This window comes from Bradyrhizobium sp. CCGUVB4N, assembly GCF_024199945.1.
Classification (GTDB): domain Bacteria; phylum Pseudomonadota; class Alphaproteobacteria; order Rhizobiales; family Xanthobacteraceae; genus Bradyrhizobium.
Map to the genome: position 1 here is coordinate 3366696 of NZ_JANADP010000001.1, position 114657 is coordinate 3481352.

Below are 114657 nucleotides of genomic sequence, written 5' to 3' on the forward strand. Positions count from 1 at the left end.
TCGGGGCAGGGTCAGTCTTGATCACGACTTTGTGATCAAGTAGGCCCCGACGTAACAAATTGAAAGAGCGGCCGAATTGCAATGGTGAGGGGCGCGCGTGCGCGGACGTGAGGACGAGTGGACCGACCTGATGCGGTCGGCCATGGCAGGCGATGATGCGGCGTATCATCGCCTGTTGAAGGCGGTCACGCCGGTGCTGCGCGCTGCCGCAAGGCGCGGCCTGGCCAGGGCCGGGCAGCCTCCCGATCAGGCCGAGGATATCGTGCAGGAGATTTTGTTGGCGGTGCATCTGAAGCGGCACACCTGGGATAGCGAAGCGCCCTTCGCCCCCTGGCTGTTCGCGATCGCGCGCAACAAGCTGATCGATGCGCTCCGGCGTCGCGGCCGGCGTGTGTTCGTCAACATCGACGATTTCGCCGAAACGCTGCCCGGCGAGACGCCGCAGGAGACGGCCTCGGCAGGCGAGGTCACCGCGCAGCTCAATACGCTGCCGCAGCGCCAGCGCGACGTGTTGCAGTCGATCGCCGTCGACAGCGCCTCGATCAAGGATACGGCGACGAAATTCTCGATGAGCGAAGGTGCCGTGCGGGTCGCGCTGCACCGGGGCCTTGCGGCCCTGACGGCCAAACTACGGGACCACTAGTCATGGACACCGATCAACTCATTCGCAGCCTCGCGGCCGACAACGCCCACCGTGCCCCGCGCGTCGGCGGCTTGCTGACCATGGGCCTGTTGGTGGCAGCCCCGTTCTCGATCCTGATTTTTGCAACCTTCCTGGGCGTGCGGCCGGACGTGATGACGGCGATGCACAACCCGTTCTTCGACACGAAGTTCGCCGTTACCTTGTCGCTCGCGATCCCTGCGATCATCATCAGCCTGCATCTGTCTCGGCCCGAAGCCTTGATGCGCGGCTGGGGCTGGCTGCTGCTGCTCCCCGTTGGGCTGCTTGCGGTCGCGATCGGCAGTGAAGCGATGATGGCGCCGGCCATGCCGATGACGATGCGGCTCGTCGGCAAGAACTCGCGGTGGTGCATGGTGGCGATCCCGGCGATGTCGCTGCCGCTGCTCGCGGGCGCCCTGTTCGGTCTGCGCCATGGTGCGCCGTCGCGGCCGGCGCTTGCCGGCGCGCTCGCCGGCTTGTTGTCGGCCGGGCTCGCCGCGACGCTCTACGCCTCGCACTGCACCGACGACTCGCCGCTGTTCGTCGCGACCTGGTACACGATCGCGACCGCGGTCGTGACCGCGATCGGCGCGGCGGTTGGATCGAAAGTCCTACGTTACTAGGCCGCGGACGTCGTGTTCTGCATGCGGTGGAAGCGCAGCACCTGCTGAGCCGTCGAGCTGCGCAGGGCTTCGTAGGTATCGCGCAGGATCAGCATGTCGGTCTGCGAGCCGCCGGAGAGCTTTTCGCGCATGGCGATGATCGCGCGCACGCTCGACCATTGCATGCCGGCGACCTTGGCGAGGATCATCACGCCCTCGGTCCGGCTCTCGATCATCATGTTTTCGGCGGTCTCGACCGAAACGCCGCCCAGTGCCGCGAGCCCCGCATTGGTCTCGTCGAACTTGCCCTGCTCGGCGAAAGTCGTGACCTGGAATTCGTTGAGACGGCCGTCGTCGTGGAGTGATTTCACCAGCGCGCGCGCCATTTCGGTCTGCCGGGTCATCGCGGCGGCCCGGACCCGCTGCGCCGCTTCCTGGACCACGCTCGAGACTTCGTCGGCGAGCTCCGGATGAGCGGCTTCCAGCTTCCTGCGCACGCTCAGGGAGGCCTTGGCGATCAGCTTCAGATAATGATGGCGCGGCAGGTCGGGCCGCACGCCGATGCAAGTGGCAAGATCGTCGTCGCGTTCGGCGCGCGTCACGAGGTCGGTGAGGCTGCCCTCGGAGAGCTGCGCACCCGGATTGCTGACGGTCGACTGCACCACGTCGTTGTTGCCGCGGCTCACCAGCACGTCGGTCAGCGCCTCCGACAGCACCCGCCGCAGCGAGATCGCCTTGAGATGGGCCTGGCTCTTGCTGCGCGCGATCTCGATCAGGGTCGTCTCGTCCAGCCGCTCCGACTTCGTCAGCACGGGGCCGGCGACCTCGATCACATCGTCGAGTGCGAGCGTGCGGATGATCTGGGGCGGTGCGGCCGGGATCGGCGCGAGCCGGTCGGCGAGCAGCGCTTTTGCCGAGGTCTCGATCTGCTCGATCAGGCACTGGAACACGTCGTCGAAGACGCGGACATGGTCGTCGGAATAATCCACCGCGTTGTTGACGAAGAGGTCGGTGACGCGGCGCAGTGTCTCGACCCGGCGCGCGACGGTGCCGTGCGAGAGCGCCGACTGCAATTCCTCGAGCAAATTCTCGGATGACTTGACGGTTTTAGAGTTCATAGCCCTGTCCTGGAGCGTTCGGTCCGGCGGCGTATTCTCACGCACCGGCGGGAAATGGATCGGTCAGCTCGTAGCAATGCGGTTGCGCCCTTGCGCCTTGGCGGAATAGAGCGCGCTGTCGGCGCGCGCGAGAAATGTGTCGGCAGTATCATTGTCGCGCAGCGTCACGACGCCGGCGGAAATCGTCACGCGCATGCCGGGCGAGAATGCGCTCCAGTCGAGCTCGGCGACGATGCTGCGCAGCCGATCGAGCATGCGCGATGCGGCCTCGCTCGCGGTACCGGGCAGCAGCAGCAGAAACTCCTCGCCGCCATAGCGGCCGAAACGGTCGTCGGGCCGGATATTGGCGAAGATGGTGATGGCGAAGGTGCGCAGCACCTCGTCACCGACGGGATGGCCGTGGGCGTCGTTGATGCGCTTGAACCAGTCGAGATCGATCAGCGCGATGGCGCAAGGCGCGGTCGCCTGCCGCGACTTTTCCATCTCCGCGTCGAGAAGTCGCATGATGCAGCGGCGATTGTAGGAGCCGGTCAGCTCGTCGAGCTCGGCGAGCTCCTCGATGCGTCGATAGGCATCTTTCAGCTCGATGCTGCGCCGGTAGAGGATCTTGCGCAGCGTGGCGCCGAACAGGCCGAGGAAGGCGCACTGGCCGATCACCAGCATGAAGCAGAGCATCGAGGCGGTCCGCTGCAGCCGGGTCGCCACCGGCATGCCGATCGGCAGGTCCGAGCCGAGGAACACGGCCGCAAGCGCGGCGGAGGCGAGTGCCCAGGTCAGCATCGCCTGGGCCGAGGTCATGCGCAGCGTGCCGAATGCGAAGATCAGGAACAGCACGCTGATGAAGGCGATGCCGATCGTCGGCACCGACAGCAGGAACACGAACTGCAGCGCCATATGCGCCGAGATCTGGAACACCGTGAGATAATGGTCGGTGTGCTTGTCGCCGACGCCGGCCTCCGACATCACCACGAAGATGCCGATGATCGAGAGACCGCCGACCCAGAACAGCGACGGAACGTTGATGTGAACGGCGCCGTCATAGGCGTAGAGCAGCAGGACAGAGGCGCCGAGGGAGTAGCTGACGACCTGGCCGATATACATCTGCCGGCGCTGACGGATCCGCCGCGCCAGCACCTCGGGCGCAGCCGCCTCGGGCGTGAGGACGAGATCCGCGACCTCTGCGGCATTCCTCTCCGGAAAGGACGTCGCGGCCGTGCTCATGGTCCCGCCAATGGTGGATGTCAGCCGAAAAAATCTACGTGGCAAGCCTTTAGGTTTGGTATCCTTTTGCACCGAATCCGGGGGACATGGCGCGGGTGAGGGGCTCGTGCAGTGCGGGATTTTGCGGCCGGTTAGGCATCGCGGGCGATATCGCGGACCAAATCCGGCCCCGTGCGACATAAGGTGCACAGGGCCGTGTTATGGACCGGGCCCGGCCGGGCCGTCCGTTCAGGCTCACGGCAAATCCGCGAGAGAGTGTTTCCGTATTATGTTACCGTTCTGCAGCGAAGCGGCCAACTGCCACGGGTGGGATAAGGAAATTGCGCGTATGTGTGGTAGATCACACGCATCCCCGTATGACTGCGGTAGGTTGAAGAATTTCACCCCTCCCGTCGAACCGTCCCCCGCATCGACCCGACCAACTTTGCGAGACGGCCTTTGAGCGTGACACAGGCGGCTACGGACGAGGTCCTTATCGCCAGGATCGCTCAGGGCGACCGTCTTGCCATGCAGGTGCTGTACGGGCGGCACCATGTCAGGGTGTATCGGTTCGGGCTGAGGCTCGTGCGGGACGAGCAGACGGCGGAAGACCTCATCAGCGAGGTGTTTCTCGACGTTTGGCGTCAAGCCGGCAAGTTCGAGGGCCGATCCGCCGTTTCCACCTGGCTGCTGGCAATCACCCGATTCAAGGCCCTGTCTGCGCTTCGGCGCCGAAAGGATTTTGAACTGGACGACGAGGCCGCCAATGCGATCGAGGATTCGTCCGACAATCCAGAAACGGTGGTCCAGAAAAAGGATACCAGTGAAGCGTTGCGGGAGTGTCTGACGGGCCTCTCGCCGGACCATCGGGAAATCGTCGACCTCGTCTACTACCACGAGAAGTCCGTGGAAGAGGTGGCCGAGATCGTCGGGATCCCGGAGAACACTGTGAAGACGCGCTTGTTTTATGCGCGCAAGAAATTGGCCGAACTGCTGAAGGCAGCCGGCATTGAGCGAGGCTGGCCATGATGGCACTGAGCAAGAAGATGCTGGAGCAAGAGCCCGGTGAGATCGAGATGCTGCTGCCGTGGCACGCCGCCGGCACGCTGAACGCGCGCGATGCCCGCCGTGTGGAAGAAGCGCTCGCCAGCGATCCGGCGCTCGCGAAGCAATATGCGGCGATCCGTGGCGAATACGAAGAGACCATTCATTTGAACGAGAGCCTGGGCGCCCCGTCGGCGCGCGCGATGCAGAAGCTGTTTGCCGCGATCGACGCCGAGCCGGAGCGGGCGACCAGTTCGCTGCCGTTGTCGGCGCGCGTTGCCACCTTCTTCGCCAGCCTGTCGCCGCGCACGCTGGCCTGGTCGGCGAGCCTTGGCGCCATCGCGCTGCTGCTGCAGGCCGGCATCATCGGCGCCGTGCTGATGAAGACCCAGACCTCGACCTTCCAGACCGCATCGCTGTCGACCGGCGCGCCGATCACGCGCGAGCTCGGGGCGGCGGCTCCTGCGCGGGCGCTGGTGCGCTTCACGCCCGAGGCGCGCGTGGCCGATATCACCGCGCTGCTCGACAGCTACCAGGCCTCGATCATCGGCGATGCCAGAGGCGGCATGTTCCGCCTGCAGTTCGACAAGGCGATGAGCCAGGACGAGCTCACCGCGCTGCTCGGCAGGATGCAGCGCGAGAAGTTCGTCAACCTCGCCGTGGCGGCGCCTTAAGCGCGCCGCTGCACCAATGACGCGCAAGTCCGAGAGTCAGTTGCGAGCCGGGGCCTACGCTTCGTCGGTCGGAGCCGCGCTCCTGCTCGCCGCCTGCCTCGGCATCGAGGTGGCGCACGCCCAGGCGATCATGCGCACACCGACCATCAGCGTGCCCTCGCGAACACCGACCATCAGTCCCAGCATTGCCGCCAGGGCGGTCAGCGTCGATCGCGGTCCGCACGTGGTGACGACCGCCCGGATCTCGGCGCGGATGGCGACGACCCCGGTGCTGCCCTATGCGCGCTACTCGCCGAACCTCTATCCGGCCTGCACGGCGGCCTATCGCGATGCCGACGGCGAGTGCCTGGGGCAGCCGAGCGGAGGCGGCGACGGTTCCGGCAAATCGACCAGGAAGAGCGCCGGCAAGGGGCGCGGCAACAATACGCCGGTCGCCGTCAATCTGCGCAGCTTCGCCAACGAATTCGTGGCCGAGATCGACAGCGCGCTGTCGCTGACGGAGGCCGATGAACTCGCGCGGCGCCACGGTTTGAGGCGCGTCTCTTCGGAGAATTTTCCGCTGATCGGGTCCACGGTCGGCTTGTTCCGTATCGCCGACGGCCGGCCGTATGAGACGGTGCGGCGCGAATTTGCCGCCGACGGCAGCGTGCGATCGCTCCAGCCGAACTTCCGCTATCTGCTCCAGGACCAGAAATCGGCGGTGCCGACCGAGGGTGATCCGGCCCAATACGTACTGCCGAAGCTGCGCCTGCCGCAGGCGCACACACTGGCGCACGGCGCCAATGTCACGGTCGCCGTGATCGATTCCGGCATCGACGCCAAGCACCCCGAACTCGCCAACTCCATCGCCGACAATTTCGATGCGCTCGGCAGCAGCGAGGGCCCCCATATCCACGGCACCGGCATTGCCGGGGCTATCGTGGCGCACGCGAAGCTGATGGGCAGCGCGCCGGAAGCGCGCATCATCGCCATTCGCGCCTTCGGCGGCACCACCGGCAGCGCCGAGAGCTCGTCCTACATCATCCTGCGCTCGCTCAACTACGCAGCCGAGCACGGCGCCCAGATCGTCAATATGAGCTTTGCCGGTCCGAAGGACGCGGTGATCGAGCGTGCGATCGCGGCAACTGCCGCGCGGGGCCTGGTGCTGATCGCGGCCGCCGGCAATGCCGGCGCCAAATCGCCACCGCTTTATCCCGCCGCCAATCCCAACGTGATCGCGGTCAGTGCGACCGACCAGCAGGACAGGCTGTTCACCGCGTCCAACCGCGGCAACTACATCGCGTTGGCGGCGCCGGGCGTCGACATCTTCCTGCCGGCGCCGGATGGCAAATACCAGATGACGTCGGGCACCTCGTTCTCGGCCGCCTATGTCTCCGGCGTCGCGGCGTTGCTGCTCGAGCGGAACTATTCCCTGAAGCCGGAAGCGCTGCGCATGACGCTGTCGAAGACCGCGCGTGACCTCGGTTCACCCGGGCGTGATGATCTCTTCGGCGACGGCGAGCCCGATGCGTTCGCCGCTGTCATGGCGGTTCCGGTCGACAACACGACGCCGGTCGCGGCTGCGTCCGGTACAACTAAACGTGAAGATGCCGAGAAGCGCCGCGACGATCCCGGCATCCGCGCAATCGAGCAGCCCTCGCTGTCGAGCGCGACCGATAAATCCACGGTTTCTCAGGCGGATAGGCCGGCGGCGCGATAGCGCCTGCGACAACATTGCGCGTCGGCCAAAGGTTAAAAAATCGAGCGCCGCTTTGAACGTTCAGCCTGCTGCCACGACCAATTTATGTGGGAGCGGTCATCCCTCCCCATCAGTCATATTAGGCGCGAGCGCCCATCCACCCCAAGCGCCCATATGGCTCGACCCGTCCGGTTGTCCCCCCGGACGGGTCTTTTCTTTTTGGGCGTCCGACTTCTTGAAGCGTGATTCGAGATCACCTCGCGGTTGAGGCCGCGGCGGCGATCGTCGTGATGAATCGGCAACGACAGCTGGCAAGCCCGCTATGCTTGCGCGAAGCTTGACTCGAAAATCCCTGAAAACTCCGCACGACTACGGTCTTTCGTGACGACGGCCGTGTCGTTGCTGGACAAGTCAAAACTTTTCCACAAAATATTCATGTCGCGCCTAAATTGATTCGTGTGCGTTGCGTCGCGTCCGTATTTTCTCCTGACGGGCTGATTTATGACTCATCGCCATGGCGCGGCTGGAAGCCGCGAGCTTGCCGCGCGCTGGTGCGCTCTCGCCGAACAGCGGCTGGAACATCTCTCCGAAATGTTCGAGACCGGACGGTGGCGCCGCTATCACAGCGAGCTGGCATTCCTCGAAAACATCCAGGAAGCCAAGCGCGCGGTCCAGACCTGGCGCGCCCTCGCAAATGGAGGGGACGTCGCCGCCGCTGCCGCGAGCGTGACTTCTGCATTCGGCTGGTCGCCCGCGACCATGCCCCGCGTGTTCCCGCGCGAGCAGGCCCAGACCATGCAGCCCAAAGCCGTGCAGCCCAAGGCCCTGCAGCCCAAGGCCGTGCACATCGCGCCCGAGACCGTCGTCCCGGTTGCGCTCGAGCCCACGCTGGATGTGCTCGCCGAAATCCTCGAGGCACCGATTGCACCGGTCGCCGTACCTGCATCAGCCGAGGTGGCTGCTTTGATGGCGTCGTTCACCGCGCCCCCCAAGATGCCACCACTGAAGGCGCCCGCCGCGCGGGCGTCGGTCGCGGCACCTGCCGTCAGATCACCGGTCGCCGCGTCCATCGCAGCTGCGCCGCGCACCGCGCCTGCAGTGAAGCCGCCGCTTGCCGCATCTGCAGTACCACCGGTCGCCGCGCCTGCGGTGAGGCCACCAGTCGTCATGCCTGCTGCAATGGCGACGCTGCTGCCGCAATTCGCTCCGCCGGCCGACGAAATCGTCGCAGCCCCCGAGCGCGTTGTCGAATTCACCTTCAGCCTCGACGGCCTCGAAGCAAAGTACCCGCTGCTCAGGAACGCATTCTGAGGCCTTGGAAGCGAGGGCGGCGCCTACTGCCGCACCGCGTTGCCGCCGACCACCACCTGCGCAAAGCGTTGGGCGCCGTCCGCCGACAGGTCTGACGTCACGGCGCGCGCATGGTCCAGCCCGACCACGGCGCCGCGCGGGGTTTCCGAGATCATGTTGTTGTTGACGAGCGCGGTGCCCGCGCCCGACACCACGGACACGCCGATGCCGGCCAGCGCCTTGCGGATCACATTGCCGGAGATGACGACGTCGCGCAGATATTTGCCCCAGCCGGCGACGATGCCGTAGGACGGCGCATTCTCGATCACATTGCCGGTCACCGAGGTGTCGGCTTCGATATAGATGCCGACGCCGGCATCGTCGTCGGGCGCGGTCCCGATCGGGCGCTTCGGGATCAAATTGCGGATGATATTGCCTTGAACCACCGCGATGCGGCCGCCTTCGTTGAAATTGCAGACGGAGACGCCGACGGCAGCGCCATCGACGGTGTTGTTGGCGATCACTGCGGCCTCGAACGCGAATTCGGAATAGAGCGCGACCTCGCGCACGTCGCTGACGCTGTTGCCGGTGATCTGGATATTGGAGGCCGAGTTGCCGCGCACCGCGGAGTAATCGCAGTTTTTGATGCGGTTGCCGCGCACGATCACGTTGCCGGCGCGGAAGGCGTTGATGGCGTTGCCGTACTGGCCGGAGCCGCCGGGGCCGGCCTTGATGTCCTCGATGCGGTTGTCCGCGACCAGCGTGCCGTCATCGCCGATCGCAGTGCGCAGGATCTCGATGCCGTTGTCGTTGGTGCCGATGATGGTGTTGCGGGACACGTTGAGGCCTTTGGCGTCGAACGAGACCACCGCCGTCACGGCAATGTTGGTGAAGACGTTGCCGGAGATCTCGCCGGATACCTGCTCCAGCCAGATGCCGCTGCCGCCGGAGCCGGTGATCTCGCAATCGGTGATGCGGACGCCGCGGCCGCCGAGGACATGGACCAACCCGCGCCGCGTCGGCAGTGGAATGCTGCCGCCGTCGAAGGTGAGGCCGGTCAGCCCGACCGAGTCCGATCCGTCGCTCTGGATCGCCGAGGCCCCGCCAGTGAAGATCAGCTTCGTCGCGCCGCGCACGCCGATCAGTTGCGCGCCATTTGGCAGCCGCAGCAATCCGGTTCGGTAGATGCCGGGCGGAAGCGCAAGCGGCATCTGCGCGCGCGAGGCCTCGTCGATCGCGCGCTGGAGCGTGCGTGTCTGATCCTCGGCCGCGCCGGGCCGCACGCCATATTGGGTCGCATCGCGGCCGAGCAGGGAGGTCAGCGGCGCGGCGCGCGCGGCGTCGACAGGCATGGCGAGCGCACCGGCGATGCCGGCGGTCGAGGCTCCAATGAGATGACGGCGATTGAGGTCCATGACGCGTCCTCCGGCGGACGCGGCGGTCCGCGGGGATTAGGTAGCGCAGGGCGGAAGGGGTCGTCGGGATTGTTCGCGGTAGGGTTAAATGTTTACCGCAGCGGAGGTGCCGTAGGGTGGGCAAAGCGATTTGTCCGCCGGAGCTCGAAGAGCGAAGGCGGAAGCGTGCCCACGATTGACGGCAGATGGAACGAGATCGTGGGCACGGCGCAAGGGCGCCTTTGCCCACCCTACGAGGCCTGCGTGTTCCGCGTCTTCCGTGCCAGGTTCACCATCTCCATCAGCATCGCTTCCCCGGCGTCCACCAATTCGTCCAGCGTGATCCGTGGAAATCCCTTCCGCCGCACGGCGCCGCTGCGCGCTAGCAAGGGAATGTGGATGAACGCGGCAAGCTTTGGTCCGCCGCCGCGCACGTTCTCGATCGCGCGCCAGCTCAGATAGTTGCAGAGATAGGCGCCGGCATCGCGTGAGGGCCGTGCGTCGATGCCGGTGAGACGCGCGGCGCGCAACAGCCTTGCCGTGTGCGGGCCGAACGTCATCGCGTCAGCATGACCGGCGATGCCGCGCTTGCTGGAGCGGGTGTTGGCGGCATCGGGCCACAGCATGGTGACGGCGTTGCGCGCGCGGCTCTCGATGCGCAGGTACGGCGTGCGCGCCGCGAGGCCGAACATCAGCAGCGCATGCGGCTTCACTTTCGCCAGCACTTCCGGCAATTGCCGGTCCACTGCAGCATAGGTCACCGGAAAGATGTGGCGCGATAGCGTGACGCCATCGAGCGCGGGGCGGCGCAATTGCGCCAGCCGCGCCACCAGCGGCTGGGTCGGATTATGCGGCGCGCCGGGAAACGGGCCGAAGCCGGTGAGGAGAATGCGGAGCTGGTCGCTCATTGCAGCAACCCCAATATCTGTTCGGCGGCGAGCGCCGGCGTCAGGTGACCGTCAGCGACCTCCGCCTCGATCTTCTTCACCTTGGCCCGCACCGATGCCTCGCTGCGCAGCCGCGCCAGCATGCGCTGCTCCAGCATCGACCACATCCATTTCACCTGCTGGTCGCGCCGGCGCGCGGCGAACTCGCCGGACGCGTTCATTGCCGTGCGGTGTTCGAGGATCTTCTGCCAGAGCTCGGCAATGCCGGTGCCGGCCAGCGCCGAATAGGTGACGACCGGCGGGTGCCAATGTTCGGACCGAGGGCTGAGGATATGCAGCGCGCCGCGGTAATCGGCCGCGGTGATGTTGGCCCGCTTGAGATTGTCGCCGTCGGCCTTGTTGATCGCGATCATGTCGGCGAGCTCGACCAGTCCCTTCTTGATGCCCTGCAACTCGTCACCGCCGCCTGGCAGCATCAGCGCGAGGAAGAAATCGGTCATGTCGCAGACGGCGGTCTCGGACTGACCGATGCCGACGGTCTCGACCAGCACGACGTCGAAGCCGGCGGCCTCGCACAGCAGCATCGCCTCGCGCGTCTTGGCCGCAACGCCGCCGAGCGTGCCTGACGACGGCGAGGGGCGGATGAAGGCATGGTCGGACGACGACAGTTGCGACATCCGCGTCTTGTCGCCGAGGATCGAGCCGCCGCTACGCGCCGAGGACGGATCGACCGCGAGCACCGCGACCTTGTTGCCTTGCTCGATCAGGTAGGTCCCGAGCGCATCGATGGTGGTGGATTTGCCGACGCCGGGCGAGCCGGTAATGCCGACGCGAACCGCCTTGCCGGTATCGGGCAGCAGCATCTGCACCAGCTCACGCGCCTGCGCCTGATGATCGCCACGCCGGCTCTCCACCAGCGTAATGGCTCGCGCCAGCGCCGCGCGATGGCCGGCGCGCAAGTCGCGGGCGAGGGCGGTGATATCAAGCGAAGTCTTCTTCTCAACCATGCCCTGCTTTACAACGGCGCGCGCAGGCAGGCGAGTGCCCGCGGGACAAGGCATGCGTGGTTACATCAGGCCTTGGCAAAACCCGCCGCCTTCATCGCCTGGCCCATCTGGCTATCCGCCTGGTCCATGAAGGTCTCGAACTGGCCGGCGTCGCGCCAGACGGTGCCGAACCCGCGTCCGGTCATGAAGTCCTTGAATGCGGGGGAGTCGTACACCTTCTTCAAGGCCGCGGTCAGCTTGGCGGCGATGGCCGGAGGCAAGCCCTTGGGGCCGCCGATGCCACGCCACGAGCTGGTGGAATAGTCGACACCGATCGTCTCCTTCAGCGTCGGGACGTCCGGGAAGATCGGATTGCGCGCATGCGCCATGATCGCGAGGCTCCGGGCCTGGCCGGCCTCGATGGTGGCGCGTGCTTCCGGCACCGAGCAGGTGGTGAGATCGAGGCTGCCCGCGACGAGATCCTGCATGGCCGGTGCTGCACCATTCGACGCCGACCACGCGACCTGGTTGGCCGGCAATCCCATCGCCTGCATCCAGCCGACGAGGGCGAGATGCCAGATACCGCCTTGTCCGGTGCCTGAAGCCTTGAACCGTCCGGGAGGTGCCAGCTTGATGGCGTCCATCAGCTCCTTCGCCGTCTTGTAGGGCGAGGACGTCGAGACCTGGATGCCCGGCGGGTCCTCGTTCACCAGCGCCAGCGGCGTAAAATTCCGCGGCGTCAGCTGCGTCAGGGCTTGCCAATGCAGCATTGCGATTTCCACGGTCAGCGTGCCGATCGTGTAGCCGTCCGGCGCTGCGGTTGCGATCTCGGCATGGCCAATTGCGCCGGATCCGCCGGTGCGGTTGACGACGTTGAACGGCTGGCCGAGCTCCTTCTCCAGCAGCGTCGCGACGATGCGCGCAGTCGCATCCGTGCCGCCCCCCGCACCCCACGGCACGATCAAGGTCACCGGCCGCGCCGGATAGGCTTGCGCGCGGGCAGGTGAGAGGAGGGTGGACGTGGCGGCGGCCACAGAAGAGGCCGCGAAAATGCGGCGCGTAATTCCTGGCATCAATAATCCCGGCGGCGCCCTCGGGAATCGGGCTGGTCAATGCAATATGCTACGCGGCTTTGCAGGGATGTCGCAAGCGGCCGCCCAACGGCGCCGTGAGCAATGGTTCCGCTGGAACTCATTGCGGCTGGTCGTCATCGCCTTTTGGCCGCGTGCCGCCGAAGATGCGCGCGCCCTCCGGCGTGAGATAGGGCTTCAACGTTTCCCACGAAACGAATGCGACATATTGGCCCTCGGCATAGGGGCCGACCGCATAGGGCGGGTAGTGGAAGGTGAGGCCGGAGCTCTTGCCTGGTTCGGTCGACGGCGCGAGCGTCGCCGCGCCGATCTTGAGCAGGCTGGGCTCCACGCCCTTGAACCATTCCTCAGTCGCGGTCTCGCTGGTGTCGCGCTTCTTCTTCTCGATTCTGAGCGAGGCGATCACCGCCTTCACCATCGCCTTCATGGTGGGGCCGTTGTCGGCGGTCTCGGCGAAGAACGGGCGGATCGAGATGCGTTTGTTCTCGGACTTGTCCCACAGCACCGTGTTCACGTCCGAATTAGGATGGGCGCCATGGGTGTCCATATAGTCGTCACGCAGGAGGCTGACATAGCGGTCGGCAACGACGGAGCGGATCGAATATTTGCGCTCAAAGTCCCAGCCGCCGTCCTTGAAGAATTGCGGGTCCTGCTTGCGTGAGGCAGCCGCGTCAGCCGCGTTCTTGTCGAGCCATTTCCTGCCCTCGGCAAGGCAGTCGGCCGCGAGTGGCGCGTCGGCCTTGATCTTGTCGTCGAGGAAGACACGCGCCTCGATGTTCCTGTTCTTGACGACGGCGTCGGGCTTGGGGTCGGCGGCGAGAGCGGGGGAGGCCAAGGTGATCGCAGCGATGGCAAAAAGGCTCGCGAGCCATTCTGCCCGCACGTTTGCACGATATGTCACTTCAATATCCATCAATTTTACATCCGACCGCCGTCGACACGTTCGGACGTCGGCATGAGCATAATGATCGCAAGATGAACCGGCGCAGAACGCGCGGCGCGAACACCGGGACGTGAAGATTGGTCGCAGCAGCCTGTCCGCCGGTTTGATGCGGGCGCCCAGGCGCGGAGGAGCTACTCCGCCGCCTCGCTATGCCCGAGCCGGGCGTTCAGCTTGCGGATCAGCTCCTCGGCCGCGTCCGCGATTACCGTGCCGGGCGGGAAGATGGCTTCGGCGCCGGCCGCATAGAGCGCGTCATAATCCTGCGGCGGCACCACGCCGCCGACGATGATCATGATGTCCTCGCGGCCCTGCTTCTTCAGCGCGGCCTTGAGTTCAGGCACGGCCGTGAGATGGGCGGCGGCGAGCGAGGAGACGCCGAGAATGTGAACGTCGTTCTCGACGGCCTGCCGCGCGGCTTCGTCGGCGGTGGCGAACAGCGGCCCGATGTCGACGTCGAAACCGATATCGGCGAAGGCAGACGCGATCACCTTCTGGCCGCGGTCATGGCCGTCCTGGCCGATCTTGGCGACCAGGATGCGCGGGCGGCGGCCTTCCGCCTCCTCGAAGGCGTCGATCAGCGCCTGAACCTTCTCGACCTGGTTGCCCATGCTGGATGCTTCCCGCTTGTAGACGCCGGTGATGGATTTGATCTCGGCGCGGTGCCGGCCGAACACCTTTTCCATCGCGTCCGAAATCTCGCCGACGGTCGCCTTGGCCCGCGCCGCGTCGATGGCGAGCGCGAGCAGATTGCCGTTGCCTTCGCCGGCCGAGCGCGTCAATGCGGCGAGCGCGGCCTCGACGTCCTTCTGGTTGCGCTCGGATTTCAGCCGCGTCAGCTTGTCGATTTGCAAGCGTCGGACACTGGTATTGTCGACCTTGAGAATGTCGATGGCGGCTTCGTCCGATGGCTTGTACTTGTTGACGCCGATCACGGCCTGCTTGCCGGCATCGATGCGCGCCTGGGTCTTGGCCGAGGCCTCTTCGATACGCAATTTCGGCACGCCGGCTTCGATCGCCTTGGCCATGCCACCGAGTTCCTCGACCTCCTGGATATGGCCCCAGGCCTTCGCGGCGAGATCGCGCGTGAGGCGCTCGACGTAATACGAGCCGCCCCAGGGATCGATGATGCGGGTGGTGCCGCTCTCCTGCTGCAGGAACAACTGGGTGTTGCGGGCGATGCGCGCCGAGAAATCGGTCGGCAGAGCCAGCGCTTCGTCGAGCGCGTTGGTGTGCAGCGACTGGGTGTGGCCTTGCGTGGCCGCCATCGCCTCCACCGTCGTGCGCATCACGTTGTTGAAGACATCCTGCGCGGTCAGCGACCAGCCCGAGGTCTGCGAATGCGTGCGCAGCGACAACGAGCGCGGGTCCTTCGGATTGAACGGCTTCAAGAGCTTCGCCCAGAGCAGGCGTGCGGCGCGCAGCTTGGCGACCTCCATGAAGAAGTTCATGCCGATCGCCCAGAAGAACGACAGCCGTGGCGCAAAGCGGTCGACATCGAGACCCGCGGCAAGTCCGGCACGCAGATATTCGACGCCGTCGGCGAGCGTGTAAGCGAGCTCGAGATCCTGCGTCGCACCGGCTTCCTGCATGTGATAGCCGGAAATCGAGATCGAATTGTACTTCGGCATCTTCTGCGACGTATAGGCGAAGATGTCCGAGATGATCCGCATCGAGGGCGCGGGCGGATAGATGTAGGTGTTGCGCACCATGAACTCCTTCAGAATGTCATTCTGAATGGTGCCCGACAGCTTCTCCGGGGCGACGCCCTGTTCACCGGCGGCAGCGACATAAAGCGCGAGGATCGGCAGCACCGCGCCGTTCATGGTCATGGACACGCTCATCTGATCGAGCGGAATGCCCGCAAACAGCGTGCGCATGTCGTAGATGGAGTCGATCGCCACGCCGGCCATGCCGACGTCGCCGCCGACGCGCGGATGATCAGAGTCATAGCCACGATGGGTGGCGAGATCGAAGGCGACCGAGAGGCCCTTCTGTCCGGCCGCAAGATTGCGGCGGTAGAACGCGTTGGAATCCTCTGCCGTGGAGAAGCCGGCATATTGCCTGACGGTCCAGGGCTGATTGACATACATGGTCGGGTAGGGGCCGCGCAGGAACGGTGCGATGCCCGGATAGGTCTCGAGGAAATCGAGGCCGGCCAAATCCGCCTCGCCATAAGCGGGTTTTACGAGAATTCCCTCGGGCGTGAGCCACGGCTCGGCGCTGCCTGACGGCGCGGCGCTTGCGGTCCGCTCGAAGGCGACATCAGCGAAATTGGGAATGCGGGTCATTCCTTGGATTCCTCAAACCTGCGGTGATGCTCGATCAGCCGCTGCAAATTCTTCTTGTAAGCGGGATCATCCGACGACCGGTTCTCAGTCATCATACCAGTCCCGCTCCACAGAAGCCGGGCGAGCAGCTTCCCGACGTTCGCCTTCCACTCTATCAAGCCGAGCAGTATTTCTCCCAGCGCCTGAAGCATGGCATAGCCTACCACGGATTGATCTCAATCATGATCCGGATGCTGATGGCTGACGATGGTCGCCATCTTCTCCGGCCCGTAATTCTGCTGTGTGGTCTGGCTCGGCAGATTGGAGATGCCAACCACCCAGCCCAGGCGAGACTCGCTTCCATATTGTCGCGTCGGCACCAGCCGATCGGGCCGGTCGAACGCGCCGGTCATGATTTCGATCCGCTCGCCATCGATGCGGCCAAAGCTCAGTGGCGTGCCGCAGGCGGCGCAGTAGCCACGGTCGGCGATCGTCGAGGAGCGGAAGAACGACGGCTTGCCCTTGGTCCAGGCGAAATCGGTGCGGTTGATGTCGGCGAAGGAGGCGAATGGCGCGCCGCTCGCCTTCTGGCACATCCGGCAGTGGCAGATCGAAACCCGGTTCGGTGTGGCCGAAATCGCAAAGCGCACCGCGCCGCATTGGCAGCCGCCGGTGAGAACGGGTTTGCTCGTATCGGTCATGCCTGTTCCATCCGCAAATAAGCGTCCTGCAACGTGGCGAGCGCGTCGCCGCCGGCAAACACAAACCCGGTGACACCGGCCGCGCGAAGGGCCGCCTCGGCCTCGGTCGGACGGCCTGCGAGATAGATATGTCGGCTGCCTGCCGTTTGCAGGGCCTTTGCCGCCGCTACGGCGTGTTCCGCGTAGACCTTGTCGCTGGAACAAAGGCAGGCGAGCGCAGCGCCGGAGGTCTTGAAGGCGGCGGCGAGCTTGGCCGGATCGGCAAAACCCTCGCTATCGACCGCCTGGATGCCGCCGGCCTCGAAGAAGCTTTTTGCAAAGGTCGCGCGCGCGGTGAAATCCGCCGCAGTGCCGAGATTGGCCAGGAATACGCTCGGCCGCGTACCGCGCGCTTTCAACGCTGCATCGGATTTGTCGCGCAGCGCTTCGAATGGCGCGGCGAGGCGCATCGGGGCCAGTGCATCGAATTTGCATTTCGGCTCGCCGGAGGGCGGCAGCGCGATCGGCTTCACGTCGAGCACGGTGGCGTCGGCCTCGTGCAGATTGGGAAACTCGCTGGCGCCGGTCAGCACGTCGCGGCGCTTTGCGATGTTGGCCTCGCGCGCCTTGCGCGTGGCCGCGACCTTGCTCTGGAACAGGCCCTGTTGAAGCGCAGCGAAGGCGCCGCCGGCTTTCTCGGCCTCCTGGAACAGCGCCCATGCCGTCGCGCACAGTTCCGACGTCAGCGTCTCGATGCCGCCGGATCCCGCCGCGGGATCGCTGACTTTTGCGAGATTGCTTTCTTCCAGAAGCAGGAGTTGCGTGTTGCGCGCCACGCGCCGCGCGAACGGGTCGGGCAGCCCGCGTGCCAGCGTATGCGGCAGCACGGTGATTGCGTTGGCGCCGGCAAGTCCGGCTGCGAAGGTCGCGATGGTCGCACGCAGCATGTTCACATAGGGATCGCGCTGCGTCAGCATGCGCCAGGCGGTTTCCGCGGCGATGAAAGCGGGCCGAGGCGCGAGGCCGCACGCCTGCTCGACGCGGGCCCAGAGCTGCCGCAAGGCGCGGAACTTGGCCATGGTCAGGAACTGGTCGGCATCGGCGCTGAGCCGGAATGAAACGGCTTGTCGAGCGACATCGAGATCGATGCCGCCGCGCTCGAGCATGCGCAGATAGGTCGCACCGAGCGACAGCACGAATGCCAACTCCTGGGCCTCGGAACCGCCGGCGTCGTGGACGGGACGGCCGTCGGCGAGCACGAACGGACCTTTGAAGCCGCGCCCGATCAGGCCCGACACGATGCGCGCAAAGGGTGCTTCGTACTCCGACCATGGCGCGAGCGCGGCGCCGCGCACGGCGAAGGTGCTCAGGGCCTGATAGTTGAAGCGCACGTCGATCCCGGCGGGATCGAGCTTTTTGGCCTCGACCATATCGGCGAACAGCGTGCCGGCATCCTGCCGGCCGGCCACCGGGTTGAGCGAGATCGCGACGCCGGCATCGAGGAACACACCGTCGAACAGCCGCGCCAGCGTTGCCGGATCGGCGTCGATGACACCGAAATCGCGTGCACCCGGTCCTCCGGCGAACTCGATCTCGAGTCCGGTCGCCCCGTTCTCCAGATCCTGCAAGCCTTGCGCATTCGCCGCCGCCGCATCGGGATGATCGACCCGCTGCATGATCAGCCATGGTGCAGCCGCCGCGCGCCCCGTCAGCAGCGCGGCGCCCTTGGTGCGCGGATAGAGCGGCTGGATCTTCAGGCCGTCATAGGTCTTGCCGACCAGCTTCTCGAACGGCGCGCCCTTCAGCACACCGTCGACCAGCTTGCGCCAGTCCGCGTCCGTCGCCTTGGGAAAATCGGCCGCCAGCGGCAGATTGTCAGTCACGGAGGTCATACGGCCAAGGGCTCCCAAACGTCTCGTTATTCGCAGGCGAAATTGCCACGGCCGGCCCTCCCTGCAAACGGTTGTTTTTGGTTAACCGGTATCCGAAAGCCGCTCAATGCCTTGCGTCGAGACGCTGGCGAGGCCGTCACGCACACGAATGCCCGAGATCACGCGGTCGGGCGCGATTTCGGCCAGCGGCACCAGCACGAAGGCGCGCTCGAACAGCCGCGGATGCGGCAGGGTCAGGTCGGGCTTTTGAAACGACACATCGTCATAGGCAATCATGTCGAGATCGAGCGTGCGCGGACCCCAGCGCCGATCCTTGTCGCGCGTGCGGCCGAATTTCTGCTCGACTTTCTGCATGACGAACAATAGCGCGTGCGGATCGAGGTCGGTCTCGATCTCGACGCAGGCATTGATGAAGGGATCCTGGTCCTCGTCGCCCCAGGGCGGCGTGGCGTAGTCCGACGAACGCGCGATCAATGCGGCTTGCGCCATGCCGCAGATATGGGCGATCGCCTTGCGGAATGTCGCTCGGACATCGCCGACATTGCCGCCGAGTGCGATCAGCACGCTCGCCATGTCAGGGGTGCCGCGAGCGGGTCAGCATGATGCCGACATCGTCGAAGATCGCGGCGATCGGCGCATGCGGCTTGTGCACGGTGATCTTCACGGCGCGGATGCGCGGGAAGTGCGACAGGATGGCGTCGGCGACCGCACCGGCCGCGCGCTCCAGCAGTTTGTAATTGGTGTTCTTGAACGCCGCCGTCGTGGTCGCCACCACGTCGGCATAGGAGACGGTATCGGACAGGCGATCGCTGCGCGAAGGCTCCGACAGGTCGGTGTAGAGCTCGAGGTCGATGACGAAACGCTGGCCGACTTCGGTTTCGTGATCCATCACGCCATGGCGCGCATGGATCGACAGGCCGGTCACGAAGATCGTATCGGTCATTGCTTGCTCTCGATTGCGTTGGCGACCCGCAGGGCCTGCAGGGTCTCGGCGACGTCATGAGTCCGGATGATCTTCGCGCCCTTCTGGGCTGCGATCAGATGCGCGGCGATCGATCCGGCGAGCCGCTCCTTCGGCTCTGACGGCGACACCGAGGCGATGAAACGCTTGCGCGAGGCGCCGACCAGGATCGGCAGGCCGAACATGTCGAGCTCGTGCAGCCGCGCCAGCGCGATCATGCTCTGCTCGGCGGTCTTGCCGAAGCCGATGCCGGGATCCAGCACGATTCTGTCGCGTGCGATGCCGGCTTTCGCGGCGATATCCAGCGAGCGCAGGAAGAACGCCTTCATGTCCGCGACGATGTCGATGGCAGAATCGACGCTGTCGCGGTTGTGCATGACGATGACGGGGACGCCGCGGGTAGCGACCACCGGCGCCATATCGGCGTCGCGCTGCAACCCCCAGACGTCGTTGGCGATGGCCGCGCCCTGGTCGAGCGCGAAGGCCACCACCTCCGCCTTCATGCTGTCGATCGAGACGGGAACGCCGAGCGCGACGATGTCAGACAGCACCGGCTTCAGCCGGGACAACTCGTCCGCCGCGGTCACCGGCTGGGCGCCCTTGTAGGGCCGGGTGGATTCGGCGCCGATATCGATGATGTCGACGCCGGCCTCGATCATCGCCCGCGCCCGTGCCAGCGCCTGGTCCGGCGCGATGAAGTCGCCGCCGTCGGAAAAGGAATCCGGCGTCACGTTGAGCACGCCCATCACTGCCGGCAGAGGCCGGTCGAGCAGCGTCCGCAGCGCATCTGGCCCGGCCGAGCCGGCCGGCGGGACGGATGGGGAGGGCGAGGCGTTCATGCGCGTCGCTTTGCGCGGTCGGGGAGGGGGAGTCAAGGCCGGGAGAGGGAGCCCCTGCATGCCGGGAGCCGCCGATGTTTTGGCGCTCTCCCGCATCATCCCCGCTGTCGTCCCGGCGAAAGCCGGGACCCATCATCCCAGGGAGAAGTTTGGCGACGACTCGTAATCCGGTACTTCGGCCTTCTACGATCGATCAATTCCGCGGTATGGGTCCCGGCCTTCGCCGGGACGACGGAAAAATTCAATACGTGATCTTCGGCGACAGTTTCCTGGCCTTGGCGATGATGTCGCCGACCGACTTCTCGGAGGGAAGGATGCGGACGAGCTTCCTGCGATCGTTGGCCTCGCGCATGCTCTGCGTCAATCTTGCCGGATTCCGATAAGCGAGCTCGCGCACCGTGGTGACGCCGGCGGCGCGGACTAGGCCGACCTTGGCCCGGCCCATGCCGGGAATGCGCATGTAGTCGGAGACGTTGGCCCACTCCAGCAGCGACTGCTCGCTGATGCCGGTCTTGGCCGAGAGTGCCTTGCGGCCCCTGGCCGTGCTCGCGGCTTCCAGCAACGCGTCGGTCGTGCGGATCCCCTGCGCCTTCAACTTGTTGGCGGCAAAGGCCGGCAGGCCCTCAATCTCTGAGATCGGATATGTCATGATACTCAATATGAAATGCGTCGCTCAGGCGAATTGGCTAAGGCCCGGCGTGCCCGCGATGATCTTGCCCATCTGATCCGCTCCGATTTTGTCTCGACCAAAACGAAAAAGTTCACGCGCAATGGTTTGGATGTCGGACATGCCAAGCCCAAGGCCCATCAGGCGCGTGCCGACGGCCATCAGGCCGCCGCCCATCAGCCGCGACAGTCCGCCACCGCTCTTGGACGCCTCGATCGCGCCTTCCGCACCGGGGATTTGGTCGATCAGAGCCTGCACGCTGTCGGGAGGACCTTCGCTGCGGAGGAAACCCAGGATAATGCCGACGGTCTTTTCAGCGACAGCACTATCTATGCTGGCGTTTGCCGCCAGCTGTCCGATCAGCTCGTCCATATGGGCCTGCCCCTCAGCCGGTTCACATGCCGGAGAATATTTTCGAAAAACGATCTTGAGCCGGTGCGATGTGAAATACAAGCGATGAACGCACGCAACGTTCCGAAGACGCAAAAAGTGTTGCAGCGATGCAAGAGCGGAGAAGGAATCCTTGAAAAATTGCCGCGGTGCGAATGTATCACTCCGACTTTTGGCGCATGCCGCGCGCGGTGTCTCCGACAATGTCGCATGTGAGCGCCGTCTTGAACGGTTTCAATCGGCTCGCGACATGCGTTAAACTACGGAACTGGCGGGCCCGAGTTTCAATACGCGAAACTAACGATAGAGAGAATGATGACGGCGCAGGACAACAAGCTCGGCGATACCGACGACAAAATCTTCGTCGGCAAGGGAGACGAGCAGGCCTGGCTGACGCTGGCGCTCGCCAATCGCCATGGCCTCGTCACCGGCGCGACCGGAACGGGCAAGACGGTCACGCTGCAGGTCATGGCGGAAGGATTTGCGCGGGCCGGTGTTCCGGTGTTCGCCGCCGACATCAAGGGCGACCTCTCCGGCATCTCCGAGGTCGGGGAGGCAAAGGACTTCATCGTCAAGCGTGCCAGCGAGATGGGGCTGACGTTCCAGCCCGACCAGTTCTCGACGGTGTTTTGGGACGTGTTCGGCGAGCAGGGCCATCCAGTGCGGGCGACCATCACCGAGATGGGGCCGCTGCTGCTGGCGCGCATGCTCGATCTCAACGACGTGCAGGAGGGCGTGCTCAACGTCGCCTTCCGCGTCGCCGACGACAACGGTCTCGCGCTGATCGACATGAAGGATCTGCGGGCGCTGCTGGATGCCATCGTGCCCGACAGCGGCAAGAAGGGGCCGGATGCGGACGAGGATCCGCTCGCGCCGATCCGCAAGGCCGCCCAGGGTTTTGGCAACGTCACCAAGGCCACCGTCGGCACCATCCAGCGCCAGCTGCTGGTGCTGGAGAACCAGGGCGCGACAAAATTCTTCGGCGAGCCGGCGCTGACCTTGAAGGACTTCATGAAGACCGACCGCGACGGCCGCGGCATGGTCAACATCCTGGTCGCCGACAAGCTGATGCAGAGCCCGCGGCTTTACGCGACATTCCTGCTGTGGATGCTGTCAGAGCTGTTCGAGGAATTGCCCGAGGCCGGTGACCTTCCGAAGCCCAAGCTGGTGTTCTTCTTCGACGAGGCGCATCTGTTGTTCAACGACGCGCCGAAGGCGTTGATGGACAAGATCGAGCAGGTGGTCCGCCTGATCCGCTCCAAGGGCGTCGGCGTCTATTTCGTCACGCAAAACCCGATCGACGTGCCCGACCGCGTGCTCGGGCAGATGGGCAACCGCGTGCAGCATGCGTTGCGCGCCTTCACTCCGCGCGACCAGAAGGCGGTCGCAGCAGCCGCCCAGACCTTCCGGCCCAACCCGAAGCTCGACACCGCCAAGGTGATCATGGAGCTCGGCAAGGGCGAGGCGCTGGTGTCGTTCCTCGAAGGCAACGGCACGCCGGCGATGGTCGAGCGGGTGCTGATCCGCCCGCCGTCGGCCCGCATCGGGCCGATCACGGCGGAGGAGCGCAAGGCGATCATGGATGCGAGCCCGGTGAAGGGCAAATACGACACCGCGATCGATTCCGAATCCGCCTATGAGATCCTCCAGAAGCGCATCGCCGGCACCGCGGCGCCGGCCGATGGCCAGGCGGGTGGAGGCGGTGGCGGCATCCTCGGCCAGATCGGCTCGATCGTCGGTACCATCTTCGGCACCAACACCGGACGTAACCGGCTGACGACGGGACAGCGCATCGCGCGCGACGTCACGCGCACGGTCACCGACAAGGTGGTCGGCGGCGTCGTGGCCGATCTCGGCAAATCGGTCGGCGGCCAGTTGGGCGGCTCGGTCGGCCGCGCACTCGTCCGCGGCGCGCTCGGCGGGCTGCTGCGCAGGTAGGCAGAATGCCCGGTTGCGGGCCAGCGGTCCGCAACGCCGTTGCGGTTGCGCGAGAAGCGGCGTCTTTGCAAGGCACAAATTCGGGTGATGGGGACTCTCCAAGCGTCCGTCGGTCTGCTACGTGCTATTTGTTTCCGACTGGACATAATGTGACTCTCTCGAATCCATCAGACAAATCCGGCGCGCTCCGATCTCTTTCACTGCGCGCACCGCTCGACCTGCTCTTCCTGGTCTGCTGCTTGATTCTGACCGCGGACGTCCTCGGGCCGGAGATCTTCGGCCGCGGCAAGACCAAGGACTACGCGCTGTGGTACTGGGCCGGGCAGCAGGTGCTGCATGGCGGCCCGCTCTATCCGAGCGACATCCATGACCAGTTCGAGTTCATCTATCCGCCGCTGCTGGCGATCCTGCTGGCGATCCCGAGCTGGTTCGGCAAGATCCCGCTCTATGTCGTGCTGTCGATCCTCAATGTGGTGGCGTGGTTTTCAACGGGCGTTCTCTCCAATGCCATGACCGGCTCGGACCGCAAGCCGGGCCCGTGGCTCGAAGCGCTGCCGGCATTCGCCACCGTGACCTTCGTGTTCGACATGTTCGATCTCGGTCAGCCGAACCTCGTTCTGCTGGCGATGATGCTGTACGGCTTCTGGAGCCTCCAGCATCGACGATCCTGGTTGGCAGGCTTCATGTTCGCACTCGCCACCGCCATCAAAGTGTTTCCGATCGCGGTGCTGCCTTATCTGGTTTGGCGGAGGCAGTGGGCGGCCGTCGTCAGCATGATCGCCTTCATCGGCGTGCTGCTCTACGTCGTGCCGGCGCCGATCCGTGGCTTCGAGCGTAACGCGGCCGAGCTCAGCACCTGGTACCAGGGCATGGTCGGCTCCAGTTCGGAGAAGGGTTTTGGCCAGCGCGACGAGCAGAACTGGTCGTGGGTCAACCAGTCCATCATCGCGGTGACGCATCGGCTGGTCCGCCCGATCAACTACAATCTGGAGGACCCCAGCAAGCCGGTGCGCACGATGAATGTCATCGACGTCGACTACAAGACGGCGAACTGGATCGTGCTCGCAGTGTCGGTGTTGCTCGGGCTCGGCTTTGTCGCGGTCATGCCGCGGCAATCGCAGCGAACGGCGCGTTCGGATGCCGAGGAGCTCGGCATTCTGTTCTGCCTGATGACGGTCGCCTCGCCGTTGGCGCGACAATATTACTTCATGTGGCTGTTCCTGCCGTTCACGGTGCTGATGCATCGGGCCGCTTTCGACGTGCGGCCGAATGTGCGGCTGGGAACCTGGCTCGCGCTTCTGGCTACCGGCATCCTCATGCTGCTGTCGCTGCCGCTGTTCCCCAACACCATCCAGGCCTGGGGCAACAACCTCGTCGCCACGGCGGTCCTCGCCGTGACGCTCGCCTGGCACATCCGGCATCCGCCGGTTGCGGCTAGCTCCGAGGCCGCGGCAGGGTTAAAACCACAACCATCCTGAGGTTAGAAAAGTGGGACATCCGGCCATGGCCAATGCGCAGCTTCAATCCGTGCTCGACCACATCGACAAGGACTTCGGTAACAGCCTCGAGCGGCTGTTCTCGCTGTTGCGGATCAAGTCGATTTCCGCGGATCCGGCCTATGCTGGGGATTGCAAGGCGGCAGCCGAGCATCTGGCCAAGGACATCGCGAGCCTCGGCGTCGCGGCCGAGGTGAGGCCGACTGCCGGCCATCCCGCCGTCGTCGGCAAGGCCAAAGCGGGCGGACGGCCGCATGTGATCTTCTATGGCCATTACGACGTGCAGCCGGTCGATCCGCTCGAGCTCTGGCACCGTCCGCCGTTCGAGCCCGCCGTCGTCGATCATGCCGACGGCCGCAAGATCATCGTCGCGCGCGGCGCCGAGGACGACAAGGGTCAGGTGATGACCTTCGTCGAAGCCTGCCGCGCCTGGAAGAAGGTCACGGGCTCGCTGCCGATCGACATCACCTTCCTGATCGAAGGCGAGGAGGAGGTCGGCTCCAAGAACTTCGTGCCGTTCGTCGAAGCCAACAAGGACGAGTTCAAAGCCGATTACGTGCTGGTCTGCGACACCGGCATGTGGGATCCGGAGACGCCGGCGATCACGACGGCGCTGCGTGGCCTGCTCTATGAAGAGGTGAAGATCACCGCCGCCAGCCGCGATCTGCATTCCGGCGTGTACGGCGGCACGGCGATGAACCCGATCCGGGTGCTGACCAAAATCCTCGGCGGACTGTTCGACGACGACAACCACATCACCATTCCGGGCTTCTATGACGGCGTGAAGGACACGCCGCCTGAGATCCTGGAGCAGTGGAAGAAACTCAATTTCACGCCGGACTCGTTTCTCAAGCCGGTCGGTCTGTCGATCCCGGCCGGCGAGAAGGGCCGGTTGATGGTGGAACAGGCCTCCACGCGTCCGACCTGTGACGTCAACGGCATCTGGGGCGGCTATATCGGCGAGGGCTCCAAGACGGTGATCCCGTCGCATGCCTCGGCAAAAGTCTCGTTCCGGCTGGTCCAGGGCCAGGACCCCCAGAAGATCCGCAAGGCCTTCCGCGACTACGTGTCCGCTCGGATTCCCGGCGACTGCAAGGTCGAGTTCGGCGATCATTCCGCCGCACCCGCCGTGGCGCTCGATTGGAACATGAAGCCGCTTGCAGCGGCCAGGAAGGCGCTCACCGAGGAATGGGGCAAGGAGACCGTGCTGATGGGCTCCGGCGCCTCGATCCCGATCGTCGCCGATTTCAAGCGCGCGCTCGGGCTGGATTCGCTGCTCGTCGGCTTTGGCCTGGACGACGACAATATCCATTCGCCGAACGAGAAGTACGATCTGCGCAGCTTCCAGAAGGGCATCCGCTCCTGGGCGCGGATCCTCGCCGCACTGGCCGATGTGAAGTAGGCACAGTGCCGTAGGGTGGGCAAAGGCGCGAAGCGCCGTGCCCACCACCTCTCAGTGATGACCAAAGAAGAAGACGTGGGCACGCTTCGCTTTGCCCACCCTACGGCTCCGTTTCCGTAACGAGACCTTGCAAAAAAACGCCGCCCGGAATTGGGCGGCGTTTCATTCCAAAACGTGTAGAGGGTGTTGGCGATTACCCTACACGAAGTCCGCAGAATCTCAAGACCGGTAGCCCGGCAGCTCGCGGTCGAGCTTGCGCAGCAGCGGCGGCCACACCAGGTTCGTCGCGCGCAGCTCGGCGCGGTCGCGGTTGGCGAGCAGCTCGGTGTTCTTCTCGATCGCGATCTCCTCGACCGGATAGACCGGCGTGCCGAGCGCGCGCGTGCGCACCTGCATCGAGCAGGCGCGCTCGAGGTGGTACATGCGCTCGAAGGCGGAGGCGACCGAACGGCCGACGGTCAGGGTGCCGTGGTTGCGCAGGAGCATGTGGTTGTGGTCGCCGAGGTCCTTCTGCAGCCGCGGCCGCTCGTCGTGATCGAGCGCGATGCCTTCATAGTCGTGATAGGCGAGGTCATGGGTGACGAGCTGCGCGGTCTGGTTCAGCGGCAGCAGGCCTTCGGCGCTGCTCGACACCGCGGTGCCGTCCAGCGTGTGGAGATGCAGCACGCAGATCGCGTCCTCGCGCACCTCGTGGATCGCCGAATGGATGGTGAAGCCGGCCGGGTTGATGCTGTATTCGCTCTCGCTGAGCTGGTTGCCGTGCAGATCGACCTTGACCAGGCTCGAGGCCGTGATCTCGTCGAACATCAGCCCGTAGGGATTGATCAGGAAGTGGTGGTCGGGGCCGGGCACGCGCGCGGAGATGTGGGTGTCGACCAGATCGTCCCAGCCGTACAGCGAGACGAGACGATAGCAGGCGGCGAGATTGACCCGTTGCTGCCACTCGGCCTCCGTCATGTTCGACGGTACTTCCTTCAGGCGCGCTTCCGCTGGTGACATGGCAAATCTCTCCGAACCTCGTTGTTGCGGGGAGAGAGCCTAGTCGCGGGTGAGGCCCGCAGCAAGGCGGTCAAATCGCGGCAGCCAAGCGTAGCCCGCATGCTTGTCCGCCGTAGCTCGAAGAGCGAAGGCGGAGAGCAAGGCTGGAGAAGAATATTACGGCGCCGGGATCGACAGCAGGCTGGAAATGCTGCGGCCGCGGATGTCGTAGACGCGGGCGAACACCACGTCGTCGCGCTTGATCTCGACCAGCACCGGGGCGGTCAGGCCCTTGCAGTAGAATTCGCCGAGCGTCATGGCGAAATCGGCCGCGTTGGAATCCCAGCCGATGGTGAAGTCGGGGCCGAGCGCGACCTGCGCCGGGCGCTGCGGACCGCACACCGCGACCTTCCATTTGCGATTGCGCGGCGGCACTTCCTGGCGCTCGATCAGCTGCTCGCGCAGCTCGTCGGAGGCCTGCTTCAGCGCGAGGCCCCAATAGTCCAGCATGAAGCGGTCGTCGGCGGCGCGCACCGTGCCGGCGATGTGGTTGAAGTGGGTGTATTGATAGGGATGCAGCCGGATCATCTCGGCGAGCGGCAGCGCGAGGCCGAAGCAGAACACGGCGAGCACGGCCGGCTGCCAGGCGCGGTGGTTGGCGCGCAGGCGCTCCATGGTCCAGGCGAAGGCGACGCCTCCGAGCACCGCCATCGGCGGGATCACGAACACGAAATGGCGGATGCCGTTGTAGAGCGCCGGACGCTTCACCATCGCGATTGCGAGCGGCAGGGTGGCCGCCAGGGTCAGCATCAGCATGATGGTCTTGCGGCGCGCCGGAACCTCGCGACGCGTCAGCATCGCGAAGGTGCTGAACACGGCGCCGGCCATAAACACCAGCATCACTTCGGGCAGCTGCAGCGCGAACAGTGTCGGCAGATACGACCAGGGCATGTCGGGAACCGACACGATCGCGCCGTCGAACATCTCCTTCCAGGGCTTCTCGAAGAAATGCGAGAAATAGGTCAGCGCCTCGAAGGGATTGGCGGGCTCCATGATCGACCACGGCCAGATCAGGCCCATCACGAGATAGCCGAATGCCAGCCCAGGCAGCAGCACGTAGACGACATGGGCGAAACGCCTGATCGCCTCGCGCGCGCCCTCGGTGCGCAGCTCTTCCAGCAACAGCGGCATGAAGCCGGCCATCGCGTAGACCAGCGCGAGGCCGCCGAGGATGCGGCAGCCGATCGACAGGCCGGCACCCAGGCCGACGATCAGGATCGTGCGCGGCGAGGGTTTTGGATATTCCTCCGCAAGCCGGACCAGGCCGAGCATCAGGATGATCATGGCCACCGCGAAGGGCGCGTCCTTCGGGTTCATGAACATGTGGCCGTAGAAGATCGGGCAGAGCGCCAGCAGCAAGAGTGCGGCAAGGCCCGCCAGCGGTCCGGCGACGCGGCGGCCGAGCCGCCAGGTGACCGCAAGACCGATCACGCCGACGATCGCGCCGACCAGGCGTCGCGTCTCGAACAGCTCGAGCGGGAGAATCTTGTGCAGCAGGGCCGCGACCATGTCGAAGCCGCCGCCATACATATAGAGATTGGCGAAGGAGAGTGCGGACGTGTCCCGGAAGCCGGAACCGTACATGCGCAGCAGCAGGTCGGCATACTCGGCATGGGTGTAATCGTCCCAGCCGAGCCCGTAGTCGCGGAAGGTCAGGCCTGCGATGACGGCGACGGCAGCCAGCACCAGCATGGCGAGATCGTCGCAAGTCCGTTCAACCGAGCGCCCGAGGGGCGTGTCGATCGCCGAAGTCGTGATGGATGTCATGGCTATTGGTGACCCGGAATCCCCTCTTGGCCCTGCTGGTGCGCGCGGGCCTGCTCCCCGGAATCCCTATAGCGCAGTTCCATTACCAAGTAATTGGGCATTATGGCTAAATTCCTGATGCGACGCAGCAATTTCCAGAAACTCGGAGCACATCACAGCTAGCGGACCGTTGCTGAAGGGAATGTGAATAAGTCCCTGATATCCTTCCCTTTAGGAACGGTGCGGGCAATTGGTCGTTGGCGAGGAACGCAGTATGACGGTATCGTGGCGTAACGGGTGTCGTGCGTGGGTGCACGGCCGGGGGTGTGTTCGATGAGCTTGGCTTTGTTGATTGCAGGGATTTTCGCCGTGGTGGCGGGCCTCCTTGCGATCGCTTTTGGCTATTCGATCAGGGATTTCAGCCTCGGCAGCACGCTCATAACGAGCGGCGTGATCGGCGTCTGCTCCGGAATGTTACTGGTCGGCCTCTACATCGTGCTGCTGGAGCTGCAAGGCATTGCCCGCCGGCTGGCCGGAACAGCTGCGGCGTCGGAGGTTCGCGTGAGGCCGGTGCTGCCGCCGGGCCTCGCTGCGCCCACTGCACCGGGTGCGTCTGCGCTGGAACTGCCGCCGGCGCGCGTCGAGCCGCAGCCATCGCCCGCTGCGCCGCCTTGGCAGGCCGAAGCGCCAGTGCGCGAGCGACCGCGGGTCGAGGCACCGGCCGAGCCGGAAGCGCCGCCACCGCCCCCGCCCGCCGCTCCGGAGGCACCACGTCGCCGCAACCTGATGTTCGCCTCGAGCTCGCGCAAGGAGCGTGAGCGTGCCGAGGCCAAGGCCGCGGACGGTCTGCCGCTGCAACCACATGCCGAGCCCGCGGAGCCGGCCGCATCAGAAGCTCCGCCCGCGAGCTTCGACGATGCCTGGCCGAAGGCCGACCGTGCACGGCCGCCGGAGCCACCCGCGGCGCGTCGCCCGTCGCCGCCGCGGCCGGCGTCGACCTTCGAGCCGGCTGCACCTCAGCCTGCTGCGCCTCAGCCCGCCGCACCTCCGCCCGCCCCCGAGCCGCCGCCGGTCGAACAGTCGCCGGTGACGGTGCTCAAATCCGGCATCGTCGACGGCATGGCCTATTCGCTTTATTCCGACGGCTCGATCGAGGCGCAAATGCCGGAGGGCATGATGCGCTTTGCCTCGATCGACGAACTGCGCGCCCATCTCGACCAGCGCGGCGGCTGAAGCCCCGCTGGATCCAAGTAGAGTCTCGCAGTTTTTGTCGCGAGATCAGTAATCGGTTCATATTTTCCAGTCGTCCTATTTCGGCCAAACGTATTGTTGACAGAGAATACTTCACCGCCGCCAATGCAGTCGCGACGGAGTCATTGGAGAGAGGTCGAGCCCATGTCCGATGCCGGGGCCAAAAATTTCATCGAGCTGACGGCGAACATCGTCTCGGCCTATGTCAGCAACAACCCGACGCCGGCCGCCGAGATTCCGAACCTGATCAGCCAGGTGCACGGTGCGTTGACGCGGGTGTCGTCGGGTCGCGTCGAAGCGCCGCTCGAACCGGCAAAGCCCGCAGTCTCGCTGAAGAAGTCGATCGCGCCCGACTATCTGGTGTGCCTGGAAGACGGCAAGCGCTTCAAGTCGCTGAAGCGCCATCTGCGCACGCAGTACAGCATGACGCCCGAGCAATATCGCGAGAAATGGGGCCTGCCGGCCGACTATCCCATGGTCGCGCCGAACTACGCGGTGGCGCGTTCGCAGCTGGCGAAGAAGATGGGCCTGGGACAGCAGCAGCGGAAGAAGGGGAAGTAGCGTAGCGCTTAGTGTCGTAGGGTGGGCAAAGGCGCAAAGCGCCGTGCCCACGAATTCTCATCAATCGCACTCAGAACGTGGGCACGCTTCGCTTTGCCCACCGTACGGCAGCTCATCATGCGGAGCTACGACGCTTCCGCGAGCGCCTCTTTCGCGTCGGTCTTGATCCGCTCGACCATCGAACGCAGGCCGTTGGAGCGCTGCGGCGTCAGATGGTCGCGGAAGCCGAACTCGTTGAACACGGAAATCGCATCGGTATCGAGGATCTCCTGCGGCGTGCGGCCGGAATAGAGCGAGAGCACGATCGCGACCAGCCCGCGCACAATATGCGCGTCGCTGTCGCCGCGATACTTCAGGATCGGCGCGCCATTGCCGCGATCGACCAGCTTCTGGAGCCAGACCTGGCTGACGCAGCCATTCACCTTGTTCTCGGCCGAGTGCTCCGCCTCGGGCATCGGTTCCAGGGTGCGGCCGAGCTCGATGACGTACCGGTAACGGTCGTCCCAGTCGTCCAGAAGCTCGAAATTGTCCCTGATCTCGTCAATCGTCGTCATTGATGGCCCGTGGTTCCCGCGTTCTCCCAATATAGGCACGCGGGACGTCGAAATCGATAGGATTTGGGGCCTAATTCGCGGCTTCCGGACCGCGCCATTCCAGCGCGAGATCGTCCTGGGTCAGCGTGTCGCGCGGCGCCTCGGTCGCGGCTGCGTCGCCTTCACCGGCGACCGTGATCGAGCCGGTGTGGTCGGGCGCCTTCTTGTCGGTCTTTTCGTTCTTCTCGATCTGCTCTTTTTTGTCGTTGATGATCTGGTAGATCTTCTTCGCGCCGTCCTGGGCCCGCTGGCCGATGATGGTGGCGGCCTGTCCGCCGACCTCGCAGGCTGCCGGCTGACGTTTGCAGAACTGGCTCATGTCGGAGACGGCCGCGGTCGCAGCCTGCACCGCGTCGGCAGCGCCGATCTGCGGCAGCTTGTCCGATTCGTGCGTCTTGTCCCGCGGCAGGAGCACCAGCACCAGCCCGAGCCAGAATGTGATGCGGAGCAGAAAGCGCATCTAATCGACCTGTATGTTAGATCCCGCCGCGGCGATCCCCGCGAGGTGTCGGACCTAGCAACTCTCGATAAATCGCAAGTGATTGCCTTCCGCTTAATTCGCGGAAAATTTACGCAAAAATCTTCGCGATTGGCGGTCTCGTAAATTTTCGATTGATGGCTGGGCCATTGGTGTTCCGGCTCCCGCGCGTCCACCAATTCGAAACCATGAAAGGGACGGCGAAACCCTGTGTTCACCATCCGCGATGATGACATCGCCAAATCGCCTAAAAATCTCCGCGATGACGCCGTGTCGGGCCGCAGGCCGGATCGCCTTAGCACTCGTTTAAGGTCGCTCTGACACGTTGGCTCAACGACAAGGAGGCGTTCCGGCACGTCTTCAACGACGATTGAGCCGAAGCGCGAGACCCGTGACAGTTTTGAGTATCATCCGCGATTGTCTCGATGCGCTGCTGCATCCCTCCGCGCGTTACGATGCGCTGACGCGAGCGCGCCATCGGGCTTTCATGGCGCCGCGGCTTCTCGGAAGCCTGGCCGCCTTTGCCGCATTTCCTGTCTATCTGGTCCTGCGTGGCGCGCCGAGCGCGATCGAGGTCGCGGCCTTTGCCTGGCTGATCGCGCCGATCATGCTGTCCTGGTTCCTGTCACGCACCGGCCGCTATGAAGGCGCCCATGTGCTGTCGTCGCTGGCGCTCGCCGGCCTGATCATGGCGATCGCCGCCACCACCGGCGGTATCGAATCATTCGCGGCTATCTGGCTGGTCGTGGTTCCCCTCGAAGCCGCGCTGTCGGCCTCGCGCCGCGTCGCAGCCTTTGCCTCGTTGCTCGCGTTGTCCTGCGCGGGTCTGTTGATCCTGGTCACCCAGCTCGGCTGGCTGCCGGCCGGCGACCTCAGCGCCCCCGAGCGCGCCGCGATGATGGCGTTCGGCGTCGCTTCCGCAACACTCTATGCCGCGGGCCTTGCCTTCGGCGCCGAGTCGCTCGCGCGTACCAGCGTCACGTTGCTGTCGCGCGAGGAGGAGCGCTATCGCCTACTGGCGCGCAACATGAGCGACGTGATCTCGCGGCATCAGCGCAACGGCGCGGTGCAATTCATCTCGCCGGCCGCCGAAGCCATGCTCGGCATGCCGGTCGCGCAGCTGCTCGGCCATGGCCTGTTCGATCGCGTCCATGTCGCCGACCGCCCGGCCTATCTCACCGCACTGTCCGATGCCGCGCGCGGCGACGTGCGCAGCGTCGAGTTCCGGCTGCGCCGGGAGCCCGATGGTTCCGAGCGCGGTCAGGTCGATTTCATTTGGGTCGAGATGCGCTGCCGGCCGCTCGATCAGCATCCGGGCGGCGATCTCACGCGCGAGGCCGAAGTCGTCGGCGTCATGCGCGACGTGACCGATCGCAAGCTGTCCGAGCAGGCGCTCGATCAGGCGCGCAGCGCGGCGGAAGCCGCCGACGCCGCCAAGACGCGCTTCCTCGCCACCATGAGCCACGAGCTGCGCACGCCGCTCAACGCCATCATCGGCTTCTCCGAGATGATCGCGCAGGAGCAGACCCTGATGCTGGGCGCGCCCCAGCGCAAGGAATATGCCGAGCTGATCAACGCCTCCGGCCAGCACCTGCTGTCGGTCGTCAACGGCATTCTCGACATGTCGAAGATGGAGTCGGGCAATTTCGAGATTGCGTCGGAGCCGTTCGCACCGCGCGCCTCGCTGATGCATTGCTGCAACCTGCTTGCGCTCAAGGCGCGCGAGAACGGCATCGATCTCATCACCGACGCGCCGCAGGATCTGCCCGTCATGACCGGCGATCCCAGAGCCTTCAAGCAGATCGTGCTCAACCTCGTCGCCAACGCCGTCAAGTTCACCGAGCGCGGCGGCCAGGTCACCGTGGCGGCCGCTGCATCCGCCTCGCAGCTCACGCTGCGCATCAGCGATACCGGCGTCGGGATTGCGCCTGAAGATCTCAAGCGCATCGGCGCGCCGTTCTTCCAATGCGGCAAGACCTATGAGCGCCGTCACGAGGGCACCGGCCTCGGCCTTTCCATCGTGAAGAGCCTCGTGGCGTTGCATCTCGGCGAATTGACGGTACAAAGCAAGCTCGGCGAGGGCACCGCGGTCACCGTCAAGCTGCCGCTGGTCTACACGCCGCCGCAAGCCAAGCCGGCGGAGAGCAAGATCGCGACGCTGACGCCGGCGCTGCGCCAAGAGACTCAAGACCGACAGATTCAAGACCGACCTCAGGACCAACCTGCTTTGGTGAAGAAAAGTGCCTAGAAAGCCTGCAAAGGACGAAGCCGCTCCGCGCCGCCGTGGTGCCAAGGCCGCGGTCGTGGATGTCGAGACCGAGCGCAACCTCGTGCTACGCGTGCTCTTGCACAGCCCGAAGGACACGCTGGCCGGCCTCGTCGCCGTCGCCGCGATCAGCGCTATCGTTGCCAATGCGCTGTTCCTCCAGACCGGCCGGCATCCGGCGCCGATGTTCGGCACCGTGATCAATCTTCCCGCGCCGTCGTCGGTGCCGCTCTCCAATCCCATGCCGCGTCCGCGTCCGGTCGGGGCCGATACGTCGCCGCTCGAGCCGAAAGCAACCGAGTTTCGCGTCGAGCCGAAGCCAGCCGAGAAGGCACCGGAGAAGCCTGCCGAGACGACGGCCTCGACGTCGCCGCGCGCGGGCGATCCCATGACCAATCTGGTCATCAAGGCCACGACACCCACGCCGGCACCGTCCGCGGTGGCCGTCGCACGTCCGCCGGCGCCGATCCCGACGCAGCAGAGCCCGGCGGCGCGTCGCCTCGCCGGCGTGCAGCGCGCGCTGTCCGAATACGGCTATGGGAATTTGAAGATCACGGGCACGATGAGCGGCGAGACCCAGTCGGCGATCCAGACCTTCGAGCGCCAGCACAAGATGCCCGTCACCGGCCAGGTGTCGGACCGCCTGCTGCGCGAGCTCGCCGCCGCGATCGGCCACCCCGTCGAATAATCGTTGTCGCGTCTTGAAGCCTGAAGGCTGGTGCTGTCTGCAGCGCTGGCCTATCGTGCACGCATGCGTTTGAAATCAAACATCTGGGTCTCAGCCTACTTGCGCCGGTGCCAGACCGAGGGCGTGTTCGGCGCCGTGCGCCGTCGCGGTGCCGAGGAGGCGGGGGCGGTGTTCGTGAAGGTGTCGCTGCTCGACGGCAACGCGATGCTCTACACGCCGGCGCCGCAGACCGTCTATGACGAGGGACGGCCGGTCGATCGGCTCTTCGTACCGATTGCGCCGCAGCCGGTGCCTGAGCCTGCCGTGGAAGAGCGCCTGACCAAGGAGCTTCGCTTCGACCCGGATGCTTGGATCGTGGAGACGGAGGACCGCGCGGGGCGGCATTTCCTCGAGTTGGCGAAGACCTAACTGCCGATCCACCGTCATTGCGAGGAGCTCGTGACAAAATTGCGCAGCAATTTTGCACCGGAGGCGAGCGTTACCGCTCCGACGATCCGCCTGAGCCCGTCCGCACCGCCGGGCTCGACCCGGGCTGCACGCCCGGCCGCGACTGGCCGGCCGCGCCGCGGGCGCGCTGCCGCTCGCTGTCATGCAGCGACGGCTGGTACTTTGCGCGTGTGACGGCGAGCGTCGAGCCGCGCCAGGCGGCGAGCATCACCAGCGCGGAGCGGTCGCTGAGGCGGTCGTAGAGCCGCGACAGCCGGTAGACTGAATCCACCGAATTGCCGATCGCCGGCTTGAAGAACAAGAGGATGCGCTGGAAGTTCGGGCTCGGCATGTCGAGCGCGCGGGCGGCCACTGCAAGTGCCTCGCCGCCGGCATCGTCGACGATCTGGGCTGCGACCCGCGAGGGCAGGATCAGGGTATCGCCGAGCTCGTAGGTGAAACTCTCGATATCGCCCGCGATCGCCGCCATCTCCAGGATCTGGATCGCACGCCTGGTGTGCACGCTCGGAATCCGCGGCGCGGCCTTCAGCGGCGTCTGCGCCAGATTGTGCAGGATCAGCGCGCGCTGGCTCGCATCGGCGCCGAAGAACATGTCGTGGATCTCGGCCGCTTCCTTCGGCTGCATCGCCATGTTGGCGGCCATGCGCGCTTCCGCGTCGGTCGGTGTGCGGGCAGGCGAGGGGGCGATGGCGGCACGCGGGATCTCGCGTGCGAGCGGCACCCTGCGGCCTTCCTGCGCTGCGACCAGCCCGAGCTTCTGCAGCACCGGGACCGGCGTCTGCGGATAGATCGCAAGCTTCGCCTTGACGGAGGCACGCGTCGCATCGTCGACCTGGTCGATCAGCCGCGTGGCGAGCTCGATGAATTGCCGCTGCTCGTCCTCGCTGTGGGTGGGCGCCTGGACATAGAGGTCGGTCAGCACCCGCAGCAGCGTCGGGCGAACGTCGACGCCCTCGCGGCGGGAGAGTGTCATCAGCCCGTCGAATCCGGGAAACAGCGACTTGGTCATGGAGGCGTACGCAACTTGGAAAAGACTGTTGCCTCAGCCTATCAGGGGTTCCTTTAAAGGCTCCTTAAGGAAAACGAAGTGTGAAGCAAACCCGCTCATTTCAACCGTTTCGTGTCGCCGCGGGACGCACGGGCCGGCCCGTGCGGTTACGGTCCGAAACCTTTGTTTACATCCCGTTAACCATAAACTGATCCTAATGACCCCCATGTTGCAGGGGCGCATTTTGTCGCGCGGCAATTGAGAGAGCTGACATGGGGACCATCATCGAATTTCCGGCCGGTCGCCGGGTGGGCTCGTCGGGGGATGTCACACCGCGCGCGGACATGGGGACGATTTTGATCCTTCCCGTCATCCGCATCGAGCGCGACGCGGACGAAACCAGCGGCGATCGCGGACCGGAAGCGGGCACAGCGCCGGGGCGCCGTCGTCGTCGCCGCTAGGTTCCGGCTTTTGCAATGCCGGAAATCATCCGCCAGATCCGCACGATCGTATCGGCCATCCTGTTCGCAGCGGTGGGCGCGACGCTTGCCGGCTGTAGCGGCGGCGATTTCGGACGGACCCGTGCCGACATGCGCAGCGATGACATGCATCGCTGGCTCGGCCTCGAGGCCACGGGCAGCCTCGGCCTCAAGGCTTCGCAATTCCAATTGACCGACGAGGAGCGCCAGCTTCGCGACCTCGCCTATCCCATGATCCAGCCTCCGCTGTCGCGCCCGGCCTGGAAGAGCGTGTTCGGCGACTACAAGGCCCTGCCGTCGCCGTGGCGCCAGAAGATCGTGTTCGACCGCACCATGTACGGGCGCACGCTGATCGACGAACCGCATCGCTCGCATTCTTCACGCTATGCGCAGCTGATCGAGGACGTGCGCAACGACATCACGCGTTTTGAACCATTCTTTGCCTCAGCCATCCGCGTCATCGATCTCGACAAGAAGCGCGAGGCCAGCATGGCGCGCGTCTCGGCGCTGTCGCCGCAGGAAAAGGACGATGCCGTCGCACGCATGCAGGAGAACTCGCTGATCATCCAGTGGGTGCAGCTGTCGCTGGAGCAGCGCGTCTCGTCCTATCGCTTTGCGCTGGAGCGTCTGGTGATCCAGGCGCCCGACGCCATGGCCGCGGATGCCGATCGGCTGATCGGCGAACTCGCAGCGCAAACCGCCAATCCCCCGGTTCAGTCGCAGCCGGCCTATGGCCGCGCGGTGGTGTCGAAGGGCTGACGGCGCATCGCCACGCTCATATCCTGTGGGTCACCAGCTTGAGGGCGCCGGCAATGCCGGTCGCGACCAGCAGGATCGCGGCCATTCCGATCATGCCGGCGTTGAAGGAGCCTGTCGTATCCTTCAGCAAGCCGACCATGTAGGGACCGACGAAGCCGCCGAACGCACCGACGGAGTTGATGAACGCGATGCCGCCGGCCGCGGCCGCACCCGTCAGGAAGCCCTGCGGGATGGTGTAGAACACCGTCCGCGCCGAGATCGTGCCGACCAGCGCCAGCGTCAGGCAGGCGAGCGCCGGAATAAGCGAGGTGAAGACGACGGACAGCGCAAGGCCGAGGGCACCGAGGATCAGCGCGGCCATGAGGTTGTAGATCTTCTGCCCTTTCCGATCGACCAGACGCGCCCAGAGCAGCATTCCGATCGTCGCGAACAGGTAGGGAATCGCCGAGAGCCAGCCGACTTCCATGTTGCTGAGGCCATGGCCTTTCAGGATCAGCGGCAGCCAGATGCCGATGCCGTAGGAGCCGATCGTGAAGGCGAAGGTGATCGCGGTGAGCATCAGCACCCGCGTGTCTTTCATCGCGGCCCACAGATCCTTCTTGGGCTTGTCGTGCTTGTCGCCGGCAAGCGCGGACAGGAGTGCGTGTCGCTCGGCTGACGTTAGCCACCTGGCCTGCTCGGGCGTATCGGCAAGCAGAACCAGGCAGAGAACACCGAGCGCGCAGGCCGGAAGTCCCTCGACCAGAAACATCCACTGCCAGCCGGCAAAGCCCCAGAATCCGTCCATCCCGAGCAGGGCCGCCGAGATCGGACTGCCGAGCAGCGAGGAGAGCGGCGTAGCCGCCATGAACAGGGCCAGCACGCTGGTGCGGTTCTTTTCAGGAAACCAGATCGAGATGTACCAGATCACACCTGGAAAGAAGCCGGCCTCGAACACGCCGAGGAGGAAGCGGATCACATAGAAGCTGTAGGGGCCCGTCGCAAACGCGGTCGCAGCAGCAGCGAGGCCCCAGGTGATCATGATGCGTGCCAGCCAGCGCCGCGCGCCGAACCGGTACATCATCATGTTGCTGGGGACTTCCAGCAGGCAGTAGCTGAAGAACAGGATGCCGGCGCCCCAGCCGAATTGCGTGGCGCTCAGCCCGATATCCTTGTTCATTTGCAGCGCAGCAAAGCCGACGCTGGTGCGGTCGAGATAGTTGAAAAGATAGGCGAGGCCGAGCAGCGGGACCAGCCGCCAGGTGTTTTTGGAAATGGCGCTTGCGAGCAGTGCTGCATCCGGACTGCCGTCCGTGAACGATCCATTGGCCGTGATCTCGGTCATGCGCCAAACCTCCCATGCATCCAGGCCGGTTACCCCTGGGGAGCCCGGCTGTGTTAGGTTCAGGCATGCCAGACCGAGCGGACGATGGTCCAATCGCTAATGTTTTGGAATCGATAACCGGGAGGAAGAGGTGGACCTTCGCGACCTCACTTATTTCGAGGTGATCGCTGATCTCGGCCATATGGGCCGGGCCGCCGACAAGCTCGGACGCACCCAGCCCGCTCTGACCAAATGCATCCAGCGTCTTGAGGATGCAGTCGGGGCCGATCTGTTCGAGCGGACCGGACGCGGCATCACCCTCACGCGCGTCGGCGAGGTGCTGCTGGCACGCGCGCGCCGCATGCGCGAGGCCATGGAGGAGTCGCTGCGTGAGGTGACTGATTTTGCCGCCGGCACCGCCGGACGCGTCGGGATCGGCTGCGGCGCGACGATGGGCGAGTACCTGCTGCCGCAGATCTGCCGCGCGATCATTGCGGATGCGCCTGGGCTTGCGATCGAAGTGCAGATCGGCATGAGCGGCGTGGTCAGGGCGGCGCTTCGCGAACGAGTCCTCGACGTTGCCATCGGTCCGATCCTTCCCTCCGACGAGCAGGAATTCGCGCACGAAGCCTTCGGCATGGACGACGTTGTCGTCGTCGCGGCAAAGGACCATCCGCTATGTGGCCAACGGCTCGCGATCGAGGATCTCGTCGCCGCGAAATGGGTGCTGCCGGCCCGCACCGTGGCGATGCGGCAATGGCTCGACAACGTCTTCGAGGCGCATGGCCTGCCGCCGCCCAATGTCCAGATCGAGACCAACTCGATCACGACTTTGCCGAAGCTGATCGCCGATACGGCGCTGCTCAGCTTCACGTCGACGCGAAACCTGCATCCGCTTCGGCTGGGCACCCAGCTCGACCGGTTGATGATCGACACCACGACGATGCGTCGGCCGCTCGGCTTCGTCACCCGCCGCGACGGTTATCTCTCTCCGGCCGCGCAGCGCGTCGTCGGCCTGCTCAAATCCAAGGGGCGTGACTTCCTCGAACAGGTCACGTTGCCTGGCATGACGGATGGCGCGGCAGCCAAGCCGACCATCGTGGTCAACCGGACGGAGCGAGTCCATAAACGCGCGCGGCAGTCGCGCTGAACAGGTTCATGCGATCACTCTGGCTGGCGTGACGCGTCAGGCGTTTGAACGCATTCCACACGGTGCCATATCCATAGGAGCCCTTGTCGACCGGAAAATTGCTTTCGAACATGCATCGCTGCGCGCCGAATGCCTCGATGCAAGTCTCGATGTAAGGACGCCAGGCTGTGGCGAGCGTTTCCGAGGACGGCGGGACGTCGCGGGTCTCGAAACCGAATCCATTGATGCGCATGCCGAGACCGCCGAGCTTGACGCAGACATTGTCGCAAGCTGCGAGCTCGCGGATGGCACGCGACCATGCGGCGAAAATGTCCTCGCGCTGGTCCCTGTAGGCGCCGATCCCCACGATGCCGCCGAGATGATCGAGCACGATCGTCGTCCGCGGAAAGGCACGCGCAAGTGCGGTCAGCTCGTCGATTTGCGGATGGAACAGCCATGCGTCGAACACGAGCCCGAGGGATGCCAGTCGCGCAAAGCCGGCGCGGAATGTGCTGTCGCCGAGCAGGCCCGGCGGGCCGGCGCTCAACGGGTTCATCAGGCTTCGGTCGGCATCCCACACCGTGATGTGTCGGATGCCGCGGAATCGTCCGGGCGCCGCGGCGATGTGAGCCTCCAGCACACAAGCGACCTGATCGCCGAGACATAGATCCGCATGGCCGACGATCCCGGCACAAAGTTGCCGCGGGCCGTATTGGCCGCTTGCGCTCATGGCTGCGACACCGTTGACGAATTCGGTCTCGCCGACGACGCGCATCGCGGCGGGGGCATCGGCGCGGTACATCGCCTGGCACTGCATGAAAACGCTGGCCATGATGGTGTGGCCGCTTGCCGCGATATCCGCGCGATATTCGTCGAACAGATATCTCCAGTTCGGCCGGTCCCAGAGATGATGATGGGCGTCGATGATCGGCAGCTCGGGTTCGAGCGCCTCCTCGACGCCGCGCGCCAGCCAATCCGGCCGCACGGCGAGATAGTTGCCGCCTGCTGCCTGGGATGACGTCACTTGGGATGACGTCACTTGGCGAAATCCCGCGGAGCGGGGCCGGTGTAGCGATAGGGGATGCCCGGCGGCATCGGGCCCTTGATGCGGCCGCCCTGCTGCGATTGCTCCCACGCATGGGCAAGGATACCGACCGAGCGCGAGAGAATGAACAGGCCGCGCCCCAGCGCAGGTGCAAAGCCCAGCTCCGAATAGATCACGGCGGTGGCGCCGTCGATGTTCATTGGAATCGTCCGGCCCTTGCGCTGCTGCATCACCGCTTCGACGCCGCGGCCGATCTCGGCGAAGCGGCCGGACACCACCCCGTTCGTGCGCGCGCTGTCGACCAGTGCGAGCAGTCGCGGCGAGCGGGGATCGAGCGGATGAAAGCGATGCCCGAACCCCGGTACGATCTTTCCGTTCGCCGCGATGAAGGCGTCGAGGCCCTGTTCGACAGCGGTCGTCAGTTCGGCGCCCGCGTCCTGGCGCTTCGCGATGTCGGCGTACAGCTCCATGCATTGTTCGCCGGCGCCACCATGAATGTCGTCGAGCACGTTGATGGCCGAGGCCATCGCGCCGTTGAGGGGAAGGCCGCATGTCACGGCCATCCGCCCGATCGCAATCGACGGCGCCTGCGGACCGTGGTCCACCGCGGCGACCAGTGCTGCTTCCAGCAGTGAGCCTTGCTCGGGCGTGGGCAGATCGCCCTTCAGCATCAGCCACATCATCTGCGGAAACGACACCCGGCCGATCAGTTGCTCGATCGGAAAGCCGCGGAAGCGGATCACGCCGGGCTTCATGTCGATGATGTCGGTCGACCACCATTGGGTGGCCTTTTGCAGCAGGTCTGCGGAGCCTTGATCGGTCATGGAATCTGTCCTCTTACGTGCTTGAAGTTTCGGCGCGCGCCTTCAGGTCCGGCATCTTGACGGTCTCTTTCACCGTCGGCCGGTTGTCGAAGGCGACGACGCCGCGTTGGCCGAGTGCTGCGATCTCGCCGTCCGCGAAGCCGAGTTGCCTGAGCCATCTCTCAGTGTCCTGGCCGAGGCTCGGTGGTGGCGACGGCTCCGGATAGTCGGTCTCGAGCCGGAAGCCAGGTCGGGTGACCCGCATCGTCTGTCCGCCGGTCACCGTCGCATTCAGATGCTCCACGAATTTGCGACCGACGATCTGCTCTTCCTTCAGCACCTCCGGCACGCTCAGGACACAGCCCGCCGGAACGCCCTTGGCGTTGAACAGCGCCTCCCATTCGGCGGCGGATTTGGCGGCGAGGGCGGCTTCGAGCTCGCGCTTCAGGGCAACGCGATAGTCCTTGCGCGACTGCCGTTCGCTGAACCGCGGATCGGACTTCAACTCGGGCTTTCCGACGATGTCGCAAAGCGCCTCGTACTGCTTCTGCTCGTTGGCCGCGATGTTGAGCGGCCCGGAGCCGGTCGCAAACGTGCCGGACGGAGCCGCCGTGAAATTCTCGTTGCCGATCGGCTGCGGATCGACATTGCCGTTGAGGTGATTGGAGACCACCCAGCCCATGGCGGCCAGGGTCGATTCGAGCAGCGAGACGTCGATCTTCCGCCCGCGCCCGCTCTGGCGCTGCTCGACCAGCGCCGCCGTGATTGCAAAGGATGCGGTGAGGCCCGCAATGGTGTCGGCGATCGGAAAGCCGGTGCGCAGGGGCGCCGTCTCGGCGTCGCCCGTGACGCTCATGACGCCGGACAATCCCTGAACGATCTGATCGTAAGCGGGCCGGCCCACCCAGGGGCCGTCCTGTCCAAAGCCCGAGATGGCACAATAGACGATGCGCGGATTGCGCCTTGCGAGCACCTCGTAGCCGAGCCCCAGCCGCTCCATCACCTTCGGGCGGAAATTCTCCAGCACGACGTCCGCCGTCTCGACGAGGCGCAGGAAAATCTCCTTGCCTTCGTCGGCCTTGAAATCGATCGCGACGGATTGCTTGTCCGCGTTCACCGCGACGAAGGACAGCCCCATCAGGTTCTTCGCCATGGCCGGATCAGCGCCGAGCCGGCGCGCCAGATCGCCGCCCTTCGGATTCTCGATCTTGATGACCTCGGCGCCGAGACGCGCAAGCTGATAGCCGCAGAACGGACCGGCCAGCACGTTGGAGAGATCGAGGATGCGAATGCCGGCGAGGGGCAATGTCATGTGGTGTCCTCCGGATGACGAAAATGTGCGAGAGATCAGACGAGTCCGAGCCAGTGCCACCAGGTCGCGGCGCACAGCGCATAGAGCAGGCAGGCGACGATGCAGATGATCACGCCGACTTTCGGGAAGTCTTCGACGCGAAGCCGGCCGGTGCCATAGACGAGGATGTTCGGCAGGGTGTTGTAGAACATCAGCAGCGGGTAGCCGCCGATGATCATGCCGGCCGGCAGCGCCAGCGCGACCGGGTTGACGCCCGCAGTCGTCGCCATTGCCAGGATGATCGGCAGCAGGGCGGTCGCCATGGCGGTCGTGCCGACGAACATCACATGCATGAACTGCACGATGAACATCACGACCACGATGACGACCAGCGCCGAGGCACCGGCGAGGCCAAGCGCGTGGAAGATCGAATTCGCCAGCCAGTTGGCGGCGCCGGTCTTCAGCAGAATGTCGCCGAGCGAGACGCCGCCGCCCGCAATCAGCAGCACCTGCCAGGAGACGCCTTTGTTGGCATCGTTCCAGTCCATCACGCCGAAGCGCGGCAGAAACAGGAGGCAGGCCCCCATCAGGCAGACGACGGTCGTGTCCAGTCCGGTCAGACCCTGCGTCGCCCAGAGGCAGGTCACAAGGACGAACACGGTCAGCGCGCGCCATTCGGCGGATGTCATCCGGCCCATCGCGGCGAGATTCTGCGTTATCCGTGCGTCGGCCTGCTCGTGACCGGCTTTGAATTCCGGCGGAAACACCCGCTGGATCACCCACCAGGTGAACAGGGTCATCGCCAGCGCCGGCGGGAATCCATAGAGCAGCCATTCGGCATAGGTGATGGTGTGGCCGCTCGTCTTGGCGACGAACTCGACCGTGACGGGATTCGGCACCGTGGCCGTCAGCACACCGGCGCCGATCGTCGCGTTCGTCATCGTCAAGGTGAGGAGCAGGTTGATCGCAAACGGCGAGCGCGCGCCGGCTCCGAAGATCGTCAGGATACTGAGGCATTCCGGCAGCAGGATTGCCGTGCGCGCCGTCGACGACGGCACGAGGAAGGCGAGGGCGATATTGACCAGCGTCACGCCGAGCGTGATCCGTGTCGGCTCGCTGCCGAAGCGCGCCAGGATGATGTAGGTGATCCGCTCGGCAAGGCGCGTCTTCACCATTGCGGTCGCGAGGATGAAGGCGCCGACGATCAGATACACCGGCGAGGCGGAGAAGCCGTCGAGCGCAGTCCGCAGCGGGGCCGTTCCGGTCAGCACCGCAAGCGGAACGACCATCAGGCTCGCGATCGCGAGCGGTATCGCTTCGGTCAGATAGAGCACGAAAATGCCCCCGAACAGCGCCAGCGCCTTGTGGCCCTGCAAGGACAGCGTCTCCGGGGTGGGGCTGAGCCAGATGGCGGCCGCGACGACGACGGCGAGGGGAACGCCGATCGCCCTCAGCATCGCCTCCAGCGATCGGGGCGCGTGCGCGCCGGCCTCCGCGTGAGCGTGAGATGACACGAGTTTTCTCCCTGTCGAAGCATGCGGCGATGGATCGGTGCCATCACGGTTTTGGAGCCGTGCTTCGGGGATGCGAGTAGCTTGGCCGCCGGATCTGCGTCCAATTGCAAGTTTTCAGGAGACCATAACCCGCAGGAATGTGCGGCGTTCGCGACGACGAGCGATCTTGCAACCTTGGCGAGGATTACGTCCAGGTGCCACCGGGACGGGGCTCCGGGAACCTGTGTTGCGCTGCGCCCCAAGCGATTCAGCTTTTGGTCGAACCGCTCCGAATGGTGCTTGTTCTCCCAAGCCATCGCGATAGGATTGTACCGTTATACCAAGTCAATTTGCACGAAGGTCTTTTGAGATGAGCATCAATTCCGCGATGCCGCTTGACGCCCGTCGAAATTTCACGCCCCTGCGAAAGTTGCTCGCCCTTGCCATCCTGCTCGGATCGAGCGGATCCGCCGCCGCACTGACCAAGGAGGCGGCGATCGAGAACTGCCGGATGACCGTCGGCAAGCCGATCGTGCAGGCCTGCATGCAGGCCCAGGGAGGCCGCAGGGCTGGTGCCGATATCGAGGGCTGTCGCGCCAAGGCCAAACCGCAGGTCCACGCCTGCGTGCTCGCCGCGCTCAATGCCGCGAACGGACGCGCCAATGTCGCCGTCGAGGCGCCGAAGGAGGAGGCGCCCAAGCTGGCGCCGGGGACCGCGCTGCCGAAGGATTTCATCGCGCCGCCGCGCACCATCTCCGACATCACCGCGATCCTCGACAGCGAAAAGCCGAACGAAAAGCTGATCGCTGAGCTGAAGCAGGACGCGGATTCGGCTCCCACCGGCAAGGAGTCCCGCGAGGATCTCGCCCAGTTCTATTTCGATCGCGCCAATGCGCGCTCCCAGCTCGGGCGGCTTGCCGAGTCCATCGCTGACGCCAACAAGGCCGTCGAGGTGGGACGCGGCGCGATCAGCGCGGCCATGATGGGCCGGCTGACCCAGCTAGCCGCCATCCAATATTCTGCCAATGGCGATCCAAAGCGCGCACTCGAGATCATGCAAAGGCAGTTGCGCGAGGTCGCCACCATGCCGGGCGCGAAGGGGTATCTGTTCAACGCCAATCGCTCGATCGCCGGCATTCTCATTCAAATGGGTGATGTGCCGCAAGCCGAGGGCTATCTGCGCCGCAGCTTGGCCGGCATCCAGGAGGCTCGCACGAGCGGCCTTCCCGGGTGGCGCACCTCCTATGCGAGGATGGGGCAGAATTGGGAGGCGGAAATCGAGGGCACCCGCGCCATGATCTTCGAGGCGCGCGGGCAGTTCAAGGAAGCCGAAGCCTCCTATCGCCTGGCCGAGCAGCGTAAGCGCGCCGGCATGAAGGCCGTGATGGAGTCGGAAAATCCGCCCGCCGAAACCGTTGTCTTGCAGTCGATCGACTACATGGTCTTGAGCGAGGCCCGCATGAAGGCCCGGCAGGGCAGGCTCGCCGAAGCGGAGGTCGATGCGCGCCGGGCGCTGCTGTCGCGTCTGAAGGACACCGGCAAATACAATCCGGTCATGCCGCGCTACGTGATGGGATTGGCCGGAATCCTGGTCGACGAGGGCCGTTACGACGAAGCCGAGCAGCTCGGCCGCGTCGCGCTCGAGATCAACAAGACGGTCGGCGTGCCGGATGACTCGCAATCGACCGTGCAGCTGCTCTCGCAGCTCGCCGGCATCCTGAACATCCAGCGCAAGAATGCCGAAGCCAGCGACATGTTTGCGCGGATCGACAAGGCGGTTGCCAATTGGGATCCGCAACGCCGCCAGGTCATCGAGCTCAATCCGGCGCGCATTCTCGCGCTCTACAATTCCGGCCAGCTCGACGCCGGCATCGCCGCCGCCGAGCAACTGGTCAAGAAGCAGATCGGACGGGTCGGCGAGAACCATTTCGATGCGGCGTCGGCGCGCGGCACGCTTGCAATCGGCTTGATGCGCGCGCGGCGCGATGCGGACGCGATCCGGGAGTTCAAGGCTGCCATCCCGATCATGATGGCGAACGCAAACGAGAACGCCGACGACGAGAACACGACCGTCGTGGCCGCGCGCAGCCAGCGGCTCCAGAACATCGTCGAGAGCTACCTCCTGCTGCTGGCGCGGGCCGAAGGCACCGGCAGCGGCATCGGTGAGGAGACGTTCGGCCTGGCCGACGCGATCCGCGGCCGCTCCGTGCAGCAGGCGCTGGCCGCCTCCAGCGCGCGTGCGGCGGCGAAGGATCCCGCGCTGGCCGAGCTCGTGCGCAAGGAGCAGGACCTCACCAAGCAGGTCAACGCCCAGCTCGGCACGCTCACCAACGTTCTCGCCATTCCCTCGGCGGAGCGCGACGAGAAGGGCGCGCAGCAGATCCAGGCCTCAATCGTCGCCTTGCGTGGCGAGCGCGACAAGGCGCGCCAGGAGATCAAGCAGAAGTTTCCGGTCTACGCCGATCTGGTCTCGCCGAAGCCGCCGGCCGTCGCCGAAATCCGTGCGACGCTGGCCGACAACGAGGCCATGCTGTCGTTCTATTTCGGGCAGTATGGCAGCTTCGTCTGGGCCGTGCCGAAATCGGGGCCGGTGGCGTTCGCGGCCGTCAAGGCCAGCATCGGCGACGTCGAGACCAAGATCCGCAAGCTGCGCGAGGCGCTCGAGCCGCAGGCTGCGATGATCTCGGACATTCCGCCGTTTGATCTCAAGCTCGGCTACGAGCTCTACGAGCTGTTGCTGAAGCCGGTCGAGAGTGGATGGAAGCCGGCCAGGAACTTGATCGTGGTCACGAATGGCGCGCTCGGCCTGCTGCCGCTGTCGCTGTTGCCGACGGCGCCGGCCGAGGTGGCCGCGGACGAGGATCCGCTCTTCGTCGGCTATCGGAACGTGCCATGGCTTGCGCGCACCCATGCCGTCTCGACGGTCCCCTCGGCCGCCGCCTTGCGCACGCTGCGGCAGTTGCCGCCCGGCAAGCCCGGCCGCGGCGATCTCGTGGCGTTTGGCGATCCCTATTTCAACACGGATCAGCAGGCCGAGGCGGAAGGCGCCGGCGAAAAGGTGCAGGTCGCCGATGTCGGCGGCAACGTCACGCGCGGCATGCCGCTGAAGCGCCGCAACAGCCCGAAGCTCGACGGCGTCGACAGCGCCGAACTCGGTCTCTTGCCCCGCCTTCCAGACACGGCCGACGAACTCAAATCGATCGCGCTGGCGCTGCAGGCTGATCCTTCCAAGGTGCTGTTCCTCGGCAAGAACGCGACCGAGAACGCGGTCAAGACGATGAACCTCTCCGGATTCAAGATCCTCGCATTTGCCACCCACGGCCTTGTGCCGGGCGAGCTCAACGGATTGACCCAGCCGGCGCTCGCACTGTCATCGCCAACGGTGACGGGTGAAGGCGGCGACGGCCTCCTGACCATGGAGGAGATTCTCGGCCTCAAGCTCGACGCCGACTGGGTCATCCTGTCGGCTTGCAACACCGGTGCCGGCGCAGGCGCAGGCGCGGAGGCCGCATCCGGACTTGGTCGCGCCTTCTTTTACGCGGGGACGCGCGCGCTGCTGGTGACGAACTGGTCGGTGCATTCGCAATCCGCGCGGCAGCTGGTGACCGATCTGTTCAAGCGGCAGGCGGACGATCCAAAACTGTCGCGGAGCGAAGCGCTGCGGCAGGCGATGATGGCCCTGGTCGACGGCCCCGGTTACCTGAACGGCGAGGGCAAGACCGAGTTTGCCTATGCGCATCCGCTGTTCTGGGCGCCGTATACCATCATCGGCGATGGCGGCGTGCGATGATTGAGAAGATGGGAAGGACGATGACGCGGAATATCCTGTTCGGGCTCGTTGCGGCAAATCTTCTGGCGGCAGGTCTCCTGTTTTCGGGAACGTCGCGGGCAACGCAATTGATCACCGAAGACGAGGCCAAGCTGCCGCCCCCGAAGGGGGCGGTCACGACCGACCGGCGCGGTATCCTGCGCGGTCCGAAGGTGGAGTTCGTGTCGCCCGGTGATTCCGTCGCATCTCCCTTGAAACTCCAATTGAAGTTCGAGTCGTTCGGGGGCGCCAAGATCGATCCGGACTCCGTCAAGGTGATCTTCCTGCGCTCGCCGAACGTCGATCTGACGGCCCGGGTCAAGCCGTTCGTGCAGGCCGACGGGATCAACATGCAGGATGCGGAATTGCCGCCGGGCGATTACACCGTGCGGGTCGACATCAAGGACAGTGACGGACGGCCGGGTACGGCCATTTTTACCCTCAAGGTCGCCCCCAAGTGATGTGTCCCTACTGCCAGGCGAAGAATGCGGAGAGCGCCCTGGTTTGTGCGTCCTGTGCGCGAGACATCGCCGTCCCTGCGACGCTGATTGCGGAGCGCGACGATCTCCTGCGCAAGCGGGACCAGCTGCGCGATGAGCTGACGCGGGCCAGAGACGAGGTCGAGGCCATCATGCGGCGCAGGAAGTCGCGCTGACATGGAGTGTCCGTTCTGCGCCGAGACGATCAAGGACGAGGCCATAGCGTGCAAGCACTGCTCGCGCGATTTGCGCGTCGTGCGACCGACGCTTCTGGAGATCGAGGATATCGTTGCCGAGCTCGACCGGCTCAGGCGCGACCTCGACCGGGTCAATGTCCGGCTCGAGCGCTACAAGAATCCGCTGCGCTATTTCGGGACGCATGCCCTTCTCTACGTCGTCGTTCCGGCCATCCTGCTGACGATCACGCATTTTCTGATCACGATCACCTTCAACCTCTCTCCGATTCCGCTCCGGATCGCGTCGATCATGGTCCCACTGCTGTTCGGGTTCGCAGCCTATCCCCTGCACAGGGTCTCGGCGCTGGGAGCGTTCGTGCTGGCGTTGCTGCTGGCCAGCGTCAGTATCCAGGCGATGCTCACGGTGACGGGACTGCACGACGGCGTTCCGATCCTGCCGACGGTGTGGGTCGAATGGCGGGAGGTGTTCGAATACGGCGCGAGCATCCTGCTCGCCTTCATTTCCGGAAATATCCTGGGAGTCGTGATCTTCCAGGTCCTGCCGCGCGTGCTCAGCCAGGGAGGCAAGCCGAACGCATTTGCCTTCAGGATGGCGCGATTGCTCGGACAGCATGTCGGTGAGGAACAGCTCCGCCGCCGTGCCCGCCTGATTCAGGACCTGATGCAGACCGTGGGGCCGCTGGCGGGTGTCGCGGTAACGGCCGTTGGTTCGATTTATGCGGGCCTGAAGGGCTTGCTCGGATAATCGTGGCCTCATTCGCGCAGGCCCGATCGGCGTTCGCGGCCGGCAGGCTTGCGCACGCCGGGGCGGCGCTCGCTCCGCCCGCGTTGGGATCGCTGCTTGCGGAGCTTCCCGACCAAATCCTTCAACGCGTCCGCCAGCGGCACTGACGCGCGATAGGCGAGCCCGACCTCGCGTTTGACCTTCACCTCGATCTCCCGGATCGCGACATCCGGATGGCTCTTGGCCACGCCCTCGGGGACGATGGCGATGCCGATACCGGCCGCGACCAGCGCCATCGCCCAATCCTCCGATTGCGCGATCGCCGCGGAGGGACGCCGTTGCGCGGTGCGACCGAAGAACGCGCTCTGCTCGCAATGGCAGCGATCGATCATGGGGAATTCGGCGAGGTCAGCGGCGCGGAGCTTGTCCTTCAGCGTCAGCGGATGCGACGGCGGCAGCGCTGCGACATAGCGCTCGCTCCAGAGCGGGACGAAATGCTCGTCATCCCCAAGCATGCTCTTCGAGATGATCCTGGCATCCGCGCGTTCGTCATGGCCGACGAGCCGGAGCGCGATGTCGCTGTGTGACGTCAGCGGCTTCAGCAGCGCGATGGTCCGCGGCACGTCGAGCGTCCGCATCAGGCCGAGCGTGACCGTGGTCTTGGTGCTCGGTTTGCGGAACAGCTTTCGCGCCGCATCGGCCTCGTCGATGATGCGGCGGGCGACGGTGTGAAACTGCTCGGCCGATGCGGTCGGCGCGACGCCCTTCTTGTGCCGGATGAACAGCGTGGTGCCGAGCTCGGCCTCCAGATTGGTGATCGCGGTCGAGATCGACGGCTGCGAAACGAAGCAGCTGCGCGCCGCAGCCGTCAGGTTGCGCTCGCGGTAGACGGCGGCGAAGTAGCGAAGCTCGCGGATATCCATAGGGTACGCCTAGAGATAGTATCAATATTCGATATTTTACCTATGGATTGGAAAATGACAAGAACGGCCCGTTCACAACAGGCGAGCGTCATCCATGAAGATCCATCATCTCAACACCGGCACGATGTGCCCGATGGGCCGGCGGCTGGTGAACGGCACCGGCGGCCTGTTCCAGCGCGCCCGCATGGTCTGCCATTGCCTGCTGATCGAGACCAGTGACGGCCTTGCTCTGGTCGACACCGGCATCGGCCTCGGCGATATCGCCACGCCCGACCGGCTCGGGAAACGTTGGCTGCGGCAGACCGCGCCAAAGCTCGATCCGGCGGAGACGGCCGTGCAGCAGGTGAAGGCGCTCGGCTACTCCCCCAATGACGTACGCCACGTGCTGCTGACGCATCTCGACCGCGATCACGCCGGCGGCGTGCCCGACTTTCCCCAGGCCGCGATCCACGTCCATCGCACCGAATACGACATGGCGGTGTTGCAAAAGCCCGCGCCGCCCGAGGGGCGCTATGTCGGGGGACAGTGGAGCCATGGGCCGAGCTGGAGTTTCTACGGTGAGGCCGGCGAGGACTGGTTCGGCTTCAAGGGCGTCCGTGCGCTCGGCGACCGGGAAGGGGACATCCTGATGATCCCGCTCGCCGGCCACACGCTCGGCCATTGCGGCATCGCGGTCCGCTCAGGCGACAAATGGCTGCTGCATGCCGGCGACAGCTATTTCCATCACGCCCAGCTCGACGCCTCACCGCGCGCGCCGCTGGTGCTCCGCTATTTCCAGCGCCGCGTCGACATGGACCACACCGCCCGTGTCGCCAACCAGGCGCGGCTGCGTGAGCTGAAGCTGAGCCACGGCGACCACGTGACGATTTTCAACAGTCATGATCCCGTCGACTACGAGAACTGCCGGTGTGGTGGGCACGTGTAAGGTTTAGCCCTCAACGAAATTGATCGGCTTGAGAAAATCCTGCTTGCCGATATCGACGCCGTTGTGGCGCAGGATGGCGTAGGCCATGGCGATGTGGAAGTAGGTGTTAGGGATCGTCATCTGCAAGAAATAATCCCGGCCGCCGAGGAATTTGCCGGGAGCCCAGGAGAGGCTGACCTTCTGCTCGCCCGCGTTGGCATATTGCGCCTCGGGGACACTTTTCACGAACGCGATGGTCTTCTTGATCCGGGCGCGCAGCTCGTCGATGGTGCGTTCGTTGTCCTCGTGCCTTGGCGGTGTCTGGCCCGAAAGCCAGGCGGCCGCGGCCTTGACGTAGTTGCAGGCGCTTTGCACCTGATAGGTGAAGTCCTGCATGTCGGGCGCGAGGCGGCTGCTCATCAGCACCGCCACATCGAATTTCTTCGCGGCTGCATGCTGCTCGGCCTTGTCGAGGCAGCTCAGGAGATTGGCAAGGTTTTGCGTGCACTGTGAAACGACGTCGTAATACATGGGCATCTTCCCTGACATTGCGCGGTCACGCCGTAGGGGCCGATGCCCGTGGCACCGACCCCGCTGGCTTTTGTAATCGCTACGCCGGCATGGTGCACGCCGCGGTGCGGGACGTTTCCGCCGCAGCGATACGCATCGTCGCGAGTTCGGCGAGGATGAAGGCCAAAACAGCAAGGCCCGCGCCGACAAAGCCGAGATAGTGCGCACCGACGAGCGGGATGGCCGCCGCACCGATCAAGCCTGCCGCAGACATGCCGAAGAACGAACCGGCAGTGTTGAGCCCAAGGAGAACGGGCGCGATCGACGGTGCCAGCGCAACGAGGCGATATTGCTGCGGCACCAAGAGGCCCCAACCCGCAGCGCCCCAGATCGCGACGACGGGGATTGCGGTCCACAGTCTGGCGCTGGTCCATGGCATGGTCGCGCTGACGATGGCGAGCACGACCAGCGTCGACAGGATGACCATGCGCGAGCCAATGCGGTCGATCAACCGGCCGAAGGCGAGGTTGGCGACCGTGCCGCCCGCGCCCCAGAGCACGAGCAGGGTGCCCAGCACGAGCGCGTCGTTGCCGATGGCGCGGTCGAAGGCGACGGCAAAGTAGGTGTAGACCGTAAAGATGCCGCTGAGATTAACCAGCGTCGTCGCAAGCGTCAGCAGAATGCGGGAGTCGGCCAACGGCGCGAGGCGCTTGGAGAGCGAGACGGCTGGTGGCAGCGGCACGTCGGTCAGGAACGCCCAGACACCGAGGCCGGCGGCCGTCCCGAGGGCGGCGACGAACAGCATCGTGTAGCGCCAGTCGCCGAGGCCGCCGATCACCGCGCCCGTGGGCGAACCCAGTGCAGTTGAAAGCGTCAGTCCGGCGACAACGATGGAGAGTGCATAGCCGCGCCGCTCGGGCGGCACCAGCATCGCGGCGGAGCCGGTCGCGGTGGGTGAGAACATCGCGGCGCCGACGCCGGCCAGTGCGCGGGTCAGCAGCGCAATGGTGAAGGTCGGCGAGATCGCGGTCGCGAGGTTCGCAAGCACGAACACGGCGGCGCCTGCGATCAGCATGGTCTTGCGAGAGACGCCAGCTGCGAGCGCGGCGATGGTCGGCGACAGCAGTGCGAACGTCACCGAGTAGATCGTGGTCATTTGCCCGGCAGCTCCAATGCTGACATCGAAATGCCTGGCGATTTCGGGAAGCACGCCGGCCACGACGAAACTGTCGGTGCCGAGCGCGAACATGCCGATCGAGAGGACGAGAAGGCGGCGGTCCATGATTGTTGTCCTTGATGGGAGGATGGTTCAGGCAGCGGTCTGCTGTGGCGCGAACCGCGCCTTGATCTCGCAGGCGACCTGCGCAACATTTTCGTCGAGCACGAAGTGTCCGCTATCGAGCCAGACCAGCTTTGCGTCCGGCAGATCGTTCAGATAAGCGCGCGCGCCCGGCGGGATGAAGAACGGGTCGTGCTTGCCCCAGACGATCAAGGTCTTCGGCAGGTAGCGGCGGAAAGCGGCCTGCCAGTCGGGATAGAGCGCGATGTTGCTCTTGTAGTTCTCGAGCAGATCGACCTGGTAATCCTGCGTGCCCGGACGATCGAGCAGCGCCTGGTCGAGGATCCAGTTGTCGGGGTTAACGGCTTCGGGATTCTTCGCGCCGACGAGCCAATGAAACTTGGTGCCCTCGATACTGACGAAGTCCCGCGCGGGCTTCTCAGTCTCGGCGTTCCGGTTCTCCCACAGCGGCAGCAGCACTTTCTTGGGCGCTTCGCCGACGCCTTCCATGTAGGCGTTGGCGTTCTGGATGATGAAGCCCTTCACCTGCTCGGGCCGCTGCGTGAACAGGCGGAAGCCGATGGGGCCACCATAGTCCTGCATGTAGAGGATATAGGAGGTGAGCCCGAGCGCATCGACGAGGCCGGCGACATGTGCGGCGAGGTTGTCGAAGGTGTAGGTGAACTCGTTCCGGGATGGCGCGTCGGAATGGCCAAAGCCGATGTAGTCGGGCGCGATGAGATGGAAGCGGTCGGCGAGCGCCGGCATCAGGTCGCGAAACATCTGGCTGGAGGTCGGCAGGCCGTGCAGCAGCAGGATGGTCGGGGAGGCTGGGTCTCCGGCTTCGCGGTAAAACACCTTGCGGCCGTTCACTGTGACGGTGCGGTGGAGCGTCGGGTGGGGCATGTGGCTTCCCTTTCTGGCTGTTCCGACCGCCCTGCGGCGTGCGGTGACCTCCTTTTTGGGCTTCCCGGGATTGCCGGGCAGCCGCTAAGATCGGGAGGAACCCTCTCGTTTTATGGAAGGCCCTATGGACCGCCTGGACGCTATGTCGGTGCTGCTTGCAGCCGTAGAGAGCGGAAGCCTGTCCAAGGCCAGCCGCGAGTTGCGGCTGCCGCTGGCCACCGTCAGCCGCAAGGTCGCTGAGCTCGAAGCGCATCTGAAGGCCACGTTGCTGATCCGCTCGGCCAAGGGGCTGGAGCTGACGCCGGCCGGACGCTCCTACGTCACCTCGGCGAAATCGATCCTGGAGCAGCTGTCCGAGGCCGAGCGCGCCGCGTCCGGCGAATACAGCGAGCCTAAGGGCGACCTGGTCGTCACCGCGCCGATCATGTTTGGCCGGATGCATGTGCTGCCGGTGGTGACGCGCTTTCTGGAAGCCTTTTCCGAAGTATCGGTCGGTCTTGTCCTCACCGACCGCGTCGCGCATTTCCTTGAAGATCAGGTCGATGTCGCCTTGCGTCTGGGTATGCTGCCGGACAGCAATCTGATCGCAGCGCGCGTCGGCGAAGTCCGGCATGTGATATGTGCGAGCCCGGACTATCTCGCCGCCAATGGAATTCCTGCGACGCTTGATGACCTCGACAAGCATCGCCTCGTCTCGTTCCAGAGCGTATCGGCGCTGAGCACGTGGACCTTCGAACACGATGGTGCCGAAAGAACCATCTCGTTCCGCTCGCGCCTCAGCGTCAACACGATCGACGCGGCGATCGATGCCGCGCTCGCAGGCGCCGGCCTCGTGCGCGCGGTGTCGTATCAGATCGCCGATCACGTGCGCGCGGGGCGTCTCGCCGTCGTGCTCGAGTCATTCGAGCCGCAGCTTCGCCCGGTGCATCTCGTCTACGACACCCAAAGCCGCCTGCCGTTGAAGCTGCGCGCCTTCGTCGATTTCGTTGTTCCGCGCTTGCGCGAGCGGCTCGTGCAGGCGAGGCTTTAATCAGCCGGGGTGAAGCGGAGCGTGCCGGCCTGGCGCGTCGGCTTGCCGGTGTCGTTGGTGTGGTTGACACCATCCATGACGGGCACGTCGGGGAAATCGAACGGGCTGACCCCGTCGAGGCACGCGACGTTGACGGCGTAGAGCGTCGTGTCGGATCGGCGCTGGTGATGGGTGTAGATTCCGCACGTCGAGCAGAAGAAGTGCTGTGCCGTTCCGGTATGGAAGCGGTAGCTCGTCAGCGCATCTTCGCCCTGCAGGAACTTGATCCCGCCCATCTTCGCCATGACCATGACGGCGCCGCGCATCCGGCAGTAGGAACAGGTGCAGCGGCGGATCGAATTGAAGCCGTCGCTGAGCGTCACCTCGAAACGCACGGCACCACAATGGCACTGGCCAGTTCGAACGTTCGTATCGTCCACCAAATTGCCTCGCGCTTCCGTTCAGTTCGCGTCTCGCTTTGGTGAACGCGCGGAAGCGCGAAGTCAACCGTCACGATGCAGCCGCGAGAAGCGGAAATTGCAATGGCTCGCACCGCCCGCCAGCGTCTGCGTCCGTTCCAGATGGATGCCGCGCGTTGCATAGGCGTCGAAATCGAGCCCGCAGATGTTGGGCAGGATCTCCTTGTCGCCATGGCGGCCCGCGAATTTGCAGAAACCGCAGGCCCGGTAGTTGATGCCGAATTCAAAACCGTCGTTCGGCCCCGGCTCGACGAAATCGTAGACGAAGTCCTCCGGAAATTCGGCCTGGTGGCTTGCCGTGACGCTCTTCGCCGCCTGCTCGCGCAGAAAGGCCTGGTTTTCCGGCGACATGAATTGATCTCCCGCGGCGAGACGTTCCGTCTCAGGCATGGTGAGCAATTGCGCCTTGTGGGTTTCCCGCTCGATGTCGCGGATCACCGGCAGCGGCACGCCATGTCGCTGCAGCACGCGGCTGGTTGCCATGAATCCGGTGAGGCGGATGAAGACTTCACTCATGCGGCTCGCGGTGCCGCCGACATAGGGCATCTGGGTGAGCACGACGGCGAGTTCGTCCATCACCTCCTGCTTGATTGTGTCGATATCGGTGAGCTGCGCGCGCTCGCGCAGCATCGTATCGGCAAGATCGAGACGTTGGCGCATCGCGGCCTCCATGGCGTCGCGATGCTGCGCGTAGAAGGGATGGATCATCTTATTCATCGGACCCTCGCATCGTGGATTTGGAAAGGGCTGTCATTCCGCGGCGATCGCCTCGATCTCCAGCAGCCATTTGCTGTCGACCGTCTCGGCGACGATGACCGTCAGCGCAGGCTGATGGTCCCCGAGCATCGCGCGGCGAATGATACGGTTGGTCACGAGTTGAGCCCGGTCGGTCAGGAAGGTGTTGACCTTGACCAGATGCTCGACGCCAAGACCGGCGGCGGCGAGCACCTCCTTGACGTTGCGCCAGGCCTGCTCGCACTGCGCCTCAAAACCTTCGGGCACGGTACCGTCGAGTCTCTCGGGCACCTGGCCGCTGATGAACAGCAGCCGGCGATGCTGCTTCAGTTCAAGTCCCATGCAGTAGCCGCCGGCGGGCGGGTGGACCGTTGCGGGATTGTGGCTGACGATGTGGGCTGGGGCCATGGGGTTTCTCCGGATTGCGGGCGGACCGTATCCGGCGAGATCACTGCGGCGCAAAGCATCATTCCTGCGGTTCAGCGCAAGAAAATCTATTGCAAGACCGGCTGCCAAAAGTGTCAAACTCCGCCGCGATGACCTACGCCCTTCCGCCACTCAATGCGCTCCGCGCCTTCGAAGCCGCCGCGCGCCATCTCAGCTTCAAGCTGGCCGCGCACGAGCTGCACGTCACGCCCGCAGCCGTTGGGCAGCAGGTGAAAGCGTTGGAGGCGCGCCTCGGCGTGCAGCTGTTCGAACGGCTGCACAAGCAGCTCATCCTGACTGCGGCAGGCCAGGCCTATCTGCCCGGGGTGTCCGAGGGGTTTCGCCACATTGCGGAGGCGACCTCGCAATTGAAACCGTCAGGTGCGGTGCTGCTGCAATTGGGCGCGCATGCCAGCTTCGATTTGCGCCGCCTCGATCTGGCGGCGTTTCGCGAGACACATGCCGAGATCGGCTTGCGCGTGCTGCAGCCCGCCGGCCTGCACGAGCTGATCGAAGGCAAGGTCGACCTCTTGATCGCACGTAGCCTCGGCCATCATCCCGGCTATCGCTGCGATCGCGTCAATGAGGGATCAGGTCTCGGCGATTGGCTGATCGCGCCCGAGGGCACGGCGGATTGCCCCGAGATCGTCAGTTTTCGCGCATGGCTGCGCGCTGTGGCGGATGAGAAGGCGGGCGCAAACCGCCGTCCGCGGCTGGTCGGCGGCATCGGGTAAGGAGCCTCGGTCACAAACGCTTGACCGGGCTCAAGGCATGCTTTCTGTGTGGGAGTATGCTACTCAGGCCGCGCTACGTTCCAAAAGGGGTCGTCATCATCGATGCGGTTCGTCCGTACCATCCTGGCATTCGCCATCGCCATATCCCTGGCGATGCTGCCGGTTGGCGTGTCCGCGGCGAGTCCCGCGATGCCCTCGCATGACATGCAGATGTCGATGCACATGGATGGCGACGCCGATATGTCGATGGACGATTGCTGTCCCGACATGAAGGGGACGGGCTCCCACTCCGTTGGCTACAAATGCGGGATGGGTTTCTGCTGCGTCGGCGGGATCATCGCGCTCGCCGACATCCGTCCGGTCGCTTTCGAATTTCTCGCCGTTGCCGCCGGCAAGATGACCCTTCCCGAGGATCAGGTCGTCTCTCATCGCGGCGGTAGTCCTCCCTTCCGGCCTCCTCGAATCTGATCTCCCAAAGCCAAAAGACGCGCGCGGCACGGCTGCGCGCGACGATGACTGACGTGCGCGCACCATGCGCCACGGCGGAAGATCAATTCATGAGGACTGGACAATGCCTTCCAAATTCAAGACCGCGGCTCTTGCCGCCACCCTTTCGCTTGCCACGTCGGCTGCCATCGCGGGTGCCGGCGACTACGCCTTCGAGCCGGTCAAGCCGGAGATGAAGAAGGGCGAGAACGTCATGCTCGCCGTTCGCCTGACCAACAAGCAGACCGGCAAGCCGGTGTCGGACGCGGTGATCTTCAAGACCCGCGTCGACATGGCGCCGGACGGCATGGCCGAGATGGAGTCGGCCGTTGCGCCGCTGCCATCCAGGGAGCCTGGCGTGTACGCCTTCAAGACCGACCTGCCGATGGCAGGCCGTTACCAGATGACGCTGTCGGTGAAGGTCCAGGGCGAACCGGAGACGGTCACCGGCAAGGTGATTGTCACCGCGACCAAGTGAGCATTCGGGCGCCGCGAAGGCGGCGCCCGAAGTCCCTTTTCCCTTCATCTGGACGCGCGCCTCGGGTGCGCGGGTAAACGACATGAAAACGCTGCGTCTTCTGACGATGCTTGTGCTTGGCGGCGCGCTGTCTCTCGACGCCGGGATCGCACCCGCCTGGGCCGCCGACCCAACGCCACTCTACTATCGTGATCCCGGTGGCGCGCCGCTGTGGTCCGGGGGGCCCAGGAAGGACGATCGCGGGCGCGACTATGTGCCCGTCTATGATGATGCGGCAGTCCCGGCCGGACCGAAGCCTCAGCAGCCGGCGGCCTCGCGAAAAATCCTTTACTACCGCAATCCCATGGGTCTGCCCGACACATCGCCCATGCCGAAGAAGGATTCGATGGGGATGGACTACATCCCCGTCTACGAAGGCGAGGATACCGACGACGGCACGGTCAGGCTTTCGCCGGGCAAGATCCAGCGCACGGGCGTGAAGTCCGAGGCTGTCGAGCGACGTGCAATCCGCGTCGCGGTGAAGGCGCCCGGTACGATCCAGCTGGATGAGCGCCGCGTCTCGGTCATTGCGATGCGCGCCGAAAGCTTTGTCCAGAAGGTCGCCGACGTGACCACGGGCACCCGCGTGAAAGCCGGCCAGCCGCTGATGGACATCTACAGCTCGGCAGTCGCGTCCGCTGCGGCGGAATATCTGGCGACGATCACCTCCAAAGTGGTTGGCGGCGTCGAGATGTACGGCCGCGGTTCGCGCCAGCGCCTGGTCAATCTCGATGTGCCGGAGCCCGTCATCGCGGAGATGGAGAAGACGCGCGTCGCGCCCGTGACCATAAACTGGTCGGCGCCGCGCGACGGGATCGTCCTGGAGCGCAACGCGATCGAAGGCATGCGAGCCAATCCCGGCGATGTGCTGTTCCGGATCGCGGATACTTCGGTCGTATGGGCGCTGGTCGACGTCGCCGAACGCGATCTCGGCAATATCGCGGTTGGGCAGTCGGTGGTCGTTCGTGCGCGCAGCTTTCCCGGCCGAAGCTTCACCGGGAAGATCGCCGTGATCTATCCGCAGGTGAATCGCGACACCCGCACCGTCCGTGTCCGGATCGAGCTCGCCAATCCCGATGCGATGCTGCTGCCGGATATGTATGTCGATGCCGACATCGACACGGCCAATGCCACGCCCGTTCTGGCGGTGCCCGACAGTTCAGTGCTCGACACCGGCAGCCGGCAGGCCGTTCTCGTCGACAGAGGGGAAGGGCGCTTCGAACCGCGGGAGGTCAAGCTTGGCCGTCGCGGCGGCGGCTACATCGAGGTGCGAGAAGGACTTGGCGCCGGCGAGGCGGTGGTCATTTCCGCCAACTTTCTGATCGACGCCGAAAGCAATTTGAAGGCCGCGCTGAAGGGCTTTGCTGAAGCGGCGCCGAGGGCCACCGAGGCCGGCGCGACGGGAGATCGCCAATGATCGCCCGCATCATCGCCTGGTCGGCGCGCAATCTGCTGCTGGTGCTGTTCGGCACCGGCTTTGCCGCCGCCGCCGGCCTCTATGCGCTGGTTCACCTTCCGCTCGATGCGATTCCGGACCTCTCGGACACGCAGGTCATCGTCTACACCGAGTATCCCGGCCAGGCGCCGCAGGTGATCGAGGATCAGGTCACCTACCCGCTGACGACGGCGATGCTGACGGTGCCGAAATCGAAGGTGGTGCGCGGCTTCTCCTTCTTCGGCGTGTCGTTCGTCTACGTGATCTTCGAGGACGGCACCGACATCTACTGGGCCCGCTCGCGTGTCCTCGAATTCCTGAACGGCGCGTCGTCCAGGCTTCCGGCCGGCGTCACCCCGACCATAGGGCCCGACGCGACCGGCGTCGGCTGGGTCTACCAATACGCGGTGATGTCCAGGGAATTGAACCTCGCCGACACCCGCACCATTCAGGACTGGAATCTCAAATTCGCGCTGGCCAAGGCCGAAGGCGTCGCCGAGGTCGCGAGCATCGGCGGCTTCGTCAAGCAGTATAACGTGATCCTCGACCCGCAGCGGATGCGGGACCGCGGCATCAGCATGCAGAAGATCCGGGATGCGATTCGTGCCAGCAATGCCGATGTCGGCGGCCGCACCGTCGAGCTCTCCGAATTCGAATACGTCATCCGCGGCAGGGGCTACATCAAGAGCATCAACGATCTCGGCAACATCGTGCTGAAGACGAGCAACGGCACACCCGTGCTGTTGCGGGATGTCGCGAACGTCGAACTCGGTCCCGACGAGCGGCGGGGCATCGCCGAACTGAACGGCGAGGGCGAGGTCGCCAGCGGCATCGTGCTCCAGCGGTTCGGCGTCAACGCCCTCGACGTGATCGAGAACGTCAAGAAGCGCTTCAGGGAGATCGCGACCAGCCTGCCGAAATCGGTCGAGATCGTCCCGGTTTACGACCGGTCCAACCTGATCTACGCGGCCATCGATACGCTCAAGCATACATTGCTCGAAGAAAGCATCGTCGTCGCATTCGTGTGCATCGTGTTCCTGCTGCATGTCCGCAGCGCGCTCGTTGCGATCCTGATGTTGCCGGTGGGCGTGCTGATGGCATTCGGCGCCATGAAGCTACTGGGGTTGGGATCGAACATCATGAGCCTCGGTGGCATCGCGATTGCGATCGGCGCCATGGTGGACGCCGCCATCGTCATGATCGAGAACGCGCACAAGCACCTGGAGCGTGCCAGGCCGGATCAATCGCGCGTCCAGATCCTGATCGATGCCGCATCCGAGGTCGGGCCTGCGCTGTTCTTCAGCCTGCTGATCATCACGGTGTCGTTCATGCCGATCTTCACGCTGGAATCGCAGGAAGGGAGGCTCTTCAGCCCGCTGGCGTTCACCAAAACCTTCTCGATGGCTGCGGCGGCCCTCCTGTCGGTGACGCTCGTACCGGCGTTGATGGTGATCTTCGTCCGCGGCCGGATCGTTCCGGAGAGCAAGAACGTCATCAACCGCTTCCTGATCTGGGTCTACCGTCCCGTGATCAGGGGCGTGCTGGGCGCCAAGACGCTGGTGATCCTGGCGTCTGTCGCCGTTCTTGCCGTTACGATATGGCCCGCGCGCCAGCTCGGCACCGAATTCATGCCGAGCCTGAACGAGGGAACACTGCTCTACATGCCGACAACACTGCCCGGCATTTCGGTCACCAAGGCGACCGAACTGATGCAGACGCAGGACCGCATCATCAAGTCGTTCCCGGAGGTCGCCTCGGTCTATGGCAAGGCGGGACGAGCCGCCACCGCGACGGACCCGGCGCCGACCGAGATGTTCGAAACGATTGTCAATCTGAAGCCGAAGGAGCAGTGGCGCGCCGGCGTCACCATCGACGGCCTCATCGCCGAGATGGACAAGGCGCTGCAGTTTCCAGGCGTCTCGAACGCCTGGACCATGCCGATCAAGGCGCGCATCGACATGCTCTCCACCGGTATCCGCACCCCGGTCGGGGTCAAGGTCATCGGCACGGACCTCGTCGAGATCGACCGGCTGGCAAAACAGGTGGAACGGGTCATCAAGGCGGTCCCCGGCACGTCGTCGGCCTACGCCGAGCGCGGGATCGGCGGCTATTATCTCGAGATCGTGCCTGATCGTGAGGCGCTTGCCCGCTACGGCATCCTGATCCAGGACGTTCAGGACACCATCGCGGCCGCGCTCGGCGGCCAGACCGTCACGACGACCGTGGAGGGGCGGCAGCGCTTTACGGTGAACATGCGCTACCCGCGTGACCTCAGGGACAATCCCAAGGCGATCGCCAGCGACATCCTGGTGCCGATGCCGTCGGGCGGCGCCGTGCCGCTCGGCGAAGTCGCGAAGGTCGAGCCTGCGCGCGGGCCGACGTCGATCCGAACCGAGAATGGCCAGCTTGCAACCTATGTCTACGTCGATATCAGGGATCGCGACATCGGAAGTTATGTTGCCGACGCGCAACGCGCTGTGACGGAAAGCATCCAGTTTCCGCCCGGCACCTACGTGGTCTGGAGCGGCCAGTACGAATATCTCCAGCGCGCCGCCGCCCGGCTGAAGATCGTGGTGCCGGTGACGCTGACGATCATCTTCCTGCTGCTGTATCTGAACTTCCGTGCCTTGACCGAGACCCTGATCGTGATGCTGTCGCTGCCATTCGCTCTGGTCGGCGGCATCTGGATGATGTGGTGGCTCGGCTTCAATCTATCTGTCGCCGTAGCCGTCGGCTTCATCGCACTCGCCGGCGTTGCCGCCGAGACCGGTGTGGTGATGCTGATCTACCTCGATCATGCACTGGACGAGATGAGAGCAAGACGCCTCGCCGAAGGGAAACGCCTCACGCGCCACGATCTCCACGAGGCCATCATGGTGGGCGCGGTCGAGCGCGTGCGTCCCAAGATGATGACCGTGGTCGCCATCATGGCCGGATTGCTGCCGATCATGTGGAGTACCGGGGCCGGATCGGAGATCATGCAGCGGATTGCGGTGCCGATGATCGGCGGCATGATGTCATCGACGTTGCTGACGCTCATCGTGATTCCCGCGATTTTCGGCTTGGTGAAGGGGCGGGGGCTTCCGCCCGTTGAACGATATGCTCTTGACGATGAATCTCCCCTGCGGACCCCGCAAGCCGCTGAATAAGGATCCTCTCATCATGGCAAGCTCCGTGCGGGCATGAAAAAGCCCGCGACAGGTGGCGAGTATCGAATGTGGAGTGGCTTGATAGTCACTCAGGGAGGGGCTTGCCCGACAGGTTCTGATTTCACATTGACCGTGACTTCCATCCCGGCTTCGTCATCGGGATCGCCCCAATAGCTGCCCGAAAGCGGTATGGCTTGCGCCGGGTTTCGGGCGACACCAACCCTGATCAGCTCTCTGTTTCCCACGATGCCGTTGGTTGGATCGAATTCGACCCAGCCAGAACCCGGGACGTAGATCGAACACCAGGCATGGGTCGAGCCACCACCAAGCCTGACCGGTCCGTCGCGATCAGGGACGTAGATATACCCGGTCATGAAGCGCGCGGCGAAGCCGAGCGAGCGTGCCGCTTCCATCATCAGCAGTGCGAAGTCGCGGCACGTCCCCTGTTGAAGACCCAGAGTTTCGGCGGGCGTCTGCGTCCCCCGCGCTGTTCGACGACGATATGAGAAGCCCTCGGAAATGGCTTCGTTCAGTGTCATCAGCAGTCGGCCGGTGGGTTGGCTTTGGCCGGGCACGATGAACTTTGACAGCCAATTGTCGACCGTTCGGTCGTCTTGAAAATGGCGACGGATGTACGGCTCCAGATCCGGCAGTTCGCTGCGGTCGTAGGTGAAGGGGTGCTCCCTGGCATACTCTTCGATCCGGAAGTCGGGCGTGTTCTCCGGCGTATGGTCGAGATGAATTGTCGTTTCGAACTCCAGCGCCTCTGCCGAGATGTCGAAGTCGACCAGGGTGAGGCAGTTGCCGAACACGTCGTGGATCCAGCGAACTTCGGCGGGTTCAGGGGTCACTTCGAGGTGACAGGCGAGCAAGCGCTGATCAAAGCTGTCGCGCGGCCGGAACAGCATCTGGTGTTGACCGAGTCTCACGGGCCGGCGGTAGCGATAGGCCGTGGTATGATGGACGGTATAGAGGGGCATGACTCTGCGCTCTGGGCCATGGATATTGCCACGACTGGCTGGCGCTTCCAGACCTAAGTCGATTGTGCGTCTCGCACAACTGCCTCTCATTTCAGCAGTTTTGCTTGCGCCTTGTTGGAACAAGTGGAAGGTGAGCGCGCTTTCTGTCACGGTCAACGATGACACGGTGGAGACGGCTTTGAGAATCCGGGCAGGCTACGATATCGCGTTCAAATGCCTTCAGGACGTTCCCATGGTGCTCATGCTGACCGTCCATCCGTCCCGGCACAAGGATCTCGTGGCGGGTCATGCCATCCGCGTATCACCGAATGTTCGGACCAGGGATTACACCGACGTTTTCGGCAATGTTTGCACGCGTCTCGTTGCACCCGCAGGTCTGATCGAGCTGCGCACCGAATTCGTGATCGAGGACAGCGGTGTGCCGGATGCAGTCATGCCGCAAGCCGCTCGGGTGCCGTTGAGCGAAGTTCCGGACGATGCCTTGACGTATTTGTTGGGCAGCCGCTATTGCGACACGCAAAAGCTGGCAGAGCTGGCGTGGTCGAAGTTCGGCCAGATCGACGGCGGCTGGCAGCTTGTGCAGTCCATTTGCGATTACGTTCACGATCGCATTCGGTTCGGGTATCAATTTGCCAGGGGTGATCGCACGGCCTCGGAAGGTCACCACGAACGCGTTGGCGTCTGCCGGGATTTCGCGCATCTGGCGATTGCGCTGTGTCGATGCATGAACATTCCCGCGCGATATTGCACGGGCTATCTGGGTGATATCGGCGTTCCCATCGATCCGGCGCCTATGGATTTCAGCGCCTGGTTCGAGGCCTATATCGGCGGGCAATGGTACGCCTTCGACGCAAGGCACAACCATCCCCGTATCGGCCGAATTGTCATCGCTCGCGGTCGCGACGCAGCCGACGTCGCGATCTCGACGACGTTCGGGCCGACGGAGCTTGCGCGTTTCAAGGTGCTGACGGAAGAAGTGTGTGCTGGTGAAGTTTTACCGCTCCAGCCGTATATCGATGCGAAACAGAACCGCACATCGCGTTCCGTACCGGCCGCGGTTTAGGTCGCTGTCGCTTCCATCGGGGGCGCGGATGCGGCGGGACAGAATTCACGTCGCAACGCCGGTTGTCCACACCCACGACCCGCAGTGTCGAATTTCGGATCCGACCCACTAGCCATCGACAATTTGCCAACGTGCATCCGCTTCGCTTTGGTGGCGGCATGGGCACCAAATCACGCGAGGTCATCTGGAGCGGCCGCATCATGGGTGCGGAAATTTCCGCCAAGCATGCCCGCGAGGAAGCGCGCAAGGCGGTGCGCGAGGCCGACCGTGCCGAGGCCGAAGCCTGGTCGGTGCGCATGGAAGGTTACGGCGGTCCTGCGCAGCCGTCGCCAACCATCGCGCAGTGTCTCAACGGCGGCATGGGCTGGCTCGAGGTCGAGTGCGTCAGGTGCAAGTCGCGCGCGAGCCTGCCGCTCGATGCGATCCGCCGTCCCCGCGATACGCCGATCTGGAAGCTGGAGGCGTCGCTGAAGTGCCGGTCATGCCGCAAGGGACGCTCCGCGCCGCCGGTCCACATGATCAAGCTGACGGAAACGCGGAGCATCACGCCGTATAAATGGGTGCATCCGACGGAGGAGCGTTAGGGCGCGTCAAACCCAGCCAAGGCCTGCGCGGTCATTTCGACTTCTGACTGGCAAGAGCGACGGACGCGCTCGCGTCCACCGCGTTCATGGCTCGAGCGAGCTGACGTAAGCGGCGAGGGCGATCATGTCGTCCTGCGACAGCTTTTCGACAGTCTGCTTCATCGGGGCGCTCGCGGCTCCTGAGCGGCTGCCGTGCTGGAATTCGTAGAGCTGGCGTATGATGTACGTTGGCGATCTCCCTGCGATCGCTGGAACGTTGTCGACGCCCTTCAAGTCCGGTCCGTGACAGAGGCTACAGGCGGCAGTCAATCCCGATCCGCCAGTCTTCGCGAGTGCTTCTCCCTTCGCCAGGCTCCCGACTGGGGCATAAGCCGTGAATGTTGCTCGAGAGTCGCGAAGCTCGAACTGATTGACATTGTCGGGCATCTCGACAATGCGCTGGCCGAGCGGCTCGGACCCTCCATCCGGGCTCTTGACGTAAAACATGCGCGACGGTCCCGTTTTCGGAATCGTGTCCGTCTCGACGACCTTGATGAGTGGCTTGCGCTTGAGCGCCGTGAAATATTCCGCGGCGGCACGAATGTCGGCGTCCGTCATGCTCTTGACCGATGCCAACATCACTTGTGTGCCCAGCCTCTGCGGGCCGGACATCATTCTCGCACCGCTTTTGAAGTCGGCAATCTGCTGAACGAAATAAGCAACAGGAAGACCGGCCAGGCTTGCATTCTCGGGGCCGCCGGTGCCCTCGACGCGGTGGCACGCTCCGCATGCGCGAACTTCGGGTTTGCGGCCGTTCGCGACAATGTCCGGCATTGCCGGATGGTCGTCCGGATGCCAGTCGAGCGCGGCGAAAAGATCGCGCGCCTGTTTCCAACTGAACGTGGCGTTACTGCCTGGAAGCGCATTGGGCGTGTCGGTAGGCGGGGGCACCTGGACGGTCGGGTCCCACAAGAAGGCCCACGCGGGAAGCCCATCAGACGCAGGAGCCGTGGATGAGCCGACGCCACCTTGTGCGAAACCGTGATCACCGGCGGCAATCGCGATGGCCAGGAGCAGTGCGCACAACGAAATTCGTTTCGAGAAGATCAAAATCGCCTCCTAAAAAAACAACGTGGCCGGCTGATAGGTCGGAAAATTTGAGTAAGGCGCGACAGGCGGCATTTCGCGGCGTCGCCGCTAGGATGCCCGTTCCAGCCGCGCATCCGCGCGCCGTAATATGCACGATGGAGGTTCTCATCTGCCCGCGTTCTGATGCCGGTCGGGCGGTGCCTGCCGAAGCTTGCCGGGTCTTCCGCGGACGAGACGCAACAGCTTCTTCACGCCCTGGCCGACCATCGCGAAGAACATCATGAGCCACGTCGCGAGCGCAGCACACCACAGCAAGACGTCTATCGTCTCCGACATGCAATTCCTCCAAAATGACTACTTCAAATGCGCGTAGGGTTGCCGATCAAAAATCCGGATCAGAATCATTCTCATGAAAACTGTCCAGGCACCGGCAACCTATCTGCCCCGGGCCCGATGCGTCCGGAAAACTTTGCGCCTATTCCGGGAAGCCGAAAAGAATAGCCACGACAGGCCGATCCGCAATCACAGGGCGGCAAGCTGCCGGGCTGCGTCCTCGCCTGGCCGCTTCGTCCACTCGTCCATCACGACGAGATTGACGATATCGTGCAGATACATTCCGACGGCGAGGCCCCGGTCGTAACTTGCCCAATGGCGCGGAAGGATCTCGATGCTCCGGCCGCCACGTCCAACGATCCTGACGAGACCGGCCGCTTCCGCGGAGTCCATCAGATTGCGGACATGGGTTCGGGACACGCCGAACCGATCGGCGACGTCGATATAGGGGACCGCAGCGGTCAGATCGCCCGCATCCATAGCGGCCTTCAGCAGCGCATTCTGGATCAGGGGTCCCGCCGCATGAGCAAAGAACAGCATCGTATCGGGGAGGGTCATCATCAGGCGCGCGCTGGGAGCGGTGAACGGCAGGCAGGCGCGGCAATGCAGCGTATGAAAGCTGCGGTTTCGCGACAGCACCGGGCCGTAATCATGATCGGGGTACGCCTCCGCGAGCGGCACGTAATGGGCGGCGAGCCACGCGGTGTGATGCGCGCGAAGCTTGTCCGTGGTCGCCAGCAGCCATACGCGCCGGTCATCCGGGGCCCGGCTCTGCTCGATAAAGCCGACCTCGCGGAGCCGCGCCAGGAGATGGTCCACTTGCCGCGGACTGGCAAAGCCGAACATGGCCAATTGCTGCTTCAGGGCGGCGACCGTGAACCAGGTCTCGCGCCGCGACAGATCCTGCGCGGCTTCGAGCACGGCGGCACTGTGAAAGACGAGAAATCGACCAGCCTCAAGCAGCAGGCGAACCAGAAACGGATCGCCGCCGTAGACTTCAGTGAAGCTGTTGATATAGGCCCGCCTGGCTTCGGGCAGCCGAGGATGGCTCAGGATGTCCTCGAAGCCTAGCCGCAACGGGCGGCCCGCAAGGCGCTCAAGCTCGTCTCTTTCCAAGGCTGCCCCCAGTCTTGATGTCCGGGAACTTTATGAGGGCGCGGCGATCTGCGCAATGTTTTCCAAGGGGAGCCGAGGCGTCGCGCTCTACCGGCACTTCGTTTGGCAATGACTGCACGGTCGGTTGGTGTAAGGCCAAGCATGAAAACACCCGCAGCGGATTCTTCCGCGCGGGTGCTTGCGAACTTTCGATGATGCCATTCTGCCAGTGTTTTGCCCGACGTGTCAAAGTCATGGGTGCATCCGACGGAGGAGCGTTAGCCATGATGGCAGCGCCGCGTTGAGCTTGACGCCAGCTCCGATTGGCGCTTTTCGCAATTCCGCTGGCGCTTTCCACCGCTGCTAAGGCCAGTAGAGAAATCTACAGATGCCTGCGAGACCACCGAGCCAACGGCTTGATCACTCCTGCGTCCTCGCAAATCTGGGAACACAATATGCAAACCTCTGCGCTTTCGCGTCGATCCGCTATCTTCGTGCTGATGGCGGCCCTGAACATTGGCCTCATTCCGATGGCCCATGGTGAGCCGGCCGGCCCCGATGCGATTGTCGGAATATGGGAAGCGGACGACGGCACCGTGAAGCTCGACATGTTCAAGGCTGGAACGGAGCTTCAGGCGCGCATGCTCTACGGCAACGAGATCATGGAAGCCGACAACGTCACCTTCAAGAAAGACGCCAAGAACCCCGATCCAGGTCTGCGCGCACGGTCGCTGAAGAACATCATCTTCATCACGGGATTGCACTGGGAGGATGGCGAGTGGAGTGGTGGCTCCATCTATGACGCTTCATCCGGCCGCACTTACAACTGCAAGGCCACCGTCAAGGACGGCAAGATGCATCTGAGAGGATATCTTGGGCTTCCGGCAATGGGGCAGACCCGCTCTTTTCACCGCGCTCGCGGGTAAGTCTCTTGGGGGTCTCAAATCATTCCTTCAAAAGCGCGACCTTGGCGTCGCGCTTTTCCTCTTGGAAAAGCAGAGTAAATCCAGATGCTCAAAGCTATCGCCGGCGATGGCGTAATGTGCAAGTCTATTGGCGTGCTCGGTTAGTCACTTCGGTTCGTGGAGGCAGCAGAATAAAGATCAGAACGAAGAGAGGTCAGTATGTCCACGACATCGAAACGAACGGCGCTGGTTACCGGAGCCTCGTCCGGCATGGGGAAGGAAATCGCCAAGCGCCTGATCAAGGATGGCTTTCGGGTTTACGTCGCCGCGCGCAGCGTCGAAAAAATGGACGATCTCGCAAGGCTCGGCGCGCGGACGTTGCGCATGGACATCTCAAGGGACGCCGACATCACAGCGGCCGTTCAAACCATCCTCGACGAAGTCGATGGCGTGGATGTGCTGGTGAACAACGCGGGGTTCGGGCTGTACGGTCCCGTTGAGGACGTCAGTATCGACGAGGCGCGCTACCAGTTCGAAGTGAACCTGTTCGGCGCCGCTCGGCTGACGCAGCTTCTGCTGCCGAACATGAGAGAGAGGCGCTCCGGAACCATTGTCAACGTCACCTCGATGGGCGGCAAGATCTATACTTTGCTCGGCGCCTGGTATCACGCGACCAAGCATGCGCTCGAAGGCTGGTCCGATTGCCTGCGGCTCGAACTCGCCCCGTTCGGCATCAAGGTCGTCGTCATCGAGCCCGGCCTGATCGAGACGGGCTTCGGCGATGTGGTTGCCAAGGGCCTGCTCGATCGCTCGGGTACGGGACCTTATGCCAAGCTCACGCAAGCGGTCGCGAAATCGACGCGAGACGCCTACGGCCGAGGACGCGGCACGAAACCAGATGTCATCGCCGGCGTCGTGTCGAGGGCGGTGAGAGCGGCTAAGCCGCGGACGCGTTACGTTTCGGGCAAATATGCTTTGCCGATGATCAAGATTCGCGCGTGGCTTGGCGACCGAGTGTTCGACCGCGTCATCATGAGCCAGATGCGCTAGGGCGGGACAATGAGTGGAGCAGCCGCAGACCGATGCAAGGTCCCTCGCGCCTTCTGGCAGACGATCGCGCATATCGGCGTCCCGCCGGCTGCGCTGTTGCGCCAAGCCAAGCTTCCGGCAACCTTGCATCTGAACGAGCAGGGGTTGGTTACGACGGATCAGTATTTTGCACTCTGGAGGGCCCTTGAGGAGTTGAAGCCGGAGCCCGGGCTCGGTCTCAAGCTGGTCCAGAGCGCCGACACGTCTGTTCATCCGCCGTCGAGTCTGGCCGCGTTCTACGCCAGGGACTACCGCGACGGCTTGCACCGCATCGCGCGCTTCAAGCGGCTTTGCTCGCCCGAGCAGCCGCAGGTGAAGGAGGGCAAGGACGAGTGCACGGTCACGATTGAATGGCCCTATGCGACAAGTCCGGAACCTTCGATCTCCACGGACGTGACGTTCGCGTCCCTCGTTGAACTCGGGCGCCGGGGGACGGGCCAGCATGTGACACCCAAGCGCGTCGAGTTGGTGCGCGCTCGACCCAACAGCGACGTTTATCAGACCTATTTTGATTGCCCGATCCGCTATGGGGCGGCACGAAACGTTCTCGTCGTGAAGTCCGCCGACCTGGATCGCCCGTTTCCCGGGCACAACCAGGAACTGCTCGATATCCTGACGCCGGCGTTGGCGTCGGCTTTGGGCGAACTGCAAGCACGCAGCTCCATCAAGGAGCAGGTGAAGGTTGTTCTGAAGCGGAGTCTGGCGAGCGGGCGCCCTGAATTGTCGGACGTGGCGCGCGACCTCGGGACCAGTGACCGGACGCTCCAGCGCCGCATTACCGAGGAGGGCTCGAGCTTCCGTGAGCTGCTGGTCGAGGCGCGTCAGGAGCTCGGGCGGCAACTCCTGTCGGATCGGACAACCGACATCGACGAGGTCGCGTGCCTGCTCGGCTATCAGGATGCGAGCTCCTTTTATCGCGCCTTTCGCGACTGGGAGGGCGTGACGCCCAGCCGCTGGCGAGAGCTGCACGGCGACAAGCTGCACTAAGCCTTGGACTCGCGACGTTCTTTGCAGCTTCTTTGGCGCATGTCGCAAGTTCATTGGCGCGTTCTGTCGCTGCCAACCGGACGGTTCGGCCATACGACTTCCCGGAAGTTAGAGATCAACGGACGAGGAGATCGATATGTCTGGTAAAGTCTGGTTCATCACGGGGGCATCGCGAGGTTTTGGGCGCATCTGGGCCGAAGCCGCGCTCAAGCGCGGCGACAAGGTCGCGGCAACGGCCCGAATCTTTGCAGATGTCGCGGATCTTTCGGAAGGTTACGCCGACGCGGTGTTGCCGATGGCGCTTGACGTGACCAACGCGCAGGCGGTGCTGAACGCCGTGACCAGGGCTTATGCGCATTTCGGAAGGCTTGACATCGTCCTCAACAATGCGGGCTACGCGCTGGTTGGAGCGATCGAGGAGGCGCACGAGGCCGATGTCCGCGCCGAGTTCGATACGAACGTCTTCGGCGCCCTCCGGGTCATTCAGGCCGCGCTCCCCCTGCTGCGGCGACAGGGCAGTGGGCACATCATCGGTGTGTCGAGTGTCGCGGGCGTCGTCGCCGGTCCCATCACCGGCTTCTACAACGCCTCCAAGTTCGCCATCGAGGCGCTCCATGAGAGCCTGGCGCAGGAGGTCAAGGGCTTTGGGATCAAGGTCACACTGCTTGAGCCTGGCGCCTATGCCACCGGGTTCGCCAGCACGGCATCGCTCAGGATCTCACCCGTCATCAACGCCTATAGCGATATCCGTGCCGAGGTATTCGCGGCGGGCGCCAAGTTCGCATTTGGCGATCCGGAAGCGACGGTGGATGCAGTCTTGAAGGTCGTGGACGCCGAGGCTCCTCCGCTGCGCCTCTTTATCGGCACGGAAGGCCTGCCGCGCGCCCGCGCGGCCTATGCCGATCGCCTCGCCGTCTGGGAGGCCTGGGAGACGGTGTCCAACGCTGCTCAAGGCGAGGCCAGGCAGCACAACATCGCATCGTAGCAGCGCGAACCAGCTTCTGTGAAATCGCGTCTGTTCGCTTGCCGGGAACGGAAAAGAGGATCGTGATGAATGCCACCGCAGTCGCAGACTTTTTTCAGTTCTTCCGCTCGTACATTTCCAATCCCAGGCAAGTTTCCGCAATCGCGCCGTCGGGTCAGTCGTTGGCCCGCCTGATGACGCAGGAGATCGTACCGGGCAGCGGACCGGTGATCGAGCTGGGCCCGGGGACCGGCATCTTCACAAAGGCACTTGTTGAACGCGGCGTGCCGGAGCACGACTTGCTGCTTGTGGAATACGGTTCTGATTTCATTCCGCTGTTGCAGCAGCGCTTCCCCGGGGCACGTGTGCTGTGGATGGATGCACGCCAACTCTCGCAGCATGAGCGCTTTATGGCGCCGGCGTCTGCTGTCGTCAGCGGCCTTCCACTCTTGTCGATGACACCGCGAAAGGTGATTGCCATCCTCTCCGGAGCATTCCGTCATCTGCGGGAGGAAGGCACGCTTTACCAATTCACCTATGGACCGCGTTGTCCGGTGCCACGGCCGATCCTGGATCGGCTTGGTCTGAAGGCGAGCCTTGTCGGACGAACGGCATTGAACATCCCGCCTGCATCCGTTTATCGCGTCCGGCGGCGCCATCGATCACTGGCGATGTTCTGAATAACGAAAAGCTGGAATGCCCCTCAGACGTAAGTTCAACCCACGTCGCAGCCAGCGCTACTGCTTTCTCAAAATCCATAATCGCGATCCTCTCATCACGGTATCTTCTGCTCAAGTATGAAAAAACCCGCGACGGATTTCTCCGCGCGGGTGCTTACGAATTTTCGATGATGCCAATCTGTCAGTGTTTTGCCCGACGTGTCAAAGCGAAATTTTCCGCGGCGCGGGGGGGGCGGCCATTCGCTGACGCGCGTGAGAGCGTGATTCAGAAGAATGCGAGGGGTCTTCCGAAGCGATCATGCTCGAATAACAAGAGACCAACGATTTCAACGACCCCGCTACTGTGCATGGGGTTGTTTTCAGCTCTTGGCTGGGAGGGCGCCTCAACGCCCGCGCGTCAGCGCCGGCCGCGTGGCGCCTCGGCCTTGGCGGGCGCATCGGTCTGCGGTCCGCAGGTCGCGGCTTGCAGCGTGGCCTGCGCCTGCGGCATCAGGCCGGGCTCGGCGGCGAGCGCCTTCATCACGATCAGGCCGGTGGTGCTCGGGGAATCGATGATCAGGCGGTCGGCCGCGGTGACCTCTTCGTCTTCGGGCAGGGCGTCGTGCTGTGCCTGCGTCATCAGGTCGAGCTCGATCACCTTCTTGCCGGCCGAGCGGTCGTTGATGGCGTAATAGGCGATTTCGTTGCGGGTGTAGAACGACACCGAGGTGTAGGCCTGGCTCACCGGCACGGTGAGCTTGATCGGCCCGCCCGAGAGGTCATAGCGGCAGATCGCGAGAGCGAAGGCCGGGTCCATGAACGGCATCGGCGAGGTGTTGGGATCGGCGAGGGGAAGCTGCGTGACGCTGTTGAGCTTGGTCATCGGCGTCAGCCGCGAATAGGCGTCTTGCGTTGCGATGCGCGGCAGGGCCAGCACGCTGACGAGATGGACCACGAGGCCCAGCACCACGCCTGCGAGAATCGTGAACGCGAGGCGGATCATGAGCAGCCCACCGTTGCGATCGTCGGCATCGGTGCGTCGCGCTGGGTGCGGGTCGCAACGCCGACCGGCGTGTCGTAGAGGCGGAACATCAGCGCATAGCGCTCGATGCCGCCGGTGGGCAGCCAGTTGCCGGCGCGCGAGCGCGCGGCGATGTGGATCTGGAACGAGCCGTCGGACTGGCGCACGATCTCCTGGCTGGTGAAGCCGTAACGCTGCAGCGAGTTGGCGACGAGGTGGCCCTTGCGGTCATACAGCGTCAGCGTCCAGAACCGCGCCGGCGGCGTCACGCCGGAGACGACGACGTCGCAGCGGCCGTCGAGCGCCTTCTTCTTGTCGTCGGCGGTCGCGGTGAAGGCGACGCCGTCGCCGGTGCCGATCGGCAGCTCGCCGTTGCGCACGATGGTGGCGCGCGAATAGGGATCGACGTCGGCGGTGCCGGTGCGGGGGCGGGCGGTCCAGGGGCCGATGGTCAGCGCGCCGATCTCGGTGCCGCGCGTCGTCGTCATCCAGGTGGCACCCAGGCCGACCACGGTCGCGAGCAGGAGGGCCGTCAATGTGATCAAAATCAGCCGCACGGGATCAGATCAGTTCTTGCGCGGGGTGGATGCGTTCGCGTTCTCCTCCGCCGCATAATTCTGCGGGAAGGCGAGCGCGCTCGTCGACGCAGCCGGCTTGGCCGGCTGGCTGTCGTTGGCCGTCGATTTGGTCGCGGTCTTGGCGGCGTCGTCGAGCATCTTCTCGACGCGCACCAGGATGTCGGCGCCGCGCTTGGTCAGCACCGGCGGCGGACCGGGCTTGGTCTCCAGCACTTTCGGCGCCGCATTGGCCTGCGCGTTCGCAACCGGCTGCGGCGGCAGCTTCTGGCCCATGCCGATGCCGGGAATTTCGCGGACCTCGACGCCCTGATGGGCTGCGACCATGATGTCGTGCCAGGTCTGCGCCGGCAGCGAGCCGCCGGTCATCCGGTTGGTCGGCGAATAGTCGTCATTGCCGTACCAGACCGCGCAGGTGAAATTGCCGGTGTAGCCGACGAACCAGGCGTCGCGATACGCATTCGTCGTGCCGGTCTTGCCGGCGGTCGGAATGCCGTCGAGCGCTGCGCGGCGCGCGGTGCCTTCGCTGACGACGTGGCTCATCATGCCGGCCATGTCGGCGGCGATGTTCGGCGGAATCGCCTGCTTCGGCTTCGGGCCGTCGCGGTCCCAGCGCCAGACCAGATCGCCGGCGCCGGTGCGCACTTCGAGCACGGAGTGCGGCGTCACCGACTTGCCCCGGTTGGGGAAGGTCGCATACGCAACCGCGTGCTCGAGCACGGTGACTTCGTCCGAGCCGATCGGCAGCGACGGCGTATCGGGCAGCGGCGCCTTGAGGCCGAAGCGACGCGCGACCTCGACGATCTTGGCGCGGCCGATCTTGGCCGGGTTCGGCGCCTTCGGCTGCTCCTTCTGGCCGATCGCGATCGACAGCTTGACCGGCACGACGTTGATCGAACGCGTAATCGCCTGCGTCAGCGTCACCGCGCCGGAATAGGAATGGCCATAGTTCTGCGGACACCAATTGCCGATGCAGACCGGGCCGTCGACCACGATCGAGTTCGGCGTAAAGCCGTTCAGGAGCGCCGTGGTGTAGACGTAGGGCTTGAACGACGAGCCGGGCTGGCGATAGGCGTCGGTGGCGCGGTTGAACTGGCTCGCGCCGTAATCGCGGCCGCCGACCATGGCGCGGATGCCGCCGTCGAGATCGGACACGACGGTCGCGGCCTGCGTCGCGTGATAGTCGCGGCCGAACTGGCGCAGCTGGTTCTCGATCGCGTCTTCCGCCGCCTTCTGCACGTTGGTGTCGATGGCGAGGCGCACCACGAAGACGCGCTCGGTGTAGGACTTCGGGAAGGTGTCGACGAGCTTGCGCATCTCGTCGAAGGCGTAATCAAGATAGTAGTTGGGCGAGGCCTCGTCGCGGCGGTCGACCGCGAAGGCCGGGTTGCGGCGGGCACCGAACACCTGGCCCTCGGTCATGAAGCCGGCATCGACGAGATTGTCGAGCACGACGTTGGCGCGGGCACGCGCGGCGGGCAGGTTGATGTGCGGCGCGTATTTCGTCGGCGCCTTGAACAGGCCGGCGAGCATCGCGGCCTCCGCAAGCGTCACGTCACGCGCGGACTTGTTGAAGTAGAAATGCGCGGCACCGTCGACGCCGAAGGTGCCGCCGCCCATATAGGCGCGATCGAGATAGAGCTTGAGGATCTCGTTCTTGGTCAGGCGCCATTCCAGCCAGACCGCGAGGAACGCCTCGTTGATCTTGCGCTCGATGGTGCGCTCATTGCTCAGGAACAGGTTTTTCGCGAGCTGCTGCGTGATCGAGGAGCCGCCCTGGCGGACGCCGCCGGCTTGCGCGTTGGTGACGAGCGCGCGTGCGGTGCCGGCGATGTCGATGCCGAAATGCTCGTAGAAGCGGCGGTCTTCGGTCGCGAGCGTCGCCTTGATCAGCACATCCGGAAAATCCTCAAGCGGGATCGAGTCGTTGTGCTTGATGCCGCGGCTGCCGATCGGGTTGCCGTAGCGGTCGAGGAACGTCACCGCGAGGTCGGACTTCTTCAGCCAGTCCTCATCCGCCGTCTCGCGGAAAGCGGGGATGGCGAGGATCAGCATCAGCACCATGCCGCCGAGGCCGAGCGTTGCGGCTTCCGACAGCGGCTCGATGAACACCCAGCGCTTCCACCGCCCGACATAGAAGCGGTCCATGAAGGTCGAGTAGCGCTCGTAGAGCTCGCGGATGCCCTTGGCTGAGGAGAACAGCGAGGAGTCGATGCGCGCATCGAGGTCCAGGAAGAAGTTCCTGATACGACTCTTCCAGCTGGATGGTGTGTTCTGGACCACCTAGAACCCTTGAGGCTCGCTTCGAAAGCGTTCAAGCACCCGGCCGGGGCGGCATCGAGACGTCTTGCGGGATTGTTGCGGCAAACCCAAGGCGCCCGTTTCGCGTCCGTGGGGACTTGCTGTTCTTCTAGCCGAGCGGGGCCTATAAACCAATGGTCAGGCTCGCAATTTTGAACAACAGGCCTAATTGAACCCCGGTTCATTACGGGCCTTGCGGGGGCATTGCTTGCAGCTTTCCGGCCGGGCGCCCTAGATGGCGCCGGCCGCATCTCTTGGGACTCGTATCAGGCGCATGACCGCAGCTCGCAAACGACCTTCAGACCAGGATGGATTCTTCTGGAAAACCAAGAAGATGGAGGACATGTCGCCGGCCGAATGGGAGAGCCTGTGCGACGGCTGCGGCCGCTGCTGCCTGAGCAAGCTCGAAGATGAGGATACCGGCGAAATCTATTTCACCGATGTCAGCTGCAAGATGCTCGATTCCTGCACCAGCGGCTGCAAGGACTACGCGAATCGCTTCGACTTCGTCCCGGACTGCGTTGTCATGACCCCCGAGAAGGTCCGCACCCTGCCGTGGTTGCCGCCGAGCTGCGGCTATAGGCTGGTCGCGCAAGGGCGCGATCTCTATTGGTGGCATCCGCTGATCTCGGGCGATCCCAACACGGTGCACGAGGCCGGCGTCTCCGTGCGCGGCCGGGTCTCGGGCACGGAAGAGGGGGTCCCTGACGACCAGCTCGAGAACTATCTCGTGCAGTGGCCGGGGCAGATCCCGAAACGGGCACGCCTGAAGCGACGCCCCAAGGACTGATCGACCCGCAGCTTCAGATCAATTGTTCGGGATGACCGCGGTGCGGGATGCACCCATGCGCCGCGGTGCCTGCCTGAGAAGAACTTTGCTGTCTACATTGGCTTCATAGAACGAATCCTTCGCGGCTTTGCACCGCAACACGCTCGATCCGACAGCCCGAGATGAACCAGTTCGCACGGCAGAGCAGCCAGTCTGCCGACATCCAGACATTGCCCGACGATATCGCCGAGGAACTGACCCGCCTTCCGGGCGAGGTCATCAGCGTCAGTGACGCGCCTTCCCTCGCACCCCCGGTCCCGCTGTCGCAGGACGAGGTCAGGACCATCGTCCTCAGCCTGATGCTGACGATGTTTTTGGCCGCGCTCGACCAGACCATCGTCGCCACTGCGCTGCCGACCATCGGGCGCCAGTTCCGCGATGTCTCGAACCTGTCCTGGGTCATCACCGCCTATCTGCTCGCCTCGACCGCGGTTGCACCGGTGTTCGGGACGCTGAGCGACATCTACGGCCGCAAGGCCATGATCATCGTGTCGTTGAGCCTCTTCATTGCGGGCTCGGTGCTATGCGCGATCGCGCCGAGCATGCCGATGCTGATCCTGGCGCGCGGCCTGCAGGGGCTCGGCGGCGGCGGCATCATGCCTGTCGTGCAGACCGTGATCTCCGACGTGGTGTCGCCGCGCGAGCGCGGCCAGTACCAGGCTTATTTCTCCAGCGTCTGGATGGTCGGCGGCATTTTGGGCCCCGTCATCGGCGGCGTGTTCGCCGAGCATCTGCACTGGTCGATGATCTTCTGGATCAATCTGCCGCTCGCAGCCGCAGCGCTCGCGTTGCTGCTGCCGAAGATGAAGAAGATCCCGGTGTTCCACCGCAAGCGCAAGGTCGACTGGCTCGGCGGCGTGCTGCTGATGGCCTCCGCCGTCGTCTTCATGCTGGTGCTGACCTGGGGCGGCACGCGCTATCCCTGGCTTTCGCCGACCGTGTTGTCGATGGTGGGCGGCGCCGTTGCGCTCGCGGTCACCTTCGTCTGGCACGCGCGCCGCTCGGACGAGCCGTTCCTGCCGTTGAAGTTGCTGACGGGATCGGTCGCACCGTTCGCACTGACCGCCGGCGGTTGCGGCCTCGGGGCCATCACCGGCCTCACCGTCCAGCTGCCGCTCTACTACGAGTCGGTCTATCATCTCAGCGCCAGCGAGGCTGGCCTTGCGCTGATCCCGCTCGCTGCGGTTTCTACCTGTGGCGCGGCGATCGCCGGCCGCACCATGGCGCGCGCCAAGCACTACAAGCGCGTCGCCATCATCGGCACCTCCTGGGCTGCGATCTGCGCGCTCGGCCTCACGGTCACCACGCTGCCGCTGTGGGGACTGCTGACGCTGATGGCCGCGTTTGCACTCGGTCTCGGCACGACCTTCCCGGTCTGTGTGGTCTCGCTGCAAAATTCGGTGGCCCGTCCGCAGGTCGGCACCATCACCGGCGCGATGAACTTCTTCCGCTCGCTGATGTCCTCGTTCACGGTCGCCGCGTTTGCCGCGATCCTCTTGATCGCGCTCGGCGCCGACATTCCGCTTGCCGGCGAGCATCACGCCGCAGGCAGCATCCCCGCGATCCCCAGCGAAGACATGCGGCACGCGTTCCGCTACGTCTTTGCGGCCGCGACCGCGTTGATGACCACCGCCGCGCTCTGCCTGATCATGATGGAGGAGCGGCCGCTGGCCGGGCCCTCGACGGCGCAATCCGTCGAGATGGCGGAGTAGGGCGCTCTATCCGCCGCGGTCGGTATCGTCGTCAGGTGCCCGTCGTGCTCGCGCAGCAAGATGGCTCTTGAGCTGCGCCAGCGCCTCGGCCGACCAATCATTGACATCGGTGACCGCGACCCAGGCATCGACGTAATGCTCGGGCGCGTAGACATGGCCAAAGCCCATCGGCGCATTGGTTGCGACCGCCATGTCGAGCGCGAGCTGCAGCATCGTGACGATGGGATACCATCTCAGCTCCGGTGACACGTCGGGCCCGCGTGGCGCACTCATCCAGGCCGGGGCCTGATAGGCGTCGCGATAGGCGAAGAACGTGATCGCGTCGCTGGCATATTGCAGATAGACGACCCGCATCGGTCCCCACGGCGTGTCCGGCGGCACCGTCGGCCCGTTCTGGTTCATGAAGCGCACGAAGCGGCTGTCGCGGAATTCCGGCAGCCACGCCGGCGAGCCCGGATTGCGGTTGTCGGTGATCGAGCGCCAGATGCGGCTTTCGAACGGCGCACCGCTCCACAGCGCGCCGGCAATGGGATCGCCGATGGTCTCGAACAGCTCGGCGGATTTCTCCGAGTTGAGGGCGCCAAGGCTCAGCCCATGCAAATACAGCTTCGGCCGCCTGTCCTTCGGCAACGTCGTCCAGTAGCCGTAGATCTCCGCAAACAGGGCGCGCGCGGCTTCCGCGCCGTATTCGGGCTGAAACAGCAGCGACAGCGGGCTGTTGAGATAGGAATACTGCATCGCGACGCTGGCGACGTCGCCGTGATGGAGATATTCCACCGTATCCATCGCGGCCGGATCGATCCAGCCCGTGCCGGTCGGTGTGATGACGACCAGGAGTTTGCGCTCGAAACCGTGCTGGCGTTTAAGCTCGTCGAGTGCAAGCCTGGCGCGCGCCTGCGCCGTTTCGCGGGCTGCGAGGCCCACATAGACGCGCACGGGCTCCTGCGCGGCGCGTCCGGTGATGGCGCTGACCTCGGCTGCGGTCGGGCCTGAGGCAATGAAGCGGCGCCCCATGCGCCCGAGCTCCTTCCACTTCACCAGCGATGCCGGGCTTCCGGTCCGATCGGATGCCGTCGGTTGCGGGCGTTCGGGCTCGAACAGGATATCGAGCTCGCGGAACGAGGAATCGAGCACGTTGAACGCCGTGCGGATCAGGACATTGCTGGCGATCGACCAGAACAGCAGGCCTGCGACGAGCACGCCAATGACGTTCGCGACTTTCCGCGGAATGACGCGCCGCGTGCCCGCAGCAAGGAGGCGGGCGACCAGTGCAAACAGCCGCCCCAGCACCAGCAGCACCACGAACGTGATCAGGGCGACGATGCAGACCTTGAGCGGATGCGCGGTCTCGACCGGCTCCATCTTCATGACAGTGCGGATCGCGTTCTGCCATGCGGTTGTGCGCCAGAGTGCGGCGATCACGATGAGCAGGCAGCCGGCCGCGACAAGTGCATTCGCAGCAGATCTTGCGCGCGGCGACGGCTCGGGCAGCTCGAGATAGTGCCACAGACGGCGCCACAGCACGCCGGCGAGATAGCCGATCGCAAAACAGCCTCCGGCCAGCGCCCCCTGCGTGAGATAGCTGCGCGGGATCAGCGTCGGGGTCAGCGCGGCCGCGAAGAACACCGCGCCCAGCATGAGGCCGATGCCGGACAGCGAAAGCAATTGCCGCTGAATGAACCGCGCGAGACCAGTCAAGTTATCTCCCGAACGATGCTATCCCTTGTTGTCCGCAAAACCGCTGTTCCGCGGCAGCAAAATCGTGAACTCCGTGAATTGACCCGGCTCCGTCGCGACGTCGATCGTGCCGCCGTGCTGCTTCACCACGATGTCGTGGCTCATCGACAGTCCGAGGCCGGTGCCTTCGCCCGCCGGCTTTGTGGTGAAGAACGGATTGAACATTTTTGCCTTCACGTCATCGGGAATGCCGATACCGTTGTCGCGGATGCGGATCTCGACGGCGTCGCCGCGGTCGCGGGTCGTGGCGGTCACGACCGGCTCGAACGTGCCTGCTCCGCTCCCTGCCTGGCGCTTTGCCACCGCATAGAATCCGTTCGAGATCAGGTTCAGCAGCACCCGCGAGATCTCCTGCGGAAACAGATTTGCGGAGCCCGCCGCCGGATCGAGCTCACGTCTCAGCGTCACATCGAACTGCGGCTTCTCGGCGCGCGCGCCGTGATAGGCGAGGTTGAGGCTCTCCTCGACCAGCGCGTTGATATCACTCAAGCCGTACTCGCCGCCGCCTTCGCGCGAATGCAGCAGCATGTTCTTGACGATGGAATCGGCGCGCTTGCCGTGCTGCACGACCTTCTGCAGATTGTCCTTCAGCATCGACGTCAGCTCGTCGACCTCGTTGCGGACATCGTCGCCGAGCGAAGCGGGTGTCAGCACCTCGTTCAGCTCCTCGGTCAGTTCGGCCGAGAGCGCGGCGAAATTGTTGACGAAGTTGAGCGGGTTCTTGATCTCGTGCGCGATGCCGGCGGTGAGCTGTCCGAGCGAGGCGAGCTTCTCGGTCTGGATCAACCGATCCTGCGCCGCGCGCAAATCGTCGAGCGATTTCGCAAGGTCGCGCGTGCGGTCCTGCACCTCGTCGAAGAGGCGCACATTCTCGATCGCGATGACGGCTTGGTCGGCGAAGCTTGTAACGAGTTCGATCTGCTTTTCGCTGAACGGCCGGATTGCGCGACGTGCGAGAACAATTGCGCCTACCGTGCTGCCTTCGCGCAGCAAGGGCACACCGAGGAAGCTACGCGGATTGCCGCTCAGTTCCTGGCCTTCAAAGAAGTAGTCGGGATCTTCCAGCACGTCGGTGACATGGACCACTTTGTCGCCGAGCAAAGTCCGGCCCGTGATGGTGCGCCTATCTGGCCGGACCGGGAGATCCCTTACATATTCGACGAACTTGGCTGGGAAGCCGTAGGAGCCTGCCCGGAAATAGGTACTGCCGGACTTGCGGGTAATCGCCGCCACATCGGCTTCGCATAGGCGCGCCGCCGATTCGACCAGCGTATCGAGCACGGCCTGCAAGTCGAATGCCGAGCGGCTGATGACCTTGAGCACGTCGGCCGTCGCCGTCTGCTGTTGCAGCGACTCGGTCAAATTCTCGGTGCGCTGACGCAATTCGCTGAGCAGCCGTGCGTTCTCGATGGCGATCACGGCCTGCGCCGCGAACTGGCTTAGCAAGGCGATCTGCTTCCGCGAGAAGGGCCGGTTCTCCTGCCTGAAGATCATGACGTTGCCGACCACGCGCTCGTCCTGAAGCAACGGCACCGCGAGCAGGCAGCGCGCGCCGCCGAGATCGACCAACGCCCGGCGGTTCGGTTCTCCGCTGCGATAGGCGTCCGACTCCACAAGGTCGACCATTTCGACGAACGGTTCGCCCCTCAATAGGCGCGCGGGCGCGGTGGCCGGACCATAGTTGAGGGGCGCCTTGCGCCGGAATTCATCATAGGCGGGGGGCAAGCCGTAAGTGGCGGCTGTGTGGAACTGCGTGCCATCGTAGGTATTGAGCACACCGAAATTGGCACCGCAGAGCTGCATTGCCTTGCCGAGCATCGCCTCGAATACCGGCGCGAGATTGCCATTCGATCGGCTGATGACGCTGAGCACCTCCGATGTCGCGGTCTGCTGCTCCAGGGATTCGGTGAGCTCGCGCGTGCGGTCCTGCACCTCGTTGAACAACCGTGTGTTCTCGATCGCGATCACGGCCTGGTCGGCAAAGGTCTTGAGCAGGCTGATTGCCTTGTCGGGGAAATGACCGGCCTCGCGCCGCGTCACGCCGATGGTGCCGATCGCAACGCCGTCGCGCAGCATCGGAATCACGAGGATGCTGCGATAGCCGCGCGTCCGCGCCAGCTCCCGCATCGCTTCCGTCAGGTCTTCCTCGTTCTGCATGTCGCTGCGGAACGCGTACGCGCCGCTGGTCGCCACGCGGCTGTGAATGCCCGACGACAACAGCGGCGCCGGGAACGTGCTGAGCAGCTCCGCATTGCCGGCTTCATTGTCTGTCGTGAACGCCGCCAGATGCAGCATGCCATCGATCACGCGGGTGACGGTGGAGGAATGTCCGCCGACCAGCGCCTTGGCGCTATCTGAGATCGCTTGGAACACCGGCGTGACATCGGCGGGCGAGGCCGCAATCACCTTGAGGATGTCGGCGGTCGCCGTCTGCCGTTCCAGCGCTTCCCTGGTGGCGTTGAACAGGCTGACATTCTTGACCGCGATCACGGCCTGGTCGGCGAAGGTCTGCAGCAGACGGACATGATGCTCGGCGAACGTGCCGGTCGTACGCCGCGTGGCGATGATGACGCCCTTGGCTTCGCCCTCGCTCATCAGCGGCGTGAACAGCATGCTGCGGAAGCCGCGCGCGCGGGCGATGTCACGCGCCGCGGGCTCGAGCTCGGTGTCGGGCAACTGCGCCGATTGGCCATTGGCGACGAGCTGGTAGGCCGGGAACTGGGCGAACGGCACCGGGAACGAGGCCTGCAGCACGCGGTCGCCGGCGGGATCGCCCGGTGTAAAGGCTGCAAGATGCGCCGCGCCGTCGACATAGCGCAGCACGGCGGTGGAAAAGCCGCCGATCAGCCGGTTGGCATTGGCGGCGATGGCATCGAACACCGGCTGCACGTCGGAGGGCGAAGCTGCCATCACCCTCAAAATGTCGGCTGTGGCAGTCTGGCGTTCCAGCGTCTCGCGCGTCTCGTTGAACAGTCGCGCGTTCTCGATCGCGATCACCGCCTGGTCGGCAAAGGTCTGGAGCAACTCCACGAGGTCGGGTGCGAATGCGCCCGTCTCCGTGCGCGTGACGCTGATCATGCCGACCGCCGCACCGCGATTCATCAGCGGCATGAACAGCACGCTGCGAAAGCCGCGCAGCCGCGCCAGATCGCGGTTCAACTGCGGCACGTGACTGGCCTCGCAGTCGGGAAACTGGATCGTCTCGCCGCCGCGAACCAGCGCAAAGGTCGGGAAATCCTCGATCCGCCGCGGAAACGACGCCTTCAGCCCTTCGTCCCCTTCCGGGCTCGTCGGCGTAAACGCCACGAGGTGCAGCTCATCGCCGATGAACTGGAGCACGGTGGCGGAGAAGCCGCCGAGCAGGCGTTTTGAGCTCGACGCGATCGCCGCAAAGACCGGCCGGGCATCGGAGGGCGAGGCCGCGATGGTGCGCAGGATCTCGGCGCTGGCGTTTTGCCGATCGCGCAGCCGCGCGTTCTCGGCCGCGGCCGACTGCAATTGCCGCTTGAGCTCGTCGATCCCGGCAGCATCGTTGGAAAGGGTGGTCATTCGCATTCCGGCTCAATGCCGCGACAGGCGCGGCACCGTGCCGGATTATCACATCTCCTGCGGCCGGAGCCAGCGCCCGCGGCGTTGCGGCTGCCTCACGTGCCGGGCCGCGAGACCTCGGTTTCCTTGCTGGTGATGAACTCCAGCAGCACGGGGATGCCTTCCCTGGTCTTCTGGATGCCGCGCTTGATCGCGGGGATGATGTCCTCCGGCTTGGTCACCCGTTCGCCATAGCCGCCGAAGGCGCGGGCCATCGCGGCATAGTCGCCGGAAATGTCGGTCGAGCGATATTTCTCGGTCGAGATCGGCATCACCTTCAACTCGATCGCCATCGAGAAATTGTTGAGCAGGATCGACATGATCGGAATGCGCTCGCGCACCGCGGTCTCGAAATCCATGCCCGTGAAACCGATAGCCGCATCGCCCCAGACATTGATGCAGAGCTTGTCGGGCTTGGCGAGCTTGGCCCCCATCGCGAGCCCAAGGCCGTAACCGAGCTGCGTCGTCTTGCCCCAGCCGAGATAGGAGAGGGGTGTCACCGCTTTCCAGAACGGCGAGAGCTGGTCGCGCGGGCTGCCGGCGTCATGGGTGATGATGGTGTTGTCGATATCGACGGTGTGTTGAAGGTCCCACAGCACGCGATAGGGGTTGAGTGGCGCATCATTGCTGGTGAGCTTCGGCATCCACTTCGCCAGCCACTCCTTGTGCGAAGCCGCGATCTCGGCCGCGACCGCCGAGGCATCGCGATCGGCGGTGACCGTTTTGCTGATCTCCTCTAGCAGTGCGTCGAGCACGAGGCCGGCGTCGCCGACCAGGCCGATCTTCGCCTCGACATCCTTGTTGAGATGATTGGGATCGAGCGTCGAATGGATGATGGTCTTGCCCTTCGGCATTGCGATGCCGAAACTGGTCTCGGTGAAAGAGCAGCCGATGCCGAAGATGACGTCGGCTTCGCCGAGGAATTTCGGCACGGCGCGCGGCACGGCAAGCCCGCCGGAGCCAAGCGAGAGCGGATGCGTCTCCGGGAATGAGGATTTCCCGCCGAGGCTGGTGGTGACGGGAATGGCCAGCCGTTCCGCAAGCCGCTTCAACTGCGGCCACGCCTGGGCGTAATGCACGCCCTGGCCGGCATAGATCACGGGACGTTTTGCGCTGACAAGCAGGCTTGCTGCTTCCTTCACATGCACGGGGTCGGCGCCGTACCGGGTGCGCAGCACCGGCGTATAGTTCAGAGGTTCCGGCACCTCCTCGTTCCACATGTCGGCGGGAATCTCGACGATCACGGGGCCGCCGCGGCCGTTCTTCAATTTGGTGAAGGCGCGGCGGAAAATGTTGGCGACCTCCGCGGCGAGGATGATCGGCTCGGACGATTTCGAAAACGGCTTCATCGCCTCGCTGGAATTGAAGTTCGGCTCGATATGCGCAAGCCTGCGCTGATAGCCCATCGGCAGCACCAGCACCGGCACGGATTCGCCAAAGCACTGCGCGACGCCGCCCATCGCGTTCTCTGCGCCCGGTCCATGCTGCATGCAGAACGCGCCGACCGTGCGTCCCGATGTGACGCGCGAGATCGCATCCGCCATGTGCACGCCGACGCGTTCCTGACGCACCATCACAGGGCGGATCTCGGCCTTCGCCGCGTGCTCGATCAGATGGTTGACGGGATAACCGCAGAGGATCTCGATCCCCTCGCGCCGCATGATTTCCGCAATGGCGGTGCCGAGCTTCATGGCGTCTCTCTCCTCAGGCAGAGGCCGGTTGGTCCGGCCGATTAAGGAGAGAGGATCAGGAAATGGCGGGAGGGTAAAGCGTGAGCAAGTGACAGTCAGCTATGCAGCGAACTCTCGTAGCCCGGATGGAGCGCAGCGCAATCCGGGACATCGCAAACGCGGCCCGACCCCGGATTTCGCTGCGCTCCATCCGGGCTACTGGCTTGCCAACCTTCCTATTTGCAGTTTTTGCAGATGGTCAGCTTTCGCTTCAATGCATCGTCGTCTTGATCGATCAATGATTGCGCGTCGAGATTGCCTGTATCCCGATTGGAGCCCTTTGCCGCGCGTGACCTCGCAGGCGGCGCCAGCTGGCTCGGTGCGTCATTGTCGTCGGTGCTGGCGCTGAAGCCGTCGTAGTCGGCGGCTGGGTTCGGCATCGAGGCCGGCCCGCCGATCACGGGTGGCGAGGGCTCTCTGCCGGCCGGCGGAGTTCTATGGTTCGTGACCAAGGCCGGTTCGCCCTTGGGCCTGGTGTTTTTGGCGCTCGCATGCGGTGGCGATGTATTGGGCGGAGTGAGCGAAACCGGCGGCGAGGACGACGTCTGTCCTTGCGCGCTGTCGTGGAACCAGACGCCGGCCAGGATGAGGCCGAGAGCCAAGAGCGTCGTGCGTCTCATCGGCATCCTTCAAATAGCTCGGGTTCAATGATCGACAGGATGGCTTTTCGCGCCATGCCATCAAGAATATCAGCACTCACATGATCGTCAAAATTGACGGAAATGGGGTGCCAGTCCTGGCTTTTCCCTTTTCTCGAAAGGGGCGAAAGCTGTCGCGAGAGTGCGAAGGCGGGTGTCTAAATGGGAATGTAAGGTTGTAGGATGGGGTAGAGCACTTGCGAAACCCATCATGTTTCAGCGTGCAAGAAGCTTTGATGGGTTTCGCTTCGCTCTACCCATCCTACGGCATCGCGAATCCTTCTCGCTTCGTCATTGCGAATGCAGCGAAGCAATCCGGAATCTCTCCGCGGAAAGACTCTGGATTGCTTCGCTGCGCTCGCAACGACGAGGAGACAGCCTTACTTCGTGGCCGCGCTGATCGAGTTGAACTTGTTGCTGAGGAGGGCGCTGCCCGTGTTGGTCACGACGGTGACGATGGCGAGCGCAATGCCGGCGGCGATCAGGCCGTATTCGATTGCGGTGGCGGCATTCTCATCGGCAAGAAAAGACCTGAGCAAAATCATCGCCAACTCCTCATCATCCGGTCCAATGTAGGCGCGCGGCGTTATCAAACTGGTAAAATGATCGACGGGCATTTGCGCGCGTCAAATAGGCAAGGCTCGGCCGAACCTTGCCAGCTGTGTCTTAACGTAACAGCCGTTAAACGAAGGTTTCATTATCCAATTCAAATGAATGGAAGCCGGGCCGCGTCAACCCGTGGTGGTGCAGCCCGACGAATCCTTGCGGGGGCGTCCCAGCACGGCCGCGAGACGGCCGACCAGATAGCCCACCACATGTGGCTGCAGGCGCGCCGCACCGTCGGCGACGCGCTCGTCCTCGGTCGTGTCATTCACGATGCCGATGTAGTTCTTTCTGGCGTCCTGCTGCGGCACGAAGCTGCGAACCCTGGCTCGTTCGATCGCCGGACCATGGTGCGCGCAAGGGGAATCGGAGGTTAATTTTGGCTTCCGTAGGAATACTCAGTGCGACACGATGACATGATCAGGCGAAAGGGACCGCGCCGCTTAAGGGATTGTTGAGGCTGTTCGTCAACCGATCGGCAAGCATGCCGATCGCGGCTCAGCCGCGCCGGTCGTCCGCGTTCAGCGCGCGCAGCATCCCGACGCGTGCGAACATCAGCCAGCCGCCGCCGGTCTCCGCCGCGTTGATCAGCATCTCGATCGCGGTCTGCCAGCGCGGCTCCTGCTGCTCGGCTTCGGGAAGCTGCATGATGAAATCGGCGGCCTCCTGCAGCGTGCGCAGCCGGCCTCCGCCGCGCACGTCAATCGGATCGTCGAACGGCGTCGACCAGGGCACGTCAGGCTGCCCGATCGGTGAGGGGAGGCGTCACGGCGCGATCGGTGATGCGAGGTCGTCAGCCGGCCTTCTTCGTCCGTGTGGTCGCGCGCACCGGCTTGTCGGCCTTTTTCGGCGCGGCTTCCTTGGCGGCTGCATCCTTGCCGCCCTTGCCCGAGATCGGCAGCAGCATCTCGCGCTGGCCCTCGACGCGCTTCTTCGGCTTCTTGGCCTTGGCGGTTTCCTTGACCGTCTCCTTGGCGACCTTCGCTGCGGGCGTCGCGTCCTTTTCGCTGGCGAGGCTCTTCTTCAGCGCGTCCATCAGATTGATGACGTTGCCGCCGTTCTTCGGTGTCGCCTTCGCTGCGATCGGCGCGCCCGAGCGCTTCTTGTTGATGAGGTCGATCAGCGCGGTCTCGTAATGGTCCTCGAACAGTTCCGGCTCGAATGCGCCGGACTTCTTCTCGACGATGTGCTTGGCGAGGTCGAGCATGTCCTTCGTCAGCTTGACGTCCTGGATGTCGTCGAAATATTCGCTCTCGCTGCGCACCTCATAGGGGTAGCGCAGCAGCGTGCCCATCAACCCGCTCTCGAGCGGCTCGAGCGCGATGATGTGTTCGCGATTGGTCAGCACCACGCGGCCGATCGCGACCTTGTCCATGCTGCGGATGGTCTCGCGGATCACCGCAAAGGCGTCGTGGCCGACCTTGCCGTCCGGCACGAGATAATAGGGGCGGATCAGATAGCGGCTGTCGATGTCGGTCCTCGGGACGAACTCGTCGATCTCGATCGTATGGGTCGAGTCCAGCGCGATGTCGTCGAGCTCGTCCTTGGTGACCTCGATGTAGGTGTCGGTGTCGACCTTGTAGCCCTTGACGATGTCCTCGGAGGTCACCTCGTCACCGGTCTCGGCGTCGACCTTCAGATATTTGATCCGGTGGCCGGTCTTGCGGTTGATCTGGTTGAACGAGACCTTCTCGGTATCCGAGGTGGCCGGATACAGCGCGACCGGGCAGGTCACGAGCGAGAGACGCAGAAAACCCTTCCAATTGGCGCGGGGGGCCATGGGCTACTCCAAACGCAACGGGGACAGACTTATGAGGATACCATCGGGGAACACCGAATCATACACGGCTCAGGTCGGATTCTTGCAACTGCGTTAACCAGTCGCTGACCACCGCGGTTCGGCCCGGTCCCTTGGCAAAAAGCCGGAACATCAAATCGGATCGGGCGTTGGCTTCGGACACAGGGCCGTGCTGACGTCGCGGTCATCGGAGGCGACATCCAGAGATCGAGGTCACCATGGCAACCACGCGCGAGCACCGTCAGATCGTCGAAACTGCGACCGAGGCACGCCAGGGCGAACCTGGCCCGTCGGTGGCCGCGCTGCTCGCCATCTCGACCGGGCTTGCAATCCTGATTCTCGCGGTCGTCTGGTTCGTGTTCTTCCGGACCTGACGGAGGGCTTACAGGAAGGGCGGACCTTCCGACTCAGCCGCTAACGCGGCACATTGCGCCCGCCATGCCACAGGTCTCGTCCGGTGGCCTGGCGGGCGCAGTCGCGTCGGGCGCGGACACATCGTATATGACCAAAAAGTAACGCCGGCGGTTCCCCGCGTTCATACTCAGTTCACGCCGGAATTGCTCATCTCTGGCGATCGATCGTGCAGCCTATTCCCGGAGAGAAGCGTGCGCCTGCTTGTTGTTGAGGACGACCCCGATCTCAATCGCCAGCTCACCAAGGCGCTGACGGACGCCGGCTATGTCGTCGACCGCGCCTTTGACGGAGAGGAGGGGCATTATCTCGGCGATAACGAGCCGTATGACGCCGTTGTGCTCGATATCGGCCTGCCCAAGAAGGACGGCATCTCGGTGCTGGAAGCCTGGCGCCGCAACGGCCGCACCATGCCGGTCCTCATCCTCACCGCGCGCGACCGCTGGAGCGACAAGGTCCAGGGCTTTGATGCCGGCGCCGACGATTACGTCGCCAAGCCGTTCCACCTGGAGGAGGTGCTGGCGCGGATCCGTGCGCTGCTGCGCCGCTCCACCGGCCATGCCCAGAGCGAGCTCAGCTGCGGCCCGGTCACGCTCGACACCCGCACCGGCCGGGTCAGCGTCTCCGGCAATCCGGTCAAGATGACCTCGCACGAATATCGGCTTCTGGCCTACCTGATGCACCATTCGGGGCGCGTCGTGTCGCGCACGGAGCTGGTCGAGCATCTCTACGACCAGGATTTCGACCGCGACTCCAACACGATCGAAGTCTTCGTCGGCCGCATCCGCAAGAAGCTCGACGTCGACATCATCCAGACCGTCCGTGGCCTTGGTTATCTCCTGACCCCGCCGGCCGCAGGGGCTTGACGGGCGCCCCGGCACGGGCCTTGGTCCGGTCATGACCGCCGAAGCCATGCCACCGCCTCGCGCCTCCGGGATCATTCCGATGCCCGCCAGCTCGCTTGCCAACCGACTGTTCCTGTCGGCGACCGCCTGGCTCGTGGTGATCCTGGCCATCACCGGCGTCGTGCTGTCGTCGGTCTACAAGAACGCCACCGAGCGTGCCTTCGACCGCCGGCTGAACCTCTATCTCCGTACCCTGATCGCCGAGGTCGCCACCCCCGACGAGCCGCCGGACCGGCAGTTCCAGTCGCTCGGCGAGCCCCTGTTCGAGCTGCCGCTGTCCGGCTGGTACTGGCAGATCACGCGGACCGACACCGAGAAGCCGGAGGTACGGTCCTCGCGCTCGCTCTGGGACAAGAAGCTGCCGAAGCTGGAGGATCAAGGCACCGAGCTCACCGCGGCCGGCATTCGCCTCGCTTATGTCGACGGGCCCGAAGGCCAGAATCTGCGCATGGTCGAGCGTCCCGTCGATCTCGGCGCCGACGGCAAATATCTCGTCAGCGTCGCCGGCGACGACACCGAGATTTTCGACGAGACGCGCAGCTTCGACTATTATCTCGGCGGCACCTTCACCGCGCTCGGCATCGTGCTGCTGCTGACGACGGTGTTCCAGGTCCGCTTCGGCCTCGCGCCGCTCAAGCGCATTTCGGAATCCATCGCCGACATCCGCTCCGGGCGGGCGGAGCGGCTGGAGGGCGAATTCCCGGTCGAGATCGCGCCGCTCGCACGCGAGACCAACGCACTGATCGACGCCAACAGAGAGATCGTCGAGCGTGCCCGCACCCATGTCGGCAACCTCGCCCACGCGATCAAGACGCCGCTGTCGGTGATCGTCAACGAGGCCGGAACGCACGCCGCCGATCCGTTCGCGGCCAAGGTGATGGAGCAGGCGGACGTGATGCGCAGCCAGCTCGCCCATCATCTGGAGCGCGCCCGCATCGCGGCCCGCGTCTCGATCGTCGGCACGGTGACGGAGGTTGCCCCCGCCATCGAAGCGTTGCGGCGGACCATGGAGAAGATCCACCGCGGCCGCGGCATCGTGGTCGAGGCCAAGGCCGATCCGTCGGCGAAATTCCGCGGCGAGCGGCAGGATCTGGAGGAAATGGTCGGCAATCTCGTCGACAATGCCTGCAAATGGGCAGCCTCGCGCGTCTTCATCGAGGTGGTGGTGGAGGCGCCGACCGAGGCCGGGGCAGGCCCCCGGCTGCGGCTCATCGTCGATGACGACGGGCGCGGCCTCTCGGAGGCCGAACGCGCCCAGGTGTCCCGGCGCGGCCAGCGGCTCGACGAGTCCAAGCCGGGCTCCGGGCTCGGGCTGTCGATCGTGACCGACCTTGCCGCGCTCTACGGTGGCAGCCTCTCGCTCGGCAGCGCGCCGATCGGGGGCCTGCGGGCCGAGCTGGTGCTGCCGGGAATATAATCCTCTGATCTCAAACGATTATTTGGGCTTTCGGGCGAAACCGGGCGTATTCGGAGCGACTTCCTCAACGGCTTCTTAAGGCGCTCCCACCTATGATCGTGCAGGACCCATCCTACGTCCGCCATTTTACCGTGCATTACCCGGGCGCATGAGCCAGACATCGATCGAGCGGCTGAGGGAATATCTCGCGCAGCTCCCGCCGCAGGCGCAGGCGCTGCTGATGCGGGAGTTCGAGCGCGCGCTCGAGCGCGGCCAGGACACCGCTGTGGCGACCCTCGTGCTCGAGCAGCTGCGCAAGATCGTGCGCAAGACCGAGGCCGACGAGGCTCCGCCGCCGCGCACCGACGATCTGTCGCGACTGCTGTTCCAGGTGCTGGAACCGTTCCTGGTGGAGAACGGCGCCCCGACCCGGGTCGGCCAGATCCGCCGCTCCTCGCTGCCTCCGATCTGGCAATGGCTCGGCCGCGACGGTGCCCCGGACAAGATCAACGAATTCGAGGCGGCGCTGGCGCGCATGCCGGCGACGGACAGTTCCGGGCAGGTCGAGGCGCTCGCGCTGAAGCTCCAGGCGGTGGCGGCAGATGCCATCTTCGAGCTGACGGGGCCGGGTGGCGGTGACAAGTCGCGCGCGCTCGCCCGCGTCGGTCCGCCCAATGTGATCGAGGACCTCTATTCGATCGGCGCGGTGCTCGCCGTTCGCGAGGCGCTCGGCACGCTCAATGAAAAGCTGCCGCGCTTCCTGCGCGCATTCGGCGATCCCCAGATCACCTCGGTGACCGCCGCGCTCAACATTCCCGTGCTCCAGACCCCGCAGATGCTGCCATTCGCGCTGTCGGTAGTGGTCCAGCGCATGACCGCGCCGTGGCAGATCATTCGTCTCGCCATCAAGATCGCCGCGTCCGACGACGAGATCCGCGTCGCCGCGACGCCGTACGGCGTGGCGGTCACGATGGCCCTGCACGATCTGGCCCGCGTTGCCGCCAATTTGCGCATGGACATCAAGCGCGGTCATTTCGAGACCGTCGCCGACAATCTGAAGGCGCTGCATGACGGCGTCCGCGGCCTGCGCACCGAGCTCGACCTGCGCAACGATTCAGCCTGGGGCAAGCAGCTGACCTCGATCCGGGCCGACATCTCCAATGCGTTGCAATCGGAGATCGACAGCGTTCCCGGCCGCGTCCGCCGCATCCTGCGCCAGCGCGCGGAGAAGGACATTCCGCCGGGCGCGCGGATCGACAGCACCGAGGTCGAGGAAACCGTCGCGCTGATCGATTTCGTGGCAACCTGCCGCAACTACGCCAGCGAGCTCGCGATCAACGAGGTGACGCTGCGCACCTATTCCGACCTGCAGCAATACGTGGAACGGTCGACCGAGCAGCTGGTGCAATCGCTGCGCGCCGCCGATCACAAGGTCCGCACCTACCGGCAGCAGCAGGTGCAGGCGGCGATCCGCTTCTGCCAGGTGCTGTTCGGCGACGATTACGCCTCGTTGATGAGCCGCGCCGCGGAGAATGCGGCAACCGGCGAGCGCAAATCGACCCGCGCAAGCTGATTCAAGCGCATCTTTTCGTGATCACAATTTGTGGTTGACGCTGCCGGTGGCGAGCCCTACGGTCGCCGCGCAAGCTTCTGGAATTTCTATCTGTGGGCGCATGAAACCCATTATCAGCTCCATCGAAATCGAAAACCGCGTCATTGTTGCCAAATATCAACGGCTGATGGTCGGCGCGAAGGTGGTGCTGGTCGAGAAGGCAAGCGGTCGGCAGCTGACCGAGACCGTCACCAGGGTTGCATCGCCCGTTCCCGTCGGGGCGTTGCGGATCAGATTGCCTGAAGCAATCGTGCCGGGAACATACTTCCTGAAGGCCTTCAACGGGCACGGCGAGGACGCCGCTCAAAGCGCGGACTTCGAGATCGGCTAAGCCGTTGGATTGTCACCATTTCGGGACTGTGTGCGCTCGCGCCAAATTGACAATTGTCAATTGCCGCATCGTCCGGCCGTGGTGTAAAGCCAGCTACAGGCGCGGCTCGCGCGCTGCCGGAAGCTTGCCTGATGACGCTATGGTTCGTGTTCGCGCTGATGACGGTCGCGGCGATATTCGCCGTGCTCTGGCCGCTCGGCCGTGGCGCGCGTCCTGACAATCAAGGCAGCGAGGTCGCGGTCTACAAGGATCAGCTGGCCGAGATCGAGCGCGATCTCGCCGCAGGCCTGATCGCGCGACCTGAAGCCGAGGCGGCGCGCGTCGAGATCAGCCGCAGGCTGCTCGCCGCCGCCGGCACCGAGTCTGCGCTCGTGCCGACGTCCAGTCTGAAATGGCGCCGCGCGGCCGCCGTGCTGGCGCTGGTCGGCCTGCCTTTGGTGGCGGCCGCGATCTACATTCCGCTCGGCTCGCCCGCGCTTCGCGACTTCCCGCTGGCGCAGCGCGAGAGTGGCGCCGGGTCCGGCATGGCGCAGTCGCTGGAAAACCTCGTCGTGCAGGTCCAGCAACACCTGGAAAAGAATCCGACCGATGGCCGCGGCTGGAACGTGCTCGCGCCGGTGCTGGAACGGCTTGGCCGCTTCGACGAGGCCGTGCGCGCCTATCGCAGCTCGATCGCCTATAACGGCGAGAGCGCGGAGCGCCGCTCCGATCTCGGCGAGGCGGTCACGGCCGCCGCCAGCGGCGTGGTGACGGCGGAAGCCAAGACCGAGTTTGAGCGCGCGCATGCGCTCAACGCCGACGATCCCAAGGCGAACTACTTCCTCGGGCTCGCCGCCGAACAGGACGGCCGCAAGGATGACGCCGCCAATATCTGGCGCGCGCTGCTGGCGAAAGCACCCGCGGATGCGCCGTGGCGGCCATTGGTGCAGACCTCGCTCGCGCGGGTCGGCGGTGGCGGCGTGACGATGCCGGCGCTGTCCGACGAGACCATCGCTGCGTCCAAGGAGATGAACGACGGCGATCGCAACGCGATGATCCGCGGCATGGTCGAACGTCTCGCCACGCGCCTCAAGCAGAACGGCGACGATGTCGAAGGGTGGTTGCGTCTGGTGCGCGCCTATCTGGTGATGGGCGATCGCGACAAGGCGCTAGGAGCCTCGACCGACGCCCGTCAGGCGGTCGCCAGGGATTCCGAGCGGTTGCGCCAGCTCAACGAAGGCCTCAAGACTCTCGGGCTCGACGGATGACAGTCGCGGCACGAGACGAGCGGAGAACGGATACGCCATGACGCGCAAGCAGCGACGTATGACCATCATCGGCGGCTCGCTCGCCGTGCTCGCGCTCGCGGCCGCGCTGGTGCTCAATGCCCTGCGCGACTCCATCGTGTTCTTCTCGACCCCGACCATGGTGGCCGAGAAGCACGTCCAGCCCGGCAAGCGCTTCCGGCTCGGCGGCCTGGTGCAGCCGGGTTCGCTCCAGCGCGGCGACAATCTCGCGGTGACGTTTGAGGTGGCCGACGGCGGCGCCAAGCTGCCCGTCGCCTACAAGGGCATTTTGCCCGATCTGTTCCGCGAAGGGCAGGGCGTCGTTGCCGAAGGCGCGCTCGATGCCAACGGCGTGTTCAAGGCCGACACGGTGCTCGCCAAGCACGACGAGACCTACATGCCCAAGGACGTTGCCGATGCCCTGAAGAAGCAGGGGCACTGGAAGGACGATTACGGCGCCCAGGCGTCCGGTGCCACAAGGCCTTCGGCGACCACGGCGCAGGGCAATTCGCAGGGAGCGGTGCGGTGATCGCGGAAGCCGGACATTACGCGCTGGTGCTGGCGCTCGCGCTGGCGCTGATCCAGTCCTTCGTGCCGATGATCGGCGCACGCTTGCGCGATCCGGCGCTGATGAACGTGGCGCGCTCCACCGCGCTGGCGCAGCTCCTGTTCGTCGGCGCGTCGTTCATCGCGCTCGTGACGTTGCACGTGAACTCGGACTTCTCCGTCGCCAACGTCTACGAGAATTCCCACTCGATGAAGCCGTTGATCTACAAGATCACTGGCGTGTGGGGAAACCATGAAGGCTCGATGCTGTTGTGGGTATCGATCCTGGCGCTGTTCGGCGGGCTCGTCGCCGCCTTCGGCAACAATCTGCCGCTGTCGCTGCGCGCGCATGTGCTCGCCGTTCAGGCCTGGATCGCGAGCGCCTTCTATCTCTTCATCCTGATCACCTCGAACCCGTTCCTGCGCATCGTCAATCCGCCGATCGAGGGGCGCGATCTCAATCCGGTGCTTCAGGACATCGGTCTCGCCGTGCATCCGCCGATGCTCTATCTCGGCTATGTCGGCTTCTCGATCTCGTTCTCGTTCGCGATCGCGGCGCTGATCGAGGGGCGGATCGATGCGGCCTGGGCGCGCTGGGTGCGGCCGTGGACGCTGGTCGCCTGGATCTTCCTGACGCTCGGGATCGCGATGGGCTCCTACTGGGCCTATTACGAGCTCGGCTGGGGCGGCTGGTGGTTCTGGGACCCGGTCGAGAACGCCTCGCTGATGCCCTGGCTCGCCGGCACGGCGCTGCTGCACTCGGCGCTGGTGATGGAGAAGCGCAACGCGCTGAAGGTCTGGACCATCCTGTTGTCGATCCTGACCTTCTCGCTGTCGCTGCTCGGCACCTTCCTGGTGCGCTCGGGCGTCATCACCTCCGTGCACGCGTTCGCCAATGATCCGACCCGCGGCGTCTTCATCCTGCTGATCCTCTGCCTGTTCATCGGCGGCAGCCTGTCGTTGTTCGCAGGACGCGCGACCTCGTTGAAGCAGGGTGGCCTGTTCGCGCCGATCTCGCGCGAGGGCGCGCTGGTGCTGAACAATCTGCTGCTGACGGTGGCCTGCGCGGTCGTGCTGTTCGGAACGCTTTATCCGTTGGCGATGGAGGTGCTCGCCGACTTCAAGATGTCGGTCGGCGCACCGTTCTACAATCTCACCTTCGTGCCGCTGTTCGTGCTGCTGCTGCTCGCCGTGCCGTTCGGTCCCATGCTGGCGTGGAAACGCGGCGATCTGCTCGGCGTCACCCAGCGGCTGCTCGCGGCCGGCGTGGCGGGTCTCGTGGTGATCGCCATCGTCTGGGCCTGGACCCGTGGCGGCAGCGCGCTGGCGCCGTTGGCCATCGGGCTTGGGGTCTTCGTCATCGCCGGCGCTGTGACCGACATGACTCAGCGAACCGGCCTGTTTCGCCTGCCGTTCGCGACGACGTTCCATCGCGCCCGCGGCCTGCCGCGCTCGGCCTGGGGCACCGCGTTCGCGCATGCCGGCCTCGGCGTCGCGCTGATCGGGATCGTCTGCGAGACCACCTGGAACAGCGAATATATCGCGACCATGAAGCCGAACGACGTCGCGCAGGTCGCCGGATACGAGCTGAAGCTCGACGGCCTGACCGAGCGGCAGGGGCCGAACTACCGCGAGATGATCGCCCAGTTCAACGTCAGTCGCGATGGCGACGCGCTGAGTGTCATGACGCCGTCGAAGCGCAGTTTCACCACGCGCGGCTCCTCCACCACGGAAGCTGCGCTTTTGACGCGCGGCGCGAGCCAGCTCTACATCTCGCTCGGCGATGTCACGGCCGAGGGCGCGATCGCCGTGCGCATCTATCACAAGCCGTTGGTGCTCATGATCTGGTGGGGACCGGTGCTGATGGCGTTCGGCGGCGTGCTGTCGCTGTCCGACCGGCGGTTGCGGGTCGGCGCGCCGAAGCCGGCGCGGGCCAAGCAGCGCCTGCAACCGGCGGAGTGACGCGATGCGCCGGATGATGGCCGCGTTCGTCGCGCTTGTGCTGCTGGCCGCTCCGGCGGCCTACGCCGTGCAGCCTGACGAGATCATGTCTGATCCGGTCAAGGAGGCCCGCGCGCGCGACCTGTCGCGCGAGCTGCGCTGCATGGTCTGCCAGAACCAGTCGATCGACGATTCCGATGCGCCGCTCGCGCGCGACCTGCGTCTTCTCGTGCGCGAGCGGATCGCGGCCGGCGACAGCAATGGCGAGGTGCTCGACTTCCTGGTCGCCCGTTACGGCGAGTTCGTGTTGCTCAAGCCGCGCTTCGAACGGCAGACCATGCTGTTGTGGCTGCTCGCGCCGCTGCTGCTGGCCGGTGGCGGCTTTGCGCTGTGGCGGCAAAATCGCCGCCGTGCGCAAGCAGGTGCAGATGTCCCGACGCCGCCGCTGACGCCGGACGAAGAGGCGCGGCTCGCGGCGTTGATGTCCGAGGACGCGGCATCGCGCTAGCCGGATTCACGTCGGCGCGAGCGCCTGGTGCCGTCACCGGAACTTGATTAAGTTCCTGTCAAACCACGATTTTTTACCTGCGCTAAACTGCCGCAGGACGGCGCGGTCTTTATTACAAAAGTTTAACCCCGCAGCCAGCGCGCGGTAAGGCGCAAGTCCCCATCTTCAGGTCCGTAAGGTGCCGCTACCAGGCACCAAATGGATTTCAAGGCCCTGGAGAGCTGCATGAACGACCGTATCGACCTCACGAACCTTCCGTCCTACCGGCAGCCTCGCCGTTCGGTGTTTTCCGCCCGCAGGATCGCGCTGATGGCCTCGGTCGTCGCCGGCCTCGGCATCGCGGTCCACGGCTTCAGCCCGTCGACCTCGCCCGCCGATTTGTTCTCCACACCGGCGAACGCGCAGGTCAACAACGAGGTCAAGAAGGTCGAGCGTCCGATCGGTTTCGCCGACATCGTCGAGCGCGTGAAGCCCTCGGTGATCTCGGTCAAGGTCAACATCAAGGAGAAGACCGCGAGCAACGATGATGGCGACGATGCGCAGTCGCCGTTCCAGCCGGGCTCGCCGATGGAGCGCTTCTTCCGCCGCTTCGGCGGCCCGGACGGCATTCCCGGTCTGAAGGGTGGCGGTCGTGGCCGCGTCGTGCAGGGCCAGGGCTCCGGCTTCTTCATCTCGGCTGACGGCTTTGCGGTGACCAACAACCACGTGGTCGACGGCGCCGACAAGGTCGAGGTCACCACCGACGACGGCAAGACCTACAGCGCCAAGGTGATCGGCACCGACCAGCGCACCGATCTTGCCCTGATCAAGGTCGAGGGCGGCTCGAACTTCCCGTTCGCCAAGCTCGCCGACAGCAAGCCGCGGATCGGCGATTGGGTGCTGGCGGTCGGCAACCCCTTCGGCCTCGGCGGCACCGTGACCGCGGGCATCGTCTCGGCCAGCGGCCGCGATATCGGCAACGGCCCCTATGACGATTTCATCCAGATCGACGCGCCCGTGAACAGGGGCAATTCGGGCGGCCCGGCCTTCGACACCAACGGCGAGGTGATGGGCGTCAACACGGCGATCTACTCGCCCTCCGGCGGCAGCGTCGGTATCGCGTTCTCGATCCCCGCCAACACCGTCAAGAGCGTGGTTGCCCAGCTCAAGGACAAGGGCTCGGTCAGCCGCGGTTGGATCGGCGTGCAGATCCAGCCTGTCACCTCTGATATCGCCGACAGCCTCGGCATGAAGAAGGCCGAAGGCGCGCTGGTGGCGGAGCCGCAGAAGGATGGTCCGGCGGCCAAGGCCGGTATCGAGTCCGGCGACGTGATCACGTCGGTCAACGGCGAATCCGTCAAGGACGCCCGCGAACTCGCCCGCACCATCGGCGGCATGGCGCCCGGTGCGTCCGTGAAGCTCAACGTGCTGCACAAGGGCCAGGACAAGGTCGTGAACCTCACCCTCGGCCAGCTGCCGAACACGGTCGAGGCCAAGGCCGACATCGACAACGACAGCGGTAAGGGCGCCAGCAAGGGCACCGACGTGCCGAAGCTCGGCATGACGGTTGCTCCCGCCAATTCCGTGGCCGGCGCCGGCAAGGACGGCGTCGTGGTCACCGAAGTCGATCCGAAGAGCGCAGCCGCCGAGCGCGGCTTCAAGGAAGGCGACGTGATTCTCGAAGTCGGCGGCAAGAGCGTGAGCACCGCCGGCGATGTCCGCGACGCCATCAACACCGCGCGGACTGACAACAAGAACAGCGTCCTGATGCGCGTGAAGAGCGGCGGCCAGTCGCGTTTCGTCGCCGTGCCCATCGCCAAAGGTTAACAAGGGCTGACACGGGCCGAGCTTCAGGAGGCTTACGAGATGAAGGGTGTCGCCGGCATTAGTCGCCCCCGCCGCCGGCACTCTTCCGGGGAGCAGCGCAAGCTTGCTCCCCACGCCTACCTTCCGGTGGAAATACGCCCCCCTCCGTCGGAAGGCCTAGGGCGGTGAGGTCCCCCCAGCTTCACCGCCCGCCTTTTTGCCTACCCAAGTCCCGTTCGCTTGGCTTGCATGCGATTGCCGCTCGCGCCATGTTCAGAGAAGGTTGACCTCCTTGACCGCCGCCGAACGCACAATGCGCCTCCTGATCATCGAAGACGACCGCGAATCCGCCGACTATCTCGTGAAGGCGTTTCGCGAGGTCGGACACATTGCCGACCACGCCGGTGACGGCGAGGAGGGCCTCGCCATGGCCGAGAACGGCGACTACGACGTGCTCGTGGTCGACCGCATGCTGCCCAAGCGCGACGGGCTGTCGCTGATCGGCTCGCTGCGTGACAAGGGCGAAACGACGCCGGTGCTGATTCTCTCCGCGCTCGGGCAGGTCGACGATCGCATCAAGGGCCTGCGCGCCGGCGGCGACGACTATCTGCCAAAGCCCTATTCCTTCGCCGAGCTGCTCGCCCGCGTCGAGGTGCTGTCGCGCCGCCGCGGCGGACCTGCCGAGGATACGCTCTACCGTGTCGGCGACCTCGAACTCGACCGGCTCTCTCACCGCGTCGCCCGCGGCAAGGACGAGCTGACGCTGCAGCCGCGCGAATTCCGCCTGCTCGAATATCTGATGAAGCATGCCGGCCAGGTGGTGACGCGCACCATGCTGCTGGAGAACGTCTGGGACTATCATTTCGATCCGCAAACCAACGTGATCGACGTGCACATTTCGCGGCTGCGCTCCAAGATCGACAAGGGCTTCGAGCGGCCGCTGCTGCACACGATCCGCGGCGCCGGGTACATGATCCGTGACGGCATTCGGTAAACTCGTCCGCACCACGGCATTCCGGCTGACGCTGGTCTACCTGTTCCTGTTTGCGATTTTCGCGGCCTCGCTGCTGGGCTATTTCGCCTGGAATACGCGGCGGCTGATCACCGAAGAGATCACGCAGACGGTGAATGCCGAGACCTCGGAGATCAACGAGATCTACGGACGCCGCGGCCTGTTCGGCCTCGTGCGCACGATCGAGTATCGGGCGCTGCGGCCGGGCGCCAACCTCTACCTCGTGACCACGCCGACCGGGCAGGCGGTTGCCGGCAATGTCGGCTCGCTGGCGCCGGGCGTGATGGCAACGCGCGGCTGGTCGGAAACCGCTTATCGCCGGATCGAGGACGCGGATGACCGCGATCATCGCGCGCTCGTTCGCGTCACCGAATTGGAAAACGGCTTCCGGCTTCTAATCGGCCGCGACCTCGCCGAGCGACGGCGCCTGTTCGGCATCGTGGCGAAGGCGGCGCAATGGTCGGTGCTGATCGTCGTGGTGCTCGGCCTCGGCGGCGGCGTTTTCGTCGCGCGCAGGGTGCTGACGCGCATCGACGCGATGTCCGGGACGGCGCATCGCATCATGATCGGCGATCTCAGCGAGCGCCTGCCGGTTGGCCGCAGCGGCGACGAGCTCGACCGCCTCGCCGAAAACCTCAACGCCATGCTGGAGCGGATCGAGGCGCTGATGGCGGGGCTGAAGGAAGTCTCCGACAACATCGCCCACGACCTCAAGACGCCGCTGACGCGCCTGCGCAATCGCGCCGAGGAGGCGCTGGCGAAATCGGGCTGCGAGGCCGATTATCGCGCGGCGCTGGAGCGGACCATCGAGGAATCCGACGGGCTGATCCGCACCTTCAACGCGCTGCTGATGATCGCGCGCGCGGAGTCCGGCCAGGCGCGCGGCAACATGGATGATTTCGATGCGGCCGATGTCGCCAACGGCATTCACGAGCTCTACGAGCCGCTGGCCGAAGACGACGGCATGACCTTGAAGGTGAAGACGCAGGCCGCGCCGATTCACGGCAATCGCGAATTGATCAGCCAGGCGGTCGCCAATCTCGTCGAGAACGCGATCAAATACGGCAAGCCGGCCGCGCAGTCGGCGGGAACCGTGGTCAGCATGGACGCCCGTCAGATCACGATCGAGGCCAAGCGCGAGGGCGATCAGGTGCTGCTCAGCGTCACCGACCGCGGCCCCGGAATCCCCGAGGCCGATCGCAAGCACGTCGTCGAGCGATTCGTCCGGCTGGAGGCGAGCCGCACCATGCCGGGCTCCGGCCTCGGCCTCAGCCTCGCGTCCGCCGTCGCCACCTTGCATGGCGGCGAATTGCGGCTCGGCGACGCCCATCCGGGCCTCGTCGCCACGCTGCTGCTGCCGGCGCGCGCGGGGGCCGGCGACAGGGTTGCTCCTCCAATACCGGATGTGCCACAGAAGGTGGCATGAACCACTCCGCGCCGGGAAACGCGGACAAGCATGGTGAGAGCCTGGCCGCACGCTTCGCGGAGGCTCCCCATATTGCCGCTTCCACAACCGACGAACGACGTTTTGAAAGCTGGCTGGCCGAGCTTGAGCCGGCACAGTCGGCGCGTCTGGAAGCCTTGCTGGTCCATCCCTTCGCCCGGACTATTCTCGCCGGGATCGCGGAATTCTCGCCTTATTTGTTCGATCTGGTGCGCGTCGATCCGCTGCGCCTGATCCGGCTGCTCGAATGCGAGCCGGACGCGCATCTTGCTGCGCTGATCGCGGAGGCAAGGGGCGCGGTGCTCGCTGCCCCCGACGAGGCCGAGGTGATGCGGCTGCTTCGTCTCATGAAGGCGGAGGCCGCGCTCCTGATCGCGCTGTGTGACATCGGCGCAGTCTGGCCGGTGATGCGGGTGACGGCCGCGCTGACCGAGCTTGCGGTGTCCTCGGTGCAGGCGGCGCTGCAGTACCTGCTGCGACAGGAAGCCGCACGCGGCAAGCTCGTGCCGCCGGATCCCGAGGCGCCGGAAGTCGGCTGCGGCCTGATCGTGCTCGCCATGGGCAAGATGGGCGCGGGCGAGCTGAACTATTCCAGCGACATCGATCTCATCGTGTTCTTCGATCCCGATGCCACGACGCTGGCGCCCGACATCGAGCCGCAGCCGTTCTTCGTCCGGGTGACGCAAGGCATGGCGCGCATCCTGCAGCAGCGCACCTATGACGGCTATGTGTTCCGCGTCGATCTGCGGCTGCGGCCCGATCCGTCGTCGACGCAGGTGGCGATCTCGCGAGATGCCGCGCTGAACTATTACGAGCGGGAAGGCCGCACCTGGGAGCGCGCCGCGATGATCAAGGCGCGCGCCTGTGCCGGCGATCCCAGGGCAGGCGAGGCGCTGCTGGCCGAGATCGCGCCCTTCGTCTGGCGCAAGCATCTCGACTTCGCAGCACTTGCCGACGTGCACGACATGAAGCGGCAGATGCAGACCTACCGCGGCCAGAGTGAGGTCGCGGTCGAAGGCCACAACGTCAAGGTCGGCCGCGGCGGCATCCGCGAGATCGAATTCTTCGCCCAGACCCAGCAGCTGATCGCCGGCGGCCGCCATCCGGAATTGCGGGTGCGGCCGACGCTCGCCGCGCTCGACATCCTCGCGTCCAGCAACTGGATCACCTCTACCGCGCGAGACGAGCTGACCACGGCCTACGAATTCCTGCGCCGGGTCGAGCATCGTCTCCAGATGATCGCCGACGAACAGACCCACACCCTGCCGGAGGACAAGGAGGCGGTCGAACGCTTCGCCTGGTTCTTCGGCTATGACAGCCGCGAGACTTTTGCGCGCGACCTGCTTCGTCAGCTCGAGATCGTGCAGGGCCACTACGAAAAGCTGTTCGAGGGCGATGATCCGACCGGTTCGGCAAGCCTGCCCGCGATCGACTATCGCGCCGGTCCGGACGATCCGCGCTTGTTGCAGCACCTGACGACGCTCGGCTTCAAGAAGCCCGCCGCCCTCGCGCAGACCATCCGCGACTGGCTCACCGGCGACTATCGCGTGTTCCGCAACGGGCAGACGCGAAATGCCTTCGTCGAGTTCGTGCCGGCCCTGATCGACGGCCTCGCGCGTGCCGAAGAGCCCGACCGCGCGGTGGTGGCGTTCGATGATTTCCTTCGCGCGCTCCAGCGCGGCGGCCGGCTCATTACGCTGCTCGGCCAGAACCGCGATCTCGTCGCGCTGGTCGCGCTCGTGCTCGGCGCGGCGCCTAGGCTCGGTGAGATGCTGGCGCGGCAGCCGCAGTTGATGGACGGCCTGATCGATCCGCGCTTCTTCGGCGCGATGCCGGACAAGCAGGAATTGTCGGCGCGACTTGCGGCCACGGTGCAGGATGCGGGCTCCTACGAGGAGTTTCTGGACCGCCTGCGTCTGTTCGGGCAGGAGAGCCTGTTCCTGATCGGCACGCGCATCCTCTCCGGCACCGTCTCGGCGCAGCAGGCGAGCACGGCCTTCGCCGACGTCGCTGAGGGCATCGTCGACACCGTGCATCGCCTCGTCGCCGACCGCTTCGCCGACCAGCACGGGCGCATCAAGGGGCAGGAGACCGCCATCATCGCGATGGGCCGGCTCGGCAGCCGTGAGATGACGGCATCCTCGGATCTCGATCTGATCCTGCTCTATGATTTCGACAGCGATAATCCGGATTCCGACGGTGAGAGGTCACTGCAGGGCGCGCATTACTTCGCCCGCTTCACCCAGCGCCTGATCAGCGCCTTCACCACCCGCACCAATTACGGCGTGCTCTACGAGATCGACATGCGGCTGCGTCCTTCGGGACGCGCCGGTCCGGTCGCGTCGAGCCTCGTCTCCTTCGCCGACTATCAGGCCAACGAGGCCTGGACCTGGGAGCACATGGCGTTGACGCGTGCGCGCGTGGTGTCCGCGTCGCCGGAATTCACCGCGCGGATCGAAAGCATCATCCGCGAGGTCCTGACCCGCCGCCGCGACCCCTCGATCATTGCCAACGACGTCGCCGATATGCGCCGCGCGATCGCGCAGGAGAAGGGCGAGACCGACCATTGGGACCTGAAATACGCTTCCGGCGGCATGGTCGACATCGACTTCATCGCGCAATATCTCCAGCTCGTGCATGCCCATGACAAGCCCGACATTCTCGATGTCGGCACGGTGCAGGTGCTGGAGAATGCCGCGAGACTCGGTGTGCTGCCGCACTCGGAGGTGGAGATCCTGCGCGCCGCGGCGCGGCTCTATCACGATCTGACGCAGATCCTGCGGCTTTGCGTCAGCGACCGCTTCAAGCCGGAAACCGCGGGCTCCGACCTTCAACGCGTGATGGCGCGTGCCGGCGATGCGCCGGATTTCTCCTCGCTCGAGGCACGCGTGAAGGAGACGCAGGGCGAGGTGCGGCGCGTGTTCAGTGCGCTTCTGGAAGGGAAGTCGTCTGCTTGAGCGAGGTGAGGGCTTCGAGCACGTTCGGCTCGAGGCCTGCGCCGCCGGCATCGAGATGCGCGAAGATCGCGCGCTTCATCCGCGGATCCCAGAACTTCCTGATGTGGTCGGCGATCCCCGGCACGGCCTTGTCGTGGCCCTGGCTGCGGAAGAACGTGCCGATCTGGTTGGCCATGTAGACGAGGCGGTCAGGCGACGACATGAATGATCTCCGGAGCACGATGAGCCGTGATGCGGCCCTGGTGCGTGAACACTTCAAACCCGTCGCTGCGGGCAATTGCGATCAGCGTGATGCCGGCGGCTTCCGCGGTGCGGACCGCGAGCGCGGTGGGGGCGGAGACCGCGACCATCACCGGCGCGCCGACCGCCGCGGTCTTCTGCACCATCTCCACGGAGACGCGGCTCGTCAGCAGCACCATGCCGCCGCTCGCGTCCGTCCGGCTGCGCGCCAGCGAGCCTGCGAGCTTGTCGAGCGCGTTGTGGCGGCCGACGTCCTCGCGCAGGGCCATGAGGCCATTCGCGGGCGACCAGAACGCCGCCGCGTGGACCGCGCGGGTCTGGATGTTGATCGCTTGCAGGGGCGCAATGGTCTGCATCGCCGCCATGATCTGCTCGGGCGAAAAGGTCTGCCCCGGCGGCACGATCGCTGCGGGCCGTACGGCTTCGGCGATCGAGTCGATGCCGCAGATGCCGCAGCCGGTGGGGCCGGCAATGTGGCGGCGACGTTCGCTGATGCGCGCGGCGTCTTCAGACTCCAGCCACATGCGCAGCTCGATGCCGTCGTCGAGGCGGACCACATCGAGCGACTTGATGTCGTCGACCGATTTGATGATGCCTTCGTCCAGGCTGAAGCCGACGGCAAAATCCTCGAGGTTCTGCGGCGTCCCCATCATGACGGCATAGGTGCCGCCATTATAGGTCAGCGCCAGCGGCGTCTCCTCGGGGATCAGCCGCGCCCCGTCGGACGCGACACCGTCGCGCCAGATTTCGCGGTCGATGGCCTGGACAGGCACGTGCATCCGGTTACTCCGCGGCCTCGGCCGGCGCGATGCGACGGGAGTGCCGCGCCTGCTCGTCGTAGCTCTTCTGCCAATCGGACGGGCCGTTCGATGGCGAGATCTGCACGGCGGTGACCTTGTACTCGGGACAGTTCGTCGCCCAGTCCGAATAGTCGGTCGTGATCACGTTGGCCTGCGTGTCCGGATGATGGAACGTCGTGTAGACGACGCCCGGCGACACGCGGTCGGTGATTTCCGCACGCAGCGTGGTCTCGCCGGCACGGCTCTGCAGCCGCACCCAATCGCCGTCGTGCACGCCGCGCGTTTCGGCGTCATGCGGATGGATCTCGAGCCGGTCTTCGGCATGCCAGACGACGTTCTCGGTGCGCCGTGTCTGCGCGCCGACATTGTACTGGCTGAGGATGCGGCCCGTGGTGAGGAGCAGCGGGAAGCGGGGACCCGTGCGCTCGTCGGTTGCGACATATTCGGTGACGACGAACTTGCCTTTGCCGCGGACGAAGCCGCCGATATGCATCACCGGCGTGCCTTCCGGCGCCTTCTCGTTGCAGGGCCACTGCACCGAGCCGAGCTCGTCCAGCTTGGCGTAGGAGACGCCGGCGAAGGTCGGCGTCAGTGCGGCGATCTCGTCCATGATCTCCGAGGGATGGCTGTAGTTCATCTCCAGGCCCATCGCCTTGGCGAGCGCGATGGTGACCTCCCAGTCGGCCATGCCGTTCTTCGGCGACATCACCTTGCGCACGCGCTGGATGCGGCGTTCGGCATTGGTGAAAGTGCCGTCCTTCTCGAGGAAGCTCGAGCCGGGCAGGAACACGTGAGCGTAGTTCGCGGTCTCGTTGAGGAAGAGGTCGTGGACGATGACGCATTCCATCGCCGACAACGCCGCCACCACGTGCTTGGTGTTGGGATCGGATTGAAGGATGTCCTCGCCCTGCACGTAGAGTCCCATGAACGTGCCTTCGATCGCGGCATCGAACATGTTGGGAATGCGCAGGCCCGGCTCCGGATTGAGCTTGACGTTCCAGAGCGCCTCGAACTGGTCGCGCACGGCGTCGCCCGAGATGTGACGGTAGCCGGGCAGCTCGTGCGGGAACGAGCCCATGTCGCAGGAGCCTTGAACGTTATTTTGGCCGCGCAGCGGGTTCACGCCAACGCCGGGACGGCCGATATTGCCGGTCGCCATCGCAAGGTTCGCGATCGCGATCACCGTGGTCGAACCCTGGCTGTGCTCGGTGACGCCGAGCCCGTAATAGATCGCGCCATTGCCGCCGGTGGCGTAGACGCGGGCCGCTTCACGCAGCGTCTTCGGATCGACGCCGGTGAGGATGGCGGTCGCTTCCGGGCTATGCTTGGGCTGGGCCACGAAGGCGGCCCATTCCTCGAACTCGCTCCAGTCGCAGCGCTCGCGCACGAAGGCTTCGTTTACGAGACCTTCGGTGACGATGACATGCGCCAGCGCCGTCACGACGGCGACGTTGGTGCCGGGCATCAGCGGCAGATGCAGCGCCTTCACGTGCGGCGATTCCACCATCTCGGTGCGGCGCGGATCGATCACGATCAGCTTGGCGCCCTGGCGCAGCCGCTTCTTCAGGCGGGAAGCGAAGACGGGGTGAGCCGAGGCCGGGTTGGCGCCGATGATCATCGCGACGTCGGTATCCTCGACCGAATCGAAATCCTGCGTGCCGGCGGAGGTGCCGAACGTGACCGAAAGGCCGTAGCCGGTCGGGGAGTGGCAGACGCGCGCGCAGGTGTCGACATTGTTGTTGCCGAAGCCGGCGCGGATCAGCTTCTGCACCAGATAGGTTTCTTCGTTGGTGCAGCGGGACGAGGTGATGCCGCCGATGGCGTCACGGCCGTATTTCTTTTGGATGCCGCGCATCTTGGCGGCGGCGAACGAGAAGGCTTCATCCCAGGACACTTCGCGCCAGGGATCCTCGATCCGCTCGCGGATCATCGGGTTGAGGATACGTTCCTTGTGATTGGTATAGCCCCAGGCGAAGCGGCCCTTGACGCAGGAATGGCCGCGATTGGCCTTGCCGTCCTTGTAGGGCACCATGCGGACGACTTCCTCGCCGCGCATCTCGGCCTTGAAGGTGCAGCCGACGCCGCAATAGGCGCAGGTGGTGACGACGGAGTGCTCGGGCTGGCCGATCTCGATCACCGACTTTTCCGTGAGCGTCGCGGTCGGGCAGGCCTGCACGCAGGCGCCGCAGGAGACGCATTCGGAGCCGAGAAAACTCTCGCTCATGCCGGGCGAGACGCGGCTGTCGAAGCCGCGGCCAGAGATCGTCAGCGCGAAGGTGCCTTGCACTTCCTCGCAGGCGCGGACGCAGCGCGAGCAGACGATGCACTTGGAGGGATCGTAGGTGAAGTAGGGATTGGATTCGTCCTTCGGCATCCAGGCGGCATTGATCTCGCCGTGGGACTTCGCGAAGACGTGGTTCTCGCCCTCATAGCCGTAGCGTACGTCGCGCAAGCCCACGGCACCTGCCATGTCCTGCAATTCGCAGTCGCCATTGGCGCCGCAGGTGAGGCAGTCGAGCGGATGGTCGGAGATGTAGAGCTCCATCACGCCTTTGCGCAGCTTCTTCAGCCGCTCGCTCTGGGTGTGGACGACGAGGCCGTTCATGACCGGCGTCGTGCAGGAGGCCGGCGTACCGGCGCGGCCCTCGATCTCGACGACGCAGAGACGGCAGGAGCCGAAGGCGTCGACCATGTCGGTCGCGCAGAGTTTGGGGATCTGGTGGCCGGCGTCCATCGCGGCCCGCATGATCGAGGTGCCCTCGGGCACCGTGACCTCTTTGCCGTCGATGGTCAGCGTCACCATCGTTTCCGACTTGGAGCGCGGCGTGCCGTAGTCGATTTCTTCGATCAGAGACATTGTCGTTCTCCTATTCCGCGGCCTGAAGCGTGGTCGGGGCCGGGACAAAATCTTCACGGAAATGCTTCAAAGCGCTGAGCACGGGGTAGGGCGTGAAGCCGCCGAGTGCGCAGAGCGAGCCGAATTTCATGGTGTTGCAGAGGTCTTCGACGAGCGCGAGGTTTTCGCTGACCCGCTCGCCGTTGATGATCTTTTCGATGGTCTCGACGCCACGGGTCGAGCCGATCCGGCAGGGCGTGCATTTGCCGCAGGATTCGACGGCGCAGAATTCCATGGCGAAACGCGCCTGCTTGCGCATGTCGACGCTGTCGTCGAACACGACGATGCCGCCATGGCCGATCAGGCCGTCGCGCGCGGCGAAGGCTTCGTAGTCGAACGGGGTGTCGAACAGGGCGCGCGGGAAATAGGCGCCGAGCGGGCCGCCGACCTGCACGGCGCGGACCGGGCGTCCGGTGAACGTGCCACCGCCGATGTCGTCGACGAGCTCGCCGAGCGTCACGCCGAACGCCGTCTCGAACAGCCCGCCCTGGCGGATGTTGCCGGCGAGCTGGATCGGCATCGTGCCGCGCGAGCGGCCCATGCCGAAATCGGCGTACGCCTTGGCGCCCTCGGCGAGGATGAAGGGGATCGCCGCGAACGACAGCACGTTGTTGATGACGGTCGGCTTGCCGAACAATCCATGATGGGCCGGCAACGGCGGCTTGGCGCGCACCAGGCCACGGCGGCCTTCGAGGCTCTCGAGCAGCGACGTCTCCTCGCCGCAGACGTAAGCGCCGGCGCCGACGCGCACCTCCATGTCGAAGCTATGCGTCGAGCCGCCGATCCTGTCGCCGAGATAGCCGCCGCGCCGCGCGGCCGATATCGCGGCATTCATCGCCGCGACCGCGTGCGGATATTCACTGCGGATGTAGATGTAGCCCTTGGTGGCGCCGACGGTGATGCCTGATGTCGTCATGCCCTCGATGACGAGGAAGGGGTCGCCTTCCATGATCATCCGGTCGGCAAAGGTGCCGCTGTCGCCTTCGTCGGCGTTGCAGACGATGAACTTGCGGTCGGCCTTGGCCTGCTGCACCGTCTTCCACTTGATGCCGGTCGGGAAGCCCGCGCCGCCGCGGCCGCGCAGGCCGGAGGCAGTGACTTCAGCCAGGATCGCGTCCGGGCCGAGCGAGAGCGCGCGCTCAAAACCCTTGTAGCCGCCATGAGCGCGATAATCCTCGAGCGAGCGTGGATCGATCACGCCGCAGCGGGCGAAGGTGAGGCGGGTCTGGCGCTTGAGCCACGGAATTTCGTCCGCGACGCCGAGCCGCAGCGCGTGCGGCCCATTGCTCGCCATGGACTCGAACACGGAGGCGACATCCTCCGAGCTCACCGGACCGTAGGCGACGCGGCCCTTGAGGGTCGCCACCTCGACCATCGGCTCCAGCCAATGCAGGCCGCGCGAGCCGGTCCTGACGATCTCGATCGGCAGGCCGCGCTTTTCCGCGATCTGCTCGAATGCTGCGACAACCTCGTCGGCGCCGACGGCGACAGCGGTCGCATCGCGCGGAACGAAAATCTTCATCTTCATCGTTGTGCCTCCGCGACCAGCGCGTCGATGCGCTTCTCGTCGAGCCGGCCGACGAGGCGGCCGTCGAGCATCGCCGACGGTGCGGTCGAGCACAGCCCGAGGCAGTAGATCGGCTCCAGCGTGACGCGATCATCCGCAGTGGTGTTGCCGAGCGAGACGCCGAGCTTCGCTTCGGCGCGCGCAGCCAGCGCGTCGCCGCCCGCGGCCTGGCAGGCTTCGGCGCGGCACAGCTTCAGCACGTGGCGGCCGGCCGGCTTGTGGCGGAAGTCATGGTAGAAGGTGAAGACGCCATGGACTTCGGCGCGCGACAGATTCAGCGCCTGCGCCACCATCGGAATCGCGGCCTCCGGCACATAGCCGAACGCTTCCTGGAGTGCGTGCAGAATGACGAGCGTCGCGCCTTCCTGCCCGGCATGTTCGGCGATGATCTCGGCGCCGCGCGTTTCTTCCCAAGGCTCGTAAACCGCTGTCATTCTCGTTCTCGATCTGAGCGTCCCTTCCGCGCAAACTATTTGGAATCGTTCGAAGATCAATAAAGCTGTCTCATGCTGCGATTGCGAATTCAGATCGATTTGAAAACGCAATCGGTCGATACGAAGTGCTAATGAAACCTGTATTGACTGCCGGTTTTTGCGTGTTGGTGCAGGCCCGGCGTGATAGCTTGTATGCCACCACAGAATCCGAGGGGACGGCCGGTTGATCGACAAGCTTGAACTGCTGCTGGCGCTGGCCAAGGAGCGGCATTTTGGACGGGCAGCGGAGGCCTGCGGTGTCACCCAGCCGACCATGTCGACCGGGCTGAAGCAGCTCGAGGAGATCCTCGGCGTGATGCTGGTCCAGCGCGGGTCCCGGTTTCAGGGATTTACCCCCGAGGGCGAGCGGGCGCTGGACTGGGCGCGGCGGATCGTGGGCGATGCCCGCGCGATGCGCGACGAGATCAACGGACTGAAGCATCAGCTCTCCGGCGAGATCCGCATTGCGGCGATCCCGACGGCACTCGGAATGGTCGCGTCGCTGACGACGCCGTACCGTGCGCGGCATCCCGAGGTGCGTTTCAGCATCCGCTCGACGACCTCGTCGGAGGTGCTGGGGTTGCTCGAAAATCTCGAGGTCGATGCCGGGCTGACCTATATCGAGAACGAGCCGATCGGGAAGGTGCGCACCATTCCGCTCTATAACGAGAGCTATCGCCTGCTCACCGCGCCCGATGGGATGTTCGGGGATCGCGAGACGGTGACGTGGAAGGAGGTCGGGCAGGTGCCGCTGTGCCTGCTGACACCCGACATGCAGAACCGCCGCATCATCGACCGTGCGCTGCGTTCGGTCGCGGCGGAGGCGACGCCGACACTAACCTCGAACTCGCTGTTGGTGCTGTTCACCCACGTCAAGACCGGGCGCTGGGCGAGCGTGATGCCGGCCAAGCTCGCCGAGACGCTTGGCCTGTCGTCGGACAAGGTCCGCTCGATTCCGATCACCGACCCCGAGGTCAATTACAGCATTGGCCTGGTGATCCCGCAGCGCGATCCGATGACGCCGCTGATCGCGGCACTGGTCAATGTCGCGCGCGAAGTGGCGCCGAGCCTGCAGTCGTAGCGCATAGTGAGATTAAGTGTGTCCGCAGTGTAGGTGCCACCTCTCCCCAGCGGGGAGAGGTCGGATTGCGCTTGGCGATGCGCAGCATCGACCAGCGCAATTCGGGTGAGGGCCGCAGCGACCGGTGGGAGCGTAACCCCTCACCCGGATCGCATCTTTCGATGCGACCCGCCTCTCCCTACGGGAGAGGTGCCCCCTCGGCTCGCATCGATTCAACCAAAGCTCATCCCAGCTCTAGGCGGCGGCGGAAATTCCGGCTGCCGCCTTGATGGCGTCGCGCGGCAGCGTCACGCGGACGACGGTGCCGACTTCGAGCCTGGAGCGCAGCTTCATCGAGCCGCCGTGGAGCTGGGCCAGCGAGCGGGCGATCGCGAGCCCGAGGCCGGAGCCGTGATAGGTCTTGGTGAGCTGGCTCTCGACCTGCTCGAACGGACGTCCGAGCCGCGCCAGCGAGTGCGGCGCGATGCCGATGCCGGTGTCGGCGATCATCAGCACGATCCTGTCCTCGAGCTGCCGGCTGCGCACCACGATGCGTCCGCCGTCGGGCGTGAACTTCACGGCGTTGGACAGCAGGTTGACGATGATCTGCTTGGTGGCGCGGCGGTCGGCGACGACCGAAATGGACTTCTCGATCTCGGCGTCGAGCTCCAGGTTCTTGTCCTGCGCCCGGCCGGCGACGACGCGCAGGGATTCCGCGAGCGTCTGCGCGAGATCGAGCTCTTCCATGTCGAGCTTCATGCGGCCGGCCTCGATCTTGGACATGTCGAGGATGTCGTTGATGACCTCGAGCAGATAATGGCCGCTGGTGAGGATGTCGTGGCAGTATTCCTGGTACTTCTCCGAGCCCAGCTCGCCGAACATGCCCGAGCCCATGATCTCGGAGAAGCCGATGATGGCGTTGAGCGGCGTGCGCAGCTCGTGGCTCATATTGGCGAGGAATTTCGACTTGGTCTGGTTGGCTTCCTCGGCGCGGGTCTTCTCGCGCTGATATTTCTCGGCGAGATCGGCGAGCTCGATGGTCTGGCGTTCCAGCGCCGCCTGCGAGCGCTTGAGGTCGATGACGGTGGCGCGCAGGCGCAGATCGTTGTCGACGAGCTTCTGCTCGTGCTCCTTGATGCGGGTGATGTCGGTGCCGACCGAGACGTAGCCGCCGTCCTTGGTGCGGCGTTCGCTGATGTGCAGCCAGCTGCCGTCGTCGAGCTGGGCCTCGAAGGTGCGGGCGCCGGGGCCTTGGGCGGCGGTCTCGTTGTGGCGGGTGCGGACCTCCGGCATGCGGCCGACTTCCAGCACGGTCTCGTAGGAGGTGCCGGGGATCACGGCGGTGTCGGGCAGCTTGTGCAGGCGCTGGAAGTGCGAGTTGCAGAGCACCAGGCGGTCGCTGGCGTCCCACAGCACGAAGGCTTCCGGAATGGTCTCGATGGCGTCGCGCAGGCGAAGGTCGGCTTCCACGGTGCGCTCGGCGAGGCTCTTCTGCTCGGTGATGTCGACGGCGATGCCGATCAGGTGCATGCCGGAATCGCTGGCGCCGCGGGTCCGCTCGCAGCGGACGCGGAGCCAGATCCAGTGGCCGTCGACATGCTGCATGCGGAAGGTCTGGTCGATGTGGTCGATCTTCTCGGAGATCAGCTGGTCGGCGATCGCGAACAGGTCGATGTCGTCCGACTTCACCAGCGCGTTGACCTCGCCGAAGGTGAGGAGCTCGTTGCGGCCGTCGAGGCCCAGCATCGAGAACATCGATTGCGACCAGAAGATCCGGCCGCGCGACAGGTCCCAGTCCCACAGGCCGCAGCGGCCGCGGTTGAGCGCGGTGTCGATCCGGCCACGCACGGCATCGTTGATGAGGTCGCCCTCGCGGGCGCGGGTCGACTGCCAGTGGAAGGCGAAGCCGAGGATCAGGACGACGAAGCCGGTGGTCGCCGACAGCGTCACCGAAAGGGCCGCGTCCGAGCCCCAGATCGGCTCGTTGCGCTCCTGGATCACGGTGACGAGTCCCGGCAGCGACTTGATCGGCCGGGAGGTCGCCATCGCGGCGTTGCCGTTCGGCAGCGTCATGCTGGAGATGTCATTGTC

Annotated in this window: 105 protein-coding genes (1 of these 105 cut by a window edge); 51 read left to right on the top strand and 54 right to left on the bottom strand. The window is 64.8% G+C overall.

All coding sequences use genetic code 11. From position 1 onward, the window contains the following. The first annotated feature begins 97 nt into the window (after window positions 1-97). Both NLM31_RS15175 and NLM31_RS15180 read left to right on the top strand, forming a co-directional pair. Window positions 98-643 carry a sigma-70 family RNA polymerase sigma factor gene (locus NLM31_RS15175; protein WP_254130135.1) on the top strand — a complete coding sequence of 182 codons (546 nt, stop codon included), beginning with the start codon at window positions 98-100 and terminating at the stop codon, window positions 641-643. Window positions 644-645: 2 nt separating this feature from the next. Further along, window positions 646-1284, top strand: a complete 639-nt coding sequence (locus NLM31_RS15180; protein ID WP_254130136.1) for an NrsF family protein — start codon at window positions 646-648, stop codon at window positions 1282-1284. On the opposite strand, the gene NLM31_RS15185 is transcribed toward NLM31_RS15180, so the two are convergent. Further along, window positions 1281-2381: a DUF2336 domain-containing protein gene (locus tag NLM31_RS15185; RefSeq protein ID WP_254192743.1), complete on the bottom strand. Its 1101-nt coding sequence runs from the start codon at window positions 2379-2381 to the stop codon at window positions 1281-1283. The two genes, NLM31_RS15180 and NLM31_RS15185, sit on opposite strands and share 4 nt — an antisense overlap. 63 nt (window positions 2382-2444) lie before the next feature. Then, the gene (locus NLM31_RS15190; protein ID WP_254130138.1) at window positions 2445-3602 is read right to left on the bottom strand and encodes a GGDEF domain-containing protein; all 1158 of its coding nucleotides are present in this window, start codon (window positions 3600-3602) and stop codon (window positions 2445-2447) included. A 438-nt stretch (window positions 3603-4040) separates the two neighbouring features. Here NLM31_RS15190 and NLM31_RS15195 point away from each other — a divergent pair, with 438 nt between their 5' ends. The 4 genes from NLM31_RS15195 to NLM31_RS15210 all read left to right on the top strand — a co-directional run bounded on the left by NLM31_RS15195 (window position 4041) and on the right by NLM31_RS15210 (window position 8288). Beyond that, window positions 4041-4610, top strand: a complete 570-nt coding sequence (locus tag NLM31_RS15195) for a sigma-70 family RNA polymerase sigma factor (protein WP_200517090.1) — start codon at window positions 4041-4043, stop codon at window positions 4608-4610. Beyond that, the gene (locus NLM31_RS15200; protein WP_254130139.1) at window positions 4607-5299 is read left to right on the top strand and encodes a hypothetical protein; all 693 of its coding nucleotides are present in this window, start codon (window positions 4607-4609) and stop codon (window positions 5297-5299) included. The genes NLM31_RS15195 and NLM31_RS15200 overlap by 4 nt, the downstream gene beginning before the upstream one ends. Before the next feature lie 16 nt (window positions 5300-5315). After that, window positions 5316-6998 (top strand): S8 family serine peptidase, encoded by a 1683-nt coding sequence (locus NLM31_RS15205; RefSeq protein WP_254192744.1) that lies wholly within the window; start codon window positions 5316-5318, stop codon window positions 6996-6998. 480 nt (window positions 6999-7478) lie between these two features. Further along, complete coding sequence (locus NLM31_RS15210; protein WP_254192745.1) at window positions 7479-8288, top strand: TIGR03809 family protein; 810 nt, start codon at window positions 7479-7481, stop codon at window positions 8286-8288. Window positions 8289-8311: 23 nt separating this feature from the next. Here NLM31_RS15210 and NLM31_RS15215 read toward each other — a convergent pair whose 3' ends face one another. The 14 genes from NLM31_RS15215 to NLM31_RS15280 all read right to left on the bottom strand — a co-directional run bounded on the left by NLM31_RS15215 (window position 8312) and on the right by NLM31_RS15280 (window position 21246). Continuing rightward, the gene (locus NLM31_RS15215; protein WP_254192746.1) at window positions 8312-9682 is read right to left on the bottom strand and encodes a TIGR03808 family TAT-translocated repetitive protein; all 1371 of its coding nucleotides are present in this window, start codon (window positions 9680-9682) and stop codon (window positions 8312-8314) included. Window positions 9683-9912: 230 nt separating this feature from the next. Continuing rightward, window positions 9913-10569, bottom strand: a complete 657-nt coding sequence (locus tag NLM31_RS15220; protein ID WP_254192747.1) for a pyroglutamyl-peptidase I — start codon at window positions 10567-10569, stop codon at window positions 9913-9915. Further along, window positions 10566-11555 (bottom strand): methylmalonyl Co-A mutase-associated GTPase MeaB, encoded by a 990-nt coding sequence (gene meaB, locus NLM31_RS15225; RefSeq protein WP_254192748.1) that lies wholly within the window; start codon window positions 11553-11555, stop codon window positions 10566-10568. Before meaB ends, NLM31_RS15220 begins: the two co-directional genes overlap by 4 nt. Before the next feature lie 65 nt (window positions 11556-11620). Next, on the bottom strand, window positions 11621-12607 hold the full coding sequence (locus NLM31_RS15230; RefSeq protein WP_254192749.1) for a tripartite tricarboxylate transporter substrate binding protein: 987 nt from the start codon (window positions 12605-12607) through the stop codon (window positions 11621-11623). 118 nt (window positions 12608-12725) lie between these two features. Then, the gene (locus NLM31_RS15235) at window positions 12726-13526 is read right to left on the bottom strand and encodes an RsiV family protein (protein ID WP_375167488.1); all 801 of its coding nucleotides are present in this window, start codon (window positions 13524-13526) and stop codon (window positions 12726-12728) included. Window positions 13527-13699: 173 nt separating this feature from the next. Beyond that, window positions 13700-15856: a methylmalonyl-CoA mutase gene (scpA, locus tag NLM31_RS15240; RefSeq protein ID WP_254192750.1), complete on the bottom strand. Its 2157-nt coding sequence runs from the start codon at window positions 15854-15856 to the stop codon at window positions 13700-13702. Beyond that, window positions 15853-16062 carry a hypothetical protein gene (locus NLM31_RS15245; RefSeq protein WP_254130147.1) on the bottom strand — a complete coding sequence of 70 codons (210 nt, stop codon included), beginning with the start codon at window positions 16060-16062 and terminating at the stop codon, window positions 15853-15855. Before NLM31_RS15245 ends, scpA begins: the two co-directional genes overlap by 4 nt. Before the next feature lie 9 nt (window positions 16063-16071). Further along, window positions 16072-16536 (bottom strand): GFA family protein, encoded by a 465-nt coding sequence (locus NLM31_RS15250; protein ID WP_254130148.1) that lies wholly within the window; start codon window positions 16534-16536, stop codon window positions 16072-16074. Continuing rightward, window positions 16533-18407, bottom strand: coding sequence for a methylmalonyl-CoA mutase family protein (locus NLM31_RS15255; protein ID WP_254192751.1), 1875 nt, complete (start codon window positions 18405-18407; stop codon window positions 16533-16535). Before NLM31_RS15255 ends, NLM31_RS15250 begins: the two co-directional genes overlap by 4 nt. A gap of 81 nt (window positions 18408-18488) precedes the next feature. Next, a complete protein-coding gene (folK, locus tag NLM31_RS15260) occupies window positions 18489-18980 on the bottom strand; it encodes a 2-amino-4-hydroxy-6-hydroxymethyldihydropteridine diphosphokinase (RefSeq protein ID WP_254192752.1) in 492 nt (163 codons plus the stop codon). A gap of 1 nt (window position 18981) precedes the next feature. Then, complete coding sequence (gene folB, locus NLM31_RS15265) at window positions 18982-19350, bottom strand: dihydroneopterin aldolase (RefSeq protein ID WP_097662915.1); 369 nt, start codon at window positions 19348-19350, stop codon at window positions 18982-18984. After that, window positions 19347-20207, bottom strand: coding sequence for a dihydropteroate synthase (gene folP / locus NLM31_RS15270; protein ID WP_254192753.1), 861 nt, complete (start codon window positions 20205-20207; stop codon window positions 19347-19349). The genes folB and folP overlap by 4 nt, the downstream gene beginning before the upstream one ends. A gap of 241 nt (window positions 20208-20448) precedes the next feature. Beyond that, a complete protein-coding gene (locus tag NLM31_RS15275; RefSeq protein WP_254130152.1) occupies window positions 20449-20856 on the bottom strand; it encodes a DUF4332 domain-containing protein in 408 nt (135 codons plus the stop codon). Window positions 20857-20880: 24 nt separating this feature from the next. After that, on the bottom strand, window positions 20881-21246 hold the full coding sequence (locus NLM31_RS15280) for a DUF2267 domain-containing protein (RefSeq protein WP_254130153.1): 366 nt from the start codon (window positions 21244-21246) through the stop codon (window positions 20881-20883). Window positions 21247-21579: 333 nt separating this feature from the next. On the opposite strand from NLM31_RS15280, the gene NLM31_RS15285 reads away from it, so the two are divergent. The 3 genes from NLM31_RS15285 (at window position 21580) to NLM31_RS15295 (ending at window position 26100) form a co-directional block, all read left to right on the top strand. Beyond that, on the top strand, window positions 21580-23202 hold the full coding sequence (locus NLM31_RS15285) for a helicase HerA-like domain-containing protein (RefSeq protein WP_254196190.1): 1623 nt from the start codon (window positions 21580-21582) through the stop codon (window positions 23200-23202). Between the two features lie 149 nt (window positions 23203-23351). Continuing rightward, the gene (locus tag NLM31_RS15290; RefSeq protein ID WP_254192754.1) at window positions 23352-24680 is read left to right on the top strand and encodes a glycosyltransferase 87 family protein; all 1329 of its coding nucleotides are present in this window, start codon (window positions 23352-23354) and stop codon (window positions 24678-24680) included. Window positions 24681-24705: 25 nt separating this feature from the next. Next, window positions 24706-26100 carry a M20/M25/M40 family metallo-hydrolase gene (locus NLM31_RS15295; protein WP_254192755.1) on the top strand — a complete coding sequence of 465 codons (1395 nt, stop codon included), beginning with the start codon at window positions 24706-24708 and terminating at the stop codon, window positions 26098-26100. A gap of 219 nt (window positions 26101-26319) precedes the next feature. On the opposite strand, the gene NLM31_RS15300 is transcribed toward NLM31_RS15295, so the two are convergent. Further along, window positions 26320-27099: a class II aldolase/adducin family protein gene (locus tag NLM31_RS15300; RefSeq protein WP_028153549.1), complete on the bottom strand. Its 780-nt coding sequence runs from the start codon at window positions 27097-27099 to the stop codon at window positions 26320-26322. 156 nt (window positions 27100-27255) lie between these two features. Next, window positions 27256-28905 carry a glycosyltransferase family 39 protein gene (locus tag NLM31_RS15305; RefSeq protein ID WP_254192756.1) on the bottom strand — a complete coding sequence of 550 codons (1650 nt, stop codon included), beginning with the start codon at window positions 28903-28905 and terminating at the stop codon, window positions 27256-27258. A 312-nt stretch (window positions 28906-29217) separates the two neighbouring features. Between NLM31_RS15305 and NLM31_RS15310 the strand changes: the two genes are divergently transcribed. Then, window positions 29218-30117 carry a DUF308 domain-containing protein gene (locus tag NLM31_RS15310; protein ID WP_254192757.1) on the top strand — a complete coding sequence of 300 codons (900 nt, stop codon included), beginning with the start codon at window positions 29218-29220 and terminating at the stop codon, window positions 30115-30117. Window positions 30118-30279: 162 nt separating this feature from the next. Beyond that, window positions 30280-30696 carry a MucR family transcriptional regulator gene (locus NLM31_RS15315; RefSeq protein WP_254130158.1) on the top strand — a complete coding sequence of 139 codons (417 nt, stop codon included), beginning with the start codon at window positions 30280-30282 and terminating at the stop codon, window positions 30694-30696. Window positions 30697-30821: 125 nt separating this feature from the next. Here the strand turns inward: NLM31_RS15315 and NLM31_RS15320 are convergent, their stop codons facing one another. Next, window positions 30822-31250, bottom strand: a complete 429-nt coding sequence (locus tag NLM31_RS15320; protein WP_254130159.1) for a SufE family protein — start codon at window positions 31248-31250, stop codon at window positions 30822-30824. A gap of 70 nt (window positions 31251-31320) precedes the next feature. Beyond that, complete coding sequence (locus NLM31_RS15325) at window positions 31321-31749, bottom strand: DUF5330 domain-containing protein (RefSeq protein ID WP_254130160.1); 429 nt, start codon at window positions 31747-31749, stop codon at window positions 31321-31323. A gap of 409 nt (window positions 31750-32158) precedes the next feature. On the opposite strand from NLM31_RS15325, the gene NLM31_RS15330 reads away from it, so the two are divergent. The 3 genes from NLM31_RS15330 to NLM31_RS15340 all read left to right on the top strand — a co-directional run bounded on the left by NLM31_RS15330 (window position 32159) and on the right by NLM31_RS15340 (window position 35129). Continuing rightward, complete coding sequence (locus tag NLM31_RS15330) at window positions 32159-34015, top strand: PAS domain-containing sensor histidine kinase (RefSeq protein ID WP_254192758.1); 1857 nt, start codon at window positions 32159-32161, stop codon at window positions 34013-34015. Continuing rightward, window positions 34008-34721, top strand: coding sequence for a peptidoglycan-binding protein (locus NLM31_RS15335; protein WP_254192759.1), 714 nt, complete (start codon window positions 34008-34010; stop codon window positions 34719-34721). Before NLM31_RS15330 ends, NLM31_RS15335 begins: the two co-directional genes overlap by 8 nt. Before the next feature lie 63 nt (window positions 34722-34784). Then, window positions 34785-35129 carry a DUF1491 family protein gene (locus tag NLM31_RS15340; RefSeq protein ID WP_254135336.1) on the top strand — a complete coding sequence of 115 codons (345 nt, stop codon included), beginning with the start codon at window positions 34785-34787 and terminating at the stop codon, window positions 35127-35129. Between the two features lie 70 nt (window positions 35130-35199). Here NLM31_RS15340 and NLM31_RS15345 read toward each other — a convergent pair whose 3' ends face one another. Next, window positions 35200-36177, bottom strand: coding sequence for a DUF2336 domain-containing protein (locus NLM31_RS15345; protein ID WP_254130163.1), 978 nt, complete (start codon window positions 36175-36177; stop codon window positions 35200-35202). A 251-nt stretch (window positions 36178-36428) separates the two neighbouring features. On the opposite strand from NLM31_RS15345, the gene NLM31_RS15350 reads away from it, so the two are divergent. Beyond that, complete coding sequence (locus NLM31_RS15350; RefSeq protein WP_254130164.1) at window positions 36429-36617, top strand: hypothetical protein; 189 nt, start codon at window positions 36429-36431, stop codon at window positions 36615-36617. Window positions 36618-36632: 15 nt separating this feature from the next. Next, window positions 36633-37394, top strand: coding sequence for a hypothetical protein (locus NLM31_RS15355; RefSeq protein WP_254192760.1), 762 nt, complete (start codon window positions 36633-36635; stop codon window positions 37392-37394). 16 nt (window positions 37395-37410) lie between these two features. On the opposite strand, the gene NLM31_RS15360 is transcribed toward NLM31_RS15355, so the two are convergent. After that, window positions 37411-38718, bottom strand: coding sequence for an MFS transporter (locus NLM31_RS15360; protein WP_254192761.1), 1308 nt, complete (start codon window positions 38716-38718; stop codon window positions 37411-37413). A 130-nt stretch (window positions 38719-38848) separates the two neighbouring features. Between NLM31_RS15360 and NLM31_RS15365 the strand changes: the two genes are divergently transcribed. Next, window positions 38849-39847 carry a LysR family transcriptional regulator gene (locus NLM31_RS15365; protein ID WP_254192762.1) on the top strand — a complete coding sequence of 333 codons (999 nt, stop codon included), beginning with the start codon at window positions 38849-38851 and terminating at the stop codon, window positions 39845-39847. On the opposite strand, the gene NLM31_RS15370 is transcribed toward NLM31_RS15365, so the two are convergent. From NLM31_RS15370 to NLM31_RS15385, 4 genes are read right to left on the bottom strand one after another with little or no spacing between them, the layout of a single operon-like run. Next, window positions 39801-40865, bottom strand: a complete 1065-nt coding sequence (locus tag NLM31_RS15370) for an amidohydrolase (RefSeq protein WP_254192763.1) — start codon at window positions 40863-40865, stop codon at window positions 39801-39803. The genes NLM31_RS15365 and NLM31_RS15370 overlap by 47 nt on opposite strands. Beyond that, window positions 40862-41695 (bottom strand): citryl-CoA lyase, encoded by an 834-nt coding sequence (locus tag NLM31_RS15375; protein WP_254192764.1) that lies wholly within the window; start codon window positions 41693-41695, stop codon window positions 40862-40864. The genes NLM31_RS15370 and NLM31_RS15375 overlap by 4 nt, the downstream gene beginning before the upstream one ends. Window positions 41696-41708: 13 nt before the next feature. Then, a complete protein-coding gene (locus NLM31_RS15380; protein ID WP_254192765.1) occupies window positions 41709-42986 on the bottom strand; it encodes a CaiB/BaiF CoA-transferase family protein in 1278 nt (425 codons plus the stop codon). A 35-nt stretch (window positions 42987-43021) separates the two neighbouring features. Further along, window positions 43022-44479, bottom strand: coding sequence for a DASS family sodium-coupled anion symporter (locus NLM31_RS15385; RefSeq protein ID WP_254192766.1), 1458 nt, complete (start codon window positions 44477-44479; stop codon window positions 43022-43024). Between the two features lie 349 nt (window positions 44480-44828). Between NLM31_RS15385 and NLM31_RS15390 the strand changes: the two genes are divergently transcribed. Genes NLM31_RS15390 through NLM31_RS15405 form a run of 4 tightly spaced genes read left to right on the top strand, consistent with a single transcriptional unit; the run spans window position 44829 to window position 49687 of the window. Next, the gene (locus tag NLM31_RS15390; protein WP_254192767.1) at window positions 44829-48248 is read left to right on the top strand and encodes a CHAT domain-containing protein; all 3420 of its coding nucleotides are present in this window, start codon (window positions 44829-44831) and stop codon (window positions 48246-48248) included. A 20-nt stretch (window positions 48249-48268) separates the two neighbouring features. Next, window positions 48269-48727, top strand: a complete 459-nt coding sequence (locus NLM31_RS15395; protein WP_254130173.1) for a hypothetical protein — start codon at window positions 48269-48271, stop codon at window positions 48725-48727. Continuing rightward, a complete protein-coding gene (locus tag NLM31_RS15400; protein ID WP_254135337.1) occupies window positions 48727-48921 on the top strand; it encodes a hypothetical protein in 195 nt (64 codons plus the stop codon). Before NLM31_RS15395 ends, NLM31_RS15400 begins: the two co-directional genes overlap by 1 nt. A 1-nt stretch (window position 48922) precedes the next feature. Then, window positions 48923-49687, top strand: coding sequence for a hypothetical protein (locus NLM31_RS15405; protein ID WP_254192768.1), 765 nt, complete (start codon window positions 48923-48925; stop codon window positions 49685-49687). Between the two features lie 8 nt (window positions 49688-49695). Here NLM31_RS15405 and NLM31_RS15410 read toward each other — a convergent pair whose 3' ends face one another. Then, a complete protein-coding gene (locus NLM31_RS15410) occupies window positions 49696-50589 on the bottom strand; it encodes a LysR family transcriptional regulator (RefSeq protein ID WP_254192769.1) in 894 nt (297 codons plus the stop codon). A 94-nt stretch (window positions 50590-50683) separates the two neighbouring features. Between NLM31_RS15410 and NLM31_RS15415 the strand changes: the two genes are divergently transcribed. Then, entirely contained in the window at window positions 50684-51514 is an 831-nt protein-coding gene (locus tag NLM31_RS15415; RefSeq protein WP_254192770.1) for an MBL fold metallo-hydrolase, read from the top strand. A gap of 3 nt (window positions 51515-51517) precedes the next feature. On the opposite strand, the gene NLM31_RS15420 is transcribed toward NLM31_RS15415, so the two are convergent. From NLM31_RS15420 to NLM31_RS15430, 3 genes are all read right to left on the bottom strand, one after another. Beyond that, complete coding sequence (locus NLM31_RS15420; protein ID WP_254130177.1) at window positions 51518-52024, bottom strand: DUF1993 family protein; 507 nt, start codon at window positions 52022-52024, stop codon at window positions 51518-51520. Window positions 52025-52103: 79 nt separating this feature from the next. Then, window positions 52104-53285: an MFS transporter gene (locus NLM31_RS15425; protein WP_254130178.1), complete on the bottom strand. Its 1182-nt coding sequence runs from the start codon at window positions 53283-53285 to the stop codon at window positions 52104-52106. Window positions 53286-53312: 27 nt separating this feature from the next. Then, entirely contained in the window at window positions 53313-54188 is an 876-nt protein-coding gene (locus NLM31_RS15430) for an alpha/beta fold hydrolase (RefSeq protein WP_254130179.1), read from the bottom strand. 124 nt (window positions 54189-54312) lie between these two features. Here NLM31_RS15430 and NLM31_RS15435 point away from each other — a divergent pair, with 124 nt between their 5' ends. Further along, window positions 54313-55218, top strand: coding sequence for a LysR family transcriptional regulator (locus tag NLM31_RS15435; RefSeq protein WP_254130180.1), 906 nt, complete (start codon window positions 54313-54315; stop codon window positions 55216-55218). On the opposite strand, the gene NLM31_RS15440 is transcribed toward NLM31_RS15435, so the two are convergent. Genes NLM31_RS15440 through NLM31_RS15450 form a run of 3 tightly spaced genes read right to left on the bottom strand, consistent with a single transcriptional unit; the run spans window position 55215 to window position 56819 of the window. Beyond that, the gene (locus NLM31_RS15440) at window positions 55215-55640 is read right to left on the bottom strand and encodes a GFA family protein (protein ID WP_254130181.1); all 426 of its coding nucleotides are present in this window, start codon (window positions 55638-55640) and stop codon (window positions 55215-55217) included. The genes NLM31_RS15435 and NLM31_RS15440 overlap by 4 nt on opposite strands. A 60-nt stretch (window positions 55641-55700) precedes the next feature. Further along, entirely contained in the window at window positions 55701-56393 is a 693-nt protein-coding gene (locus NLM31_RS15445; RefSeq protein WP_254192771.1) for an L-2-amino-thiazoline-4-carboxylic acid hydrolase, read from the bottom strand. A 33-nt stretch (window positions 56394-56426) separates the two neighbouring features. Then, entirely contained in the window at window positions 56427-56819 is a 393-nt protein-coding gene (locus NLM31_RS15450) for a RidA family protein (RefSeq protein WP_254130183.1), read from the bottom strand. Between the two features lie 128 nt (window positions 56820-56947). On the opposite strand from NLM31_RS15450, the gene NLM31_RS15455 reads away from it, so the two are divergent. From NLM31_RS15455 to NLM31_RS15475, 5 genes are all read left to right on the top strand, one after another. Further along, window positions 56948-57571 carry a LysR family transcriptional regulator gene (locus NLM31_RS15455; protein WP_254196191.1) on the top strand — a complete coding sequence of 208 codons (624 nt, stop codon included), beginning with the start codon at window positions 56948-56950 and terminating at the stop codon, window positions 57569-57571. A 102-nt stretch (window positions 57572-57673) separates the two neighbouring features. After that, complete coding sequence (locus NLM31_RS15460) at window positions 57674-58039, top strand: hypothetical protein (RefSeq protein ID WP_254130184.1); 366 nt, start codon at window positions 57674-57676, stop codon at window positions 58037-58039. Window positions 58040-58142: 103 nt separating this feature from the next. Beyond that, window positions 58143-58535, top strand: coding sequence for a FixH family protein (locus NLM31_RS15465; RefSeq protein WP_254192772.1), 393 nt, complete (start codon window positions 58143-58145; stop codon window positions 58533-58535). Window positions 58536-58617: 82 nt separating this feature from the next. Then, complete coding sequence (locus NLM31_RS15470; protein WP_254192773.1) at window positions 58618-59991, top strand: efflux RND transporter periplasmic adaptor subunit; 1374 nt, start codon at window positions 58618-58620, stop codon at window positions 59989-59991. Further along, window positions 59988-63158: an efflux RND transporter permease subunit gene (locus tag NLM31_RS15475; protein ID WP_254192774.1), complete on the top strand. Its 3171-nt coding sequence runs from the start codon at window positions 59988-59990 to the stop codon at window positions 63156-63158. Before NLM31_RS15470 ends, NLM31_RS15475 begins: the two co-directional genes overlap by 4 nt. A gap of 89 nt (window positions 63159-63247) precedes the next feature. On the opposite strand, the gene NLM31_RS15480 is transcribed toward NLM31_RS15475, so the two are convergent. After that, complete coding sequence (locus NLM31_RS15480; RefSeq protein WP_254130188.1) at window positions 63248-64138, bottom strand: transglutaminase family protein; 891 nt, start codon at window positions 64136-64138, stop codon at window positions 63248-63250. 178 nt (window positions 64139-64316) lie between these two features. Between NLM31_RS15480 and NLM31_RS15485 the strand changes: the two genes are divergently transcribed. Together NLM31_RS15485 and NLM31_RS15490 are read left to right on the top strand one after the other, a co-directional pair. Further along, window positions 64317-65201 carry a transglutaminase family protein gene (locus tag NLM31_RS15485; RefSeq protein ID WP_254196192.1) on the top strand — a complete coding sequence of 295 codons (885 nt, stop codon included), beginning with the start codon at window positions 64317-64319 and terminating at the stop codon, window positions 65199-65201. A 158-nt stretch (window positions 65202-65359) separates the two neighbouring features. Continuing rightward, complete coding sequence (locus tag NLM31_RS15490) at window positions 65360-65785, top strand: hypothetical protein (RefSeq protein ID WP_254192775.1); 426 nt, start codon at window positions 65360-65362, stop codon at window positions 65783-65785. A gap of 84 nt (window positions 65786-65869) precedes the next feature. Here NLM31_RS15490 and NLM31_RS15495 read toward each other — a convergent pair whose 3' ends face one another. The 3 genes from NLM31_RS15495 to NLM31_RS15505 form a co-directional block, all read right to left on the bottom strand. After that, a complete protein-coding gene (locus tag NLM31_RS15495; RefSeq protein ID WP_254192776.1) occupies window positions 65870-66874 on the bottom strand; it encodes a c-type cytochrome in 1005 nt (334 codons plus the stop codon). A 144-nt stretch (window positions 66875-67018) separates the two neighbouring features. Further along, on the bottom strand, window positions 67019-67189 hold the full coding sequence (locus NLM31_RS15500; RefSeq protein WP_254192777.1) for a hypothetical protein: 171 nt from the start codon (window positions 67187-67189) through the stop codon (window positions 67019-67021). Between the two features lie 186 nt (window positions 67190-67375). Then, window positions 67376-68302, bottom strand: coding sequence for a hypothetical protein (locus tag NLM31_RS15505; protein WP_254192778.1), 927 nt, complete (start codon window positions 68300-68302; stop codon window positions 67376-67378). 302 nt (window positions 68303-68604) lie between these two features. Here NLM31_RS15505 and NLM31_RS15510 point away from each other — a divergent pair, with 302 nt between their 5' ends. The 5 genes from NLM31_RS15510 (at window position 68605) to NLM31_RS15530 (ending at window position 72906) form a co-directional block, all read left to right on the top strand. Further along, on the top strand, window positions 68605-69207 hold the full coding sequence (locus tag NLM31_RS15510) for a DUF2147 domain-containing protein (RefSeq protein WP_254192779.1): 603 nt from the start codon (window positions 68605-68607) through the stop codon (window positions 69205-69207). A 198-nt stretch (window positions 69208-69405) separates the two neighbouring features. Further along, the gene (locus tag NLM31_RS15515) at window positions 69406-70236 is read left to right on the top strand and encodes an oxidoreductase (RefSeq protein ID WP_254192780.1); all 831 of its coding nucleotides are present in this window, start codon (window positions 69406-69408) and stop codon (window positions 70234-70236) included. A 9-nt stretch (window positions 70237-70245) separates the two neighbouring features. Beyond that, window positions 70246-71262 carry an AraC family transcriptional regulator gene (locus NLM31_RS15520; protein ID WP_254192781.1) on the top strand — a complete coding sequence of 339 codons (1017 nt, stop codon included), beginning with the start codon at window positions 70246-70248 and terminating at the stop codon, window positions 71260-71262. A gap of 136 nt (window positions 71263-71398) precedes the next feature. Next, window positions 71399-72247: an SDR family NAD(P)-dependent oxidoreductase gene (locus NLM31_RS15525; RefSeq protein ID WP_254192782.1), complete on the top strand. Its 849-nt coding sequence runs from the start codon at window positions 71399-71401 to the stop codon at window positions 72245-72247. Window positions 72248-72312: 65 nt separating this feature from the next. After that, entirely contained in the window at window positions 72313-72906 is a 594-nt protein-coding gene (locus tag NLM31_RS15530; protein WP_254130197.1) for a class I SAM-dependent methyltransferase, read from the top strand. Window positions 72907-73303: 397 nt separating this feature from the next. Here the strand turns inward: NLM31_RS15530 and NLM31_RS15535 are convergent, their stop codons facing one another. From NLM31_RS15535 to NLM31_RS15545, 3 genes are read right to left on the bottom strand one after another with little or no spacing between them, the layout of a single operon-like run. Further along, a complete protein-coding gene (locus NLM31_RS15535; protein ID WP_254130198.1) occupies window positions 73304-73888 on the bottom strand; it encodes a DUF1254 domain-containing protein in 585 nt (194 codons plus the stop codon). Next, a complete protein-coding gene (locus tag NLM31_RS15540; RefSeq protein WP_254130199.1) occupies window positions 73885-74463 on the bottom strand; it encodes a DUF1214 domain-containing protein in 579 nt (192 codons plus the stop codon). The genes NLM31_RS15535 and NLM31_RS15540 overlap by 4 nt, the downstream gene beginning before the upstream one ends. Window positions 74464-74472: 9 nt before the next feature. Next, window positions 74473-76764, bottom strand: a complete 2292-nt coding sequence (locus NLM31_RS15545; RefSeq protein WP_254192783.1) for a transglycosylase domain-containing protein — start codon at window positions 76762-76764, stop codon at window positions 74473-74475. A gap of 292 nt (window positions 76765-77056) precedes the next feature. Between NLM31_RS15545 and NLM31_RS15550 the strand changes: the two genes are divergently transcribed. Continuing rightward, complete coding sequence (locus NLM31_RS15550) at window positions 77057-77572, top strand: YcgN family cysteine cluster protein (protein ID WP_254130201.1); 516 nt, start codon at window positions 77057-77059, stop codon at window positions 77570-77572. Between the two features lie 161 nt (window positions 77573-77733). Continuing rightward, on the top strand, window positions 77734-79323 hold the full coding sequence (locus tag NLM31_RS15555) for an MDR family MFS transporter (RefSeq protein ID WP_254192784.1): 1590 nt from the start codon (window positions 77734-77736) through the stop codon (window positions 79321-79323). 6 nt (window positions 79324-79329) lie between these two features. Here the strand turns inward: NLM31_RS15555 and NLM31_RS15560 are convergent, their stop codons facing one another. From NLM31_RS15560 to NLM31_RS15595, 8 genes are all read right to left on the bottom strand, one after another. Beyond that, a complete protein-coding gene (locus NLM31_RS15560; RefSeq protein ID WP_254196193.1) occupies window positions 79330-80961 on the bottom strand; it encodes an alpha/beta-hydrolase family protein in 1632 nt (543 codons plus the stop codon). Window positions 80962-81039: 78 nt separating this feature from the next. Next, on the bottom strand, window positions 81040-84609 hold the full coding sequence (locus tag NLM31_RS15565; RefSeq protein WP_254192785.1) for a GAF domain-containing protein: 3570 nt from the start codon (window positions 84607-84609) through the stop codon (window positions 81040-81042). A gap of 95 nt (window positions 84610-84704) precedes the next feature. Continuing rightward, window positions 84705-86360, bottom strand: coding sequence for a thiamine pyrophosphate-requiring protein (locus NLM31_RS15570; protein WP_256562149.1), 1656 nt, complete (start codon window positions 86358-86360; stop codon window positions 84705-84707). Between the two features lie 194 nt (window positions 86361-86554). Continuing rightward, the gene (locus NLM31_RS15575; protein ID WP_309143688.1) at window positions 86555-86980 is read right to left on the bottom strand and encodes a hypothetical protein; all 426 of its coding nucleotides are present in this window, start codon (window positions 86978-86980) and stop codon (window positions 86555-86557) included. Between the two features lie 416 nt (window positions 86981-87396). Beyond that, window positions 87397-87561, bottom strand: a complete 165-nt coding sequence (locus tag NLM31_RS15580; protein ID WP_254135341.1) for a Flp family type IVb pilin — start codon at window positions 87559-87561, stop codon at window positions 87397-87399. A gap of 186 nt (window positions 87562-87747) precedes the next feature. Beyond that, window positions 87748-87930: a hypothetical protein gene (locus tag NLM31_RS15585; RefSeq protein ID WP_254192788.1), complete on the bottom strand. Its 183-nt coding sequence runs from the start codon at window positions 87928-87930 to the stop codon at window positions 87748-87750. 187 nt (window positions 87931-88117) lie between these two features. Beyond that, complete coding sequence (locus NLM31_RS15590) at window positions 88118-88354, bottom strand: hypothetical protein (protein ID WP_254130207.1); 237 nt, start codon at window positions 88352-88354, stop codon at window positions 88118-88120. Between the two features lie 58 nt (window positions 88355-88412). After that, window positions 88413-89399 carry a Ku protein gene (locus tag NLM31_RS15595; RefSeq protein WP_254192789.1) on the bottom strand — a complete coding sequence of 329 codons (987 nt, stop codon included), beginning with the start codon at window positions 89397-89399 and terminating at the stop codon, window positions 88413-88415. Window positions 89400-89635: 236 nt separating this feature from the next. Between NLM31_RS15595 and NLM31_RS15600 the strand changes: the two genes are divergently transcribed. The 13 genes from NLM31_RS15600 to NLM31_RS15660 all read left to right on the top strand — a co-directional run bounded on the left by NLM31_RS15600 (window position 89636) and on the right by NLM31_RS15660 (window position 105530). Beyond that, window positions 89636-89791: a hypothetical protein gene (locus NLM31_RS15600; RefSeq protein ID WP_254130209.1), complete on the top strand. Its 156-nt coding sequence runs from the start codon at window positions 89636-89638 to the stop codon at window positions 89789-89791. Window positions 89792-90022: 231 nt separating this feature from the next. Next, window positions 90023-90694, top strand: coding sequence for a response regulator transcription factor (locus tag NLM31_RS15605; RefSeq protein ID WP_212300418.1), 672 nt, complete (start codon window positions 90023-90025; stop codon window positions 90692-90694). A 79-nt stretch (window positions 90695-90773) separates the two neighbouring features. Next, on the top strand, window positions 90774-92150 hold the full coding sequence (locus tag NLM31_RS15610; protein ID WP_254130210.1) for a sensor histidine kinase: 1377 nt from the start codon (window positions 90774-90776) through the stop codon (window positions 92148-92150). 148 nt (window positions 92151-92298) lie between these two features. Next, window positions 92299-93702 carry a hypothetical protein gene (locus NLM31_RS15615; protein ID WP_254130211.1) on the top strand — a complete coding sequence of 468 codons (1404 nt, stop codon included), beginning with the start codon at window positions 92299-92301 and terminating at the stop codon, window positions 93700-93702. A 100-nt stretch (window positions 93703-93802) separates the two neighbouring features. After that, window positions 93803-94072, top strand: coding sequence for a hypothetical protein (locus tag NLM31_RS15620; protein WP_254135342.1), 270 nt, complete (start codon window positions 93803-93805; stop codon window positions 94070-94072). A gap of 131 nt (window positions 94073-94203) precedes the next feature. Further along, window positions 94204-95319: a c-type cytochrome biogenesis protein CcmI gene (gene ccmI, locus NLM31_RS15625; protein WP_254192790.1), complete on the top strand. Its 1116-nt coding sequence runs from the start codon at window positions 94204-94206 to the stop codon at window positions 95317-95319. Between the two features lie 37 nt (window positions 95320-95356). Then, entirely contained in the window at window positions 95357-95866 is a 510-nt protein-coding gene (gene ccmE / locus NLM31_RS15630; RefSeq protein WP_254130213.1) for a cytochrome c maturation protein CcmE, read from the top strand. Next, entirely contained in the window at window positions 95863-97845 is a 1983-nt protein-coding gene (locus tag NLM31_RS15635) for a heme lyase CcmF/NrfE family subunit (RefSeq protein WP_254192791.1), read from the top strand. Before ccmE ends, NLM31_RS15635 begins: the two co-directional genes overlap by 4 nt. A gap of 4 nt (window positions 97846-97849) precedes the next feature. Next, window positions 97850-98332 carry a cytochrome c-type biogenesis protein gene (locus tag NLM31_RS15640; RefSeq protein ID WP_254130215.1) on the top strand — a complete coding sequence of 161 codons (483 nt, stop codon included), beginning with the start codon at window positions 97850-97852 and terminating at the stop codon, window positions 98330-98332. A gap of 225 nt (window positions 98333-98557) precedes the next feature. Beyond that, on the top strand, window positions 98558-100138 hold the full coding sequence (locus tag NLM31_RS15645; protein WP_254192792.1) for a Do family serine endopeptidase: 1581 nt from the start codon (window positions 98558-98560) through the stop codon (window positions 100136-100138). A 292-nt stretch (window positions 100139-100430) separates the two neighbouring features. Continuing rightward, window positions 100431-101111, top strand: a complete 681-nt coding sequence (locus NLM31_RS15650) for a response regulator transcription factor (RefSeq protein ID WP_254130217.1) — start codon at window positions 100431-100433, stop codon at window positions 101109-101111. Beyond that, on the top strand, window positions 101095-102555 hold the full coding sequence (locus NLM31_RS15655; protein WP_254192793.1) for an ATP-binding protein: 1461 nt from the start codon (window positions 101095-101097) through the stop codon (window positions 102553-102555). The genes NLM31_RS15650 and NLM31_RS15655 overlap by 17 nt, the downstream gene beginning before the upstream one ends. Further along, window positions 102552-105530: a bifunctional [glutamine synthetase] adenylyltransferase/[glutamine synthetase]-adenylyl-L-tyrosine phosphorylase gene (locus NLM31_RS15660; protein ID WP_254192794.1), complete on the top strand. Its 2979-nt coding sequence runs from the start codon at window positions 102552-102554 to the stop codon at window positions 105528-105530. Before NLM31_RS15655 ends, NLM31_RS15660 begins: the two co-directional genes overlap by 4 nt. On the opposite strand, the gene NLM31_RS15665 is transcribed toward NLM31_RS15660, so the two are convergent. The 5 genes from NLM31_RS15665 to NLM31_RS15685 are packed head-to-tail and all read right to left on the bottom strand — an operon-like array spanning window position 105496 to window position 111467. Then, on the bottom strand, window positions 105496-105732 hold the full coding sequence (locus NLM31_RS15665; protein ID WP_194476749.1) for a formate dehydrogenase subunit delta: 237 nt from the start codon (window positions 105730-105732) through the stop codon (window positions 105496-105498). The two genes, NLM31_RS15660 and NLM31_RS15665, sit on opposite strands and share 35 nt — an antisense overlap. After that, entirely contained in the window at window positions 105719-106549 is an 831-nt protein-coding gene (fdhD, locus tag NLM31_RS15670) for a formate dehydrogenase accessory sulfurtransferase FdhD (RefSeq protein WP_254192795.1), read from the bottom strand. Before fdhD ends, NLM31_RS15665 begins: the two co-directional genes overlap by 14 nt. Before the next feature lie 4 nt (window positions 106550-106553). Continuing rightward, on the bottom strand, window positions 106554-109427 hold the full coding sequence (gene fdhF / locus NLM31_RS15675; RefSeq protein ID WP_254192796.1) for a formate dehydrogenase subunit alpha: 2874 nt from the start codon (window positions 109425-109427) through the stop codon (window positions 106554-106556). Window positions 109428-109437: 10 nt separating this feature from the next. Next, window positions 109438-110994: an NADH-quinone oxidoreductase subunit NuoF gene (locus NLM31_RS15680; protein ID WP_254192797.1), complete on the bottom strand. Its 1557-nt coding sequence runs from the start codon at window positions 110992-110994 to the stop codon at window positions 109438-109440. Further along, window positions 110991-111467, bottom strand: coding sequence for a formate dehydrogenase subunit gamma (locus NLM31_RS15685; protein ID WP_254130223.1), 477 nt, complete (start codon window positions 111465-111467; stop codon window positions 110991-110993). Before NLM31_RS15685 ends, NLM31_RS15680 begins: the two co-directional genes overlap by 4 nt. 223 nt (window positions 111468-111690) lie before the next feature. Here NLM31_RS15685 and NLM31_RS15690 point away from each other — a divergent pair, with 223 nt between their 5' ends. Continuing rightward, on the top strand, window positions 111691-112587 hold the full coding sequence (locus tag NLM31_RS15690) for a LysR family transcriptional regulator (RefSeq protein WP_254130224.1): 897 nt from the start codon (window positions 111691-111693) through the stop codon (window positions 112585-112587). A 234-nt stretch (window positions 112588-112821) separates the two neighbouring features. On the opposite strand, the gene NLM31_RS15695 is transcribed toward NLM31_RS15690, so the two are convergent. Next, window positions 112822-114657: the 3' portion of a PAS domain-containing sensor histidine kinase gene (locus tag NLM31_RS15695; protein WP_254192798.1), read on the bottom strand. Its footprint extends 495 nt past the window's final position; 1836 of the gene's 2331 nt are visible here — the last part of the coding sequence; its start codon lies beyond the right edge, outside the window; the stop codon is at window positions 112822-112824.

Coding starts and splice junctions, on each gene's coding strand:
- NLM31_RS15600 (WP_254130209.1), top strand. CDS start 89,636: ATGGCAACCACGCGCGAGCACCGTCAGATCGTCGAAACTGCGACCGAG.
- scpA (WP_254192750.1), bottom strand. CDS start 15,856: ATGACCCGCATTCCCAATTTCGCTGATGTCGCCTTCGAGCGGACCGCA.
- NLM31_RS15185 (WP_254192743.1), bottom strand. CDS start 2,381: ATGAACTCTAAAACCGTCAAGTCATCCGAGAATTTGCTCGAGGAATTG.
- NLM31_RS15665 (WP_194476749.1), bottom strand. CDS start 105,732: ATGTCGTCGCCTGACCGCCTCGTCTACATGGCCAACCAGATCGGCACG.
- NLM31_RS15550 (WP_254130201.1), top strand. CDS start 77,057: ATGACCGCAGCTCGCAAACGACCTTCAGACCAGGATGGATTCTTCTGG.
- NLM31_RS15490 (WP_254192775.1), top strand. CDS start 65,360: ATGGGCACCAAATCACGCGAGGTCATCTGGAGCGGCCGCATCATGGGT.
- NLM31_RS15535 (WP_254130198.1), bottom strand. CDS start 73,888: ATGATCCGCCTCGCGTTCACGATTCTCGCAGGCGTGGTGCTGGGCCTC.
- NLM31_RS15650 (WP_254130217.1), top strand. CDS start 100,431: ATGCGCCTCCTGATCATCGAAGACGACCGCGAATCCGCCGACTATCTC.
- NLM31_RS15530 (WP_254130197.1), top strand. CDS start 72,313: ATGAATGCCACCGCAGTCGCAGACTTTTTTCAGTTCTTCCGCTCGTAC.
- NLM31_RS15610 (WP_254130210.1), top strand. CDS start 90,774: ATGCCCGCCAGCTCGCTTGCCAACCGACTGTTCCTGTCGGCGACCGCC.
- NLM31_RS15230 (WP_254192749.1), bottom strand. CDS start 12,607: ATGCCAGGAATTACGCGCCGCATTTTCGCGGCCTCTTCTGTGGCCGCC.
- NLM31_RS15640 (WP_254130215.1), top strand. CDS start 97,850: ATGCGCCGGATGATGGCCGCGTTCGTCGCGCTTGTGCTGCTGGCCGCT.
- NLM31_RS15595 (WP_254192789.1), bottom strand. CDS start 89,399: ATGGCCCCCCGCGCCAATTGGAAGGGTTTTCTGCGTCTCTCGCTCGTG.
- NLM31_RS15315 (WP_254130158.1), top strand. CDS start 30,280: ATGTCCGATGCCGGGGCCAAAAATTTCATCGAGCTGACGGCGAACATC.
- NLM31_RS15410 (WP_254192769.1), bottom strand. CDS start 50,589: ATGGATATCCGCGAGCTTCGCTACTTCGCCGCCGTCTACCGCGAGCGC.
- NLM31_RS15415 (WP_254192770.1), top strand. CDS start 50,684: ATGAAGATCCATCATCTCAACACCGGCACGATGTGCCCGATGGGCCGG.
- NLM31_RS15255 (WP_254192751.1), bottom strand. CDS start 18,407: ATGACCTCCGTGACTGACAATCTGCCGCTGGCGGCCGATTTTCCCAAG.
- NLM31_RS15320 (WP_254130159.1), bottom strand. CDS start 31,250: ATGACGACGATTGACGAGATCAGGGACAATTTCGAGCTTCTGGACGAC.
- NLM31_RS15355 (WP_254192760.1), top strand. CDS start 36,633: ATGCCGGAAATCATCCGCCAGATCCGCACGATCGTATCGGCCATCCTG.
- NLM31_RS15460 (WP_254130184.1), top strand. CDS start 57,674: ATGCGGTTCGTCCGTACCATCCTGGCATTCGCCATCGCCATATCCCTG.
- ccmI (WP_254192790.1), top strand. CDS start 94,204: ATGACGCTATGGTTCGTGTTCGCGCTGATGACGGTCGCGGCGATATTC.
- NLM31_RS15220 (WP_254192747.1), bottom strand. CDS start 10,569: ATGAGCGACCAGCTCCGCATTCTCCTCACCGGCTTCGGCCCGTTTCCC.
- ccmE (WP_254130213.1), top strand. CDS start 95,357: ATGACGCGCAAGCAGCGACGTATGACCATCATCGGCGGCTCGCTCGCC.
- NLM31_RS15375 (WP_254192764.1), bottom strand. CDS start 41,695: ATGACCGATCAAGGCTCCGCAGACCTGCTGCAAAAGGCCACCCAATGG.
- NLM31_RS15200 (WP_254130139.1), top strand. CDS start 4,607: ATGATGGCACTGAGCAAGAAGATGCTGGAGCAAGAGCCCGGTGAGATC.
- NLM31_RS15445 (WP_254192771.1), bottom strand. CDS start 56,393: ATGAATAAGATGATCCATCCCTTCTACGCGCAGCATCGCGACGCCATG.
- NLM31_RS15685 (WP_254130223.1), bottom strand. CDS start 111,467: ATGACAGCGGTTTACGAGCCTTGGGAAGAAACGCGCGGCGCCGAGATC.
- NLM31_RS15480 (WP_254130188.1), bottom strand. CDS start 64,138: ATGCCCCTCTATACCGTCCATCATACCACGGCCTATCGCTACCGCCGG.
- NLM31_RS15680 (WP_254192797.1), bottom strand. CDS start 110,994: ATGAAGATGAAGATTTTCGTTCCGCGCGATGCGACCGCTGTCGCCGTC.
- NLM31_RS15465 (WP_254192772.1), top strand. CDS start 58,143: ATGCCTTCCAAATTCAAGACCGCGGCTCTTGCCGCCACCCTTTCGCTT.
- NLM31_RS15295 (WP_254192755.1), top strand. CDS start 24,706: ATGGCCAATGCGCAGCTTCAATCCGTGCTCGACCACATCGACAAGGAC.
- NLM31_RS15280 (WP_254130153.1), bottom strand. CDS start 21,246: ATGGACGAGCTGATCGGACAGCTGGCGGCAAACGCCAGCATAGATAGT.
- NLM31_RS15580 (WP_254135341.1), bottom strand. CDS start 87,561: ATGATTTTGCTCAGGTCTTTTCTTGCCGATGAGAATGCCGCCACCGCA.
- NLM31_RS15515 (WP_254192780.1), top strand. CDS start 69,406: ATGTCCACGACATCGAAACGAACGGCGCTGGTTACCGGAGCCTCGTCC.
- NLM31_RS15340 (WP_254135336.1), top strand. CDS start 34,785: ATGCGTTTGAAATCAAACATCTGGGTCTCAGCCTACTTGCGCCGGTGC.
- NLM31_RS15285 (WP_254196190.1), top strand. CDS start 21,580: ATGACGGCGCAGGACAACAAGCTCGGCGATACCGACGACAAAATCTTC.
- NLM31_RS15405 (WP_254192768.1), top strand. CDS start 48,923: ATGGAGTGTCCGTTCTGCGCCGAGACGATCAAGGACGAGGCCATAGCG.
- NLM31_RS15390 (WP_254192767.1), top strand. CDS start 44,829: ATGAGCATCAATTCCGCGATGCCGCTTGACGCCCGTCGAAATTTCACG.
- NLM31_RS15620 (WP_254135342.1), top strand. CDS start 93,803: ATGAAACCCATTATCAGCTCCATCGAAATCGAAAACCGCGTCATTGTT.
- folB (WP_097662915.1), bottom strand. CDS start 19,350: ATGACCGATACGATCTTCGTGACCGGCCTGTCGATCCATGCGCGCCAT.
- folK (WP_254192752.1), bottom strand. CDS start 18,980: ATGGCGAGCGTGCTGATCGCACTCGGCGGCAATGTCGGCGATGTCCGA.
- NLM31_RS15180 (WP_254130136.1), top strand. CDS start 646: ATGGACACCGATCAACTCATTCGCAGCCTCGCGGCCGACAACGCCCAC.
- NLM31_RS15500 (WP_254192777.1), bottom strand. CDS start 67,189: ATGTCGGAGACGATAGACGTCTTGCTGTGGTGTGCTGCGCTCGCGACG.
- NLM31_RS15310 (WP_254192757.1), top strand. CDS start 29,218: ATGAGCTTGGCTTTGTTGATTGCAGGGATTTTCGCCGTGGTGGCGGGC.
- NLM31_RS15350 (WP_254130164.1), top strand. CDS start 36,429: ATGGGGACCATCATCGAATTTCCGGCCGGTCGCCGGGTGGGCTCGTCG.
- meaB (WP_254192748.1), bottom strand. CDS start 11,555: ATGGTTGAGAAGAAGACTTCGCTTGATATCACCGCCCTCGCCCGCGAC.
- NLM31_RS15470 (WP_254192773.1), top strand. CDS start 58,618: ATGAAAACGCTGCGTCTTCTGACGATGCTTGTGCTTGGCGGCGCGCTG.
- NLM31_RS15475 (WP_254192774.1), top strand. CDS start 59,988: ATGATCGCCCGCATCATCGCCTGGTCGGCGCGCAATCTGCTGCTGGTG.
- NLM31_RS15660 (WP_254192794.1), top strand. CDS start 102,552: ATGAACCACTCCGCGCCGGGAAACGCGGACAAGCATGGTGAGAGCCTG.
- NLM31_RS15215 (WP_254192746.1), bottom strand. CDS start 9,682: ATGGACCTCAATCGCCGTCATCTCATTGGAGCCTCGACCGCCGGCATC.
- NLM31_RS15615 (WP_254130211.1), top strand. CDS start 92,299: ATGAGCCAGACATCGATCGAGCGGCTGAGGGAATATCTCGCGCAGCTC.
- NLM31_RS15450 (WP_254130183.1), bottom strand. CDS start 56,819: ATGGCCCCAGCCCACATCGTCAGCCACAATCCCGCAACGGTCCACCCG.
- folP (WP_254192753.1), bottom strand. CDS start 20,207: ATGAACGCCTCGCCCTCCCCATCCGTCCCGCCGGCCGGCTCGGCCGGG.
- NLM31_RS15205 (WP_254192744.1), top strand. CDS start 5,316: ATGACGCGCAAGTCCGAGAGTCAGTTGCGAGCCGGGGCCTACGCTTCG.
- NLM31_RS15305 (WP_254192756.1), bottom strand. CDS start 28,905: ATGACATCCATCACGACTTCGGCGATCGACACGCCCCTCGGGCGCTCG.
- NLM31_RS15645 (WP_254192792.1), top strand. CDS start 98,558: ATGAACGACCGTATCGACCTCACGAACCTTCCGTCCTACCGGCAGCCT.
- NLM31_RS15380 (WP_254192765.1), bottom strand. CDS start 42,986: ATGACATTGCCCCTCGCCGGCATTCGCATCCTCGATCTCTCCAACGTG.
- NLM31_RS15190 (WP_254130138.1), bottom strand. CDS start 3,602: ATGAGCACGGCCGCGACGTCCTTTCCGGAGAGGAATGCCGCAGAGGTC.
- NLM31_RS15250 (WP_254130148.1), bottom strand. CDS start 16,536: ATGACCGATACGAGCAAACCCGTTCTCACCGGCGGCTGCCAATGCGGC.
- fdhF (WP_254192796.1), bottom strand. CDS start 109,427: ATGTCTCTGATCGAAGAAATCGACTACGGCACGCCGCGCTCCAAGTCG.
- NLM31_RS15455 (WP_254196191.1), top strand. CDS start 56,948: ATGACCTACGCCCTTCCGCCACTCAATGCGCTCCGCGCCTTCGAAGCC.
- NLM31_RS15300 (WP_028153549.1), bottom strand. CDS start 27,099: ATGTCACCAGCGGAAGCGCGCCTGAAGGAAGTACCGTCGAACATGACG.
- NLM31_RS15325 (WP_254130160.1), bottom strand. CDS start 31,749: ATGCGCTTTCTGCTCCGCATCACATTCTGGCTCGGGCTGGTGCTGGTG.
- NLM31_RS15420 (WP_254130177.1), bottom strand. CDS start 52,024: ATGTATTACGACGTCGTTTCACAGTGCACGCAAAACCTTGCCAATCTC.
- NLM31_RS15425 (WP_254130178.1), bottom strand. CDS start 53,285: ATGGACCGCCGCCTTCTCGTCCTCTCGATCGGCATGTTCGCGCTCGGC.
- NLM31_RS15555 (WP_254192784.1), top strand. CDS start 77,734: ATGAACCAGTTCGCACGGCAGAGCAGCCAGTCTGCCGACATCCAGACA.
- NLM31_RS15360 (WP_254192761.1), bottom strand. CDS start 38,718: ATGACCGAGATCACGGCCAATGGATCGTTCACGGACGGCAGTCCGGAT.
- NLM31_RS15565 (WP_254192785.1), bottom strand. CDS start 84,609: ATGACCACCCTTTCCAACGATGCTGCCGGGATCGACGAGCTCAAGCGG.
- fdhD (WP_254192795.1), bottom strand. CDS start 106,549: ATGCACGTGCCTGTCCAGGCCATCGACCGCGAAATCTGGCGCGACGGT.
- NLM31_RS15430 (WP_254130179.1), bottom strand. CDS start 54,188: ATGCCCCACCCGACGCTCCACCGCACCGTCACAGTGAACGGCCGCAAG.
- NLM31_RS15400 (WP_254135337.1), top strand. CDS start 48,727: ATGTGTCCCTACTGCCAGGCGAAGAATGCGGAGAGCGCCCTGGTTTGT.
- NLM31_RS15560 (WP_254196193.1), bottom strand. CDS start 80,961: ATGCTGGGCGCGGTGTTCTTCGCGGCCGCGCTGACCCCGACGCTGATC.
- NLM31_RS15275 (WP_254130152.1), bottom strand. CDS start 20,856: ATGACATATCCGATCTCAGAGATTGAGGGCCTGCCGGCCTTTGCCGCC.
- NLM31_RS15520 (WP_254192781.1), top strand. CDS start 70,246: ATGAGTGGAGCAGCCGCAGACCGATGCAAGGTCCCTCGCGCCTTCTGG.
- NLM31_RS15395 (WP_254130173.1), top strand. CDS start 48,269: ATGACGCGGAATATCCTGTTCGGGCTCGTTGCGGCAAATCTTCTGGCG.
- NLM31_RS15525 (WP_254192782.1), top strand. CDS start 71,399: ATGTCTGGTAAAGTCTGGTTCATCACGGGGGCATCGCGAGGTTTTGGG.
- NLM31_RS15210 (WP_254192745.1), top strand. CDS start 7,479: ATGACTCATCGCCATGGCGCGGCTGGAAGCCGCGAGCTTGCCGCGCGC.
- NLM31_RS15435 (WP_254130180.1), top strand. CDS start 54,313: ATGGACCGCCTGGACGCTATGTCGGTGCTGCTTGCAGCCGTAGAGAGC.
- NLM31_RS15345 (WP_254130163.1), bottom strand. CDS start 36,177: ATGACCAAGTCGCTGTTTCCCGGATTCGACGGGCTGATGACACTCTCC.